Origin of the sequence: Corallococcus exiguus (assembly GCF_009909105.1) — a bacterium.
Taxonomy (GTDB): domain Bacteria; phylum Myxococcota; class Myxococcia; order Myxococcales; family Myxococcaceae; genus Corallococcus; species Corallococcus exiguus.
Genome location: NZ_JAAAPK010000015.1, coordinates 55,634 through 167,425 on the forward strand (window position 1 = coordinate 55,634; position 111,792 = coordinate 167,425).

The following is a 111,792-nucleotide window of genomic DNA, read 5'->3' on the forward strand; positions in this document are numbered from 1 at the left end:
AACTTCACCGACGACCTCCTCCCGCAGATCACGAGTGATCCGGAGCGCATCGCGCTGCTCCAGGAGCTGCGCGTCCGCTCGCTGGTGGTGGTGCCGCTGGTGGCCGGGGAGCGCTCACTGGGGTTGCTCAGCTTCGTCACCACGCACCGCTCCGGCCGGAGCTATACGGCCGCGGACCTGCCCTTCCTCCAGGAGCTGGCCAACCGCGCCGCGCTCTCCATGGAGAACGCGAGGCTGTACCGCGAGGCGCGCGAGGCGGTGCGCCTGCGCGACGAGTTCCTGTCCATCGCGAGCCACGAGCTGAAGACACCGCTCACGCCGCTCAACCTCAAGCTCCAGGCGCTGCGCCGCGAAATGGAGCGCCACCCGGGTCCGGTGTCGCGCGAGCTGGTGGAGCGCTACCTGGACGTGGGCTCGCGGCAGATGAAGAAGCTGGCGGAGCTGGTGAACGACCTGTTGGACGTGTCGCGCATCGCGGCAGGACGGCTGACGCTGGAGTGCATGCCCATGGACCTGGCGGAGCTGGTGCGCGACGTGGTGGCCGCCTACGAGGGTCCCGCCGCGCGCTCCGGCTCCGTGCTCCAGCTGGAGTCCGTGGACACCGTGACGATGGGGATGTGGGACCGGCCGCGCCTGGAGCAGGTGGTGGTGAACCTGGTGGACAACGCCATCAAGTACGGCCAGGGGCGCCCCATCCAGGTCCGCCTGGAGACGCGCGACGGCAAGGCGGCGCTGACGGTGCGGGACCAGGGCATCGGCATCTCGGAGGAGTCCCTGCCGCGCCTCTTCGGCCGCTTCGAGCGAGCGGTGAGCGACCGGCACTACGGCGGCCTGGGCCTGGGCCTCTACATCACCCGCACGCTGGTGGAGGCCATGGGCGGCACGGTGCGAGTGGAGAGCCGCCTGGGTCAGGGCTCCGTCTTCACGGTGGAGCTGCCCCTGCTGCCCGCATTGTCGCCGGACGCGGGAGCGCCGGCGCCCTGATCAGGAAGCGGCGCGAGCACGCGGCAGCTGCGCGTGGGGTTCCCAAGGGCCGCTGGAGCCCAGGCAGTGGCGGCAGGTGGTGAGCGGCGTGTCCCGCTCCAGGTACGCCAGCAGGCGCGTGAGCAGGTCCGGGTCATCGAGCGGAACGCCATCGTGTTCGACGAGCGCGGGCAGGTGCGGATGCTCCGCGGCGAAGACGGTGGCGACGTGGGGCGGCCGGGTGCAGGTGAAGAAGCGGCCCTGGTGGACCAGGTGGCAGCGCTGCTTGAGCCAGCACGTGTCGAAGACGTCCCGCACCTCCGCGTCGGACGTGAGCGGCGCGTCCGGGGTGATGCGCTGGAAGCGGTCGATGGCCTTCACCGAGAGGTGGACGCCGTGCCGGTCGCAGCGCTCGGTGATTCGGGCGATGGAGCGTTCGGGCAGGGGCGCGGACGTGTAGAACGACAGCGTCATCCGGTCGAGCCGTTCGTACACGGCGTCGGGAGCGCTCTGCGCGAGGAAGCCGTTGGTGGTGACGGACACCTGTTCGGTGAGCCCGGAGGCGCGCACCACGTCCAGCACGGCGGGCAGGTCCGGATGGAGGAAGGGCTCACCGCCGGTGAGCTTGAAGACGTTGGGCTTGAGCACGCGCGCGAGGCGGCGCAGGTCCTCGGCCAGCGCCTGCGGGGACACGGCCCACGCGGGCAGGTGCGGCGACAGCGGGCAGCACTGAGCGCAACGCAGGTTGCAGTGCGTGGTGACGTGCGTCTCCAGGGACCAGGTGAGGACGCGGCTGTCGTGAAGCTCGTAGCGCACGGGGCGGGAGTCTAACCGACACACCCACCGCCCTGGGGGCCCGTATCCCTCCATGAAGCCCCAGGGGTACAGGTGCGCCCATGGCGCCGCCCGAGCAGTTCGAGTCCTCGAAGCTCCGCACTCTCGACGTCCTCCTTCGTGAGGGCTTCGACCGGACCTCCCTGGCGAAGACCGTGGCCGCGCTCGTCGGAGCGGAGCCGTGGATCATCCGCCCGGTGCCGTTCGAGCCCACCGGGCGCTCGTTCGACCTCCTCCCTCCTGGCACCGTCGAGCCGGCACAGGCGTGGGAGCTGGCGCACCGCCTCCAGGCGGACCCGAGCGTGGAGGATGCGGATCCAGCCTTCGAGGCGGTCTACGCGGAACAAACCGCCGTCACGGACACGGCGCCCACGCTCCTCAAGGCACAGCCGGCGGAGGCTGGCCCCGGGACGCTCAACGAGAACGATTGCGACTGGAGCCCGCGCTTCGTGAAGGCAGGCGAGGCGTGGCAGCTGACCGGCGGCTCGAGCCAGGGTGAGGGCATCCTCATCGGCCATCCGGACAGCGGATACCTGCCCAGCTCCGAGCTGGGACCGAACTTCACGCCGAGCCTGGGCTGGGACTTCATCGACGATGACCCCACGACGGAGAATCCCGGCGGAGGCCACGGGTTGGGCACCGCGAGCGTCATGGCGAGCCCCTACAGCGGCCCGAGCGCGGACGGACCGAAGCTGTTCGTGGATGGCGTCGCGCCGAAGGCCGAGGTCATCCCGCTGCGCGTCGCGAAGCCCACGCTCTTCGTCCCCTCGCCCGTGCTGTTCAACGTGGGCGTCGACCGGCTGCGTGATTCCATCGGGTTCGCCATCCAGCGGCGGGTCCATGTCATCAGCATCAGCCTCGGGTGGCTGCCCAACGCGGGGCTGCACCGGATCATCCAGCAGGCGGTGCGCGAGAACATCATCGTCATCGCCGCCGCGGGCAACTACACGGGCCCCATCGTCGTCTGGCCGGGCGCGTATGACGAAGTCGTCACGATGGCCGCGTGCAACGCGAGCGCGCAGCCCTGGGCCTTCTCCGCCTGGGGCAAGGCGGTCGACGCCACCGGTCCGGGCGAGAACGTCTGGGTGGCGCAGCCCGCCGACAAGGTCGGGCAGAGCAGCGGCACCTCGTATGCGACGGCCACCGTCGCGGGAATCGCCGCGCTCTGGTTGGCGCACCATGGCCGGGACAACCTGCTCGCGAAGTACCAGGGAGGACCCGCGCTCGCGCAGGTCTTCCGCCATGTGCTCCGCGCCACCTGTGACAGCTGGCCTCAGAGCCAGCTCGCGTGGGGCGCCGGCCTCGTCAACGCGAAGGCGTGCCTCGAAGCCCCGCTCCCGGACGTGACGGAGCTGGAGTCGTTCACCGCGAGGGCGCTCCTCCATGAGTCCTCGGACACCGTGGCATCGACCTTCAGCGGCCTCCCGCAGGCCGACGTCCTGAGAGGCCTTGCGACCACGCTCGGGGTCGATGAACAGAAGGCGGCGCGGCTCGACTCGGAATTCGGGCGTGAGCTGCGCTTCTGGGCGCTCACCCATTCCCCTTTCCGGCACGCGCTCCAGGAAGGCGCAGGCAGGGACCGTCAGGCGCTCAAGGCGAAGGCCCAGGTCGTCCTGCCCCCCTTCTCACCGAGCCTGCGGGCCGCGATCCGCTGAACGTTCACCGGCCTTCACAGAACGCCAGCACCTGGGCGAACGGCCACTCCGCCAGGGTACCGAAGAGCTTGTGACCGCTGAGCTTCGCCTTGGAGAGCGCGGGACTGCTCAGGCCACAGAGGAAACGGGCGGCCTGCCTGGGATGGCCCAGCGCCTCCGGATGCTTCGCGACGAGCGACCGGAACGTGGCCGCGTCCAGCTGTTCGCGCAGGTCCGGCCGTGGGTGCGGCGGCGGCAGCACACGCGCCACGCCCGTGCGGCAGAAGGTGCAGTGGCCGCACGGTGCTTCGCGTTGCTCACCGAAGTGGGCCACCAGCGCATTGCTCTGGCAGCCGTCGTGCGTGACGAGCCGGAGCACGTCGCGCACTCGCGACACCTCCTGGACCTCTCGCTTCTGGAAGCGCTCCTGCAACAGGGCCACGAGCGCCTTCGCGTCCTCGCGCTCGCGCAGCCGCGTGTAGCGCTGACGCGGTTCGGCCACCTGCACCTCCGCGTAGCCCTGCTCCTGGAAGTAGTCGAGCGCCTTCACCACCCGGTCTCGCGGCTGGTCCAACGCCTTCGCGATTTCGGCGGGGTCGAACGTGTACCAGGTGCGCCCCTTCTTCGCGTGCGCGAACAGTTCCTTCACGAAGCGCGCGCGCTCACCCTGAAATTTCCCCACGAGCGCATCCACCGAGCCTGCTGGCTGCACCTTGTAGCCCGCGTAGAACGGCGTGCCCTGGCGCAGCACTCCCTCCAGCTCCAGGTACGTCAGCGCCGTGCGCAACACCAGGGGCCGCAGGTCGTGGCGGTTGCCCAGCGCGTACAGGTCCAGGTGCAGCTCCGGCCCCGAGGACAACAACTCCTTCACCAGCGCCGTCAGCGCCTCCGGCAGCGGCGTGTCCCCGAGCGCGAAGTTCTCCAGCGTGGGCACGTCGTCCGGGCACGCGAGCAACTCCACGACGGATGATTTGCCATCACGGCCCGCGCGGCCGATCTCCTGGCTGTAGCTCTCCAGGCCCTTGGGCAGGTTGTAGTGATACACGGCGCGCACGTCCGCCTTGTCGATGCCCATCCCGAACGCGATGGTCGCCACGACGATGCCCTTCGAGGAGTGGGTCCACGCGTCCTGCACCCGCTCGCGATCCTCGGACTCCAGGCCCGCGTGGTAGGCGCTGGCGGGCAGGCCCTCCGCGCTCAAGAGCGCCGCCACGCGCTCCGCGGTCTTCTGCAGCGTGACGTAGACGATGGTGGTGCCGGGCGGGCGCGACTTGAGCCGCCCCACCAGCAGGGCATCGCGCGCCTCCAGCCCCGTGGGCGTGGTCTCCAGCGTGAGGTTGTTCCGGTAGAAGCCGGTGACGACCGCTTGTGACTCCGGGATGCCGAAGCCCTCGCAGATGTCGTGCACCACCTGCGGCGTGGCCGTGGCGGTGAGCGCCAGGATGCGCTCGGCCTGGAGTGTGCGGGCCGCCTGCGCGAGCTTGAGGTAGTCCGGCCGGAAGTTGTGACCCCACTCGGAGACGCAGTGTGCTTCGTCCACCGCGAAGAGGGAGATGGGGAGCTCGCTCAAGAGCCCCATGAAGCGCTCGTTGTTGAAACGCTCCGGGGCCACGTAGAGGAGCTTCAGCGTTCCGTCGCGCAGGGACTCCGTCACTTCGCGCGCCTCCTCCAGCGACAGGGAGGAGTCCAACCGCGCGGCGCGGATGCCCCGCCGCTCCAGCGCGTCGATCTGATCCTTCATCAACGCGATGAGCGGTGACACCACCACCGTGAGCCCTTCGAGCAGCAGCGCGGGGAGCTGGTAGCACAGCGACTTGCCGCCGCCCGTGGGGAACACCGCGAGCGCGGAGCCGTGGGGCTTGAGCAGCTCCGTGAGCACCTCGCGCTGTCCGGGCCGGAAGGACTCCAGCCCAAAGCGCTCCCGCAACACGACGTCCACCGCATCCGTCCTCATGTCCCGCCCTTCCCTGTTCGCGCTGTCCAGGAGGGTTATCTCACCCTCCCTGACTTTCCGCTGGCGACTCCCAGATCCCTATGATGCGGACCGCATGCCGACCCGACCGCCCAAGGTGCCTCCCGCGCGTGGCCTGTCTCCCCGCGCGATGAGCGACCTGCTGTTTCATGCCCGCGCGTCCAACGCGGACCTGCTGCCGGACACGGAGCCCATCGGCGTGGCGCTGCCGCGAGTCATCCGGGAGGCGGAGGCTCGGGATGAGGACGGGCTCGCGGCGCGGCTGCTGGCCGCCTGGTCCGACACCGTGCGGGCGCATGTGGAAGCAGGCACGCAAGAGGTGAGCCTGAGCGGCGGGGTGGACAGCGCGGCCTTGTGCTCGATGGCCGCGCGGCATGCACCAGGGAAGGTGCGCGCGTGGACCATGGACGTGCACTTCGCTGATGCGGTGGAGCGGAGCAACGCGCGGCGGATGGCGAAGGTGACGGGCGCGGAGCTGGTGGACGTGCTCATCCCGGACTCCGTGCTCCCGGACCTGTTCGAGCACGCGGTCCTCGCCAACCAGGCGGTCATCCTCAACGCCCGGGCCGTGGCGAGCTACGTGTTCTATCTGGAGGCCCGGCGGCAGGGCGCGGGCCCGGTCCTCCTGAGCGGCGCGGGGGCGGACGAAGTGCTCCAGGGCACCCCGGGCGCGCTCGCCTCCGCGAAGGCCCGCGTGGATGAAGACCGGATGCTGGCCCTGCGGGCCCTGAAACTCGAAGCCATGCCGGCTGTGGACAACTTGCGGGCGCCGTTCCGAGCCGGCTCGCGCGATCATGCAGGGTCCCCCGGAGCGGCACGGGGGGCTGTGGACAACTCGGGAAGCCCTCTGGACGGGGCTCCGCACGGCGATCAGGAATCAAAGCCATCCACCGGGCATTTCCCCTCTGGAAACGACGGCTCCGATCAAACCGAGGGACGTCGTGGGAACTCCACACCTGTGGACAACTTGAGGACTGTTTCCGAGGGCTGGAACAGCGATCACGCCCCGCGCGGTCCCCCTGTGGGAAACCTGGGGACGGTGGTGGCCGCGCAGCCCGCGCCGTGGGAGCTGGCTCAGGAAGATGCGCTCCCCTCCGAGGAGCTGCGGTACGCGAAGTGGGTGCTGGCCGAGCTCATCCTCCCGCCCGAGCTGCGGGGCGCCCGGGCCCATGGGCTCACGGTCCGCACGCCGTACCTGGACGAAGGCTTCGCGCGGGTGGCGCTGGCCCTGCCGGAGTCCGTGCTGCAGAGGGACGGGTTCGGCAAGTGGCTGTTCCGGCACGCGGTGCGGTCCCTGGTGCCGGACGAGGTCCGCCTCGCGCGCAAGACGCCCCGGTATGGGCACACCGCCCTCTCCAGTCCAGTGCGGTCACGCTGGCTGGAGCTGTATCGCGCCTGGCTCTCTCCAGATCGGCTGTACTCCCTCCAGGTCATCGATACGCAAGCGATGCTGGGCTTGATGGAGCGCTACGTCCGCCTGTCCCCCGATGACGCGCAGGCCGGACCGATGGATCGGTTGTTGATGCGCCTCATGTCCCTGGCCATGCTCCAGGCCCACACCAAGGCGCCCCCCTGAATGTCCCGAGTCCTCATCGCCACCTCGCCCGAGAAGGGCCACCTCAACCCGATGGTCGGCGTGGCCCAATGGCTGCGCCGCCTGGGGCACACCGTCGGTTGGTTGTGCATCCCCGAACCCGCGCCGCAGCTCGAGTCCCTGGGCGTGGAGGTGCTGCGCCTGCCGCACGCCGAAGCCGCGCCGCCGGGCATCGAGACGGGAGGCGAAGCGCTGGCGAAGCTGGTGCTCGATGACGTGGCGCTGGGGAAGTGGATCCGGGGCCTGTTGCTGGATTCGGTCCCCTCGATGCTGGAACCCGTGCGCGAAGTGGTGCGCGCCTTCCGTCCCGACGTGATGGCGCTGGACGGGATGCAGTACGCGGCGGTGCTCGCGGCGCACACGGAGGGAATCCCGTGGGCAGGCGTGTCTTCCGCGCTGACGCTGCTGGAGCCAAGGCCGGAGATTCCCCTGCTGCGCAACGTGCGGGCGCTGAAGGACGACCGTCAGGCCCTGTTCCGCCGTCACGGCTTCGACGCGCGCTTCCGCACCTGCGAATGCCTGTCGCCCCGGCTCAACGTCATCTTCGCCACCGAGGCCTTCCTGGGCCCGGACGCGGGAGTGCCTCCGGACACGCTGCTGGTGGGCCCCTCCATTCCGCCGGAAGCCCGGGGTGACGAGGTGCCCTTCCCCTGGGAGCGGCTGGGCGAAAAGCCGGTGCTGTACGTGTCCTTCGGCAGCCAGATTTCGTATCAGCCGGAGCTGTTCCGCCTCATCGCGGAGGCCGCGAAGCCCTTCGGCGTGACGCTGGTGTTGTGCGCGGGCGAGCTGGCGGACACGGACTTCCCGAGCACGCTGCCCGGTGACGTGGTGGCGGTGCGCTACACGCCGCAGCGGCAGGTGCTGGAGCGCGCTGCGGCGTTCATCTCCCACGGCGGCGCCAACTCCGTGATGGAGGCGATGACGGCGGGAGTGCCGATGCTGCTGCTGCCGGTGTGCAACGACCAGCCCGTGCAGGCGCACTTCCTGGAGAAGGCCGGAGCAGGGCTCGCGAGGGACCCGAAGACCCTCACGGGGGAGTCGTGCCGCGAAGCCATCGCGCAATTGCTGGCACCGAAGTCGCCGATGCGCGACCGCGTGGAGGAGATCTCCCGCACCTACCGCGCGCATGATGGGGCGAAGACCGCCGCTGAACGCATCGCCGGGCTCGTGGCATGAGCGCCTCCAGGTGGAGTCCTCGCCGGCATCACCCTGAAGGAATCACACCGCTGGAGGTGTGGAACCTGCCCGTGTTCGGGCGCGAGCTGTGGGAGCTGCTGGGCTCCCCGTGGGTGGAGGACGACCGGCGTGCGGGAGTGCCCGGAGCCAAACTCGCGGCCCGCGTGATGCTTCCGCTGGCGGAAGCGCTCTCGCTGCTGGTGAAGAAGCACGCGCCGGATGCGGCGTACCTGAGTGGAGGTCTGGCGGAGCTGGACGGCTTTCCTGCCGCGTTGAGGGAGGCCACGGCGTCGCTGCGCCGACCGGTGCACATCGCGCTGTCACCGCGCTTCGCCCCGGTGCGAGCGGGGCTGCGCATGCTGGAAGCCAAGGGTGCGCGAAGTCCGCTCTGCGTGGACGTGGGCCAGACGAGCATCAAGCTCGCTCGCGCTGGCGCCACGCGAGTCGTTGAGCGGAACCTCACCACCCTGCCCCCGCTGTTCATCGGTCAGCCGCGTCCGGCGGACGGCCATCACATCCGGGACACGGTGGCGTTCATCTCGGGAGCGCTACGGACGTTCCTCGCGGAGGACTCGCGCGAGCCTCCGGATGCGCTGTGTCTGGCATTGCCGTGTCCGCTGGATGAGGCCCTGATGCCCGGAGGCTGCACCTACGGCTTCGAAGGCACGGCCTCGCTGGTCCCGGACATCCTCGCCCACGCGGGCCTGCCGGACACGGGAGGCAATGTGCTCGTTCTCAACGATGCGGAGCTGGCGGCCGAATCCGCGCGGCGGGCTCCGCAGGTGAAGGGACGCCGCGTGCTGTGCCTGTCCCTGGGCTTCGGCCCGGGGGGAGCCCTGCTCGAACGGGGCTGAGCCTGGTAACCTGGTCGTGGACCGTGCCCACGCCCTCCGACAACGACCAGGCCATCCGACTGGCGGCCTTCAATGCCTTGCAGGCGTTGGTGGAGCGGCACGGTGAAGTGCTGCCGTGGGAAATCATCGCGGAGGGCTTCCAGCTCCACGGCGAGCAGCACCTGTTCGCAAACCGGACGCGCGGCATCTTCTGGCCCCGGCAGATGCAGGAGACCGCGCTGTCCATCAAGACCACCGTGCCGCGAGGAACCCGCGTCGCCCGGTACGACGATGACAACATCGCCTCGGACGGAGCCTTCCTCTACAAGTTCCAGGGCACGGACGTGGAGGCGCGAGACAACCGTCGGCTCGTGCGCGCGCAGGAACTGGACGCACCGCTCATCTACCTCTACGGCATCGAGCCCGGTTTCTATCGGCCCCTGTGGCCCGTCTACATCTCCGACGTGGACCGCGCCTCGCACTCCTTCCACGTCGTGGTGTCCGAGCCTGAAACCGTGAAGCAACTCCAGCCTCAGCGCTATGTGGCGGACGCGAAGCTGCTACCCCTGGAACGGAGATACACGACGGTGCAGGCCAAGAAGCGACTGCATCAGGCAGCCTTCCGTCAGCATGTCCTGAACGCCTACGAACACCGCTGCGCGGTCTGCGCGTTTCCTCGCATGGAGTTGCTGGACGGCGCACACATCCTTCCGGACCGCGACGAGCGAGGCCACGCGGAAGTCCCCAACGGGCTTGCGCTCTGTCGGCTCCACCACGGCGCCTTCGACACGAACCTGATGGGCTTCCGACCCGACGGCGTCATCGAGCTGGCGCCCAGCCTGCTCGCCACCCGGGACGGCCCCACGCTGGAGCACGCGCTGAAGGGCTTCGTGGGCAAGACGCTCCAACTGCCTCGCGCGAAAGAACTGCGGCCCAAGAAGCTCTATCTGGAAGAGCGCTACGAGCGCTTCCGCAAGGTGAGCTGAATCACCCTGCCCGAAGCACCAGGGTCCTGACCGGATGGAGAGGCGTCCTGCCCGAATGGGTAGGTCGCCGTCCTGCCCGGTCCGCCGATGTGGCGCGATTTCGAGCCCTTTAGTTTCAGGCTCGAAAGGAACACGCCATGTCCACCGACACCCTCCAGTCCCTCTCGCAGTCCATCTCCGCCGTCGTCGAACGCATCGCTCCCTCCCTCGTCCGCGTCGAGGCCCGCCGTCGCCGGGGCGCCAGCGGCGTCATCTGGGATGCCGACGGCCACATCCTCACCACCAGCCACGCCGTTGAGCACGAGGGCTCCATCCAGGTGGGCCTCGCGGACGGCCGCTCGGTATCCGCCGAGCTCGTCGGCCGCGACCCGAGCACCGACCTCGCGCTCCTCAAGGCCGACGCCAGTGGACTCACCGCGCTCGCGCCCGCGCCGCTCGATGACGTGAAGGTGGGCAACATCGTCCTGGCCATCGGCCGGCCGGGGCGCACGGCCCGAGCCACGCTGGGCATCGTCAGCGCGTTCGGCGGCGACTGGCGCACGCACGCGGGCGGACAGGTGGACCGCTACCTGGAGACCGACGCGGACCTGCCCCCGGGCTTCTCTGGTGGCGCGCTGGTGGACGCGCAGGGCCGCTTCCTGGGCATCCCCACGGCGGCCTTCTCGCGCACCGCCGCGGTCGTGCTCCCCGGCGGCACGCTGGCGCGCGTGGCGAACTCGCTGCGTGAACACGGCGGCATCCGCCGCGGCTACCTGGGCGTGGGCGCCTACCCGGTGCGCCTGCCGCGCGAAATCGAAGGCACGAAGGCGGGCCTCATCCTGCTCTCCGTCGATCCGGACGGGCCCGCGCAGAAGGCTGGGCTGGTGCTGGGCGACGTGCTGGTGAGCCTGGGCGGCCAGACGCTGCACGGCGTGGAGGACCTGCTGGGCTACCTGGGCGACGAGAAGGTGGGCGCGTCCATCCAGGCGAAGGTGTTGCGCGCGGGCGAACTGCGCGAGGTGCCCATCACCGTGGGCAAGCGTTCTTGAAAGGAGCCGGCGATGAAACTGTTGCAGCAACTCTCGGATGACCTGGAAGGACTCGTGGCCGGCGCGGCTCCGGCGGTGGTGGGCGTGGAGCACGCGCGCGGCCACGGCACCGGCCTGTTCCTCACGCCGGACGGCTACGTGCTCACCAACCGGCACGTGGTGATGCGCACGCCCAAGCGCCTCACCGTGCAGCTCCACAATGGAGAAGAGCGCCGGGCCACGCTGGTGGGCGGGGATGCACCCACGGACCTCGCGGTGGTGCGCGCGGAAGGCGATGACTTCCCCACGCTGCCGCTCGCGGATCCGGAGACGGTGCGGGTAGGGCAGCTGGTGATGGCCATTGGCAATCCCTTCCGCCTGGAGCAGTCGGTGTCGCTGGGCGTGGTGAGCGCCATCAACCGCTCCATCACACTGCCCGACGGCGTCATCCTGGAGGGGATGCTCCAGACGGACGCGGCCATCAACCCGGGCAACTCCGGCGGGCCTCTGCTCGACACGCGAGGGCGCGTGGTGGGGCTCAACACGCTGGTGCTGCCATTCGCGCAGGGCATCGGTTTCGCGGTGAGCGCCACCACTGCGGCCTGGGTCGCGAGCCTGCTCATCCAGCGCGGCCGGGTGGACCGGAAGTTCCTGGGCATCGCCGCCACGGCGGTGAACCTGGAGCCCGCGCTCGCGAAGGACACCGGCCAACCGCGAGCCGTGCGCGTGTTGAAGGTGCAGGAGGGCACGCCCGCGGACGACGCCGGACTCCAGCCTGACGACCTGCTGCTCGGCATCAACAGCCGGCCGGTCAACAGCGTGGACGACCTGCAGCGGCTGATGGCGCTCGCCACCGAGGAAGAGGTGCACCTGGACGTGCTGCGCAAGGGCCGCCGCAAGGACGTCTCCGCCCGGGCCCGCCACCGCCGCGAACCGGTGGCGGCCTGAGATCAACGGGGAAGCTCACGGCCACGTCAGCATCAAGCCCACGCCATCCGGCGCGGGCACCAGGCGCGCCGTGAGCTCCCCGTTCAGCTTCGCGTTGAGGAACGTGAGCACGCCATCGAACACCAACAAGAACGCGCCCTGCACGAGCACGCTCTTGCCCCAGCCTCGCAGGCGCTCCGAGTCCTTGCGCATTCCGCGCTCCCACAGGAACCCGCCGAAGGCGATGTAGCCCACGTCCAGGCCCGCGTTGAGGAGCAGCACCTTCTCCATCCGCTGCCCTTCGGACAGGCTGCGCGCCAGGTCCCATGAGGCCGGATCCGCCGTCGCCTGCCCGTGATAGCCGAGCCCCGCGATGACCAGGTTCACCACGTTCCAGGCCGCATTCGCCTGGAAGAAGGCCCGCGTCTCGCCTTCGCTCGCGAAGTGTCCGGCGACGCCCGTGCCGATGTTCAGCACCGCCCAGCCGAACAGGATGCCCATCGCTGTCTGGTTCACACGCACCGCTTCCGCGTTGTGCTGCGCGAGCCACGCCTTTGCGTCCGGGGCAGGCGTCTCCTGCGCCACCCCTGGCATCGCGAAGAACAACAACACCAGGACGCAGCAGGAACGCACGAGGCGGGCGGAGGCCATGGCGGCACTCTATGCCCCCAGGTCTCCAGGCCATGCGCCTCCCGCCCGGCGCGGCCTCAAAACCTGTCCGACTGTCGGACAGGTTTCCGCGGCTCGGCTCCCCGGCGCCCCCGCCCGCCGAGCGACGGCCAACGCTACCGGTCGCCGTCGTCGCTGAGCGGCGGCGCTTCCCTCGCGGGCTCCGTGCCCTCCTGCGCGCCGTAGCCGCCAATGCCCTTCTGGAGGATGCGGTCCTCGCCCACGTCCTCGTCCGTCACGTCGCCCCGTTCGGTGCCCGGGCGCTGGTGCCTGGCTTCACGCTCCAGTTCCTCCGCGCTGTGGGTATCCGTGCGCTCGGGCCCCTTCACCGGCGGCCCCTTGTTGCTGGCCATGGTCGCGTCTCCTGTCTGGATGTCCTGCCCTCCAGGACAAGGTCCGGCGCGTCCCATCCCCCGACAAGGCCACTGCATAAGACACACGGGTCGGCAGGGGCACGGCATGCCGTCATGGAGCGGGGTAGCATCACCAATCGCCTTGCTTCCCGGAGCCGCCCCGCCATGACCGACCCGGCCCATCACCCCGAGGACGCTGTCCCCTCCGGCTGTCCCTTCAGCGGCGAGGGAAGGCCTTCCGCCGCTCGCGTGCCCGGCCCCGTCTATCAGAAGCCGTTCTGGCGAGCGCGTCTGCCCGAAGTGAGCCGGGAGATCGCCTCTCTGGATGCACGGCGTGACTGCCAGCGCATCGTGCACCTGCTGACCAACTACGAGTTCCCCTTCGACATCGTGCGGTCCACGGAGATCGCCCTCTTCCACACCTACGGCAGCCGTTCCGTCTCCCGCCTCCTGGACCGCACGGGTGAGTTCAACAAGCGAGGCCAGAAGCGCTACGACGACACGCGCCTGCTCATCGCGCGGTTCATGGAGTGCGGCTGGGATGGAGCGGATGGGCGCCGTTCGCTGGAGCAGATGAACCACATCCATTCCTTCTTCCGCATCCCGAACGAGGACTTCCTCTTCGTGCTGTGGACGTTCATCGACTTCCCCATCCAGTGGATGCAGGACTACGGCTGGCGTCCCTTCACCCAGCACGAGCAGGAAGCCTGGTTCCATTACTGGTGCGAAATCGGCCGCCGCATGGGCCTGAAGGACATCCCCGAGAACAAGCCCGCCTTTGACGCCTTCATCCGCGACTACGAAGCGCGCGAGTTCGTCCCCGACGCCGCCAGCCACCGCGTGGCCCAGTCCACGGTGAACATCCTCGCCGGCTGGGTGCCGCGCCCGCTGCGTTCGCTGGTGGCCCCCATCAGCCTGAGCCTGGTACCGCCGCGCCTGCTCCCCGCCATCCAGTTCGAATCCCCACCCGCCTGGGTGGGCGGCCTGGTCCGAGGCGCCCTCAAGCTGCGCAAGCGCGTCAAACGCCACGTCTCCCTGGAGCGCTACCCGTCGACCCTGGAGACGACGCTCAACCGCACCTACCCCGGCAATGCCTACCGCATCGAAGGCCTGGGCCCGGACTACGCTCACCGCGACGCGGAATGAAACCGGGTGAGCCAGGCACAGAGGGCCGCCACGGATTCATCCAGCGTCTGACGTGGTCCCCAGAACATCGGGGCGATTGCCTCGAAGGCGGCCTGGATGGCCGCGGTGCCTTCGCCGCCTGGGAGGAAGTGCCGCGCTTCACCAGCAGGAGGCGCATCGATCTGCTTCTGCCGGATCATCTCCTCGGCCAGTGCACGGACGTCCGCGTAGTCAGGCAAAGGAGGTAGCGCATCTTCGGCTGCGATGATGCGTGCCGCGTCCTCGTAGTGGCGCACGAAAGTGGCAGGCGCCAGCGGCTCCTTCTGGAGCCGGCGCTGGATGGCATCCACCTTTTCCAACAGCGTGACCAGGGGATGAACGCACCGCACGGCCCTGGGGCGGTTGTCCTTGAATTCCGCCAACTGCCGCTGGGCCTCAAGCTCTTCGTGGACGAATGACGCCATGTCGTGCCGGACAAAGGGTGTCACCCGCGCATTGCCCACTTCCAGGAGGACGAAGGGACGCAGGATTCCCACCATGCCACCCAGATGCTGCGCCGGATACAGGATGCGCACGCTGGCGGAGCGCCAGTACCGATCCGCTCCGTCGATATCCAACTCCGTCCGCGCCCCGGGAACCTGGATGCGCTCGGCCAGGGCCTCGAAGTACGCACGGCGGGCCTTCGTCGCGCCCGCTCCGGTGCGGCCCCAATCCGTCACCCGGGGAAGCTCGACCGAACCTGCCTCCAGCTTGAGGTCCAGGTCTTCCGAGAACCGCTGGATGAGCGAGAAGCCCTTCGAGAGCGACGTGCCACCCTTGAACCAGACATCAAAGCCCGCGTCATGCAGGGCCCACAGCGTATGGGTGACCCAGTAGTCCTTCTCTGTGAGGCCAAGGGAGAGCCGCCGCTTGTCGGCGACGATTCGTAGCAGTTGATCGAATTCGGGGTCTTCGTGGATGAATGTCATGCAGAGGCAGAGCGGATCGCTTCGTGGATCCACTCACGCGTGCTCTGCCTACCAAACCGGTCAGACATCTCCCCGAGCCGCCGGGCATCGAACGCGCCTCGCTTCAGTGCGCGCGTCAACGCACGCGTCAGCGCCGCGGGCACGACGCCTGAACTCCCGGCGTTCTCGAAGAGATCCACCACGAACCATTCCAGCGTCGGGGGTTGAGGGAAGGCGACCCGCCGCAACTCGAAAGTCCTCCCTCCCAACTTGAAGCGACCCGAGCGCTTCGTGTTGTAGACGAGCGCCGAAGCGAAGACCGCCGTGGACCCCAACCCGAGCGCGTTCCATCGGTCAGGCCCGGTGAAGACGAACGGGCTGCCCTCCAGGAACGCCTTCATGACGGCTTCATCGGACGGGGGCACCACACCGAAACGTCCCCGCTTCGGACAGGCATAGAGCCCATGCGCCAGGGGAATCAGCACACCCTCGCCCACCAATCGCCGGGCCAGCCGGGGCGCATTCACGCCCCACGTGGCCAGCTCCTTCGTCCGATAGACGCGGCCCGGATCCAGCACGGGATGGACGGCGGCGGGCATGGTGGTACGAAATTTCCCGAAGAAAAAGTACAATGTCAACGTCGAAAAGGCCCGCGTCCCCTCGCGGGAACACGGGCCTTCGAACCACATGACGCAGGCAGCGGCTCAGCTCTTGTACTTCACGGAGCAGCCGTAGGGCTCGGAGGTCGCGGTCGGCACCTGCTTGCCGTTGAGGAGCGCGTCCACCGCCGTCTGCACGTAGTTCACCTTGGTGGCTTCCTTGCCGCGCGGGTCGTTGTCGATGGCGCCCGCGTAGCGGACCACGCCCTCACCGTCGATGACGTACATGTGCGGCGTCGTCTTCGCCGCGTAGCTCTTGCCCACCGCGCCGTCCGTGTCCAGCAACACCGGCTGGCTGAAGCCTTCCTTCTTCTTCCAGTCCGCGGCGCTCTTCGCGTTGTGCGTGGAGGACGAGTCCACCGTCAGCCACACCACCTTCTTCGCGTCGAAGCCCTTCTGCGTGTTCTGCATCGTCTTGGCATCGTAGTGCCGCTTCACGAACGGGCACTCCGGGTTCGTCCACTCGAGCACCACCACCTTGCCCTTGTACTCGGACAGCGAGTGGGCCTTGCCCGCCTCGTCCTTCAGCGTGAACGCCGGAGCGGGCTTGCCCACCTCCGCGTTGTCAGCAGCGAAGACGGGAGCGGACACGAAAGCCGCGGTGAGAGCGAGTGCCTTGAAGACCTGCTTCATGACGGAACCTCCAATGAGTTGAACGCTGCGCACGAACGAACAACACAAACCCGACTTCACTCCCGGCTCAAGGCCGGGCGCACACCACCGAGCCACCCTTCAACGGCGACCCACACTCCGCCGCGCGCTGCACCGCCGTGATGACGCTGTCCGCGGTGAGCAGCTCGTTGAGAACCTCCGGCTTGTCCGGCGCGCCCGGGCTCAACACCAGGTACATGGGCACACCCGCGCGGCCATGATCCGCCAGCTTCGTGGTGATGCGCGCGTCCCGCCGCGTCCAGTCCGCCACGAAGAACGCCACGTTGTGCTTCAGGAACGCCTGCCGCACGTCGTCGCGCGACAGCACGGTGCGCTCGTTGAACTTGCACGTGAGGCACCAGTCCGCCGTGAAGTCCACGAACACCGGCTGACCCGCCGCCAGCGCCGCCGTCACCGCCGCCTCGTCCCATGGCTGCGCTCCACCGTGCGACGCCACCGCGCCGCGCGTCTCCAGCGACGCCTGCGCCTCCTCGAAGCGCAGCGCCACCGCGCCCGAGCCCACCAGCACGAGCACCGCCAGCGCCACCGTCACGCCCCGGCGCCCGCCCTCCAGACCCTGCGACTGGCCGTACAGCCACGTGACCAGGCCCACCGCGATGAGGAATGCGAGCAGCCGCGCCATGCCGTCCACGCCGGCCAGGCCGCCCATCACCCACACCAGCCACACCGTCGTGCCCAACAGCGCGAAGCCCAGGAACTGCTTGCCGCGCTCCATCCACATGCCCGGCTTGGGCAGCCGCTTCATCAGCCCCGGCACCAGCACCAGCACGCAGAAGGGCAGCGCCAATCCCAGCCCCAGCGCCACGAACACCGCCACCACCGTGGCCGGGCCCGCCGCGAAGGCGAAGCCCACCGCCGTGCCCAACAGCGGCGCCGAACACGGCGTCGCCAGCACCACCGCGAGCACGCCTTCTCCCGCGCTGCGCATCAGGCCGTGGCTCTGGTCCACCTTGCCCGCGAGCGCCGTGCCGTCCGCGCCCAGCGTGTAGACGCCGAAGAGGTTGAGCGCGAACGCCACCAGCACCGCGCTCACGGCCGCCACGAACAGCGGCTCCTGGAACTGGAAGCCCCAACCCACGCTGGCACCACCCGCGCGCACCGCCAGCACCGCGCCCGCGAGCAGCAGCATCGTCGCCAGGATGCCGCCCGCGTACGCCGCCGCGTGCGGCGCCACCTTGCCCTTCTCCTCCTGCACCATCCGCGTGAAGCCGTACACCTTGAGCGCCAGCACCGGGAACACGCACGGCATCAGGTTGAGCAGCGCGCCGCCCAGGAACGCGAACAGGAGCGCGACGCCCAGCCCCAGCGGCGACTCACCCGACGCCACCGGAGCCGCGGCCGCGGGCTTCACCTTGCCCACCGCGTCCTTCACCGACGGGACCTTCAGGGGCGCCGCGCCCGCCACCGCGCCGTCCGCCACGACCGGCGCGAGTGCCGTGTCCACGTCCACCGCCGTGAAGCCCGTGGCCTTCGTGCCCAGGCGCAGCGCGCCCGTGAGCCGGGGCTCTCCCTTGGGCACCACCGACGACGCCTGGCCCTTCAGCGCGAACGTCCCCGGCGCCGTCTTCGTCAGCGCCACGCTGTCCACGCCCAGGACGCGGCCGGGCACGAAGAAGTCACCCTCCACGTCTCCCGCGTAGGGCTTGCCGTCCGCCGCCGTCACGGTGAGCTTGCCGGTGAACGGCTTTCCCGCCGTCAGCGACGTGCCATCCAACGCCAGCGCCACGCGCGGCGCGCCCTGCGCCCCCACCGCCGACGGCACCTGGGCCTGCGCGGCGTCGAACTGCGGCGCGAACTCCGGATCCGTCACCGTCTCCGGCCCCACCGGCAGCGTGCGCGTCAGCACCAGCTGCGCGGGGATGCAGTGCACCTTGCACGCGAGCGCGTCCACCGCCGCCGACACGTTCAGCGTACCCGTGGCGTCCTTCGACACGTGCGCGGGCGCGAACAGCAGCACCTCGTCGTGGTAGCCGTGCGTGGTGATGAAGCCGTCCGGCGTGCGGAACGTGCTGGGGAAGGGCCAGCGCAAATCCCCCACCGTGACGCCCGGCACATCCCACGACACCTCCGTGGCCAGGCCGGAGTCGCCCGGGTTCTTCCAGTAGACGTGCCACTCCGGGTCCAGCTTGAGACGCACGCCCACGCGGAAGTCGCCGCCCGCCTTCACCTGCGTGGCGTCCAGGAGCAGCGCACCCTCCAGGCGCGGGTCGCCCTCGTCCGGCGCGGTGCTGCCCACGGCGGTGGGCGGAAGCGCGGCCTGGGCCCACGTCGCCAGCAGCAACGCGCCCACCACGCCCAGCCCACCGAGCCGGCTTCCAGACCTCTTGCTCCACCGATGCGTCATGCGACTCCCGTTAATCCACCTGGAAACGCCGTGCTACCTGGGATGCGTCCCCGCGGGATGCACTCAACCTTCCGGGCAGCCGGGCATTCCGCATGCCCGCACGCCCGGCGTCAGGGACCACCCCGGGCCCCCGCGCATTCCCCATACGCTCAGGGACTCCGGGCGGTTACGACTCGCCGCCGCCCGTCTTCCAGGGCAGGAGCCCCCCGCTGTCCAGGGTCACCGCCTGCGGTGGAGGCGCGCCGCCGTTCGCCACGGCGGGCAGGGCCGCTCGCGGAGGCGGGCCCACATTCACCGCGGCCGGAAGCGCCGGCCCGATGCGGCTCATGGTGATGCGCGACACCTCTGACTGGGCCCGGCGCACTCCCAAGGCGGACGGCTGGGCCGCACGGCGCTCCACCGCCCGGCGCAGGTCCGCCAGCCGGTCCACGTGCCGCTGCGCGGGGACCTCCGCGGAGCCCAGGCGGGCCAGCTTGTAGAGCCCCTTGTCCGCGCCCTCGAGCGCCCGCTCGGCCGCGTCCTGCTGACGGCGGGAGAGTGCCTTCCAGGCGGCGGCCTCGTGAGACACGAGCTCCAGCTCCGCGGACACCGCGCGCACGAAGCGGCCCTCGTTGCTGTCAGGCAACAGGCGCGTCACGGGCACGGACAGCCGCCGGGTGTCGCCGTGCTCCGTGTACGAAGCGGTGACGGTGAGGTTCCAGTCGCCCTTCTCCAGCACGCCCGCGAAGAGGACCCGGCGCGGGAACGCGTGCGACACCGCTCCCAGCGCGGCGCTCATCGCGTCACCCTCCACGCGCGACGGGTAGCGGTGACGGCAGCGCAGGTCCGCGAAGCCCGTGGGCAGCACGTACACGCGCGCGTCCGCCACCACCTCGCCGAACAGCTCCGCGCCCAGCGCGCCCACCGCCAGCGGCAGGCCCTCCGCGTCGTCCACGTGCGTGAAGCCCGTGCCGGACGGGCCGGTGAGCGCCTCCAAAATCTCCGGCAGGTAGTGCTTGCCCAGCCCCAGCGCGTGCAGCGCCACGCCGGAGTCGTGCACCCGCTGGCCCAGCACCTTGAACTCGCCCAGCGCGGTGGGCCCCACGGAGGGCTCGCCGTCCGTGAGCATGAGCAGCTGCGGCCGGGCGCCCGGCACCAGCACGCGCCGCACGGCCTCCGCGCCGTTCTCCACGGCCTCGTGCAGCGCGGTGCCCTCGCCGGAGTCCAGGCGGGAGAGCGTCTTCAGAAACGCTGCCTTCGCGCCCGGCTCCATCGCGCGCACGGGCAGCACCTGCTCCGCGTCGGCGTCGAACGTGAGCAGGCCCACGTAGTCCTTGGGCCCCGCCCGCTCCACCAGCGCGCGCGCCGCCTCCACCGCCGCCGCCAGCGGCGCGCCCCGCATGGACGCGCTCCGGTCAATGACCAGGTTCACCGCAACCGGGGCCCGAGGCGTCTCTACTTCGGCCTCCAGGGTCACCAGCAGCAGCACTTCGCGGCCGCCGTCCGCGTCGCGCTCCACTGCCCACGCCGTCTGCTTCATCCGCACTCCCGCATGGTGGGTGGCCCCATCCCGCTCATTCGACCGACGCGATCGCCGTCGCGACGGCCTCCTGGCCCCGGACGCCCCTGCACAGGCCCGCGTCCGCCCTGAAGTCCTGTCGCTGTTCCTGGAGGATGTCGGGTTTCCGGTCGTGAAAGCAACGTGTCCGACCCGACCAACCCCTGGTCTTACGAGCCTCCGCCCGGCACCGGAGATCCCCCATCCAGCGTGCCTCGGGACGCCTCGCGTCACCCACGGACACGCGGATTCCGGCGGGTTCGCTCAGCCATTTACGGATTTACTTCTTGAAAGGTCCTACACCGGTCATTCCCGAGACCGCTCCGTGGGGCTCGACCCGGTCTTGGACGGGGAGCGTCACGGCATCCAGCGCACTGCATCAGTGTCCGGGAGTGCAAGTCCCGGAACCTGTCCGACTGTCCGACAGGTTCGACAACGAAGGCCCCCGCGCAGGCCACGGGCCGCGGGGGCAGGGCGTCACTCCGCCACGTGCCAGCCGCCCCAGGCCTCTTCGTCCAGGTGGCCCCAGCGCCGCTCGTCCGTGGAGTCCAGCGGAACCGAACGGCCGTTTTCACCCGTCGCGGACAGCTCCAGGTCGTCCAAACCCTCGTCCAGGTACGTGCTCTCGTCGTGGCTCATGTCCGGCTCCTCGGCGCTCCATTCACGGGGTGTACGGCCTTTGACGGCTCGCGTCCCCTTGGACGCCCTGCGTCGGTCACCGGGCCCGCCCCATGCGGGTCCCTTTACAAGCGCTTCTTGACCGATTTACGAACATGTTGGGAGTCCGCCCCGATTTTGTAAAGCCCTCGGGACAGCAAAGTTCGTTGAGGGTCCGGAGAACCACGCCCGGCCGCCTGCCTTCCAGCACGCCAGGCGTGAGGGTTTCGCGCACGCCAGGTCTGGGGCGGAGGGTGGGTGGGCACCACCCTGGACGACGGTCTGGAAGCAGTGGAAGGAACGCTGCGGGACATGGCCCCCGCAGAGCGCTTGATTCGCGAATCACCCCTGCTAGGGTTGACAATCACTCCAGAATTGCCGCGTCGCAGCAACCGGCGTTGCCGCCGTGCGGCCCCAGAGGGTCCCGAGGTTCCATGAACCCCATCATCACCGGCCTGCTGCTGGCAGGCGCAGTCTCAATCTTCATCATCACGATGTCCGGCCGCGTGGGCGTGCTGCTCGCGATGAAGAAGGAGAACCGGCTGGACCACATCCCCTACCGCGTGGCGCAGCTGGTGCGCTTCGGGTTGGGCCAGAAGCGCATGGTGGATCCGGAGGAATTCACCCCGGGCCTGTTCCACATCTTCATCTACGCGGCGTTCATGGTGCTGGCGCTGCGCACCATCATGATGTTCGCGATGGGCTTTTCGTCCACCGCGCTGGACGTGCTCACCGACCTGAGCCACCCGGCCTGGGACGCCGCGCCGCCGCTGCTGCTGCTCTACAAGGTGTACCTGCTGACCAAGGACGTGGTCGCGGCGCTGGCGCTCGCGGGCGTGGCGTACTTCGTGTGGACGCGCTGGAAGGTGAAGCCGGACCGCATGTCCCAGTCCTGGGAGGCCTACCTCATCCTGGGCTTCATCGCGGGCCTGATGATCACCGAGTTCATGTTCGGTGGCAGCCACATGGTGGCCGCGCACGCAGCCGCGCAGCAGGTGCCCATGGGCGCCACGCAGGTGCCGGCGGCGCCGTCCGCGATGGTGTGGTGGGAGCCCGTCACCAGCCTGACGGGCCTGGCGATGATGCCCCTGGGCGTGACGGCGTCGCACGTGCTGGGCGTGGCGGGCTTCTTCATCCACCTGACCATCATCCTGGCGTTCCTGAACTTCCTGCCGCTGGGCAAGCACTTCCACATCATCACGGGCCTGCCCAACGTCTTCTTCCAGCGCACGCACTCCACCGGCAAGCTGCCCACGCCCAACCTGGAGAAGGAGGAGTTCGGCGCCGCCACGGTGAAGGACCTCACCTGGAAGAACGGCCTGGACCTGTACTCCTGTACGGAGTGTGGCCGGTGCCAGACGCACTGTCCCACGTACATCACGGGCAAGCCGCTCACGCACAAGGCCGTGAACCAGGACCTGAAGCACTGGCTCTGGGACAACGAGCGCTGGGTGGAGGAAGGCTACGGCCCCAACGGCGTGAAGGAGCCCCTGCCTGAGATTGTCGGCAGCGCGCTGAAGGCGGAGACGGTGTGGGCGTGCACGAGCTGCGGCTGGTGCGAGCAGGCCTGCCCGGTGTTCATCGAGAACGTCCCGCGCCTCATCGACATGCGCCGCTACCAGGTGCAGGTGAAGGCGGAGTTCCCGGCGGAAATCCAGCGCGTGTTCGAGGGCATGGAGCGCCAGGGCAACCCCTGGGGCATCGGCCAGGACCAGCGCGACGAGTGGGCGGCGGACCTGGCGCTGCCCACCTGGGGTGACGGCGGCGAATACGAGTACCTGTTCTTCGTGGGCTGCGCGGGCAGCTACGACGACAAGCAGAAGAAGGTGAGCCGCGCGCTGGTGAAGATCATGCGCGAGGCGGGCGTGTCCTTCGCGACGCTGTCCAAGCAGGAGATGTGCAACGGCGACTCCGCGCGCCGCATGGGCAACGAGTACCTGTACCAGACGCTGGCCAAGACGAACGTCGAGTCCTGGAACGCGATGGGCGTGAAGGCGGTCATCACGCAGTGCCCGCACTGCTTCAACACCATCAAGAACGAGTACCCGGAGTTCGGCGGCGAGTACCGCGTCATCAACCACACGCAGCTCATCAACGAGCTGCTCAAGGACAAGCGCATCAAGTTGTCCTCGGTGATGAACGCCGGAACGAAGCTGACCTACCACGACCCCTGCTACCTGGGCCGGCACAACGGCGTGTACGACGCGCCCCGTGAAGTGCTCAAGAGCATCCCGGGCCTGGAAGTGGTGGAGATGCAGCGCAGCCAGCGCGAGGGCTTCTGCTGCGGCGCCGGTGGCGGCCGGATGTGGATGGAAGAGCACATCGGCACGCGCATCAACCACAACCGCATCAACGAGGCGGCCCTCACGCTCAAGCACGCGGAGGACCCCAACACGCCCTACCCCGACGCCGCGGACAAGAAGAAGCCGGGCATGGTGGGCGACTACAAGGAGCCGGGCGGCAAGGGCATCGTCGCGGTGGCCTGCCCGTTCTGCTCCACGATGCTCAACGACGCGAAGAACGACACCGGTCGTGAGCAGATTCAAATCAAGGACATCACCGAGCTGGTCGCTGACTCCATGGAGACCACCAACAAGGGCGGCACCGTAAGCCCCAGCCCCGTGGTGAGCGCCAAGCCGGAGTAACGCAGGTCCGGCTCCAGATGTGACGAGGGCCCGGTGGCTCCCCAGGGTGGGAGCGGCCGGGCCCTTCGCCTTTCCGGGCTGGAAGACTACTTGCGGCCCTTGAAGGGACCCTTGGGGGCGTTGCCCTCCGAGCGCAGCACGCGCTCCAGGCGCTTGGTGGCGCCGGCGTCGCCCAGCTTGCCCGCGACGTAGGCGCCCGCGGAGGCGAGCTTGCGGCGGAAGTCGTCGGGCGCGACCTCGGACGCGCGCGAGGGACGCGCGGGAATCTCGTCGATGCCCTGGTTCTTGAGCAGCGTGCGCGCCATGTCCTTCTCGTCGGCGGTGGCGTGCGGGGACAGGAGCGCGCAGACCCGGAAGTGGCCGTAGGCGGCGGCGGCGACGAACGGTGTCTCGCCCACGGAGTCCGGCAGCGTGGGGTCCGCGCCGGCCTCCAGGAGCGCCTGCACCAGGTCGTCCTGGCCCGAGCGCGCGGCCATCATCAGCGGCGTACGGCCCTCGTCGTCGAAGGGGTTGGGGTCCGCGCCCGCGTCGAGCTGGGCGCTCAGGGCGGCGCGGTCACCCGCGGCGACGGCATCGAACAGGGACACGGTGCGTACCTCCGGACAGGACGCGCGGGAGCATGGCGTTTCGGCGAACGCGACGCCAGGGAGGGGCCCACGCGTTGGCTCTACGGCGGGGCGTGGAGGGCATTGCCGTTTCGCGTCGCCGGGTGCCCGCTTAAGAGGCGGGCAGGAGGCACGGCGTGGCTCTCTTCGCGGCGCGGGTCCTGGGTGCGACGTTCGTGGTGCTGGGCGCGTCCATGCTGGTGTTGACCTGGGGGTCGTACCGGCGGGACATGGGCATCCTTCGCGAGGGGCTGCACGCGGAAGGCACGGTGGTGAAGAAGGAGTTCTTCGCGGCCTCGGATGACAGCGACTACATCCTCGTCTACGCCTTCACGCCCCAGGGCGGTGAGCACCAGGAGCACCGGCGGAACATCTCCTCGAAGCTGTGGAAGCGGCTGCGCCCCGGGGACCGCATCCAGGTGCAGTATGGCTCCAGCGACCCGCGCCGCAGCTTCCCGGAGGGCCATGGGGTGATGTCGCTGGGACTCGCCCTCTTCCTCAGCTTCGTGGAAGTGTGCCTCTTCCTCATCGGGCTGGTAGCGCTCCTGGGGAAGGCGGTGCCCGACGCGCCCCCGGATGGACGAACAGGAGTCGAAACCTCATGAGCCTGGCGAAGGTCGTTTTCGACTGGGTGTGCTTCGTGGTCGTCCCGCTGGCGGGGGTGGTGTGGACGTGGCGTCCGTACGTGCTCACCCAGAAGCTGCGCGCGCGCGGGGTGCTCGCGCGGGGAAAGGTGGTCGGCGCCAGGTACGAGTCCGACGAGGGCACCGCCTACTGGCGGGTGGAGTACGTCTTCCATCCCCCAGGCGCCCCGGAAGTTCGCGGCGACTATCAGCACGACAAGAAGAAGTCCCGACCCAACCCCCAGGTGGGGGACGCGCTGGCGCTGCACTACCTGCCGGAAGCTCCCCGGAAGCACCAGCTCGTGGGCCAGGAGGCCGGTCTGGTGCAGGCGGTCGTGTTGACGTGCTTCTTCATGCTCTTCCTCATCGCGCCTGTGATTGGGCTGGTGCCCGCGCTCCGGTGGGGCCCGTAGCCGGGTTGCCTCCGCGTCCCTCCCCCCGTCATCCTGAGCACCGCAATGAATGACACGCTCCTCCTGCTCCTCATCGCGGTCTTCGTGGGCGTGCCCGTGCTGTTGTGGCGGCGGCTCTTGAAGTACCGGGGCCTCACCGTGCGGCTGCGGCAGGAGGGCGTGCGCGTGCGCGCCGAGGTCCAGAGCGTCACGAGGTACGCCCGCAGCCAGCAGCGCCACGTCTTCTACGCCTTCGCCCTGACGGACAGCTCACGGATGTTCGGCAACTTCCGGGGAGCGCCTGGTGCCGGGGACTGGGAGCCGGGCTCCACCGTGGAGGTCGTCTATCTGGCGGACCTGCCGCACCACAACATGCGGGTGGGCTCTGGCGTCGAGCGGGGGGACGTCATCCGGGGGACGGTCCTCCTCGTGCTGGTGCTGACCGCGGGCGTCCTCGGCGTCCTGAACGCCCATTGGCGCATCGAGGACATCCGCCGGCAGGACATGCAGCAGCACCAGCCGTAGCCCGGGAGAGACGCCATGCCCATGAACGCGGTCCTGATGGTGGTGCTCCTCATCGGGGCGCCCCTGGTGATGATGGTGCAGTTGCTGATCCAGCATCAGCTCACCCTGGCGCTGCGGGAGCACGGGCTGCACGCCCGGGGCGAAGTGGTCCGCTCCCGCCGGAGCTGGCTGAACGCGAGGCACCGCATCGTGGAGTACGTCTTCCACCTGCCGGACGGTTCGGAGATCCACGGCGAGTACAAGGAGCACCGGCCCGGGTTCGGGTCCCAGCGCGCGTCCGAGGGCGACTCCGTGGAGGTCCTCTACCATCCGGACAACCCCCACCGGCATCAGCGCGTGGGCACGGAGGTCGGACTGTTCGCCGTCCTGACCGGGGTGTTCGGCCTGGTGGTCTTCATGTCCCTGGCCATCATCGTGATGATGAACGCACCGTCGAAGAAGGCCCCTGCGCCGCACGGGTCCACGCCCTCGGGCAGGCTGCGGACCTACGACGAGCCGCCTCCGCGCTCGAAGCGGGTCACCGGGTCACTGAACCGGACAGACGCGTACTAGCCAGGCCCTCCCCCGTCACATCGAGGCCGCCATGCCCTCAATGGATCCGATGATGGTGGTGATATTCGTGGTGGGTCTCTTTGGGGTGCTGGTGTGGCTGCTGCTCCAGCGCGACCTCACCCTGAAGCTCCGGGAGGAGGGACTGCACGCCCATGGCGAGGTGGTCCACGTGGGCTGGGATTCCGACCGCGAGAACCTGATCGTGAAGTACGTCCTCCACCTGCAGGACGGCTCGGACCACCACGACCAGTACACCTTGCAGAACGCGAGACAGAAGGTCCCCCCTGCCGTGGGAGACGCAGTGGAAGCCTTCTACCTCCCGCACAAGCCCAGCCGCCACCAGCGCGTGGGCACGGAAGTCGGGCTGAGCAGGCTGCTGTTCAGGATGGGGGCACTGGTGCTGCTCATGGTCGTCCTCCTGGTCCTGGGGCTGATCAACGCCAGGCAGAAAGACTCCACGCCCTCACCCACGCTCCGGACGTACGAAGCGCCGCTTCCCGCCGGGGGGAAGCGGCAGCGGGACGCGTACTAGTTGGGCCCGTAGAAGGGCTCGCCCGCGGCGGGCACCGCGAGCGTCACGGAGCTGGCCACGGAGGACACCGGGGCGCGGTAGATGCTCGGGTCACCGCCGGAGTCGTTGAAGAGGAAGCCCAGCTCCGTGCTGCTCGTCCAGCTGGGGAAGCTCTCCTCCACGGTGCTCGCCGTGTAGTCCGTCAGCCGCCGCACGGAGCCGCTGATGCCGTTGGCCGTCGCGTTGCCCACGAAGATGCGCGTGCTGCCGTTGGACAGCCGCCCGTCCAGCGCCACCTGCCGCCCGTCCGGGGACACCACCGCGCGGTTCGCGATGGCCAGCACCTCGTTGCCCAGCGCCACGAAGTTGGCGCTGCCACCGCCGGCCGGCACGAACGCGAGCTGGTTGTAGAAGGAGGCACTGCTGCCCGCGGGCGCCACCACCGTGTTGCCGCTGGGGAAGAAGGACGGCGACCCGAAGGCGATGCCCGCGTTGGGCGTCAGCTCCACGAAGCCGCTGCCATCCACCGCGATGCGCGCCAGCGAGCTCAGCGCCCCCGACGTCCGCTCGAACGCGAAGACGATGAAGCGGCCATCCGGGCTGAACGTGGGCCCGCGGAAGCCAGTGCAGCTGCCGCATGCCGCGTCGTTGGTGCTCAGCAGCGTGGCCACCGGCCCGCCCGTGGTGGGCACCGTCTGGAGCGAGTACGTGTTTCCAGAGCGCTGCACGAACACGATGCTGTTGCCGTTCTTGGAGATGGAGGGCGTGTACGCGCCGCCGGCCGTCGTCAGCCGCTGCGGACTGTTGGGGTCGCCGTCGTCGTCCACCACGTAGATGTTCCGGTCGCCGCGCACGAAGGCGAAGCCCCGGTCGAAGAGGACGTCACCCGTGGTGCCGCCACCGCCAAAGTCCGTGGGCTCACACGCCCCCAACAACCCCACCGCCACCACACCGCCGAGCAACCGCCGCATGCCCATCATCGCTGTCTCTCCCGCCGTGCCGGCCCTGTCACACGCGCGCTTCGCGCCCGAACACTACAGGGCGCGCCGGACAAGACGTCAACGCACACGGAGGCATTCACGCGCCCCCGTGTCCGGGAGCGCGCACGCGCCTTCAGCGGTTGAGACGGTTCAGTTCGTTGCGGCAGACGTTGCAGGGGCCCAGCGACTTGCGGTCGATGTCCTGCGGGGACTGCGGGAGGAACATCACGCAGCGTGAGTCCTCGCAGTACGACAGGCCGATGAGGTGCCCGGCCTGGTGCACCGCCTCCACCTGCACGCGGCGGCGCAGCGTTTCGCCCTCCGCGCCCTGGCGCAGCCGGTACAGGCTCATCACCGCGACCTTGGACTCCCGGTCCGCCTGCCCGAAGACGAAGGGCGAGTCCGGTTCGAAGAGGTCCGCGTCCGTCACGCCCATCACCAGCTCCTGCGGCGCTTCATCCAGCACCGTCCCCAACCGGCGCATGATGGCGTTGCAGTGGTACTGGCTGCGGTCCTTGTTGAAGGCATAGGCCGGGGAGGACAGCGCCATCCGGCTCACGACCGAGCTGACGCCCAGATGGGTCGTCAGCGGTTCCTGCAAGGCGTTCACGATCGCGGACGGTGGACTGCCCACGGTGACCAGCAGGAGCGTCTTCTGCGGCATCAGCCCACCGCCTTCTACCTCCGGACGGACGTTGACCGCGTCCCCCCGGAGCGGAGTGGCTGGGGCGCAAGGATTCGAACCTTGATAATCAGAGTCAAAGTCTGACGTCCTGCCATTAGACGACGCCCCAGCAGGTTCGCACGCGTACTCGTGGGCCGATACTACGGCACTTTGACGGGCGCGGGAACCCACTCTGACGCTGCCCCCTTCAGTCCATGGAGTGCGGGGGGTGGATCACTCTCTCCGGACGACACCTCGGAGGCTGCCGGGGGGACGGGCTGTCATCCACCCGACAGCTGAGGCCCCTCTTCAGCCCTTCAGCACGGCCAGGGGCGTGAGCCGGACGCGGGGCGTCACGAGTTCCGCCTCGTCCTCCAGCACCTCGGTGAGGTCCCGGTAGGCGGCGGGGGCCTCCTCCACCAGGGCGTGGGTCCGGCCCGGGTCGAACACCACGCGGCGCAGGGCGTGGACCAGGGCGTCCGGGCGGATGCGAGCCCGGGCCTCCGTGCGGGTGAGCACGCGACCCGCGCCGTGGGAGCAGGAGCGGAAGGCGCGGGGCTCCCCCTGCCCTTCGACGACGTAGGAGGCCGTGCCCATGGAGCCGGGGATGAGCCCCCGCGCTCCGGCATCCAGCCCCACCGCGCCCTTGCGGTGGACCCAGAGCGCGCGGCCGAAGTGCGTCTCGGTGGCGACGTGGTTGTGGTGCACGTCCACGGTGCTGTCCGGGTCCGGGGCCACGCCGAGCACGTCCGCCAGCACCGCCAGGGCCCGGGCGGCGAGCTGGTCCCGGTTCGCTCGGGCGAAGCGGCACGCCAGGTCCAGGTCATTCACGCAGGCCCGGCCCGCTTCGGTGCGGGTGTCGAGCGCGGGCGGCGTGCCCTGTCCCAGCACCTGGGCCACGCGCTGGTGGTGTTCCCCCACGGCGCCCCCCACGCCCCGCGAACCGGAGTGGAGGAGCAGCCAGAGGTCCCCCGCCCCATCGCGGTCCAGCTCCAGGAAGTGGTTGCCCCCACCGAGCGTGCCCAGGTGACGCGGCGCCAGTCGCTCCCAGGCATGCGCGAGCTTCTGGGTGGACAGCGGAGGAGTTTCGAGCCCCGGCGGCAGGGACAGGCCTCGCCCCCGGTGCACCGCGTCCCCCACCGGGATGACCCGGGCGAGCTGGGACAGGAGCCGCTCCAGGTCCGCTCGCGAGAGTGAAGCGGCGGGGAAGGCGAAGCGGTGCGCGCTCACGCCGCAGCCCAGGTCGTTGCCCAGCGCGCCGGGGACGACGTGGGCTTCCGTGGCGAAGACGGTGCCCACCGCCACGCCCGACGCGAGGTGCACGTCCGGCATCACCGCCACGTGCTCCGTGACGTAGGGTTGCGCGGCGAGTTGCTGGAGCTGCCTCAAGGCCGCCGGGGGCACCGTGCGCGCCCAGGCGAGGAGGGGCACCGCGCCCGGTGGAACTTCGAGGACGCGGGGCATCATGCGTCACCCCCTTCTCCGTCCTCGGCTTCGGTGCGTGGGGCGGTGCCCACGAGGACGAAGCGCAGGTGCGGGGTGCGCTTGAGGTTCAGGTGCTGCGCGAGCCGCGAGCGCAGGAAGCCCTCCGCTCGGGCGAGGGCCTCCTTCACGGTGGCGGGGTTCGCGTCGTGCGGCAGCGAGTAGCCGATGCGCACGGTGCGGCCTTCGGGGGACAGCTCGCACGACGTCAACGCGACGCCTTCGAGCATGGGGTCGGACAGCTCGCTCCGGAAGAGCAGCGAGACGTCCTCGGAGAGGGTGGACTGGACGCGCAGGTGACGCGCGGACGGAGCTTCGGAATGGAACAGCGAGGAGCCCGAGCGCCGGAGGGACGTGCGGGTACGGCGATGCTTGGAAGAGGACATGAACGAAGACGGATTCCTGCGGGCCGTGCCGGAGCACGGCCGGGGTGTGCACGCGAACGACACCGCGCGGACACGCCGTCTGGACCTCACGTCGGAGGCGTCCTCCACGGCCGCGACAGCGCGCACCAGGGCGCTGCCTTCGGACGGGCGCTGGACGCCGCCGGTGACGCTAGAAGCGCGACCCCGCGGAGCGGACCGAGACCACCTTGGCGACACGTCCCATGGCACACCTCCCGCCGCGCACCCGACGCGCGGACCATCCACCGGACGCGGGGAACACACGCATCCGTCCGCCCCCTGACGCGGGGGCCTTCCAGGTCCTGACGAAAGGCGGTGCTGTCCTCTGGTGACCAGCCGCTCCATCCACCATCCGACGCGAGGCGCCAGTCGGATTGGCGGGGCGGCCGTCCCGGGGCAAGCAGGGGGCGGGAGGGGTCATGGCCGAGACTTTCGACGTGGTGGTGATTGGAGCGGGTCCCGCGGGAGAGAACGCGGGCGCGCGCGCGGCGGCGGGTGGGTTGAAGGTCGCGCTGGTGGAGCACGAGCTCCTGGGCGGCGAGTGCTCCTACTGGGCCTGCATGCCCAGCAAGGCGCTCTTGCACCCCGGCGAGACGCTGTGGCTGGCGAAGCACACGCCCGGCGTGCGCGAGCTCATCCAGGGCCCGCTCAAGGCGGACGCCGTGCTCAAGCACCGCGACCAGATGGTGTCCGGCTACGACGACAGGTCCCAGGTGAAGTGGGCGGAGGGCGCGAAGCTCACCGTGGTGCGCGGCAAGGGCCGGCTCACGGGCCCGCGCAAGGTGGCCGTCACGGGCAAGGACGGCAAGGTGCGCGAGATGGAGGCGAAGCAGGCCGTCGTCATCGCCACGGGCAGCACGCCGCGCCTGCCGGACATCGCGGGCCTCAAGGACTCCAGGCCGTGGGACAACCGCGAGGGCACCGGCGCCAAGGCCGTGCCGGGCCGGCTGGTGGTGCTGGGCGGCGGCGTGGAGGCGGTGGAGCTGGCGCAAGCGTGGCGCGAGCTGGGCTCGGAGGTGACGCTGGTGCAGCGCGGGCCCCGCGTGCTCAAGCGCTTTGAACCCTTCGTCAGCGAGCAGGTGGCCGAGGCGCTGCGCGACTCCGGCGTGCGCGTGTTGCTGGAGACGCAGGCCACCAAGGTGCAGCGCTCCGGAGCCCAGGGCGAATACACCATCACGCTGACCGGCGGGGACACGCTGCGCGCGGACGCGCTGCTCGTCGCCATGGGCCGCACCGCTCGCACGGACGACCTGGGCCTGGACACGGTGGGGCTCAAGCCCGGCGCGACCATCGAGGTGGATGATCAGCTCCGCGCCACGGGTGTGGACGGCGGCTGGCTGTACGCGTGCGGCGACGCGAACGGCCGCAACATGCTCACGCACATGGGCAAGTACCAGGCGCGGCTGTTGGGCGACGTCCTCCTGGGCAAGCCCGCGAAGGCGTGGGCGGACGCGAAGGCCACGCCTCAGGTCATCTTCACGCACCCGCAGGTGGGCAGCGTGGGCCTCACCGAGGACCAGGCGCGCAAGGCAGGCGTGCCGGTGAAGACCGTGCAGTACGAGCTGGGCGACGTGGCCGGTGCGTCCGTCATGGGCAAGGACCTCAAGGGCACGGCCAAGCTGGTGGTGGACGAGCAGCGCCGGGTCATCGTGGGCGCCACGTTCACCGGGCCGGGCGTGGGCGAGATGATCCACGCGGCCACCATCGCCGTCGCGGGCGAGGTGCCGCTGGACACGCTCTGGCACGCGGTGCCGTCGTACCCCACCGTGAGCGAGGTGTGGCTGCGGCTGCTGGAAGCCTACGGCCTGTGATTGCGGCGGGGCGCCCCCGCGTGGAATGGTGCGCGCCCCTCCGTGTCCCGGTCCGTGAATGAGCACCGCTGAGCCCGCCCGCAAACGCGCGTCCCTGAAGGTGGAGTGGGCGTTGTTGCTGGTGCTCGCCGTGGCGGCCGTGGCGGTGGGGCAGCATCCCCGGCGCGGCGCGGACTTCCGCGTCTACCTCACCGCCGCGGAGCGCTTCCGCGAGGGCACGGACCTCTACCGCGCCGAGGACGGCACCATGCCGTTCAAGTACGCGCCCGTCACCGCGCCCCTGTTCCTGCCCTTCACCGCCGTGCCGCCGCGCGCGGCCGTGGCGCTGTGGAACCTGGGCTCCGTGCTCGCGCTCGGCGCCGTGTCCGTGCTCACGCGTCGCGCGGTGCCCAAGGATGGAGAGGCGACGCCGTGGCCGTGGGCTCCGGTGCTCGCCACCGCCGCGCTGCTGCCCGCGTTCTCCTTCGAAATCTTCTACGGCCAGGTGGACGTCGTGCTGCTGTGGCTGCTGGTGCTCGCGGCCGTGGGTGCCGAGCGGGGCCGCACGTGGGGCCCCGGCGCGGCCTTCGCCGTGGCGTGCCTGCTCAAGCCTCCGGCCGCGCTGCTGGGGTTGTTCTTCCTGGCGCGCCGTCACTGGCGCGTGGTGGGGACCACCGCCCTCTTCGGCGTCCTGCTGGTGCTGCCCACGCTGGGCCGCTACGGCTGGACGGGCACGCTGTCACAGCTGCGTGACTGGACGGAGATCCTGGCGCGCACCACGCCGCCGTGGGCGCTGGGCCACAACCCACAGGGCCTGCCCACGCTGCTGCTGTCACTGGTGCTGCCTCCAGAGTCGCTGCCTCCCGCGGGTGCGATGACCGCGGCGCAGGTCGTGGCGATGGGGCTGTTCATCGGCGCGCTCGTGTGGGCGCGGCCCGGTCCGGTGGAGTTGCTCGCGTTCTGCTGCCTGGGCGTAACGCTTTTGTCACCGTTGGCGTGGCGCGCGAACTACCTGCTCGCATGGCCGGTGATCCGCGCGGCGCTGGAGGGACGCTCGCGCCTGGGGCAGGCGTGCGTGGCCGGAGTGGCCCTCATCGGCATGGTCGTTTCCGACGCGGTGTTGGGGGCGGAGTGGGCCCGGCACGTGTTGCTCTTCCGGCCGTTCGCGGTGGCGTACTCCGTGCTGCTGATCGCGCTGTTGTGGCAGACGCGGCGTCACGGAACGCCCACGGCGGTGATTTCCGACAAGACCGTGACTCACCTGCCGCGCGGATTTTTGAACGCTCGCGGTTCGTGACCCAATCGAAACAAGGCCGGGGGCAAAGTGTCACGGAGCCTGAACCTTCGTGACACACGGTGTCGCTATATGCGTCCCCGTCATGTTCGAAACGTTCGACAGCGCTTCCAGCGCCCCCGCCGCCCGGCGGTTCGCGCTCTCCACCACCGCGTCGGTCGCCGTCTTCGGACTCATCGCCGTGGCGGCGATGACCGCGGCCAACACGGTGAAGGAAGTCATCAAGGAGAAGAAGGTGGACGTCGTCTTCCGTCCCCCTCCCCCTCCGCCGCCTCCCGTCGTGGAGGTGAAGCCGCCGCCCCCGCCTCCGCCCGTCGCGAAGCCTCCTCCTCGCGCCGCGCCGCCTGTCGCCAAGGCCGCTCCTCCGCCCGCGGCGATGCCCACCGTCGCTCCCGCGCCGTTGAAGGCGCCGGACGCGGTGCCGCTCGACAAGCCGCCTGAAGCTGAGAAGGAAGTCGTCGCCGCGGCGCCCATGGCCGTCGGTGGCACGGGCACGCTCGTCCCTGGCGGTGTGGTGGGTGGCACCGGCAGCGGCGAGGGCATGGCCATCGGTGGTGGCCGCGCGCAGCCCATCAACCTCCCGGAGGCGGGGACGCCGCCGGAGCCGCTGGCCTCGAACCTCATCCCCGAGTACCCCGCCGACGCCCGCTCCAAGGGGCTGGAGGGGATGGTCATCCTCAAGGGCGTCGTCGAGGTCGACGGCCGCGTCACCGGCCTCAAGGTGATGCGCGGCGATGAGCCCTTCGCCAGCGCCGCGCTGGCCGCCGCGCGCACGTGGCGCTTCAAGCCCGCCGTCGTGTCCGGTCAGCCGACCGCCGTCTTCCGCATCTTCAAGGTCCCGTTCCGCCTCAAGTCCTGACGCCTTCCTCCCCCTTCGGAAAGCCACAGCCATGAACTTCAATCTCAAGGAAATCTACGCGCACATGGGCGTCTTCGCCCTGGGCATCGCCTGGACGCTGATCGCCTTCGCGGTCGCGTCGCTGGCGGTGTTCTTCGAGCGCCTGTTCGTCTTCTTCCGCTCGCGCGCCGCGTCCCGCCAGTTCGCGGGTCGCGCCGGTCCGCTGCTCGCGCAGCAGCAGCACGACGCGCTGGTGAAGGAGGCGGACGGCAGCAAGAGCAGCCACCTGGCGATGCTGCTGGGCGGTGGCATGAAGACGTTCCTCGCCAGGTCCCGCGCTCCCGCCGGGAAGCTGGGCCCGGTGGAGCTCACGCGGCGCGACCTGGTGCGCATCAACGAGCGCATCACCGCGGACGTGCGCCGGGGCATGTCGGTGCTGGCCACGGTGGGTTCGGTGGCGCCGTTCGTCGGTCTGCTCGGCACGGTGGTGGGCATCATCGAGGCCTTCGCCGGTATCGCGAAGGAGGGCTCCGGTGGCCTGGGCGCGGTGTCCGCCGGTATCGCCGAGGCGCTCGTCGTCACGGCGCTGGGCCTGCTGGTCGCCATCCCCGCGGTGCTGATGTTCAACTTCCTGTCCACCCGCGCGGACGCGCTGCTGCTCTCCCTGGAGCAGGCCCGCAGCGAGTTCATGGACCACCTGGAGGACATGTCCGGCGACAAGCGCGCGGTGGCGGCCCACGGCGGCGCGCACGCGACGGGCTCCGACGTCGTCTCCACGCGGACCGAGGCGGGCGATGTCGGCCACGCGTAAGAGCAGCCTCACGCCGGAGATGAACGTGACGCCGCTGGTGGACGTGGTGCTCGTCCTCCTGATCATCTTCATGGTCGTCACGCCGCAGCTGGAGGCCGGCGCCGCGGTGGAGCTGCCCGCGGCGATGAACCCGGATCCAGAGAACAAGAACCTGGAGCCCACCACGGTGAGCCTGGCGTCCAACGGGTCGTTCTACCTGGACCGCAAGCAGCTGACCCGGGACGCGCTGGTGGTGGAGCTCAAGGCGCTGCACCAGGCGAAGCCGGACGCGCCCGTGGTGCTCAAGGCGGACCGGGGCGTGGCGTACGCGCAGGTGCGCGGCGTGTTCAAGGCGATGCAGGACATCGGGTTCCCGGGCATCAGTCTCCAGGTCATCGACCGGAAGAAGAACTGAAGGGAAGGCACGCGCCATGGCTTTCGACGTCGGTGGCAACAAGGGCGGCGGCGTCCGCCCCACGATGAACGTGACGCCCCTGGTGGACGTGGTGCTCGTCCTCCTCATCATCTTCATGGTCGTCACGCCGCTGATGACCAAGAACCTGTGGATGAACGTGCCCGCGAAGCCGGACAAGAAGGAGGACACCCCGCCTCCTCCTCCGGACGCGAAGCCGCCGGTGGTGCTCACGGTGGACAAGGCCGGCACGCTGCGCATCAACCACGAAGAGGTTCCGCGCGACCAGGTGGTGGTCCGCCTGCAGCGCATGTTGAACGCGCGCGCGGACAAGATTGTCTTCTTCGACGCGAGCGACGCGGTGCCGTACGGAAGTGCGATGGAAGTGCTGGACCTGGCGCGGGGCGGGAACATCACCGTCGCCGTGCTGCCGGAACGACTGGCGGACTGACTCCAGGCGCCCCGCGCGCGGCTCGTGAAGCCGCGCGCGGTTCGTGACGCCGAGTTTTCCCGCCACCGCCACAGACGTCACAAACCCTTCATCCCAATGCCACGGGCGTCGCGTTGAGTGCGCGTCGCTGTCGGCAAGGAGAGCCGTGTTGTCTCGTACAAGCTTCGTGCGCGCCTGCGTGGCGTCACTCGTGCTCATCACCCTGCCTGCCTTCGCGCAGGCGCCCGGCGCGGAGTCCTCCGCGCCCGCCGCGCCTTCGCCCTCCGCCTCCCCGGGCCAGCAGCCGGCCGGAGAGCTTCCCCCTCCGCCGGGCACCCCGCCCGCCCCTTCCGCCCCGTCGCAGCCGGACGGAGCGCTGCCCACCAGCCCCGCGCCGTCCCTGGGCACGCAGCCCGGCAGCGCCGCGAATCCGCTCCCCACGCAGCCCGGCAACGCGGATCCGTCGCAGGCCGCGCAGCCAGGAAACGCGCCCGTGCAGGCCGGCCAGCCCGGCAACCTCACGCCGTCGCAGGCCGGTCAGCCCGTGGCTCCTTCGGCTCCGGCCGCCGCGCAGTCCGAGACGCCGGCTGACGGCGCCACGCCTTCGGACGAGGCCACGGCTTCCGACGAGGCAGCCATGGGCGATGAGGCCCTGGCCGAGTCCGCCGCGCCGCCCCCGGGCTTCACCGGCATCTACGGCCGGCTGACGGACGAGGCCAACGGTGAAGGCCTCATCGAGGCCACCGTGAAGGTCGTGACGGGCGCCGACAAGCAGGCCCTCACGGACCTGGACGGCAACTACCGGCTGGCGCTGCCGCCGGGCAAGTACGACCTGCGCGCCTTCTACGACGTGTACCAGGGCCGCCGCATCACGGGCGTCATCGTCACGAAGGGCAAGGCCACGAAGCTGGACGTCGCGCTCAGCGCGGACGTGGGCGCGGTGCAGGAGGTCGTCGTCGAGGCCCGCTCCGACCGCCGCGCGGAAGGCGCCCTGCTCCAGGACCGCAAGAAGGCCGCCGCCGTCTCCGACGCCATCAGCGCGCAGGAGATTGCCCGCACGCCGGACTCCAGCGCCGGTGACGCCGTGAAGCGCGTGGTCAGCGCCACGGTGGTGGACGGCCGCTACGTGCTGCTGCGAGGCCTGGGTGGCCGCTACGCCACCACGCTCCTCAACGGCGCGCTCCTGCCCAGCCCGGAGCCGGACGAGCCCAGCGTGCCGCTGGACCTGTTCCCCACCAGCCTGCTGGCCAACCTCAACGTGGTGAAGAGCTACACGTCGGACCTGCCGGGCACCTTCGGCGGCGGCACGCTGCTCATCGAGACCAACACCTACCCCTCCCAGTTCGAGTTCAAGCCGCGCCTCACCCTGGGCGGCGACACCGTCACCACCTTCCGCGAGCGCAACTCGCAGGCGCAGGGCGGCTTCGGCGAGACGCTGGGCTTCGCCTCCTCCGACCGCGCCCTGCCGGACGCGCTCCCCCGCGACCACCGCCTGGGCGCGGGCGGCGAGTCAGCGCAGCAACTGGAGAGCCAGTGGGAGAGCTTCACCAACGTCTGGGAGCGCCGCACCACGCGCGCCGTCCCCAACATGGGCCTGGGCGCGTCCCTGGGTGACACGCTGCGCTTCGGCAACCAGCGCCTGGGCTACCTGGCCACCGTCAACTACGGCCACCGAGACGGCGTGCAGACGGGTGACTTCGCCCGCGCCGCCCGCGACGAGTCCGGCAGTCTCATCTCCCAGGACGTGGCGCGCACCACGCAGGGCTTCTCCACCGCGAACCTCAGCGGCCTGGCCAGCGTGGGCTACCAGTTCGACCGCGACAACGAGCTGACCCTCTTCAGCCTCTACACGCGCGGCACCGACACGCGCACGTACACCGCCAACGGCAACAACAACGTGCGCGGTGACACCTACGCCAGCACCCGCCTCCAGTTCATCACCCGCGCGCTGTCCTTCACGCAGCTGCGCGGCTTCCACCGCCTGGGACTGCTGGGCGACTCCGAGGTGGACTGGCAAGCCAACATCTCCCGCGTGGACCGCGACGAGCCGGACACGCGCGACACGCTCTACAGCGCCGCCCTCAACAACCCGGACGCGCAGCTGTCCTTCCCCAACCAGCCCAACAGCGGCGAGCGCTTCTTCGCGGAACTGGGCGAGACGTCCACCGGCGGCAGCCTCAACCTCACCCTGCCCTTCACCTCCGACTTCCGTCTGAAGGTGGGCGGTCTCACCCAGGTGTCCTTCCGCGACTTCAACGCGCGCCGCTTCCGCTACCTGCTCACCGAGGAGCCGGTGGACCGCACCCAGTCCCCCGAGCAGCTCTTCTCGCCGGACAACGTGGGCACCTCCATCACCGTGCGTGAGACGACGCGCGCGGATGACGCCTACAACGCCTTCCTGGGCGTCTACGCCGGCTACGTGTCCGCGGACTACAAGCCCGTGGATCCGCTGCGCCTGGTGGGCGGCGTGCGCCTGGAGGCGTCCAACCAGCAGCTGACGCTCAAGGACCCCTTCACCGGCATGGAGAGCGACTCCGGCGGCGCGGACCAGAACTACCTGGACGTGCTGCCGTCGCTCAACGCGACGTACGCGCTGTCGCCGGAAGTGAACCTGCGCGCGGGCTACAGCTACACGCTGGCGCGGCCCACCTTCCGCGAGCTGGCGCCCTTCATCTTCTTCGACTTCGTGCGCCGCCGGAACGTGTCCGGCAACCCCGACCTGCTGGAGACGCGCATCCACAACGTGGACCTCCGCGCCGAGTGGTTCGTGGGCGAGAACGACGTGCTGGCCGCGAGCGCCTTCTACAAGCGCTTCCAGAACCCCATCGAGCGCGTCATCCGCAACCCGGACTCGGGCGACCTGGGCTTCGAGAACGCGGCGGGCGCGGACAGCTTCGGCGTGGAACTGGAGGCGCGCACGTCGCTGGCGCGCTTCAGCCCCGCGCTGCGTCCGGTGCGCGTGGGCGCGAACCTCACGCTCATCCAGTCGCAGGTGGACCTGGGTGACTCCGCGCTGGGCGCGCAGACGAACAAGGACCGTCCGCTCCAGGGCCAGTCTCCCTACGTGGTCAACGTGAACGTGGGCTACGAGCGGCCGGAGAGCGGCACCGAAGTGGCGGTGCTCTACAACGTGTACGGCCAGCGCATCAGCGAGGTCGGCGTGCAGGGCCTGCCGGATGTGTACGAGCGGCCCTTCCACCGCGTGGACATCAGCCTCACCCAGAAGCTCGGCGCGACGCAGCTGAAGCTGACCGCCGCGAACCTCCTCAACGCATCCGTCACCCTCCGCCAGGGAGACGTGACGGTGCAGACGTACAAGCCCGGCGTGGCGTTCACCGCGTCGCTCGGCTGGGCCCTGTAGTTGCTCCCATTCCCCTGAAAGGACGTATCCAACATGAAGAGCCTCTTTGCCTCCGTCCTCACCCTCTCCAGCATCGCGCTGCTCTCCGGCTGCGGCGACGACGAGCCCAACAACACCCCGGACGGCGGCGGTGATCCGCAGGCCACCGAGCAGGACGTGAAGGGCAGCATCAAGGGCGACACGACGTGGAAGGCCGGCACGACGTACACCCTGAAGGACTACGTGTTCGTGGAGAGCGGCACGCTCACCATCGAGCCGGGCGTCACCGTCAAGGGCGACACGGGCAGCGCGCTGGTCATCACGCGTGAAGCGAAGATCAACGCGGTGGGCACGGCGGAGAAGCCCATCGTCTTCACCAGCTCGCAGGCGGTGGGCACGCGCGCGGCCGGTGACTGGGGCGGCGTGGTGCTGCTGGGCAAGGCGCGCATCAACGTGGCCGGCGGCGAGAACACCATCGAGGGCTTCTTCGCCACCAGCGGTGACACGCGCACGAAGTACGGCGGTCAGGACGACGCGCACGACTGCGGCAAGCTGAAGTTCGCGCGCATCGAGTTCGCGGGCTACGAGCTGGCCGAGGACAACGAGCTCAACGGCCTGACGACGGGCGCGTGCGGCACGGCGACGGACATCGACTACGTGCAGGTGCACAAGGGCGCCGACGACGGCGTGGAGATGTTCGGTGGCACGGCGGGCCTGAAGCACATCGTCATCAGCCAGCCGGACGACGACGGCCTGGACTACGACCTGGGCTGGCGCGGCAAGGTGCAGTTCCTGGTGGTGCAGCAGAACGCCGTCGTGGGCAACCGCGGCATCGAGGCGTCCGGCAACAAGAACGACAACGGCGCGCAGCCGCACACGGTGCCGGAGATCTGGAACGCGACGTTCATCGGCTCCGGCCGTGCGGCGGGCACGACGCCGGCGCAGGAGGGCCTGGTGTTCAACACGGGCGCGGGCGGCCTGCTGCGCAACGTCATCGTGGCGAACTTCGCGGACTCGGCGGTCGACGTGGACGGCACGGCCTCCGCGGCGCTGTGGAACGCGGCCACTCCGGAGCTCTCCATCCAGAACACGTTCTTCTGGTCCAACAAAGGTGACACGGTCTCCATCCCGAACGCGCCGAACCCGAAGAAGGACGCGTCGGGCGCGGTGACGGACCCGGACGTGAGCAAGTTCGTGGAGGCGGAGAAGGTGCTGGCCTCGGGCCTGAGCAACAAGGTCCTGGATCCGCAGCTGACGGCGGCGCTGAACCTGGACGCCCCGAACTTCACCCCGGCGACGGGCTCCCCGGCGCTGAACCCGGACAACGCGGCCACCCCGGGCGCGGGCTTCGACACCAGCGCGCGCTTCGTCGGCGCGGTGGGCACCACCAACTGGCTGGCCGGCTGGACCTCGTTCCCGAAGAACTAGCCCTTCGGTGAACATGGACCGCGTGCTCCCGGAACGCCGTACGGGGGCACGCGGTCTTCTTTATCGCGGGCTACGACTGAAGCGTTGCGACAGCCTCGTCCTGCGCGCCGTCCGGGCCGTTGCCGTCCGTGAAGAGGTTGGCCACCGGGCGCAGCTTGGGGGGACGGCCGCGGCGGCGCGGGGCGTTGTCGTCGTTGCCCGGCGCAGCGCCCACCGGCTCCATCTGGGCCTGGCCCGCCTTGCGCACCGGACGCGGCAGGTGGATGGCCTCCAGCTTCGCTCCCAGCTCTCCGTCGTCCTCCGCGAACACCTTCGCGTAGGCCAACGCGCGCTGACCCTTCTGGAGCAGCGACTCCTGGCTCTCGTTCAGGGCGTGCCTCGCCGCGTCCAGCGCCGCCTGCGCTCGGGCCACTGCTTCCGCCTTCTCACGCACGTGGGCCGCGGACTCTCCCAGCACCGCGGTGTCCACGTCCGGGAACTTCACGTCCGCCAGGTCCGTGGCGAACAACTCGAGCAGCGCGCGCAGCGCGGGGGAGATGGAATCGTTCTCGGGGGTTTCGAACATGGACAGGCCTCCTCACAAGGCGTCGTTGAACGCCGCCTATCTGCCCAGATGTTCAGTGCCCTTTCAAGGGGGTCTTCTAACCGGCCGGAAAGTCGGCCCCGCAGCCACCGTCAAGGCCCCAAGGGCTCTGGCGCTGATCAATCCACCCGCACCAGCCCCACCTCTCGCACACCCGCCGATGGATCCACGTCCACCGCCAGGAAGTGCCGGCCCACCCCGTCGAAACGCTCCGGAATCGCCCCGCCCCCTCCAGAGATGTACGCCGGGATGCCCGCGTTCGAGAACGAATAGTAGGAGTGGATGTGGCCGTAGAGCGTCAGGTCCACCCCCGCCCGCGCCATCTTCCCCACCAGCCCCGCCGCCTCGTTGCGCACCGCGAAGCCTCCACCCCGGACCCCAATCGGATCCAACGGCGGAATGTGCATCGCCACCACGTGCACCGCGTCTCGCGCCTCCTCCAACCAACCGTCCAGCGCCTCCTCCACCATCGGATCCACCGTGCTGCTGCCGGAATCCACCAGGCTGAAGTGCACGCCATGGAAGGTGAAGTGCTGGCTGCCCCGGCCCACCAGCCGCTGGTACTCGCGCGCGTCGTCCGTGAAGGTCTCGTGGTTGCCCAGCGTCGCGAACAGGGGAATCCGCGAGCCCGCCTCCAGCCGCTGCTGGAACTCCTCCAGCTGCTCGCGCGTCCCGTACTCCGTCAGGTCCCCCGCGAAGAAGATGAAGCGCAACGTGGGGTCCTGGTTCAGCCGCGCGTAGACGTCCCCCACCTTCGACAGCGCCTCCTGCACGTCCGCCAGCGCCGCGAACCGGAACGGCTCGCGCACGTCCCAGTCCGGCGGCGCCACGGTCAGCCGCATCGTCGTCCCCGTCCGCAGGGCCACGCGCCACGCCTTCACCGTCGGGTGCGCGTCCGGCATCGCAACCACCGTCAGCAGCGTGCCCGCTTCGTCCACGGCGTCCAGCACCGCGTCCGGCATCGCGTTGTGCACCATGAACAGCCAGTCCGTCCGCGCATCCGCGCCCGCGGTGACTTTCGTGGTGAACACCGGCGCCTGCCCCCACAACTCCAGCGTCCCAGACGCCAGCGTCCGCACCGACGCGAGCCCGCCCTCCACCTCCACCGTCAGCGCGTCCGCCTCCGCCTGGCCCACGCGCGTGTCCCGCACCGCGCGGTCCTCGCTGGGGCGCACGCAGCCCGCCGTCAACAGCGCCGCCGTCAGGCCCAGCGCGCCCAGTGCACGAAGTCCTCCGCTCACGTGTCACCTCCCACCGCGTACACCAGCGACACCCGCCCCATCAGCGCGCCACCCGCCTGCGCCTCCGCCGCCACGCCCCAGCGCTCCGTCACCAGCACGCGCCCCTTCAGGCCGAACGAACCAATCATCCCGCCGCCCCGGCCTCGCAGCCCTCCCACCAGTCCGTCCTTGCGGTGGTCGTAGAAGAGCACCGCCTCGCCTCGCAGCGGCCCGCCCCGCCCCAGCCACACGCCGTAGCCGAACGTGTAGAGCAGCTGGCCGTACAGGTTGTCGTCGTCCACGCGCCCCGGATAGCTGTAGCCCTGGAATGACAGCCCCACGCCGCCCTCCACGAACGAGCCCGCGAAGCGCGGCCCGAAGCGCTCCATCGCGTAGCGGCCCTTGAGCCCCACCTCCCCGCCTCCCAGCGTGAAGCCCTCCGTCGGGTAGCGGTGGTACGTCGCGATGCCCTCCACGTCCAACGACGTCCCGTCCCCCAGTCCCGGCGTCCGCTCCGGCGCGCCCCACAGCCGGTAGGCCGCGCCCGCGCGGATCAACGTGTTGCCCTCGTCCGGCGCCAGCCGCGCGGACGCCTGGAGCCGCACCCTCGACAGGCGCGCCACCGCGCCCAGCGCGAAGAAGTTCCGGTAGTCCGCCGTCGCGTCGTGCACGTACTGGTAGCCCAGGTCCAGCTCCAGCGGCGGCAGCGTGTCCGGCACCCGCCCCGGGTCGAACGCCGGCGACGTCACCGCGTACAGGTTCGCCAGCATCGACAGCGAGAACACCCCCGCCCCCGTCAGCGTCACCGCGTACAGCGGCCCGATGGTCTTTCGCGACGCGCCCGTCAACGCGATGGGCACCAGCCCCGCGGCGATCAACCCCAGCCCCGTCGCCTCCGCCGCGAACAGGCCTCGCGCCGTCACGGAATCCCCCGCCGTCCACGCACCCAACCCGTGCAGCAGCAACCCCGGCACCACCGCGACCGCCACCGGCAGCGCCTTGAGCGGCGGCCTCGGCGCGTCCTCCGTCAGGCGCACACGCGGCTCCGACACCCGGCCGCCTTCCATCGCACCCGGAGATTCCGGCGCCACCACCGGGCCGGACTCGGCCGCGGACGCCGTGGGCACCGGCCGGGGCCCCTCCTCCGTCAGCACGCGGGCCATCACCTCCGGCGGCACCACCGACGCGCCCGAAGCCCGGCGCTTCGGCACGTCCCGGGGGATGTCACTCCCGCCCAGCTCGGGACTGCTCGCCAGCAGCTCGAAGGCGGACAGCCAGCCGCCGCCGTCCTGCGCCCGCGCGGGCCCCGAGGCCAGCCATAGCCCCAGCACCACCACGAAGGTGGCTCGCGCACTCCACACCGGGCGCCCATGCCCCATGACCGTCATCTCGCTTCCCTGGGAGCGGCCTTCCACCCCTCCCACCCCGGACCGAAGCCCGGAATGGCGCAGGTGATAACCCCGCCCCCGGAATGCGCTGAACGAAGCAGCGTGAAGAAGTGTGAACCGGCGCAACAGTCCGCCTCACATCCCCCTCCCACCCACCTGGGACATCGCGTCACTCCCGAGGGCCGTTCCGACCCACCAGGACGTCCGCTCCTGGCCGGACAGCACCCGGAGCGAAATCTTCGCATGCCATGCGAGCGCGGTCGGGACTTTCGGTGGAAGGCGAGTATGCTGGGGCTTCCCCAAACCCGGCCTCGCCTCCCCGCCCGTGGCAGAACCCAGTCCCCAGCAATTCGGCAAGTACGTCCTGGTCTCCAAGCTTGCCGCGGGAGGCATGGCGGTCACCTACCGCGCGCGTATGACGGGCGCGATGGGCGTCACCAAGCCCTGCGTCATCAAGCAGATCCTCCCGCACTTCGTGGACGACCACGACTTCGTGGAGATGTTCATCGGCGAGGCGCGCCTCGTAGCGGGCCTGACGCACGGAAACATCGCGCAGGTCTTCGACTTCGGTGAGGTGGACGGGCAGTACTTCATCGCCATGGAGCTGGTGCACGGCCAGCCCCTGTCGAAGGTGCTGCGGCGCGCGTCGCGCGCGGGCATCGGCTTCTTCCCGCAGCCGCTGGCGCTGCACATCGCCGGCAAGCTGTGCGAGGGCCTGGACTACGCGCACCGCCACGTGGGCGAGGACGGCCAGCTGCTGGGCCTGGTCCACCGCGACGTGTCCCCGGACAACGTCCTCATCTCCTACGAGGGCGAGGTCAAGGTCATCGACTTCGGCATCGCCAAGGCCACGAGCGTCGTGGAGGCCCGGACGTCGCCGGGCACGCTCAAGGGCAAGTACCCCTACTTCTCCCCGGAGCAGGCCCAGGGCCGTCAGGACCTGGACGCGCGCACGGACGTGTACGCGGCGGGCATCGTCCTCTACGAGATGCTCTGCGGCCGGCGCCCCTTCGAGGGCGAGTTCGTCACCGTGCTGCCCCGCATCATCCAGGGCGACTGCCTGCCCCCGTCCGCCGTCAACCCGGCCATTGGCGAGGACCTGGAGACCATCGTCGCGCACGCCATGGCGGTGGACCGCGAGGCCCGCTACCAGACGGCGAAGGACCTGAGCGAGTCCGCGGTGGAGCTGCTCTACCGGGACACGCCGCGCTTCACGCCCACGATGCTGAGCCAGCTCATGACGTACCTCTTCGCGGAGGAGCTGGCCGCCGAGGGACGCAAGGTGGAGCTGCCGCCCGGCTTCAAGGAGCAACTGGCCGCGTGGCAGTCGCCGTCGTCGGAGCCGTCCCAGGGCCGCGCGCGGATGCCGTCCAGCAACGGCCGGTCGTCCAACCCCGGCAGCCCCGGCGTGTCCCGCCCGTCCAGCCCGGGCGTGGCGCGGCCCTCCAGCCCCGGCGTGCGCGCCTCCGGCAGCTCACCCGGCCTGCGCCCCTCCACGGATGGCGCCCCGCGCCGCTCGGCCACCCAGGCCACCGCCGTGCGCAGGAGCACCACCGGCGTGCGCCGCGTGACGACGCCAGGGGGCACCCGCGAGAACACCGGCACCGGCCGCCGCCCCCTGCCGCCCGAGCTTGCCTCCGAGCCGGACACCGACGGTGGCACGGAGCCCACGGCGATGCCCCGGGCGCTGCCCACGCTGGCCGCGCCGCATGACACGCCGGTGGAGACGGCCATCGCGCCGGAATCGCCGCGACCGCCCGAGCCGCCCGAGCCCGAGGAGATGCAGGCCCCGCGCGCCCGCACCACGGCGGACGACGCGCGCGACAAGCTGGCCGCCGAGGCCTCCGAGCGCGAGGGCAAGCGCACGAAGCAGGTGCGCCAGCTGAGCATGCTCGTGTTCGGCATCACCGGCGTGCTGCTCGTCATCGGCCTGTTGATCCACTTCCTGTCCCCGGCCGAGGAGGGCGACGTCTCCAACGAGCCCGTCGTCCTGTGGATCACCTCCAAGCCGGAGGGCGCCTCCGTCGTCGTCAATGGCCGGCCGGTGGGGAACACGCCCAGCCGCATCATCGGCGCGGATCAACGGACGCCCCACACCATCGTCGTCACCAGACCGGGCTACCGCGCCTGGACGCGGCGCTTCACGCCCAACCAGGCGGAGGTCCACGTCAAGGCGGAGCTGGAGGTGGCGCCCGGTACCAGCCAGATGGCGTCGGAGATTCCCACCTCCAACAAGCTCGACGCGGGCGCTGAGGCCACGGACGCGGGCACGGGCGCCGTCGTCGCCGCGGTCAATGCTGGCGAGGACGCGGGCACCTCCCTGGATCTGGACGGAGGCCTGGCCGCCACGGACGCGGGGACCGGGTCCACCGAGCCCGCCGCCGACCCGCTGGCGAACGACAAGGACCGCGACATGCGGCGCGCGGACTACCCCACGCGCCTGCTGGTGCTGCGCCCCATGTACAACGCGCTGCCGCTGCCGGAGTACCCCACGGCCACCATCGACGTGTCGCCCGGCGCCGCGTACTCCGTGTGGACCGAGGGCAGCGCGGCGTTCGCGGACGGCGACGGCACCGCGTCCGGCACGCTCGTCTACTACGCGGAAGGCGACCTGCCGGCGGACAACACCGTGGGCTTCATCAGCAGCGCGCCGCGCACCCTCAAGGGCGCGAAGAAGCTCCACTTCTTCGCCCTGGACGACACCGGCCTCGAGGACAACCGCGGCTCCATCCGCGTGCACCTGCGGCAGTCCGCGTACATCCCGCCCCGCTCCGTGCTGTTCGAGCCGGAGAAGAACGCCCTGGTTGTGAAGCCCCAGCACCAGATGCACCTGCGCGGCCTCAACCCCAAGTCCACCTACGCCTTCACCGTGCGCGACGACTTCGCGGAGGTGCGCTCCGGCACCAATGGCCGTGTGCACACGGTGCTGTGCGTGGAGAAGGGCCCCAAGGCCGGGTCCGTGCGCAGCTCGCACCGCCTCTTCGAGACGGGCAAGCGCTACCAGGTGTCCGGCGTGGAGGACCTGCGCTGCGTCTTCCCCGACCTGCAGTTGGGGGACAACCAGGGCGCGCTCGACTTCGACATCGTCGACGTGACGAACATGTCCCGCAAGGAACGCGCGGAGGCGCTGCGCGGCGCCAAGCGCTCCGAGCGGTAGCGGACAGGCACCCGGGCCCCCGCCCGGGAGCACGTCCAGCAGGCGGCCGTCGCATCCACTCCCCAGTGCCCCCCTGACGCGCGAGTCCCGCGCGAAAGGGCAGTGCCTACCCTGACGGACATCCACTTCTTCTCTTCTGGAGTCCGTTCATGATGCCTGTCCTGTCCTCCACCGGCCTGGTGCTGCACAACCTGGGGCTCGCCGTGGGGTTCGGCGGTTCGCTCTTCGGCAAGGTGGCACTCAACCCCGCCGTGAAGGTGATTGGCTCCCACGCGGAGCGGGGACAGGTGGTGAACGCCGCGTGGAACGGCTTCAACATCGTCAACGCCGCGTCCGTGGGCCTGGCGGCCATCACCTGGCTGGTGGGCCGCTCGCGGCTGACGGGCCGGGAGATCGACCGCACCACGCGCGGGCTGGTCATCGCGAAGGACGTGCTGCTGGGCGCCACCGTGGCGCTGGGCGCGGCCAACGTCTTCGGCGGGGCTTGGCTGGCGAAGCAGGCCCCCGAGGGCGCCGTCCCGGTGGAGACCGGCCTCACGCCCACCGCCAGCACGCCGGAGAAGGCCGCGAAGACGATGCGGGCGCTGGACGTGGGCGGCATCGCGAACCTCGCCGCCATGGCGGGCGTCATCGGCATCACCGCCATCCTCAACATGCGCGCGGGGGCGTCCTCGCGCTGGTCACTGGTTGCCAGGTTCCTTCCGTAAGGGCTCACGGGGGCCGCCGTGCGTCACTTCCGCGGCCCGGCTCGAAAAGGATGGGAAGGGCACGTGGGCGCGGAGCCGAAAACGGCACCGGGCCCACGGGTCTTTGTCCCCGGGGCCCGGCGTAGTGCTTCAGGCACTGCGTGTGGCGAACCTCAGATGTCCAGGTTCTGCACGTCCAGCGCGTTGCGCTCGATGAACTCGCGGCGCGGCTCCACCGCTTCACCCATGAGCAGCGAGAAGATCTCGTCGCTCTCCACCATGTCCTCCACGCGCACCTGGAGCAGCGTGCGGCGGGTGGGGTCCATGGTCGTCTCCCAGAGCTGCTCCGGGTTCATCTCGCCCAGACCCTTGTAGCGCTGCAGGCCCAGGCCCTTCTGCGCGTCCTTGCGGACCGCGGCCAGCACCTCCTGCACGGAGAACGCCGACACCTCGCCCGCGTCCACCTGGACGAGGTAGGGCGCCTTGCCCAGCGAGTGGAACACCTCGCGCAGGGCGACGAGCTCCAGGTACTCCGGCGAGGACAGGTAGGCGTGGTCGAACACGGACTCGCGCATGGAGCCGTTCACGTCCGTGGTCACCACCAGCTTGCGGGACTGGTTCTCCGCGTCTTGCGGCAGGTCGGTGGACAGCCGGCCCATCACCTCCGGCATGCGCCGCTGGCAGTAGTCGCGCATGGCGTCGAGTTCCACCTTCACCGCGGCCTCGTCCGCCAGCATCTCCGCGCGCAGCTGGGTGGCCTGCACCAGCGCGTCCACGATGCGCGCGTCGCGGCGCTTGGCCTGCTTCTCCAGCCGCTCCTCGTAGGTGATGACCTTCTCCAGCAGCGCCTTGAAGTCGCTGCCGCCCAGCTCACCGGCCGGCGTCTTCACCCGGCAGTGCTCCGCGGCGATCTTCAGCAGGTACTCGTTGAGGGCGCGCTCGTCCTTGACGTAGCTGTCCTTCTTGTTGCGCGTGACTTTGTAGAGCGGCGGCTGCGCGATGTAGACGTAGCCCCGGTCGATGAGCTCGCGCATCTGCCGGTAGAAGAACGTGAGCAGCAGCGTGCGGATGTGGCTGCCGTCCACGTCTGCGTCCGTCATCAGGATGATGCGGTGGTAGCGCGCCTTCTCCGGGTCGTAGTCCTCCGCCCCGATGCCCGTGCCCAGCGCGGTGATGAGCGTGACGATTTCGGCGCTGGTCAGCATCTTCTCGAAGCGCGCCTTCTCCACGTTCAGGATCTTGCCGCGCAGCGGGAGGATGGCCTGGTTGCGCCGGTCACGGCCCTGCTTCGCGGAGCCACCTGCGGAGTCACCCTCCACGATGTACAGCTCGCTCTCGTGCGGGTCGCGGCTCTGACAGTCCGCGAGCTTTCCGGGAAGGCCTCCACCGTCCAGCACGCCCTTGCGGCGCACCGTCTCACGGGCCTTGCGCGCGGCGAGGCGGGCGCGGCACGCGTCGCCAATCTTCACCACGACCTTCTTGGCCAGCGGCGGGTTCTCCTCCAGGAAGCTGGCGAGCTGATCATTCACCATCTGCTCGACCAGGCCCTTCACCTCGCTGTTGCCCAGCTTCGTCTTCGTCTGACCCTCGAACTGGGGGTTGGAGAGCTTCACGGAGATGACCGCGGACAGGCCTTCACGCGCGTCCTCACCCGTGGGCGTCTCCTTCAGGTCCTTCCAGAGGCTGCCCTTCTCCGCGTAGCTGTTGAGCGTGCGCGTGAGCGCGGCCTTGAAGCCGGACAGGTGGCTGCCACCCTCGTGGGTGTTGATGTTGTTGGCGAAGGTGAAGATGCGCTCGTCGTAGCCATCGTTCCACTGCATGGCGATTTCGAGCGACACGCCCTCGCGCTCTGACTTGATGTAGACGGGCTTGTCGTGCAGCGCTTCCTTCGCCTTGTTGAGGTACTCCACGAAGGAGGAGATGCCGCCGTCGAACTTGAAGTCGTGCTCCTTCTGGGTGCGCTCGTCGCGGATGGTGATGTGCAGGCCCGCGTTGAGGAACGCGAGCTCGCGCAGGCGCTGGCTGAGCGTCTCGAAGTTGAAGTCCACCGTCTCCATGACCTGCGTGTCCGGCTTGAAGTGGATGGTCGTGCCGAGCTTGTCCGTGGTGCCCACTTCCTGGGGCGAACCGTTGGCCACGCCGCGCGCGTAGGACTGTTCGTAGACCTTGCCGGCGCGCTGGACGCGGACCTTGAACCACTCCGACAGGAAGTTCACACAGGTGACGCCCACGCCGTGCAGGCCGCCGGACACCTTGTACGCGCCGTTGCCGAACTTGCTGCCGGCGTGCAGCTCCGTGAGGACGACTTCCAGCGTGTCCTTGCCCTTGAACTTGGGGTCGGGGTGCGGGCCCACGGGAATGCCGCGGCCGTTGTCCTGGACGCTGAGCGAGCCGTCCACGTGGATGACCACGTCGATGTCGGTGCAGTGGCCGGCCAGGGCCTCGTCCACGGAGTTGTCGACGACCTCGTAGACGAGCTTGTGGAGCCCGTAGGTCATCGTGTCGCCGATGTACATGCCGGGGCGCTTGCGGACGGCCTCCAGCCCTTCGAGCTTGGTGATGGCGTCCGTCCCATAATCGGCGGGCGGCGCGGCCGGCGCGACACCGGTAGCGGGGGTCTTTTCCATGTGAAGCGTGTCCTTGGGAAAGGCTGCCGTTGCGACAGGGCTCAAGCCCGTTGTGCCTACCACCACCGGGCATCCCGGACAAGCTCCGGGAGCCCACGCAAGGCTGCGGAAAGATTCATGAATCAGGCGTCAAAACGCGAGGGCGGGAGGCGGTCCTCCAGCGCCGAGATCAACTCTTCATAAACAGCCTTGCGGGCGAAAAGATGTCGCGTGACGAGCACCCTTCCCTCTTCCTTGAGGAACAGGCCCAGCACGCTCCCTTTGCGGCCGACCCGGCGCACGGAATCAATCTGTCCCCAGTGCAACTCCAACGACTGGCCGCTGAAGGGCCGGGCCACCCGCACGCCCGCGGCGTCCAGGGTGATGCCCCACTGCGCGCGAGGGCGCAGGCGGTGGACGGAGACGAGGAAGGTCAACATCAGGCCCGCGCTGATGCCGGCCCGCGCCATGGCGACCAGCCCCCCGCCGCCCCGGTAGTCCGCCAGGGCCCAGGCGGTGAGGACCGCCAGGAGGCACGCGCCCAGGGTGAGGCCGATTCGGGTGGGACGTGGATCGAACGAGAAGAAGCGCGGGGTCATGGTGGCGGGCCCAAAAGGGATGGAAACCTAACCCCCTGGCGCACGGTGTGCGCGTCCTTTCCTCTGGGGCTGTTCTTTGGCCGTCGTCCCCGCGCATAGGCTGGCCGGCACGCATGACGGATGCCGAACTCACCCTGCGCCTGCACACCAACCTCATCGCCTTCAAACGCCTCCAGGCCGAGCGCGGCCCGCTGCGCCACCTGCACCTCCCCGGCGTGGACGCGTTCGCGCTGCCTGGATACCAGGACGCGCACTTCCAGCAGGTCCTCTTTACGGACGCGGACGCGCTGGCGGCCGCGCTGCCGGCCATCACGGACTTCTACCGGGGGCATGGGCTGCCCCGCTGGCGGGTCACCCTGACGCCGGGGCAGCGGGACGCGACGCGGGTGCTGGGCGCCGCGGGCTACCGGCCGGACTTCACCGTGGTGGCCATGGGCGCCTGGCTGAAGGAGCTGCCGGACGTGGCTCCCGGGGTGCCGGTGGAGCCCGTGGAGGACATGGACGACCTGGTGGAGATCAACGTCCAGACCTACGGCACGGAGTGGCGGGACATCCTCTCCGTGTGGCAGCGGCCGCCCCGCCTGCCGGTGCACACCGTGGTGGCGCGCGAGCACGGCCGGGCGCTGTCCTGCGGGCTGGCGGTGGACGTGGCGGACACGGCGGGCGTGTACCTGGTGGCCACCCACCCGGAGGCCCGGGGGTTGGGGCTCGCGTCGGCGGTGATGCGCGGAATCATCTCCGAGGCCCGCAAGCGCGGGTGCACCGCGACGGTGCTCCAGTCCACCCCGGCGGGCATCCGCGTGTACCGCCACCTGGGCTACCGCGACCTGGGCCCCTGGGAGCACTGGGTGCCCCAGGGGCGCTGAAGGCGCGCTAGCGCAGCGTTTCCAGCTCCTCCAGCGTCTCCAGCACCCGCTGGGGTTCCTCCAGGCCGTGGAGCCGGTCCGCCAGGCCGCGCCCCGCGAGCCGGGCCACGTGCGCCAGCCGCATCAGCCTCGCGCGGCCCACGTGGCCGTCCACCAGCGCCACCACCAGCCGCAGGGGCTGGCCGTCCGGCGCGTCCACCTTCAGGGGCCGGGCCAGCGTCACCAGCGCCGCCACCGGGGCCGCGCCGGGCACGAACGCGTGCGGCACCGCCACGCCGCTGCCCACCTGGGACGGGGCCGTGCCCTCGCGCTGGCGCAGGCCCTCCGCGAGCGCCGCCCCGTCCACGCCGGGCAGGGCCGCCGCCAGCCGTCCGGCCGCCACGTCCAGCGCGTCCTCGTAGTCCCCGCAGGAGAGCTGCAACACCACCCGCTCCGCGCTCAGGAGCGGCCCCAGCGGGGGCACGGGTTCGTTGCCGCGCACCTCACGCAGGGGGAACTCCGCGTCCAGGAAGGCCCGCACGCGCGCCAGCTGCGCGCCGGTGAGCTTGCGCCGCGCGATGTCCAACATCAGCGTCCCCGCGGCGGGCACGTCCTCCAGGTAGCCCGCGACGTACGGGCTCACCCGGTTGGCCACGTCCATCAGCAGCCCCGGGGGCACGTCCAGCTCCCGGGCGATGGCCGTCAGCCGCTCCTGCGTGGGCGGCGCGTCCACGCCATTCTCCACGCGGCTCAGGTACGCGCTGGACACGCCGATGCGGCGCGCCAGGTCGCGCAGGGACAACCCCGCGTCCACCCGAAGGAGACGCAGCGTGGCACCCAGGTGCATGGCGGTCAGCTCCGCGCGCTCAGCGGCTGCGCCGCCTCTGGAGTCGCGCCCTGCGTCCGGGCCTGCTCCGGAGTCTGGGCCAGCACCGGCGCCCCCTCCGGGTGACGCACGAGCAGCAGCGAGGCGGGCGCGTCGCGCACGATTCGCTCGCGCTGAACGCCGAACAACCGGTCTTCCAGGCCCCATTCGGTCCCCAGGCCCACCACGACGAGGTCGTAACCCGCCTTCACTTCTTCCAGCGCTGCCTCTTCCGGCGACGCGTGGCGCACCACCTTCAGCTTCACGGAGGCGCCCTCGTCCGCGGGGAACAGCTCCTCCACCTGCGCGCGGCCCGCGCCCGAGCCCTCGGGAGAGGTCACGTGCAGCACCGTCACCTCCGCGCCGGCCTGCTTCACCAGCCGCCGCGCCAGGCCCAGCGCCGCCCGGTCATGCCGGCTGCCCACGAAGGGCACCAGCACCCGGCGCACCTGCGACAGGCCGCGGTCCACCAGCACCGCCACCGTGCCGCCCGCCTCCTGCATCACCTCGTGCACCGTGCCGCCCAGCACCGTCTGGCTGAAGAGCGGCTTGTGCCAGCCCAGCAGCACCAGGTCCGCGCGCTTCGCCTGCGCCGTGCGGCAGATGTCCCGCGCGGGCTCCGACGACACGAACGACAGCGTGCGCACGGACAGCCCCAGCTTCTCCGCGCGTCCCACCAGGGGCGCCAGCGCGCCACTGGACGCGGCGGTGGGATCCAGCGCCTCCTCCCCTCGGGCCTTGAGCGAGCGCTCTGGGGACAGGAGGTGCAGCGCGTAGAGGTTCGCCTCGTTGCGCTCGCCCGACAGCGCGCGGGACAGCACCGCCATGCCCGGACCGGCCTGCCCGTGCGACACGCACAGCAGCACCGTGTACGCGGACGGGGGCAGCGCAGGCTCCGGCGCGCCCAGCAGCTGGTCGCGCGCCTGCTCCTCCGGCGAATACAGCAGGCGCAGGAACGGCGTGGTCATGAAGGTCGTGACCAGCGCCATGATGACCATCATCGTAAAGAGCGTGGGCGAGATGACGCCCAGGTCCAGGCCCAGGTTGAGCACGATGAGCTCCATCAGGCCGCGCGTGTTCATCAGGATGCCGATGGCGCCCGCCTCCCGCCACCGCAGGCCCGTGAGGCGCGCCGCCACCGCGCTGCCGCCGAACTTGCCCAGGCACGCCAGGACGATGATGACGCCGCACGTGAGCCACGCCTCCGGGGTGTCCAACAGGCCCAGCTGCGTGCGCAGGCCGCTGAAGGCGAAGAACACGGGCAGCAGCAGCACGACGGCCACGTCCTCCAGCTTCTCCGCCAGCGCCACCGCCAGCCCGCCCTCCTTGGGAATCACCGCGCCGAACATGAAGGCGCCGAAGAGCGAGTGGATGCCGATGTATTCCGTGGTCCACGCGGAGCCGAGCAGCAACACCAGGGTGATGGCCACCACGTTCTGGGTGAGCCCCTCGCGGTTGGCCACGCGCGCGCCCAGCCGGGCGAGGAACGGCTTCACCAGCAGCAGCATGAAGGCGATGTAGAGCAGCGCGAACAACGTGGTGAGCCCCGCCTGCGCCAGGTCCGACGCGCGCACCAGCGACACCACGAACGCCAGGATGCACCACGCCGTCACGTCGTCCACCGCCGCGCACGCGATGGCGATGGCACCCAGCTTCGAATGCATGAGCCCGCGCTCCGTGAGGATGCGCGCCAGCACCGGGAAGGCCGTGATGCTCATGGACACGCCCATGAACAGCACGAACGAGGAGAACGGCACGTCCGGGCTGGACAGCGACTTGTACAGCCACAGCGCGCCCGCCGCCGCGCCCAGCGCGAACGGGACCACGATGCTGGAGTGGCTGATGGCCACCGACGCGTGCCCCCGCCCCTTCAGCAGCTTGGGATCCAGCTCCAGGCCAATCAGGAACATGAAGAGCACCAGGCCGACCTCGGCCAGCATCTTCAGGAACGGCATGGACTCCGGCGGGAACAGCCAGTGCATGGCATCCGGCGCCAGCCAGCCCAGGAGCGACGGGCCCAACGCGATGCCCGCCACCACCTCCGCGATGACCAGGGGCTGCCCCAGCCAGCGAGCGCCCCGGCCAATCAGCCGGGACACCGCGATGATGACGATGAGCTGGACCAGGAGCTGGGCGAGCATGTGGGTGTTCATCTGACAGGCCTCGCTGGGAAGTGTTAAGGACGCACTTACCAGGGGCTCGCGCGTGGCGTCAACGCACGCGAGCATGGCTGCGCGCGGGAGAAGACACACCCTGGGTGTCAGGGAGCTTCGGGGGCCTTGTTGGCCGCCACGGCCTTGAGGAGCGTCTCCACGTCCACCGGCTTGCGCAGGTAGCCGCAGGCGCCCATCTCCTCCGCGACCTGGCGCGCGTTGGCGGAGGCGGAGAAGACGAGCACGGGGATGCCGTTCCACGCCTCCACCTGGCGCATCTGCCGGCCGAAGGTCGCGCCGTCCATCACCGGCATCATCATGTCCAGCAGGACCAGGGACGGCGGCACCGGCTCCCGGCGGAGCACCTCCAGCGCCTGCAGGCCGTTGCCAGCACCGAACACGGTGTAGCCCGCGTCGCGCAGGACCTCCTCCAGCGCCTCCCGCAGGTCCGTGTCGTCATCCACCACCAACACCGGCCGACTCACTCGCGCGTCTCCTTCTCCAGCGGCAGCTCCAGCGTGAAGCGAGCACCCTCTCCCGAGGCGGACTCCGCCCAGGCCCGTCCACCATGCGCCTCCGCGGCGCGGCGGGCCAGGTAGAGCCCCAGGCCCAGGCCTCCATACGAATGCGAGCTGACCGCGCGGCCGAAGCGCTCGAAGATGCGCTCCACCTGGTCCACGGGCACGCCGATGCCCCGGTCACGCACCTGGATGCGCGCGAAGCCCCCTTCCCGCCCCACGTCCACCTCCACGGGCCGTCCCGGACCGAACTTGAGCGCGTTGGAGATCAACGCCCCCACGGCCTGGTCCACCCGGAGCCGGTCCCACGTTCCCCAGAGTCCTCGACGGGTCGACTGGCGCAGTTCGCACCCGGCCGCGCGGGCCTCCGCCTGGTAGCGGTCCAGCACTTCGGAGACCAGCTCCTCCAGGTCGAAGCGCTCGGGCATCAGCGACAGCTCGCCGCTGGACAGCTGCGACACGTCCAGCAGGCCCTCCACCAGCGTGCCCAGCCGGCGCACCTGACGCACGCTGCGCTCCAGGCGCGTCACCACTTCCGGCTCCAGGTGGTGCGCTTCCGTGCGTTGCAAGAGCGTGCCCAGCTGCAGCCGCAGCGTGGTGAGCGGCGTGCGCAGCTCGTGCGCGGCCACGGTGAGGAACTCGTCGCGCAGGCGCACCGCTTCACGGGCCTCCTGGAAGAGCCGTGCGTTCTCCAGCACCAGCCCCGTCCTGCGCGCCAGCTCCTGCGCCAGCGACAGGTCCACCGGCGCGAGCGTGCGCTCGCCCAGCGTGCCCATGGACAGCACGCCCAGCCGGCCATCGTTGCCGGGCAGGGCCACGTTCACCACCGAGCGCAGCCCCAGCCCGTCGATGGCGCGCTGGTGCGCCACATCCCGGGTGATGGGCTCCGAGCGCTTGCGCACGTCCGGCATGAACTCCGGCTGACCGGTGCGCAGCACGTACGCGGGGCCCGCGGCGGACTGGGGGTCCAGCGGGAAGCGCTGGTCCAGCTTCCAGGCATGGGCGCGCCGCTCCGCGTCCGGGTGCGCCAGCGCCACCAGCCGCAGGCCGCCCTGGTTCGGGTCCTGGAGGAAGAAGGCGCACCAGTCCGCCACCCGGGGCACCATCAGCTGCACCAGCTGATCCAACCGCGCCGCCTGCTCCAGGGAGCCGGTGAGCAGCTCGCTGGCCTTGGCCAGGATGTCCCGGTCCACCTCCGCTCGCGTGCGCTCCCGGCGTACGCGCGTCTCTTCCAGTTCGCGCGCCACCGCCGGGCCCAGCCGGGCCATCCGGTCCTTGGAGAAGCAGTCGCGCGCGCCCGCCTTCATCAGCGTGACGGCCTGGTCCTCGCTCAGCTGGCTGGACAGGACGATGAGGGGCACGTCCCCCCCCTGCGAGTGCAGGAGCGACAGCACGTCCAGCGCGCTGAAGCGCGGCAGCCGGTAGTCGCACAGCACCAGGTCCCACGGCCCGGTGGCCAGCGCGTCTCGCAGCGCATCCAGCGTCTCCACGCGCCGGGCCGTGGGCAGGTAGCCCGCCTGCTCCAGCTCCGCCGTCACCAGCGCCGCGTCGTTGACGCTGTCCTCCACGAGCAACAGCCGGAAGGGCGTCATGCCCGGGCCCCGCCCATCAGCCCCGGGGCCCGACATCGCCCCTGCGGCCGGGAGCCTCGTGCTGCATCCATTCGCGTTGCTCCTCCCGTGGGGTGTGGGCCTCTTTCACCACATGCTAGTGGCCCTCCCTGTCACGCCAGCGGGAGAAATCGCGGACGTTCAACACCGAGCGCTGGCTGGTGAACGTCCCGCGTCAGGAACCCACGCCACGGGGGCGCAACAGCCCTGGATTACCAGGAAACGTCGTACTCGGTATCCAGCAGCGACAGCTGCCGCCCGTGCACCTGGATGTCCTGGGCGCCCACGGCCTCCAGGGCGGCCTGGAGCACGCCCTCGTGGTACGGCGCGGGCATGAAGTCCCGGCGCATCACGAAGCGGGCGCTGTGGTCGCCCGTCCAGAGGACGCTGCGCTCGCCGTAGCTCACCGCGACGCGGTAGCCCTCGGCCATGTGCTGGAGCATCCGCCAGGGGTTGCCTGCGGCGGCCTGCATCAGGTCCCGGCCGAACATGGAGGCCAGGAAGTCCACCGTGGCCTGCGTCCCGATGTACCGCAGCGCCTGCTCCCAGTCGCCCAGCTGGGGGCGCAGGATTCGCGTCGCCTCGGCGGACATCTCCAGGAAGCGCGCCACCGGGTACAGCTCCTCGGCGTTCAGCTCCCTCAGCCCGGACGCCGCGAGGCACTTCGCTCCGGCCTCTTCGCCCTGGAGGAAGTTCACCACGCCCACCACGCCCTGGAAGAACATCCCGCGCGCCCCGTCTTCCGGGGTCGCGGCCAGGCACCGCTCCACCAGGTGCCACGCCGCGGGCTCCTGCACCCAGCCCGCCGCCTTCGTCGAACCTTCCACCGGTCCGCGATCCATACCGACCTCCACTTCCACTTCAGGCGCTGGAATCGGCCCCCCCGCTTCGTGGGTCCACCCGCCAGCGCAGCCCTTCCCCCTCACAGATGCCGGGGCCCACGCCCCGCCCACACCTTGCAGCTAAATCACACAATTCCATCAAAACGACAAGAAATCCCTGGAACCCAGGAAGTACCTGTCATTATCTGCCAGCTTACACAAATCTAATGGAAGTGCAGACGGGTTCTCTCGAACCCTGAGAAAGCAGTGAGGGCTGGGCACCACGCTCCGAGTCCTACCCGGAGAGGGCGCTCTGTGCGGCCGCGACGGCGGTCCCGGGGGCGAACGCGCGGTGGCCGGCGGCGTGGAGGGCGCGCTCGATGGCGCCCACGGTGACGAGCACGTCCCCGGCGCTGACGCGGTTCATGTGGCCCACGCGGAAGTAGCGCGTCTTGATTTCCGGGTGGAGGCCGCCGGCGATGGCCACGCCCTGCGCCTTCACGCGGCCCACGAGCGTCGCGTCCACGCCGTCCGGGTAGTACACGGCGCTCAGGGTGTTGGCGGCCACGGCCTCCGAGGTGGGCACGAGCCGCAGGCCCAGCGCGCTCCAGGCGGCGCGGAAGGCGCGGGCCATGCGGCGGTGGCGCTCGAAGCGGGCCTCCATGCCCTCCGCCAGGATCTGTCCCAGGCTGACGTCCAGCGCGCAGACCAGGGACGTGGGCGGGGTGGCGAAATAGGCGGGCTTGCCGGCTTCGTAGGCCTCCATCACCGGAAGCCACTCCGCCCAGTCCGCGTACACGCTGGCGACGGGCGCCTTGCGCGCCTTCCACGCGGCGAGCGCGCGAGGACTCACCGTGAGGAGCGCCAGGCCCGGCGGCACGCCCACCGCCTTCTGGCTGGCGGTGAGGTACACGTCCGCGCCCCACGCGTCCTGCTGGAAGGCCTCGCCGGCGGTGGCGCACACGCCGTCCACCACGGCCAGGACGCCGTACTGGCGCGCGGCCTTCACCAGCGGCTCCACGGGCGCGAGCACCGCGGTGGAGGTGTCCACGTGCGTGACGGTCATCAGCTTGAAGCCGCCGCTCCGCAGCTCCGCCTCCACCTGCGCCACCTCCGGGGCGCTGCCCACGCTGGCCGCGCGCACGTGCGTCACCTTCGCGCCGTGACGCTCCAGGATGTGGGCCATGCGGTCGCTGAAGTAGCCGGTGTTCACCACCAGCGCGCGGTCGCCGGGCTCGATGAGGTTGGCCACGGCGAGCTCCATGGCCAGCGTGCCGCTGCCGGAGACGACGAAGGGCTGCGCGCCGGGGGCGAGCGACACCTCGCGCAGGCGCTTCAGGGCCCGGCCGAAGGTGGCGATGAAGCCCGCGTCCAGGTGCCCGGGCACCGGCCCGGACATCGCCTGCAACACGTCCGCGTCCACGTCCACCGGCCCGGGGATCATCAACAGGTCTCTCACGGCGCCACTCCTCCTGAAGGCCCCCTCCGGACAGCCGAAGGGCGGTCCCCCACTGTGGCCAGCGCGGGCCCGGCTTGTCCACGATGGAAACACAGACGCCGGAGCCCCCGCGGTGGGGACTCCGGCGTCATGGACTTCAGGAAGCGAAGGGATGGACTAGCGGTACGTCGCGGTCAGGCTGTCCGCGCGGGTCACCTGGCCAGCGGTGAACTGGTTCATGCAGTTGTCGTCCGTGTAGTCCATGAAGTTGTAGATGGGGTCCACGCCGCCGCCCGCGCAGGTGTCGCGGTTGACGGGGCAGCCAAACGCGGCCGAGGCCTCCGGAGGCGTGTCGCTGACGGAGTCACCCGGGTTGGCGCAGCCGCCCTGGAACGTGTGGTACAGGCCCAGCCAGTGGCCGACCTCGTGCGTGGCCGTGTCGCCCTCGTTGTACGGGGCCGCGGTGCCGCCCGGGACGCTGCTGTACAGCATGACCACGCCGTCCATCTTCGGCTGGCTGCTGTAGCTGGAGGGGAAGGTCGCCCAGCCCAGCAGGCCGCCCTTGAGGTTGGCGGTGTAGATGTTCAGCGACTCCGGGCCGCCCTTGCGCAGGGCCTGCTTCATCTTCTTCTCCGCGGAGGAGCCCGAACCCAGCGCGAACCACTGGGTGTTCGTGGTGCGGTCCGTGCCGGCCAGCGTGAACGTGAACGGGGTGTTGGCGTACGCCGCGTTCAACACGTTCATCTGCGAGGTGATCTGCGAGTCCGGAACGTCGCCGTTGGCGAGGCCCGTGCCCTTGTTGATGACGTGGAAGTACACGGGCACGTTCACCGAGCCCACCGCGCGCTTCGCGTGCACGCCGCGGTTCGCCAGCGCCGCTTCAATCTCCAGCTTCTCGTCGGCGGACGGCTCGATGGTCGCGCAGCCACGGTGCGGGACGGCCTGCTGGGTGGCGGACTCCTCCGCCGGGGCCTGCTCCTCGGGGGCCGGGGCGTTGCTGCTGCAACCCGCCAGGGACATCAGGGTGCCAAGGACCACCGCGACACGACCACCGCGCTGCGCGACGTAACGAAGCATGTGTCTCCAACTCCTCGCGAATGAGTGAAACACCGGCGCACGGATGAAACAGACATCGCGTCCGGGCCGGGACGCGGCGAGTCTGTGTTTCAACCCGAAAATGGAAAACGCCGGAGCCCCCTGAACGGAGACCCCGGCGTCGTCACATCGGCCACAGCCGCGCTGTTTATTTCTAGCGGTACGTCGCGGTCAGGCTGTCCGCGCGGGCGCTCTGGCCGGCGGTGAACTGGTTCATGCAGCTGTCGTCGGTGTAGTCCATGAAGTTGTAGATGGGGTCCGCGCCGCCACCGGAGCAGGTGTCACGGCCGGCGGGGCAGCCGTACGCGGGCGAGGCCTCCGGAGGCGTGTCGCTGACGGAGTCACCCGAGGCGGAGCAGCCGCCCTGGAACGTGTGGTACAGGCCCACCCAGTGGCCGACTTCGTGCGTGCCCGTGTCGCCCAGGTTGTAGGGGGACGCCGTGCCGCCGGGGACGCTGCTGTAGAGCATGACCACGCCGTCCATCTTCGGCTGGGACGTGTAGCTGGAGGGGAAGGTCGCCCAGCCCAGCAGGCCGCCGCTGAGGTTCGCCGTGTAGATGTTCAGCGACTCCTTGCCACCCTTGCGCAGGGTGTTCTTCATGTTCTTCTCGTTGGTGCTGCCCTGCGCCAGGGCGAACCAGGACGTGTTGGTCGTGCGGTCCGTGCCGGCCAGCGTGAACTTGAACGGAGTGTTCGCGTACGCCGCGTTCAGCACGTTCATCTGCGCGGTGATCTGCGAGTCCGGAACGTCGCCGTTGGCGACGCCCGTGCCCTTGCGGATGACGTGGAAGTAGACGGGCACGTTCACCGAGCCCACCGCGCGCTTGGCCGACACGCGGCCCGCGATCGCCGCCTCGATCTCCAGCTTCTCGTCAGCCGACGGCTCAACGGTCGCACAACCACGGTGCGGGATGGCCTGCGCGTTGGTGGTCTCCTCCGCGGGAGCGGGAGTCTGCTCCTCGGTGGTCGGGGCATTGTTGTTACAGCCCACCAGGGACATCAGGGTGCCAACGACCACCGCGATACGGCCACTGCGCTGCGCGACGTGACGAAGCATGGTTTCCCAACTCCTCGAAAAGTAGGGGGGAGCAGGAATACGATTTTAGTGACTCCAGAGTCAATCCACGGACAGTCCTGGAAATATTGTAAAGCAGTATGTGCTCAAACAGTAGCTCAGGGCGTCGGCGCGGGAGCGTCACCCGCGTCCGGGGCGGGCGTGAGCGGGGTGGGCGCCGTCTGGGGGGCTCCCACCTGGTCCAGGGACTCGCGGTTGCTCACGGAGAAGCGCACCAGGGCGCGGAGGATGCGGTTGCGCTTCACGTTGCCCAGCACCTCGCGCAGGTCGTCGTAGACGGTGGGGTCGTTGACGAGCGCGCCCAGGGTGCCGTCGCCCTTGGCCACGGTGGCGGTGATGGTCTTGATGTCCGCGGCGGCGCTGCCCAGGTCCGCGAACATGCCCTTGGCGTCGCCGTAGATGAGCTGGTGCACGGCGCCGTTGGGGCTCTTCTTCGCGTCCTCCAGCAGGCCCGCGAGCTGGCCGGCGGCCGCGCCCAGCTCCCGCATGGCCACCGCGCCGTCCTGGCCGTAGATGAGCGCGTGCGCGGTGCCGTCGCCGCGGCGCACCTCCGACAGGATGGCCTCCACGTGGCCCAGGGCGCCGTCCATGCGCTTCGCGGCGCCGGACGCGTTGGCGAGCAGCGTGTTCACCTCCTGGCCCGTGCGCGGGTCGTAGATGAGCGCGTGCAGGGCGCCGTTGCCCTTCTCCACCTCCTCCATGATTTTGCGCAGCGAGGCGACGCTCCGGGCCAGGTCCCGCGACAGGTCCGGGTTCGAGTAGGCCTTCACGGCGTCCTTGAGGGATTCGCTGATTTCGACGGAGTTCTCCATCACGCGGCTGGCGCTGGACATGAGACTGGACAGGTCCCCGCCGCTGCTGGACTGGATGACGCCGCCGGGCTCCACGGCGGGCTTGTCCGCGCTGCCCAGGGAGATGTCCACCGCCTTGTCGCCCAGGACGCCCATGCTGGTGAGGCGGGCCACGGAGTCCGCGCGGATGCGGCTGGCGTAGGCGCTGGCCACCTGGAGCTCCACCTGCAGGCGGCTGTCCTTCAGGTCCTGGGAGAAGGACACGCTGTTCACGCGGCCCACCTTCAGACCGCCAATCCACACGGGGGACTGGTCGCTCAGGCCGTCCACGCTCGGGAAGTAGGTGTGGAAGATGACCTGGCGCTGGAAGAGGTTGGACTCGCGGCCGATGAAGAAGACGACGACGCCTGCCACGGCAAGGCCAACGGCGACGAAGAGGCCTGCTCGCACGGCTAGGCGTTTCTCCTTCGAGGTCGACGTGAAGAGACTCATGGTGTTCCCCGGGGGTTCAACTCCAGGCGGCGCGCGTCGATGAAGGCGCGCACCTCCGGCACCTGGGAGCGGCGCATCTCCTCCGGGGTGCCTACCTGGACGATCTTCCGGTTGGCCAGCATGGCCATCCGGTCCGCCAGCACGAAGGCGCTCACCATGTCGTGCGTGACGACAATGGAAGTGGCGCCCAGGCGCTGCTTCATCGAATCAATCAACTCGTTGATGGTCTGCGTGGTGACGGGATCCAGGCCCGTCGTGGGCTCGTCCCAGAGGATGACCTCCGGGTCCGTGGCGATGGCGCGCGCCAGGCCCACGCGCTTGCGCATGCCGCCGGACAAGTCCGACGGCATCAGCTTCTCCGTGTTGGGCAGGTCCACCAGCTCCAGCTTCTCCGCCACCCGCTTCTGGATTTCCGCGCGGGACATGGTGGGGAAGTGTTCACGCAGCGGGTACGCCACGTTGTCCGCCACGCTGAGCGAGTCGAACAGCGCCGCGCCCTGGAACACCATGGCCACGTGCTTGCGGACCTCCAGGAACTGCTCCTCGGAGAACTTCGCCAGGTCGTAGCCTTCGAAGAGGATGCTGCCACCGTCCGGGTGCAGCAGGCCGATGAGGCACTTGAGCAGCACGCTCTTGCCCACGCCGGAGCCGCCCAGCACCACCAGCGTCTCGCCGGCGCGCACGTCCAGGTCCACGCCGTCGTAGACGCGCTTGGCGCCGAACTGCTTGATGAGTCCGTCGAAGCGGATGAGCTCCTCGCCCGGCGTGGGCTTGCGGAAGCTGAACGGGACGGCGGGGTCGCGGTGGTGGTGGTGGCGGGCCTTGCGCATGGTGCGGGAGGCTTCAGAAGTAGAGCGTGATTTTCGTGATGAAGAAGTCCGCCAGGCACACGGTGACGGAGGTGATGGCCACCGTCTGCGTGGTGGCGCGGCCCACGCCCTCCGTGCCGCCCTCCACCGCCAGCCCCTTGAAGCAGCCGACCAGGCCGATGATGAGCCCGAACACGGCGCCCTTGATGACGCCGGAGACGAAGTCGCCCATCAGCACCGCGTCCAGCGCGCCCTGGAAGAACTGGTCCAGGGAGATGCCGTACTGGGACCGCACCACCAGCGCGCCGCCCACCAGGCCCACCACATCCGAGAACACGGTGAGCACCGGCATCACGATGAGGCACGCGAACACGCGCGGAACCACCAGCTTGCGCAACGGATCCGCGCCCAGCGCGCGGATGGCATCCACCTGCTCCGTCACGGTCATGGAGCCCAGTTCCGCGGCGATGCCGGACCCGATGCGCGCGCCCACGGTGAGGGCGGTGAGCACGGGGGCCAGCTCTCGGAACAGCGTGAGGATGACCACGCGGCCCACGGTGTACTGCACGCCGAAGCGCGCGAGGAAGTAGCCGAACTGGAGCGAGATGACGAGCCCGGCGAACGTCGCGGTGAGCAGCGCGATGGGCAGCGAGCGCACGCCCAGGGATTCGGTGTGGAAGACGAGGCCGGCCCAGTCGTAGGGCGGGCGCACGGCGCGGCTGAACACCTGGCCCGTCATGACGGACAGGGCGCCCAGGGACTCCATGCGCTCGCGCAGGCGCTCCTTGAGGCTGGTGCCGCCGGAGAAGAGCTTCCCCTCGGGCATCATCGCTGGCGCTCCGCGCGGAAGCCCTGGAAGAGGCTTTCGAAGTCCGCCATGCGCGCGTCGGCGGCGCCCACGGGGGCGACGTAGCTGAAGTCGAAGACGCAGTTGTCCTTCTTCACCACCACGAGCTCCAGGGACACGGGCACGCCGTCGAGCTTCGCGACGTAGCGGCTTCGCAGGGCCTCGCGGTCGTCCAGGGTGAAGGTGCGCTGGCCCAGGTCCTGGCGCTCGGTGAAGCCCATGAGCAGGTGCTTCGTGAGGACCTGGAGGGACGGGTCGTCATGGTCCCGGCACGTGGAGTTGGTGGCGATGACACGTCCGGTGTCGCCGCGCTCCACGAAGGCCAGGTCGTTGTCGTCGAAGCCGCGGCGCTCCCAGACGTCGTTGGACAGCGGGCCGACGCGGTACTTCACGTCGGACTTCCGGAGCACCGAATCCTCGAACGTCGCGCGGTGGCACCCCGCGAGGAGGGCGGACAGCACGAGCGTCAGCAGCAAACGCGACATGGCACCATTTCGTTCGTCCCGGGTCCGCCCGGTGGGACGGCGGGCATGGTCATGGTGCACGCCCGGCAGGTCCGCAAGAACTTCGTCGGAGCGAACGTCGACTCACGGACGCGCGCCCGCCGAGGGCCCGGCGCCCTGAATGGACTCCGGGCGACAGGGGCACAGGCGTTCGTGGAGACACGAAGGAGACCGGAGCCAGGTGCCATCTATTCCGGAGGGGAGGCCGGGGTCGCTCTCCCGCCGTGTCCCCGGTCGGACGGGGGGAGGCGGGGTGCATGGGGGCATGAGCAGGTCCCATGTTCAGCCGGGAGCCGGGGATTCTCACGAGGAGGATTCGATGGACGGCGGACTGGCGATATTCGGATTCGGGTTGTTCCTGCTGTCGATTGCCAACCTGTACGCGCGCACTTCGTACTGGCTGGCGTGGCCGCTCCTGGCGATCTCCATGCTGGCGATGGGGATGGCGTTCAGCGAGTCGAAGCGCCTGCGGGACGTGTCGCTGGGGGTGGCGGCGGCGCTGGGGGTGTTGTTCATCGCCGCGTTGGCGACGGGCACCGTGTGGTGGCTGACGCTGGCGGTGTTCCTGTTCGCGGTGGCGTTCGGGCTGCTCTGGGCGGAGTTCCGCTTCGAGTACTTCGGGCACGTGACGCGGCAGGAATTGCCCCACCATCAGCGCCGGTCGGTGCACTGGCCCTGGCACCGGCGGCGGGTGCACTAGGGTTGTGACGGAGGCTCGGTGGCCACCTGTCCCGCGTGGACGGTGAGCCAGAGGGAGTCACTGGCGGCGGCGGCTCGGACGAGCCCCGCGTCGGTGGTGGTGAGGAAGACCTGCGCGCCGCTCCGGGCGAGGTAGCCCATGAGATAGGCATTGCGCTCGGGGTCCAGCTCGCTGGAGACGTCATCCAGCAGCAGCAGGGGGAGGAAGCCCATGGCGGCCTCCAGGTTTTCAATCTCGGCGATCTTCCACCCCAGCACCAAAGCACGCTGCTGGCCCTGGCTCGCGTAGGCGCGAGCGCTGCGGCCGCCCAGCGTCACGGACACGTCGTCCACGTGAGGGCCCACGGAGGTGAAGCCGCGGTCCAGGTCACGGCGCAGGCGCGCGGAGAGGGCTTCGCGCAGGGCGGAGGCGAGCGCGGCCTCGTCGGCATGGGCGAAGTCGGCGCCGAGGTGCGCGGGGTGGTAGCCGTAGACGGCGGGGTCCACGGTGCGGCCGATGGACGCGAAGGTGGCCTGGGCGCGGGGCGCGAGCTCGGCCATCAGCGAGCGGCGGCGGGCGTAGAGGCGTGCGCCCGCGCGGGCGAGGGTCTCGTCGTAAGCGTCGAGGTACGCGGCGTCGACGGTGGCGCCGTCACGGAGCAGGCGGTTGCGGTTCTTGAGGGCGCGGGCGTACTCGCGGCTTTCCCTGAGGAAGGCGGGGAAGCGGTTGAAGACGGCGCGGTCGAGGAAGGCGCGGCGGGAGTCGGGGCCGCCCTTGATGACCTCCAGGTCATCAGGGGTGAAGGCGACGACGGAGACACCGCCGAAGTAGTCCTCGAGGCTGGCGGCCTTCTTGCCGTCCACGAGGGCCTGGCGGGTGCCGCCGCCGACTTCGACGGAGATTTCGCGCTCGGCGCCCTTGAGGAGGAAGCGGCCGGTGACGCGAGCGGCCTGGGAGCCCCAGCGCACGAGTTCGGAGAGGCGTCCGGCGCGGAGGGGCTTGAGGGTGGCGAGGAAGTAGAGCGCCTCCAGGAGGTTGGTCTTCCCCTGCCCGTTCTGGCCCACGGCGATGGTCGAGTGGGGGCTGGGTGCGAGCTGCACCGCCGGGAGGTTGCGGAAGTCCTGGACCTGGAGCGAGAGGAGGCGCACAGCGTCACCGTGAAGGGGCCGACCTTCGTACTACAGATGCGGCGGCCGGCGGGGCGCGGGATTCAGCGGGTGACGCTCGGTTGGTGGGGGCGGGAGCGTCAGGGACAGAGCCGTCGCCGCCAGTGGTCCAGGTAGTTCCCGATCCCGGCGTCGTCCGACTTGTACATGAAAGGTTTCAGGAAGCAGGCCAGGGCGCGGTACTGGGGCGGAACGGGTTCCGTCTCGATGTCGATGGCCTCGGGCCATTCGCTCAGGGTGACCAGCAGGCGATCCTGTTCCATGGGGAGGAGGGAGACCTCCGGGAACGGCAGTGCCTGCCGCAGCGCTTCAGTGCCTCCCATCCGGTCCAGCAGCGGCGGGCCCAGGAAGGTGAGCCAGTGCGCGCCCAGGGCGTGGGTTCCGATAACGTAACCGAGGCCAGCGACAGCGGGCAGGTCCACACCCAGATAGCGCGCGGAGTATTTCTCCAGGACCTTCCAGTCCCCTCCGGTCCAGGAGCCCTCTCGAGAGGCAAGAGCGAAGCTCGCGTAGCCGAAATGGAAGGGCAGCTCCCGAGCCAACTCCAACACCAGGTCCCGCATCTGATGGGGTCCCTGATCCAGAAGGAATTCGGTCGGGAACGTGAAGGACATCGCGGTGGAGGACCCAACGCAGAGCGGGAGTTGGATCCGGTAGCTGTGATACTCGAACTGGTATCCCCCGGTGCCCCCATCCAGGTCGGACAATCCGACGTGCCAGGCCAAGCGGGAGGGGCGATCCACCATCCGCTTGCGAATGACCTCCCATCCGTCCTCATCCAGTTCAAGGACATCCCCATCGTCCGCGCCGTACCAGTTCAGCGACTGGGGTGGGATGGCTCGAACGTAGGTCTGCAAGGCCCGCCAGCATGCCTGCGCCACGATGCTGTGGTCATGGGGGATGAAGAACGAGACCACGACACCGTCGCGGGCCGCTACCGCGCCATCCCTGTAATGGAGACGAAGGGTGGGGAGGTTCGCGCTCATGGCCTGTCGACAACTCCTTTCTTGGGGGAAATGAGCAAGGCGTCACCACCCAGCGCATCCTCATAAACCAGTTCCTGCGTTTGTCCCTTATAGGGACTGCCCTCTCCATAGACGGTCCACTGCGGTTCGTTGGTCTCAGGGCAGGGGAACTTGAAGTCGAGGGTGAGCGCGGACTCGAGCAGGTTGCGGTCCGCGTGGAGGACGAGATCCGGTTTGATCGTGCCCCGGAGCTCATCGGTGCAGCCCTCGGCGAGCATCCGCGCTTCCTTCTCCCGGCTGATCGTCTCCACGAACTTGGCATTCGGATAGTAGCGATAGCGCTGCTCGATGCTGTAGGGCGCGGCCCATAGCTCCTTGAGCACTTCCTCCGCGCACTGGAGGACCAGGACATGTTTCTGTTTACCGAGCTGCATGGCCCTGGTGATGGGGTTGCCGCAGCGGTCGCGCCCCACCACCTCGCGGCACTCCTGCCGTGTCGGAGGACGGTTCTGGAAGAAACACGCATTGCCCTGGCGCTCGGCCTGGACGGCGCATTCCGCGAGTCGTTCTTCCAATTCATCCGCGCTGTGATGCCGTTGCATCAAGCCAATGATGACCGGGGCGGCCTTGACCAGGGCAGAAGCCGTGGTGGAAGAAGCGCCCTGCTCCGCGACCCAGGCCGCATGACGCAGCTTCGCGGCGGTCTCCGTGTCGACGAAGCCCAGGTCACCGTGCGCGGAGCGCCGCGAGCTTCCGCCAGCGCAGGCCGTGAGCAGCGCCACGGCCGCACACAGCTTCGCCGTCGCGTTCATCACAGTGCCGCCATCGCTCCCGTCCAATGCTGCGCGGCCCAGCCCAGCGCGCCCAGGCCCACCACCAACACGCAGTACTCGACCAGCGTGCGGCGGTCTCCCGTCTCCGACGCGGGCGTGAGCAGGGCCCGGAACGCCGCCACTCCGGCGATGAGCAACAGCAGGTTCTCTCCCGTGGCGAACCACGTCGCGCCCAACGCGGCCACCGCGATCCACCGCTGCTGACGCGCCAGGGCCCGGAACCCTCGTGACCCGTCCAACTGCCACACCGGCACCAGGTTGAACAGGTTCAGCCAGGCCGCCGCGTGCGCGATGGCGCCCAACGCCTTCCACCCCGTCAGCAGCGCCGCCACCATCACCACCACCGCCGCCGCAGTGCCCCAGATGGGCCCCGCGAGCCCCACTCGCGCGTCCTCGCGCTCATCCACCGGCACCTGCTTCAGGCGCACGAACGCCCCCAGGCCCGGGATGAACATGGGCGCGTCCGCCTTCATGCCCAGCCGGCGCAGCGACGCCACGTGCCCCATCTCGTGCACGTAGATGCAGGCCACCAGCCCCAGCGCGAAGCGCCAACCCCAAACCGTCCAGTACACGCTCACCGCGAACAGCATGGAGAACAGCGTGCTCGCCTTCGTGAGCCCGAGCAGCAGCAGCTTCCCCTTGCCCAACAGCAGCGCCAGCACGAACTTGAACTTCCACAGCATCAGGCCCACCGCGCCCATGCTGGCCAACACCTTCGGCATCCCCGAACGCTTGCGCTCCGCCTCCGCCAGCGGCGCCGCCAACCCCAGCGCATCCGCCTGCTGACTCAGCGCCGTCACCCGCGCCGTCACCTGCGCGTGCTGCGCCGCGTCCGGCGGCAACAACTCCAGCGCCTCGCGCCACAGCGCCAGCGCCTCCATCGGAGCGCCCCGCTGCGACGCCGCCTGCGCATCCGCCGCCAGCTGCGTCAGCCGCTTCCCATGGACCAGCTTCCGGCACGACGGACACGTGAGCAGCCGGGGCGCCAGCTCCGAACCACACCCCTCACACCGCTGCGTGAGGAGCGATACCGCGAGCGCCTCAGCCAACGGACCGCTCCTGCTCCGCCGGTGCGGCTTCACCCTCGGCCGGCGCCTCCGCCAGCTTGAACGGCCCCGCGATGTTCAGCTCCGTCCGCTTCGTGCGGCGCCACGCCTCGAACAACGCGAAGCCGTAGATGAGCCCGGAGAGGGGGCTGTTGATTCCGACCAGCACCGGCGCCGCCACGGAAATCACTCCCGCGAGGACCACGTTGACCGCGGGGGAGACCGCCTCCGTTTCCTCCGCCGGCGCGTCGGTGGCCACCTCGGCCGGAGGCTGCGTCGTGAGCTCCTTGTAGACATCCGGCGCGAGCGAGGCCGCCACCGCGAAGTACGTCAGCCCCACCGCCAACACCTGGTAGACCCAGCCGCCGCGCGACTCCGAGCCCTTGAACACCGCGGTCCCCACCATCCACCCCACCGCGATGGCGATGAGGCCGATGTTGTAGCCCGTCAGTCCCACCCCCCAGTAGAGGAGCGCCCCCGCGATGGCCGCTCCAAAGCCAAACACCGACGCCGTCAGGAAGCGCTTCGCCTTCGAGCCGCCTGTCATCGCCGCCTCCACGTCCTCGCGGCACGCGGGACACAGCAGGCGCGTGTTCAGGTCGAAATACACGCTCTTGATGGCGCGCTGACAGACGGAGCACTTCGGTGCCGAGGGGGCTTCGGTGAACTCGGCGCGGTCGAACTGGAGCGACGCCGCGTCATCGGACGGCGGAGGAACAGGCTGGGTCATGGGCGGGGATTGCGACAGAGAAAGGGAAACGGGCCCACCCAACCTAACAGAAGCCTTCCGCCCCCCTCAAACCGGTGTCTGTCTTCAGCTGCCCTGCCGCAGCGCCGCGTGCCGCGCCGCCTGCACCAGCGCCACCAGGTCCCCGTTGCGTGCCACGTCGCCCCCCGCGGGCTTCGCGTGCTCCGGCGAGAACAGCCGCGCGGGTGTGCGTGCCTGGCCTCGCAGCATCACGAAGAGGCGCAGGGCGTCCCGCAGGGCCTCCGCCTCCGTCCCCTCCTCCGCGCGCGCCCTCATCGCGGCCTGCTCCAGCCGCGACCACGCCACCTCTTCACTCCACGCGCCCCGGGGCCGCTCGCGAGACAGGGCCGCCAGCGCCGCCGCCGTCTCCACCAACCCCGCGCGCCCTTCCGTGAAGACGCTCCGCGCGGACAGTCGCAGCGCCGGGTCCTCCGACAGTGCGGCCCGCCAGGACAGCAGTGTGGGCAGTTCCGCTTCGCGCGGCACCACCGGCGCCAGCTCCGCCTCCAGCACCGCGCGCACCCGCACCCGCGCCACGTCGTGCCAGAAGGCCGCGTGCAACAGCAGCTCCGGCCCGCTGCGCGCCACCCGCGTCGGTGCTCGCCGCATGCGCCGCTGGAGGAAGTCCTTCACCCGTCCCCGGCTGTCGTAGCGCTCCAGCCGCTCCCACAGCGCCACCAGCGCGGCGGCGCCCAGCGGCAGCGCTCGGGCCAGCTCCCGCGCCTCATCGTCGGAGAAGGCCGGCGCCCCTTCCGTCACCGGGCGCATGAACACTCGCTCGAACACCTCGCCCGCGGCGCATGCGGCGCGCAGCTCCGGCAGGTTGCGCGGCAACAGCTCCACCGCCTGGGCCCAGACGCGGCCGCCCAGGAATGGCGCCGCGTCCAGCACCTCCGTCTCCAGGCGCAGCAGCCGCTCTCCCAGCGTGGTGGGGCCGTCGTCCTGCTCCGCGGTGTCTTCGTCGTCGGAACCCGGGGAGGCACTGGCGGACAGCCGCTTCTCGGCCGCGCGCTCCACCGCCTCTCGCAGGCGCTCCACCTCGTGCATCAACCGGACGGGGGCGGCGTTGGGTGGCCAGCCTTCCGCCTCCACGCGGCGCCTCATCGCGGCCAGCGTCGCGTCCACCTCCGGCTGGTCGGCGGCCACCTCGCGCAGCAGCTCGAAGTGGTTGCGGATCCGATCCTTCCAGAAGAAGGACTCCAGCACGCCCTTGAGTGCGCGGTAGCGCAGGCGCGTGGCCTCCAGGAGGTCCGCCCGGTCCTCCAGCCGCGCTCTCAGGTCGTCTGGACGGGTGGCCACGCCCTCATCATAAGGGCCCCCCGCGCCGGGCGCAGGCCTCCCCATGGCGCGGAGCGTCGGACTTGGAACGGTGACGTCCCGCCGACGTGGGAAGTTGGACGACTGTGTCGGCTCAGACGCGCATGGGCATGACCACGGCAGTGAAGCTGCGGTCGCCGGGGCCATGCAGCACGCCCGGACTGTGCTCGTCGCCCAGCTCGAAGCTGACCTCGTCCGTCTCCGTCACTCCCAGGACGTCCATGAGGTAACGGGCGTTGAAGCCGATGGTGATGTCGTTGCCCTGGTAGTCCACGTCCAGGGCGTCACGCGCCTCACCCAGGTCCGGGTTGCTGGCGGTGATGAGCAGCTTGCCCTTCTCCAGGCCGATGCGGATGGCGTTGCTCTTGTCCGCGGACAGCAGCGCGATGCGCTTGAGGCCCTCCAGCAGGCGCACCTTGGGCACGAGGACGACCTTCTCGCCCTCCTTGGGGATGACGCGCTGGTACTCCGGGAACTGCCCGTCGATGAGGCGCATCACCATGGTGAGGCCCGGCTTCTTGAACAGCGCCGAGTTCTCCGCGAACCCCAGGTGGCACTCCGCGTCCGGGGCCTCGTCCAGCAGGCGCTTGAGCTCCATCAGGCCCTTGCGCGGGATGATGACGCCGCTCTTGAGCTTGAAGTCGCCGGACATCTCGCGCTCGATGAGCGACAGGCGGTGGCCGTCCGTGGCCACCATGCGGACCTTGCCGCTGGCCTGCGGCTCGAAGAAGACGCCGTTGAGGATGTAGCGCGTCTCGTCGCTGGAGATGGCGAACTGGGTCTTCTTGATCATCTCCAGCAGCACGTTGCCGGAGATCTGCACCAGGGGAGCGTTCTCCTCCTTGGGCAGCTTCGGGTACTCCTCGGCGGCCATGCCGACGATCTTGAAGTGCGCGGAGCCGGAGGAGATGTCGACGTAGTTGTTCGCCAGCTTCTTGAGCGTGACCTCCGCGTCCGGGAGGTTCTGCACGATGTCGAAGACGTACTTCGCGCTCAGCGTGACGGCGCCCGGCTTGGACACGTCCGCCGGGTGCTCGGACACGATGCCGATGTCCAGGTCGAAGGCCGTGACCGTGATGCTGCCCTTGTTCGCCGTGAGCAGCACGTTGGCGAGGATGGGCATCGTCGTCTTGCGCTCCACGATGCCCTGGGCGCGGTAGAGGGCCTTCTTCAGCTCGTCGGCGGCGATGCGGAATTCCATCGTGGGCGTCCTTACAGGTCACGGCCCCGGAGGCCGATCTCTTGGGGCGCGGGTGTACAACGAACGGGGGGGCCCTTCCACCGTCTTGGCGCCTTTGTCCGCGGGCTGGAGGCCCAATTCTGGACTGTTCGGGTGTCCAGGTGGGACAGGCAGGAAAAAGGCCCCTGTTGCCCTGGTGGCCGGGCGCGCGGCCGGGCAGAGTGGACCCGGCCGTGCCCTTCCCGCGTTGTAGGAGGGCACCCCGTTCTCCTTCCCGGAGTCGCCATGAACGCCCGCTCCCTGCTCCTGTCCGCCGTGCTCGTACTCGGCCCGGTGGCGTGCAGCACGCCGTCCTCCCCCACCGCGCAGCCTTCCAGCGACGTGTCCGGCGCGGAGGCCCCCGCCGACCTGAAGCGGACCGACGTGGACGCGCCCGCGGGAGCCGCCAACGAGCCCGGCACGGCCGCCCCCACCCCTTCACCCGGAGACGCCACCATGACCACCAGCACCGTCTACATCGTCAAGGACAACGGGAAGCGCTGCTTCGCGCCGCCCTGCGACCACTACGACCTGTTCAGCGCGGACGCGCCGGACAAGAAGCTCCAGTCCCTCCACGAAATCGACCTGACCGCCGTCACGGGCGGGGACGACGCGAAGCTGGGTGAGCTCCTGCAGCGCGCCTCCAAGGGCGGCCCCGGCCTCAAGGTGGAGGGGTCGCTGGACAAGCGGCTCAAGGCCGGCCCTGCGGGCGATGCCATCGTCCTGCGCGCCACCCGCATCGTCGGCTGAGCGCCCCCCTTCCCACCGGGACCGCGTCCTGCGCGGCCCCGGCCGGATTCCAGAGCCTCAGAGCCGCACGCCTACCTGGAAGCCGGGCCAGCGCTGCATGCGCGTGTCCGCGTTGATGACGTGCGAGCGCACCGGCAGCGTGGTCAGCTTCGCGAACTCCGGCTCTCCCCAGGCGAATGCCACGTTGTAGGTGGGGCCGGCGAACACGGCCAGCCGGGGCATCACCTGGAAGCCCAGCATGGCGCGCGCCTGCGTCAGCATGTTGTTGGACGCGCTGGAGAACGGGTCTCGCGTGGACAGCACCTGGCTGGCCGCGACGTCCACGTCCACCCAGAAGCGCGAGCCCAGCGGGATGTGCCCGCCCAGTCCCAGGCCCAGGCTGAAGCGCTGGAAGCGGTCGTCCGGGCCAATGCCCGCGAGCAGCGTCGTGTAGAAATGCTTGCCGCCGAACTTCAGCGCCAGGTTGGTGAGCTGCACGTCGCTGCCGAAGACCTCCAGGTGCAGCTGGCCCTTCTTCTCGTAGGACACCAGGCCCACCGGCACGCCGTTCACCTCGTCGGAGACGTTGATCAGGCCCAGCTGCATGCCGTGCACCGTGTCCGCGACGTTGATCAGCCCCAGCTGCATGCCGGACACGTCACCGCCCACGTTGATCAACCCCAGCTGCATGCCGGTGAGTGACGGCGCATGGTTGAGCAGCACCGAGCCCTGGATGCCCCGCGCGGCCGTCGCCACGGAGTTGACGCCCAGCGTGAACTGCACGCCCTTCATCGTGCCGTTCGCGTGATTGGCACCCAGTGACAGCTGCAGCCCGGTGGCGTCCGAGGTGGTGACGTTGGCACCCAGCGCCGCTTGCACACCGCCCAGCGCGCCGCGCGCGACGTTCGCGCCCAGGGCCAGCTGCCCGATGCCGTCCACGTCCCCGTTGGTCACGTTGAGCCCCAGCGACGCCTGGGCACCGCGCACCGCGCCGCCCGCCACGTTGGTGACCAGCGACAGCTGCCCGCCATCCACGTCGCCGCCGGACGTGTTGAAGCCCAGCGCCAGGGCCAGGCCGGACACCTCCGCGTCGTACACGTTGCCCGCGAGCCCCAGCGCCAGCCCGCCGCCCAGCGCCGCGCCGCCGTTGACGACGCCCAGCGCGAAGCGGTTCTCCACCTGCGCGCGGCCTGCTCGCAGCGTGTTGGTGCTCATGCTCGGCACCAGGCTCAGGTTCACCGGGAGCATCGTTCGGCCCTGGGGAAACATGCCGCCGCCACCGCCGCGCATCACGGTGGCCTCGTGGCCCACGCCCAGGAAGTCACCGGGCGCGAGCGGCGTGCGCATGCCCTCCTTCAGCGTGAAGGCCGCTTCGGACACTCCGCCGTCCCACTCGCGCCGGGCGCGGTAGGCACCGGGGGCCAGGCCCAGCTCGGTGGCGCGGCCGGACTGCTTCTGTACCTCCACCACCAGCGTGCCCACCGCGTCGCGCACGTACAGGCGGCCCTCCAGCGGCTCGGTGAGGACCAGGCCCGCGGTGGTGGCGCGCAGGTCGGTCATCACCAGGTCGCCGGTGCCCGCCAGCTCGATGTCGTAGTTGGGGTGCTGCGCGCCGCCCTGCGTGCGCTCGGTGCGCGCGAGCGTTTCGTGGAAGGCGAACTGGTAGGCCTCCGTGAGGGTGACACGGCCGTCGTGGGTGACGTCGGCGGCGCCTCGCAGGCCGGACAGCAGGTGGTGCGTGAAGAACGAACCGCCCAGCCGGTCTGACTCCTGCGACGCCTCGTCCGCGCTGGACGAGGTGAGGATGGCGTGGCCCTTCACCTGGATGGCGGAGTCCACCAGGAACGCGGGCCGCGAGACGCCGCCCTTCTTGCGCGCGAACGCGCCGGACGCGCACGAGTCCAGCACCGCGATTCTCACGTCCGCGGGCAGCCCCTCCAGAGAGCGGCGCAATTCGCCGTAGTCCAGGCGCTGGCCCTTGAGCAGCAGCCCTTCGTCATCCGAGTGGCCGGAGTAGTACAGCAGCACCTCCACGCGGCGGGCCCCGGCGGTGCGGACACCTTCCGCCAGGCGGCGCACGCGGTCGAAGCCGGCGAGCACGCCCGTGCGGTCCACGTCCGTGAGGAGCACGCGGTCCTGGGGCAGCACGCCGCCCAGCTCCGACAGCACCGTGGAGAAGGCCTTCGCGTCGGTCTCCGCGTAGCGCAGCCGCACGCGCTCCGGGCCGCCGTCGTTGACGCCCACGAGCAGGGCCAGCCGGCGCACGGCCGTGGCTTCGGCGGCGTGGGCGGAGGTGGCCGCGCCCAGCGCGAACAGGAGGATGACGAGCGCTCTCATGGGGAGGGCTTCTCCAGCAGGAAGGAGGTCTGCCCCAGGCCCGTGGGCAGGGTCAGCGGCGCGGTGCGCGCCTCGGGGGATGCGGCGAGCACGCGCGCGGCGGCCATCACACCCTCCAGTTCGAAGGGGGTGTCCGAGGTGATGAGGAAGAACCGCTCGAAGCCGGGGGCGTCGTCCAGCTCGTAGGCGCGGGGCAGCAGGTGCGTGCCGCTGCGCTCCAGGGACGCGGACGTGTCTCCCAGCGCGGGCTGGTGCGAGGTGACGGTGCCCCGGCCGTCCACGGAGAGGATGACGCCCTGGGCGTGGCCGGCGGCGGTGTACGACAGCTGCACCACGTCACCGGCCTGGGCGGGGGCGCCGTCGGTGAGGTGCTCGGTGCGGGTGCCGACCTGGCGGTGCACGTCGAGCCGGGGCTGGAGTCCCTTGCTGCGCGTGGGCTCCAGGACGCCGGGAGTGCCACCGGTGCCCGTCGCCGACCATGGGTCTCGCGCCTCCTGCTCCTGGGACGAAGCCCCCGGCCGCACGAGGACGACGAGGGTCGCGGCGGCGAGCACCGGCACCAGGGCGGGCAGGAAGCGCCAGGAAGGGCGCGATGGCGAGGCCTCGGCGTGGGGCGCGGCGGGCGAGTCGGCGCGAGCGAAGCGGGCCTTCACCTCGCGGGCGACGCGGTCGGGGGGCAGGGCCTCCAGGGTGGCGCGCGAGTCGGCCTCCAGGGCGGCGAGGCGCGCGGGGCCATCGGGTTCGCGGGACAGGCGGTCGCGGGCGGCGGCGAGCTCGTCCGGGGGCAGCTCCCCCAGGGCGATTCGCTCCAGCAGCCAGTCTGGGGTGCGGTGGGGGGACGTCATGCGGCCTCCAGCTCCTGCAGGACAGCGGACAGGGCCCGGAGGCGCTTGCGCACTCCGGACACGGACAGGCCCACTTCGCGGGCGGTCTCCTCCAGCGTCATGCCGTCCACCAGGTGGAGCACGGCGATGTCGCGGCTGGACGCGGGGACGCGGCCAAAGAGGCGGTCCAGCAGGCCCCGGGCGGCGGTGCGCGCCTCGGTGTCGCCGGACGCGGCGATCTTCAGCACCAGCTCATCGTCGCGGTCCTCGGGGCGCCGCTTGGCGCCGCGCAGGCGGTTGAGGCACACGCGGGTGGCGATCTGATGCAGCAGGCTGGAGGGCCCGGCGTCCTTCAGCGCGGCCTGGTAGCGCAGCAGTTGAACGAACACGTCATGCATCGCGTCCACGGCCTGTTCCTCCTCGCGCAGCAGGAAGCGGCAGCGCCGGAGCACCTGGGGGCCATAGCGTCGGTAATAGGCCTCCACATCGACGGACACCGCACGCGCCTCCCGGTTGGACCAGGGGAACACCGGTGCCCCGGAAACCTGTCACCGGCATTTTGACGAAAGCGGCGTGCCTACCCCGTTTCCCCCCACCCGGGCCACCCCGGGCCGGGAAAGGAGGCCCGCACGTCCGCCCGCCAGCTCCGACCTGGGCGAGCGGAGCACACCCGCCCACCCATGGCCCTCACTCCCCTGCGTCCCCCGGAAGCAATCCCTGGCTCGGGGGCACGAGGACGGTCTGCACGCCGCCATCTGGAAGCATCACGCCCCGCAGGTCGTCATCCGCGTCCACGCCGTCGACGACGCGCCGGAGGATGCGCCCGTCCGGGCGAAGGGCGTACTTCGCGCCGGAGTCGAGCGACGGAAACCTCCGTCCACATGCTGCGGGGTTCTCGTCCACGAAGACGAAGAGCAGGCCGTCCTGCCGGAGCACCCGGTACGAGTAGGACTCCGGCCGACTGTCACAGGACGTCGCCGCGCTCCCCATCGGGAACAGGTCCCGCGAGACGATCGACAATGCGCGCAGGGTCTCGCCATCCAGCACGACCGGCACACCGGCCGGGATGACACCCGCGTCGGCATCGGAGGAGACCGGGAAGCGAACGGTCCGGTCTTCAAGCACTGGCGCCGAAAGTGGCTCGGGCCTCCGGGCACACCCCAGCAACCCCAACACCAACGCGACCGTCCTCAGCGACATGATCCGCCCTCGCATGCGGCCTTCCTACGGCAGGACCTCCTGACGGTGGCCATCGACTCACTCGCGAGCCCGCTTGACCTGCAAGCAGAAAAGCGAGCGTTCGATCCACAGGACAGGGGACTGTTCACTTGCGGAAGCGGGAGAACGCTCCGGGGTTTAACGGAAGTTGGAACATCTCTACCCTGCCCCGTCCGCCTCCCGCTCCCGTGCTCCAATCGACCCCTGCCATCGACTCGCTGCGGGCGCGGTATCTGTCCGCGCAGCTTTCCGGAAACCGGCAAGAGGCCCTGCGCCTGCTCGTGGACGAGGGCCTGCTGTGCGGCGTGCCCCTCCAGGAGCTCCACCTGGAGGTCATCCAGGCGGCCCAGTACGAAATCGGGCGGCTCTGGCAGGAGAACGTCATCTCCGTGGCCCAGGAACACCTGGCCACCGCCATCTCCCAGTACGTCCTGGCCCACCTGTACCGCCACCTGCCCCGCGACCCGTCCAACGACAAGGTCGTGTTGATGGCGTGCGTGGAGGGCGAACTGCACGAAGTGGGCGCGCGCATGGCCAGCGACTTCCTGGAGATGGCCGGCTTCGACGTGCGCTTCCTCGGCGCCAACGTGCCCGCGGATCACCTGGCCCGCATGGTGCGCGAGTCCCCGCCGGACCTGCTGGCCCTCTCCGTCTCCATGCCCTTCCACATGCCCCAGGTCCGCGAGGCCGTGCGCAAGGTGCGTGAAGTCTCCCCGTCCCTGCCCATCGCCGTGGGTGGGCTCGCCTTCGACTGGGGCCCCGTCCTCGAGGACGAACTGGCCGTGTCCTTCTTCGGCAAGAGCGTCCGCGAGCTCGTCGCCTCCGCCTGCCGCCTCCTGGGGGTCTGACGCCATGCCGCACGTGAGCCTCCAGGTGGAAGCGCGGACCGCGGTCCTCGCATCCAACTCTGTTCAGGCTTTGTACGAAGACCCGTTCTGGGCCGCGCGCTACGGCATCCAGCGCGCCCGCCGCTTCGGTGACGAGGACGCCGTCTTCCACGTGCGCTACCTCGTGCAGGCACTGGACGCTGCGCGCCCCGCCATCATCGAGGACTACGCGCGCTGGCTGCGCACCCTGCTCGTCACGCGCGGCATGTGCTCGCTGCACCTGGATCAGCACTTCGACGGGCTCGCCCACGCGCTCCAGGCGGAGGGCTTCGGCCCGGACTCCCTGCCCCACACCTACGTCCACTCCGCCCGACAGGCCCTGCGGTACAAAGACGGCCCCGCCCACGCCGTGGAGTCGGACGCCGCCGCCATCATCAGCGTGGTCGTCCGGCGCACGGAGGGCCCGCTTCCCTCCGGAAGCCGCCCCCGCCTGGAACAAGAGGTGCGGCTCCAGTTGTCCTATCTCTCGGATGCGCTCGCCCTGGGTCGTGCGGACCTGTGGAACGCCCATCTGCAGTGGTACGCGGGCTTCTGGCCCCAACGGGGACTGTCCCCCCTGACCCTTCCCCACCTCCTGGACGCCTTGAAGGCGGCCCTGGAGCACGGCCCCCCTGAAGCTCGGACGTTGCTCGCGCGAACGCCCGATTCGTGGGAGGAGACCCACTCATGATGAAGGAAGATGACCGCGCCTCCGGGATCTTCGAATCCCTCAGCCGCGAGCTGGCGTTGGCCTGCGATGCGCAAGGCACGGTCGTCTGGCGCGATGAACGCGCCGCGCGCCTCCTGGACGTCAACCCCGGCCAGACGCTGAAGAGCCTGGCGAGCCACGGCAGCGAGAGCAAGGTCGAGAAGCTCCTCGTGCAGGCGCGCGACGAGGCCGTGGACAGCTGGGAGCTCATCCTCCAGAGCCACCACAAGCCCGCGACGTTCGCCTTCCGCGCCCGGCCATACGAGGGCGGCATCGCGCTGGTGGGCAGCCTGGTGCCGGAGGACTACGGCACCGCGCTCACCCAGGTGAGCACCACACTGGGCGAACTGTCCGCGCTCCACCGCGAGACGGAGCGCCAGCAGCACGAACTCAAGCGCCGCGCGGAGGAGCTGGCCCGCCTCAACCGCGAGCTGGAGGAATCCAACAAGGGCGTGCGCACCCTGCATGCAGCCCTGGACGAGAAGGCGGAGAGCCTCCAGCGCGCGTCCGAAATCAAGAGCCGCGTGGTGGCCAACGTGAGCCACGAATTCCGCACGCCGCTGCACTCCATCCTCGGCCTGTCCAAGGTGCTGCTCAACCCGCTCAACGGCAGCCTCGCACCGGAGCAGGAGAAGCAGGTCCAGTTCATCCGCGGCTCCGCGGAGGCGCTCTTCGAGCTGGTCAACGACCTGTTGGACCTGTCCAAGGTGGAGTCCGGCAAGACGACGCTGCGCCACACCCGCTTCGTCGCGTCCGACCTCATCAGCGCGATGCGCGGCATGACGCGTCCCCTGCTGGCGACGGACTCGACGGTGGCGCTCGACTTCGAGGAGGCGGCGGAGCCCCTGGAGCTGGAGACGGACGAGGCCAAGCTCAGCCAGGTGCTGCGCAACCTCATCTCCAACGCGCTCAAGTTCACCGAGTCCGGCTCCGTCACGGTGTCCGCGGCCCGGGGCCCGCGCGACACGGTGGTGTTCTCCGTGAAGGACACGGGCATCGGCATCGCGCCGGAGAACCACGAGCGCGTCTTCGAGGAGTTCATCCAGGTGGACAGCCCCCTGCAGCGGCGCGTGAAGGGCACCGGCCTGGGCCTGCCCCTGGCGCGCAAGCTGACGGAGCTGTTGGGCGGCACGCTCACCGTGAAGAGCCAGCTGGGGGAAGGCTCCACCTTCCTCATCACCCTGCCGCGCGTCCACCCGGAGGTGTCGGAAATGACGGGGCTCACCCAGCGCAGCGAGACGCTGGACCCCGCGCGCGCCCCGGTGCTGGTGCTGGAGGACGACCGCCAGACGCTCTTCCTCTACGAGAAGTACCTGGCGCGCTCCGGCTTCCAGGTGCTGCCCGTGCGCAGCGTGGAGGAAGCGCGCAAGGTGATGCAGCGCGTGCGCCCCGCGGCCATGGTGCTGGACGTGATGCTGGAGGGCGAGACGAGCTGGAGCTTCCTCGCGGAGATGAAGAACGGGGAGCAGACGCGCGACATCCCCGTCCTCGTCGTCACCGTGACGGACCGCGAGCAGAAGGCGCGCGCCCTGGGCGCGGACGAGTTCTGGCTCAAGCCCGTGGACGAAGTGCGCCTGCAGAAGAAGCTGACGGCGATGGCGCGCACCGGGCCGGTGGAGCGGGTGCTCATCATCGACGACGACGACGTGCACCGCTACCTGCTCAAGCAACTGCTCAAGGACACGCAGTTCCAACTGCTGGAGGCGGCCAACGGCCGCGAGGGCGTCCGCATCGCCCGCGAGAACGCCCCCCACCTCATCTTCCTGGACTTCGTGTTGCCGGACATCACCGCCTTCGACGTGCTGGACGAACTGAAGGCGGATCCGCGCACGCGCGACATCCCCATCATCCTGCACACCTCACACCAGCTGCAGGAGCCGGAGCGCCAGCGCCTGGCGCGCGAGACGGCCTCCATCCTGTCCAAGCACACGCTGAGCCGCGAAGTGGCCATCACCCGCATCCGCGACGCGCTGTCCAAGGCCGGTCTGGGTAGCACCCGGGAGCTGCGCGAGGTGAACCCCCGTGGCTGAGGAACAGCGCCTGGCGACCATCCTCAACGTCAACGACGACGAGGCCAACCGCTACCTGGTCAACCGCATCCTGGAGATGTCCGGCTACCACGTGCTGGAGGCGGCCACCGGCATGGCGGCGCTCCTCATGGCGGAGGAGCACCGCCCGGACGTCATCGTCCTGGACGTGAAGCTGCCGGACATCAGCGGCTATGAGGTCTGCGCGCGGCTGAGGTCCAACGCGGCCACGGCCTCCATCGCGGTGATGCACACGTCCGCGACGTTCGTCACGGCGGACAAGAAGGTGCAGGGATTGGAGGGCGGCGCGGACGCGTACCTCACCCAGCCCTACGAACCCTCGGAGCTCATCGCCACGGTGCGCTCGCTGTTGCGCCTGCGCCACGCGGAGCAGCAGGCCCGGCTGCGCACGGATCAGCTCATCGAGATGGACCGGCGCAAGGACGAGTTCCTGGCCATGCTGGCCCACGAGCTGCGCAACCCGCTGGCCGCCATCATGACGGCCATCGGCATCCTGGAGCGCAAGGCGCCCGCGGACACCAAGGAAGCGCGGATGCACGGCATCATCCAGCGCCAGACGTACCACCTGGCGCGGCTGGTGGATGACCTGCTGGACGTCAGCCGCATCACCCGGGGCAAGGTGGAGCTGCGGACGGAGCCGGTGAGCCTCACGGCGACCTTCCAGCAGGTGCTCGCCATCCTGCGCCCCCGCGTGGAGGCCCGCGGCCTGAAGCTGGAGGTCCACCTGCCGCGCGCGCCGCTGTGGCTGGAGGGCGACGCCACGCGCCTGGAGCAGGTCTTCACCAACCTGGTGGACAACGCGGCCAAGTACACGGACGAAGGCACCGTCACCGTGGAGCTGTTCCAGGAGGGCGTGGACGGCAGCGCGCAAGCGGTGCTGCGGGTGAAGGACACCGGCATCGGCATCTCGCAGGAGAAGCTGCCCGCCATGTTCGAGCTGTTCGCCCAGGCGGACACGTCCCTGGAGCGCTCGCGCGGGGGCCTGGGCATTGGCCTCACCCTGGTGCGCACGCTGGTGCGGATGCACGGCGGCAACGTGGAGGCCACCAGCGGCGGCCCGGGCCGGGGCAGCGAGTTCGTGGTGCGGCTGCCCCTGCTCCCCGCGGACCGAGTCCCCCGGGCGACCGGGACGAACCTCCTGGACGCGCGGCGCGCGCGGCGCATCCTGCTGGTGGAGGACAACTCGGACGCGCGCCAGTCCATGCGCGACCTGCTGGAGCTGTGGGGTCACCAGGTGGCGGTGGCCCAGGACGGCCTGCAGGGCGTGGCCCTGGCCCTGGAGCACGCGCCGGACCTGGCGCTGGTGGACATTGGCCTGCCGGGGATGGACGGCTTCCAGGTGGCGAAGACGCTGCGCGAGCGCGTGGGGCAGAACCTGCGGCTGGTGGCGCTCAGCGGCTACGGAGACCCGGAGTCCTACCAGCAGGCCCTGAAGGCCGGGTTCGACGTGCACCTCACCAAGCCGGTGCGGCCCGCGGACCTGGATCGCGTCCTGTCGAACCTCTGAAGGCGGGAGTGAGGGGTGGCTACCGCCGCGTCAGCGCGTTGGCCACCAGACCCAGCAGCTTCACCTGGCCGGGGTCCAACTGACGCACGCTGCGCAGCAGCCGGCGCACTTCCGGACGCTCCGGCGTGGGCGGAGGGGCCTCGCTGGCGCGCGACGGCGGAGCGCCCTGCGCCGCGAGTCCCAGCAGCTCGTCCGCGGAGACGTGCAGCTCGTGGCACAGCTTCAGCAGGGTCTGGACGCTGGGGAGCATGCCGCCGCGCTCGAGGCGGCCGTACACTTCCGTGGCCACGTCGATTCGCTCGGCGACGTCGGCCTGCGTAAGCTCCATGCGGCCCCGGGCGACCCGTGCCGATGCGCCGATGGTGGTTGCGAGTTTCTTGTCCATGCCTTCGCTTGCCGACCCGAAACGTTTGGCCGACGGCATAGGACGTATAGAGGCAGACAGACAGAACTTGCCGGGTCAGCCTCCCATTGTTCACCCATAGGGTCGCTGCGCGGGAGGTGGACTTTCGGAGTCCGGGCAACCCCGACACCCATGGCTCTTTTGAGACGGAGCGCCCTCTGGAAACAGCCTCCGCGAAGTGCATCTCCGCGCGTTTACGGGCTTGTCCGGAGGTGACCCAGGACGTTGGAGCCGCCGTTTCCTACGGTGCTGAAGCGTCCTGCCGCCACTGCCACCCTTCAGGGTTGGCTCATGTTTTCAGTGCCGCCCAGATACACGCCCCGCCGCCACCCGCTTCCGAGTGGCGTCGTGGCCGCTACCGCGAGGCCAGGGTGGTCAACTCCACCGTGCCCAGGGCGCGCGCCAGCTCCGCGCGAGAGGTGGCCAGGTCGTACGTCGCCTGCACCTGCTGGGCAGCGGCGTTGGTGAAGGCCACCTGCGCGTCGCTCACCTCGATGATGTTGCCCACGCCCGCGCGGTAGCGCCCTTCGGCCAGCCGCAGCCGCTCGCGCGCGTTCACCTGGGCCTCGTCCGCGGCGGTGAGCGCCTCGCGCGTGGCCACCACGTTGAGCCGGGCCTGCTCCACCTGGAGCCGCACCTGCTGCCGGAGCGCGTCCTTCTGCGCCTGGAGGTCGCGCAGGTTGGCGTTGGCCTCGCGCGTCTGCGCGTTGACGAGTCCGCCCTGGAACAGCGCCCAGCTCAGCTGGACGCCGCCCTGCGCGCTCAGCGTGGCGCCGTTGAACGGGTTCGCCCCCACGTCGGACAGGTTGCCCGTGGCGCTCAAGGAGGGCAGGTGGCCGGCCTTCGTCACCTTCACCTGGGACTCCTGCGCGGAAATCTGCCGCTCGCGCGCGGCGACGTCGGGACGGGCCTCCAGCGCGCGCTTCACCAGCGCGTCCAGCACCTCGTCCTCGCCCGCGATGGCCGCCACCGTCACGTCCTGCACGGTGTAGTCGGTGGCCGTCTCCACGCCCATGGTCTGGTTGAGCTGCGCCTTCGCGGTGGCATAGGCGTTCTGCGCGCGGATGAGCGCCACCTGCGCGTTGGCCTTCGCGGTGCGCTGCTGGAGCAGGTCAATCTCCGGCCGAGAGCCCACCTGCACGGACGCGTTCACCTGGTTGAGCCGGGCCTCCTCGCTCTGGAGCGTCTCGCGCGCCACGCCCAGGAGGGCCTTCTGCGTGAGGACGTTGAAGTACGCCGTGCGCACATTGCGCAGCGCGTCCTGGAGCACCTGCTCCTGCGAGTCCTCCTGCGCGCCCGCCGTCTCCTTCGACGCGTTGTAGCGGCCAGACGTCTTGCCGAAGTCGTAGATGAGCTGGTTGGCGGCGATGCTGCCGCTGAAGCGCCGCGTGGAGTTGGACACCACGCCGGTGTCGCTGCCCGGCACGTTCTGGATGACGGCCCGGTTGCTGGTGCCCAGCGTGTAGCCAGCGTTGGCGCTCACCTGCGGCAGGAAGCTGGAGAAGGACTGGTCCACCCGGGCATACGCCGCGTCGGTGCTCGCCTGCGCCGAGCGCAGCGACGGCTGGTACTGGCGCGCCGCGGCCTCCGCGTCCGCCAGGGTGATGACGCGCCCCTCGGCGGCGGACATCGTCAGGGACTGCTGCACGGCCGGAGGCGTCACGGGCGTCACGGGCGTCGCCGGAGCCGGGGCCTGCGGCGTGGCGGCCGGGGCCGTCGCCGGAGCCTGGACCTGCGGGGCGGCGGGCTGGGCCGTCTGGGCCCCCGCGACCACGGGCAGGAGGCACAACGAAAGCGTCAACGGAAGCGCGCGCATCACTCGTACCTCAGTGCATCAATGGGATCCAACAGGCTCGCCTTGCGCGCCGGATACAGACCGAAGACGACCCCAACCAGGCCGCTGAACACGATGGCCAGCAGCGCGACGTCAGGACGGACCAGCATGGGCCAGCCGAACTGCGCGGCGAGCAGCTTCGCCACGCCCAGGCCCACGGCCGCGCCGATGATGCCGCCCAGCACCGCCAGCGTCAGCGCCTCGATGAGGAACTGCGCCAGGATGTCTCGCGGCCGGGCGCCCACCGCCACGCGCACGCCAATCTCGCGCGTCCGCTCGGTGACGCTCACCAGCATGATGTTCATGATGCCGATACCGCCCACCACCAGCGACACCGCCGCGATGGCCGCGAGCAACAGGCTCAACGTCTCCGTGCTCTGCTGCTGGCCGCTTGCGACTTCCGCCAGGTTGCGCACGTCGAAGTCGTTGGCGTCGTCCTCGCCCAGCCGGTGACGCTCGCGCAGCAGGTTCGTCACGTCCGTCTGGGCCTTGGCCGTGAGGTCCGCGCTGGCCGCCTGCACGAACACCGCGCCGGTGATGTACGCGCCCAGGCTCTGCGCCTGCACCTGCCGCTTGAACGTGGTGGCCGGGACGAACACCGTGTTGTCGAAGTCCTGACCCACGGGAGACTGGCCCTTGGGCGCCGTCACGCCCATCACGGTGAAGGGCGTCTTGTTGATGCGGATGACCTGCCCCACGGGGTTGAAGCCCTTGCCGTAGAGGTTGTCCACCACCGTCTGGCCCAGCACCGCCACCTTCGCGCCGGCCTCGTTGTCCGCGTCCGTGAAGTGCGCGCCCTTCGCCATGGTCCAGCTGCGCACGGAGAAGTAGTCCGTCGTGGTGCCGATGATGCTGGTGTTCCAGTTCTGGTCCTCACTGAACACCTGCGCGTTGGAGCGCATCTCCGGCGCGGCGCCACGCACGCTGGCCACCTGCGTGCGCACGGCCTCCAGGTCGTCCCAGGTGATGGTGGGCTGGCTGCCGAAGCCGCCTCGCGCGCCACCGGACTTGGACGAGCCCGGCAGGATGATGAGCAGGTTGGTGCCCATGGAGTCGAAGACCTTCTGCACGCTGGCCTTCGCGCCGTCGCCAATGGCCACCATGGCGATGACCGCGCCCACGCCGATGATGATGCCCAGCGCGGTGAGCACCGAGCGCGTCTTCGAGCGCAACAGCGCGCGCAGCGCCAGGACGAGTGTCTCCATGATGTTCATGTCCCCACCTCCTCGGCGGGCACCACCGCCGGGTTCGGCGTCTGGCGTCTGTCGTTCACGATGCGCCCGTCCTTCACCACCACGATGCGCTGGGTGTACTCGGCCACGTCCGGCTCGTGCGTCACCAGCACCAGCGTCATGCCTTCCTTCTGCAGCTGCTGGAACAGCGCCATCACCTCCACCGTGGTGCGCGAGTCCAGGTTGCCCGTGGGCTCGTCCGCCAGGATGACGCGAGGCCGTCCCACCAGCGCCCGAGCGATGGCCACGCGCTGCTGCTGACCGCCGGAGAGCTGCTTCGGGTGGTGGTCCAGCCGGGCCCCCAGCCCCACGCGCTCCAGCGCTTCCTTCGCCCGCGCACGCCGCTCCTTCGAGGGCACGCCCGCGTAGAGCATGGGCAGCTCCACGTTCTCCAGCGCGGTGGTGCGCGCCAGCAGGTTGAAGCTCTGGAAGACGAAGCCCAGGGTGCGGTTGCGCACGCGCGCCAGGCCGTCGCGGTCCAGGCGGGCCACCTCGCGGCCGTTGAGCAGGTACTCGCCGGAGGTGGGCCGGTCCAGGCAGCCCAGGATGTTCATCAGCGTGGACTTGCCCGAACCGGAGGAGCCCATGATGGAGACGAACTCCCCAGGCTCCACCGTGAAGTCCACGCCACGCAGGGCCCGCACCTCCACGTCGCCGGACTTGTACACCTTCGCCACTTTGTTGAGCTGGATGACGGGGGGTGCCCGCTTCGTGTCCGCGTCCATCTGTCTGCCTCTGTCCCTTCCCCTGCCCGCAGTTCCTGTGATGGTGTCTGTGATTGGAACGGCCGCGCGCGCCTAGAATCCGCCCCGGCGCCCGCCGCCCATGCCCCGGCCGCCGCCCCCACCACCGAGGGGGCTCGCGCCCGACGGAGCCGCGGAAGGCGTCGCGCCCGCCGCCGAGTTCGCTGCGGTGATGACGCGGTCGCCCGCCTTCAATTCACCCTCCACCACCTCCGTGAACGTGCCGTCCGTCATGCCAGTGCGCACGTTCACGGCGACGGGCTGCGGCTTCTGCTCCGGCTGGCGGCGCAGCACGTAGACGGTGCGCATGCCGGCCGGGGCCTGCTGGGCCGGAGCCTGCGCGGCGGCGTCCGGCGACGGCACCGGGCGGTAGCGCAAGGCCGTATTGGGCACGGACAGGGCCTGGTCCTTCTGCTGCGTGACGATGGTCACGTTGGCGGTCATGCCCGGCTTGAGCTTCAGGTCCGGGTTCGACACGTCGATGACGGCCAGGTAGGTCACCACGTTCTGCACGGTGATGGCCTCGTTGCGGATCTGCCGGATGACGCCCTCGAAGGTCTCCCCCGAGAAGGCATCCACGGTGAAGGTGGCCTTCTGGCCGGGCTGCAGCTTGCCCACGTCCGCTTCCGCGATGCTGGTGTTGACCTGCATCTTCCGCAGGTCCTCCGCGATGGTGAAGAGCACGGGCGCCTGGAGGGACGCGGCCACCGTCTGGCCCACGTCCACGCTGCGCGAGATGACGATGCCGTCCGTGGGCGACACGATGGTCGTGTACTTGAGGTTCACCTCCGCCTCGTTGAGCGCGGCCTGCGCCTGGGCCACCGAGCCCTCCGCGGCCGTCACCTCCGCCTGCCCGTTGGCGGCGGCGGACTCCGCGGTCTCCAGCTCGGACTGGGAGATGAACTGCTGGGCGCGCAGCTCGCGCGAACGCACGGCCTGCTTCTTCGCCACGTCCGCGTTGACGCGCGCTTTCTGGAGGTTCGCGCGCGAGGCCATCATGTTCGCCTTCGCCCGGTCCAGCGCGGCCTGCACCAACTGCGGGTCGATGCGGGCGATGACCTGCCCCTTCTTCACCTGCGAGTTGTAGTCGACCATCAGCTCCTGGATGCGACCGGAGACCTGACTGCCGACCTGCACCGTCACCAGCGCCGCCACGGTGCCGGTGGCCGTCACCTTGGCCGTGAGCTTCCGGGCCTCGGCGGGGGTCGTGTCGTAGGTGACGGCGTCCGCCTGGTTTCCAGCGCGCATGCGCCAGAACACCCCCGCGCCCACCACCACCAGGATTGCCAGGACCCAGGCCCAGCGCGGAATGCCACGCTTGCGACCCTCGTCCTCATCCAGCTCCACCGGCGCCAGGGCCGGCGCTTCCCGCGGCATCTCGCTCAAGGCCTTCATGCCCCTTATCTACGTTTTGAAATGTTTCGGCGAATCTCGTCTCTATTACGAAAGATGACCCGCGGCGAGGCGGCCATCCGGTGTGTCCGCCGCTCCCACTCCGGGGAGCACGATGCGCGCGGTGGTGCCCTGGCCCGGCTGGCTCTCCAGCGTGAGGCGGCCGTGGTGCGCATCCAGGATGCGGCGCACCAGCGCCAGCCCCAGACCCACGCCGCCGGTGGTGCGAGCGCGGCTGCGGTCGGTGCGGAAGAAGGGTGTGCCCACGCGCGACAGGTCCTGCGCTTCGATGCCGATGCCCTGGTCCTGGATGTCCACCTGGAGGCCGTCGCCCGCCGCCCGAGCGTGCAGCTTCACGGTGGTGCCGGGCTCCGAGTATTTCCCCGCGTTGTCGAGCAGGTTGTCCAACACGCGCCGCAGCAGCACGGGGTCCGCCTCCAGCGCGGGCAGCGTGCCGTCCACCTGGACCTCCAGCCGGTGCGTCGGCCGAGCGGTGTGGAAGCGGGCGGCGGCCTTGTCCAGGAGCGCGTTCGCGTCCACGCGCTCCAGGCGCAAGGGAGGCACGCCGCTGGCGCCTTCCGTCACCAGCTCCAGGCGGGACGTGGTGAGCACGTCCGACACCAGGCGCTCCAGCTCGGACAGGTCCTCGGTGATGTCGGGCAACAGCTCGCGCGCCGTCTGCGCGTCGCCCTCCGCGGCCAGGTCCAGCGCCACGCGGATGCGGGACAGGGGCGTGCGCAGTTCGTGCGACACGTTGGCGAGCAGCTCCTTCTGCGAGCGCAGCAGCTGGGTGATGCGGCCGGCCATCTCGTCGAAGGCCTCGGACACCAGGCCCAGCTCGTCCTTGCGGCGCAGGCCCGCGCGCACGTCCAGCCGTCCGGCGCCAAACGCACGCGCCGCGGACGCCAGCTTCTCCAGCGGGCCCGCGAGCGTGCGCGCGAAGACGACGGAGGTGATGGCGGTACACGCCAGCACGAGCCCCACGATGATGGCCGTCTGCCGGTCGCCGTCAGGAGGAGGCGGCGGCGGGGGCAGGGACACGGCGGCATAGACCTGGATGGGGCCCGGAAAGGGGCTCACCACCAGCATGCGGCCAGGGCCGCTGCCAGCCCCCGGGAACGGGCCGCGAGGGCCACTGCGGGTGACGCGCGAGCTGACGGCGGAGAGCTCCTCGGGCCTGAGCGGGGGCGCGGGGTCCGGACGCGTGTTGCCGAGCAGCGTCCCCTCCGCGTCGCGCAGGGTGACGCGCATGCCCATGCGCTGCTGGGCGCGTTCGAGCGACGCCTGGAGCTCGGCGGGGGTGTCGCGCAGGGCGGACCACTCGTCGACGAAGTAGGACAGCTCGTCGTCGAAGCGGTTGCGCCAGGACTCGTTGCGCAGGAGGTCGCGCGCGAGCATGAGCGACACGCCCACGAGGAGGATCTGGATGACTCCCACCAGGTAGATGCGGGGGAGCAGGCCCATGGGCATCCGGAAGAACTTCACGGCTCCGCCTCGGTCCCGGTGGCCAGCATGTAGCCGGCACCGCGGACCGTCTTGAGCAGGCGCGGGTTGCGCGGATCCACCTCCAGCTTCTGGCGCAGGCGGAAGATGTGCACGTCCACGGAGCGGTCGAACACCTCGTCCGCGCTGCCCTTCACCAGGTCGAGCAGCTGCTCACGGCTGAGGACGCGGCCGGCGCGCTCGGCCAGGACGCGCAGCAGGCTGAACTCGTAGGTGGTGAGGGACAGCGGCTTGCCGTCCAGGGATGCGCTCAGGCTGCGCGGGTCCAGCACCAGGCGGCCCGCGTGCACGGGGTGGCTGGTAGGGCCCACCTTGCCGCGAGCGCGGCGCACCTGGGCGCGGATGCGAGCGAGCAGCTCGCGCGACGAGTAGGGCTTGGGCAGGTAGTCGTCCGCGCCGGACTCGAGGCCCAGGACGCGGTCGGCCTCCTCGCCGCGCGCGGTGAGCATGATGATGGGGACGTCCGTGCGGGTGCGCAGCTCGCGGCAGACCTCCAGGCCGTCGCGGCCGGGGAGCATGAGGTCCAGGAGGATGACGTCGAAGGTGTGGCGGGACGTCTGGAGGAGCGCGTCGGTGCCGGAGGCGGAGACGGTGACGATGATGCCGTGCTCCTGGAGGTAGCGGGCGGTGAGCCGCGCCAGGCGTTCATCGTCCTCGACGAGGAGCACCTGGATGGTGGCCTCCTCGGAGGTCGTGGGGCGTGGGGTCGTCTCCATGGGTCGGGTCTCCGCGAGGGATGCGGACCGGAGGCGAATGAGGGCCCGGGCTTCTCTCCGTTAAGTCCGGGCCCCGCGGTCCGCCTCCGGGCCGCGACCTGCAACCTCTCACCCCTACATTTCCAAGGGGCTACGGGCCCATGACGAAATATTACGAACGGACGTCCGGAGGCTCATCCCAGGGGTTTCCAGGGGGACGGGCGCAACGGACGGAAATTCAGGGCTCGCCGTGCAGCCGGGTGAGCGTCCGCCGGTCCACCTTGCCCGCAGGGGTCCGAGGCAGGGCCTCCAGCAGCCGCAGCGTCCGGGGCAGCTTGTAGCGGGCAAGCCGGCCCGAGCAGAAGGCTCCCAGCGCCTCCAGTGTGGGTGCCGCACCGGGTCGGGGGACGACAAGGGCGCGGGGGACTTCGCCCCACTTCGGGTCGGGGACGCCGATGACGGCGACCTCGGCGACATCGGGGTGGCCGGCGAGGACGCTCTCGACCTCGGAGGGGTGGATGTTCTCGCCGCCGGAGATGATGAGGTCCTTGGCGCGGCCCTCGATGCGGAAGAGGCCCTGGGCGTCGCGGGAGGCCAGGTCGCCGGTATGGAGCCAGCCGTCCACGAAGACGCGGGCGGTCTCCTCCGGGCGGCGCCAGTAGCCGGCGCACACATGGGGGCCACGAAGGAGCAGTTCGCCCACGTCACCGGGGCGCTGTTCGCCGTCGATGCGCGCCTCGACGTGGAAGAGGGGCACGCCGACGAAGCCCGGGTGCGAGCGCATGACGGCGTCAGGGAGGAAGAAGTTGTTGGGGCCGGCCTCGGTGAGGCCGTAGCCGGTGCGGAAGGGAACGCCTCGGGAGAAGAAGCGCTCGAAGACGGGGGCGGGACAGGGGGCGCCGCCGCTGATGAGCAGCTTGAGGCGGGAGAAGTCCACGGCCTCGAAGCGGGGATGCCGCTGCATCTCGATGAACATGGTGGGCACGCCGAACACGAGGTTCACGGAGCCCGAGTGGATGAGGTCGAAGCACTGCGCCACGTCGAAGGACCTGCACACGACAGAGGCGCCGCCAGCAAGCACCAGCGGCAGCGTGAAGACGTTGAGGCCGCCGGTGTGGAACAGGGGCGCGTTGAGCAGCGCCACGTCGTCCTGGGTGAGGCCCCAGCTGACGACGGTGTTCACGGCATTGGCGGTGAGCGAGCCATGCGTGAGCACGGCGGACTTCGGAAGCCCGGTGCTCCCGCCGGTGGAGCACAGCACCCAGGGAGCATCCGCCTCCAGTTCGATGGAGGGCAGCGCGCCGGTCAGGGTCTCGCGGGAGCAGAAGAGCGGATCCGCCAGGCAGACCCAGTGCGCCGGAAACCGGGGGCGCAAGGCGTCGGCTTGAGCGAGGAACTCCGGCCCGAAGCAGACGACGGCAGGAGCGACATCGGAGAGCAGGCCGTGGAGCTCCTCCACGCCCAGGCGCCAGTTGAGCGGCTGGAGCACGGCGCCCAGCTTGGCGCACGCGAACACGAGGTCCAGCGTCTCCACGCCGTTGGAGGCCAGCACGGAGACGCGGTCCCCCGGGCCCACGCCCAGGCCGCGCAGCAGCAGCGCGGTCCGGTGGGCGGAGTCATTCCACTCCGCCCACGAGATGCGCCGCCCACCCCGGAGCGAATCAACGAGCGCCGTGCGCTCCGGGGCGAGCGAAGCCCGCCGGGCCAGCCAGTCGTGGACGATGGGCATGCCCCTGGATGCTAGAGCGAAGCCCCCGGATTTGTTGGATTCAGGATGCGGATGTTGCGTCCCGCCGCATCATGGGCCTACTGGCACAATGAAGTGCGTAGCGCGCATGACTTGGTGCAGGAGAACGCAAGATGCCTTCCGCTGAGAGCCCCGGGTCGTCCCCCAATCCCCATGGGCGTCGGCCTCCCCTGCTTTCACGCGTGAGCTTGCGGAACTTCCGTAGCATCGAGGTCTGCGACGTCGCCTTGGGGCCGCTGACGTTCCTCGTGGGCCCGAACGGCTCCGGCAAGAGCAACTTCCTGGATGCGTTGAGGCTCATCACGGATGCCTTGCGGACCTCATTGGATCAGGCACTCCGGACCCGAGGAGGGGCTGCCCTCATCGTGCGCCGTGGATTGAGTGGCGCGAGCCAATTCGAGATTCGCCTCGACTTCAGTCTGTCCGATGGCACCGACGGTCACTACTCCATCTGCATTGCCATCCCCGAAATCGGGGACCATGTGGTTCAGGAGGAGGAATGCGTCGTAGGGCGAGCGAGGTACCACGTTCGCGAAGGAAGGATTCTCGTTCCTCCTGGACCCGTCTCGCCCCCCGCCGCGGATGACCGCCTCTACCTGGTCAATGCGTCAGGGCTGCCCGAGTTCCGTCCCATCTTCGACGCGCTTTCGAGCATGGGCTTCTACAACCTCAACCCTGATCAGCTTCGAACAGCCCAGCCTGCCGACAAGGGAGACTTCCTGCTCCGAGATGGTTCCAATCTCCCAAGTGTTCTGGAACGACTGGAGAAGCGAGACGGCGACGGCAAGAAGCGCGTGGAGGAATACCTGGGAGCCATCGTGCCCGGCCTTTCGAGCGTTGGTCACAAGCGCCTTGAGCACCTGGAAACCTTGCAGTTCCGGCAGCGCATCAGCGAGGGACTGGACCTCTACGAGCCTTTTCCAGCCATCAGCATGTCCGACGGCACACTTCGCGCCCTTGGCATCCTCGTCGCGCTGTTCCAGACGCGGGCCGAACCGCGGATCCAACTCGTGGGCATCGAAGAGCCCGAGGTCGCGCTCCATCCGGCGGCGGCAGGTGTCTTGAGGGATGCACTCCGCGAAGCATCTCAATACGCCCAGATCATCGTCACCAGTCACAGCCCGGAGTTGCTGGATGACTCCAGCATCCAAGCAGGTGAAGTTCTCTCGGTGGCGTCGGAGCAGGGGCGCAGCATCATCGCCCCCGTCGACGCAGAGACCCGGTCCGCACTCAAGGACCGTCTCTACACGGCGGGCGAACTGCTGAAGGCCAATCAGCTTGCTCCCGACCGGCAAACCATCCCTGCTCCGAATGAGCTCAAGTTCTGGGAGCTCGGCACCAAATGAAGCTGGGGCTCATCGTCGAGGGCCACGGCGAAGTCAGAGCCGCCCCCATCCTCGTGAGGCGCCTGACGCAGTGGTTGGCACCCGAGGTTCATCCTGAGGTCCTCCTTCCCCACCGCATTCCACGAGGCCAGCTCGTCAAGGAAGACGAACTGCGCCGGGCCATCGAGCTGACGGCTCGGAAGGTGGGCGATGAAGGCCGAATCCTCGTCCTGCTGGATGCCGACAAGGACCTGCCTTGCGTGCTCGGACCACGGCTCCTGACCTGGGCACGGGCACAACGCGCCAACCGGAGCATCTCCGTGGTCGTCGCGGAGTGCGAATACGAAGCGTGGTTCCTCGCAGCGGCGGAATCCCTGCGCAGTCAGCGCGGGCTCCCCGCCAACCTGGACGCTCCAGCCCAACCCGAGCGCATCCGCGACGCGAAGGGCTGGCTCGGAAACCACATGCCCAGCGGCTACAGCGAAACCATCGACCAACCCGCACTCACGAGCGCCTTCGACCTCGAAGCCGCGCGCCGAGCGGACTCCTTCGACAAGCTCGTCCGGGACATGTGCACGCTGCTGGGAGTCCCCATCCCGCCGCGCCCCTGACCCGCGAAGCACGGGCGCGCCAAAACGCGCCCGTGCCTCACATCATCAATCCCGCGAAACGAAGTGCGTGGAGATCTTGTTCCACACCGCCGGGGTGATGCCCATGCTCAGGTGGTCATAGGCCATGCCTTCCTGCTTCGCGTCGGCGGTCTTCTTCGCGGCCGTCCAGCCCTGGGTGAGCTGGGTCATCGCCGCGATGCTCGCCTCGAAGAGCACGCCGTCGCTGCGCAGCGTGGACGTGGTGGACGTCATGCCATCCGTCTCGAACGGGGTCGCCCCGCCCGTCGTGCCGTACAGCACGTAGAGCGACGGCAGGCGCGAATCCACGCCGTGCTCCGCCAGGCGCGTGATGAACTTGCCGCCCATCTCCATGGCCGCCGCCATGCCCAGGCCGTCCATGATGCGGTACTTGCCGTAGCCCGTCACGTCGTACGCCTCCCGGTTCTGGTTCGTGTTGTACGCGTGGTACGCGAAGCACGGCGAACCCGCCGGGTCGAACGCCGTCGTGCGGCACACGCGGTGGTCGCTGGTCGCCATGTAGCCCGCGGCAATCCAGGGATTCAGCGGGTTGTAGATGAGCTTCGTGTCCAGCCAGGGGAAGTAGCGGTTCTCGTCCGGATCGATGTTGTCCCACGCCAGCGCGCTGCGGTCCGGAATCGGGTACGTGCCACGCAGGTCATACGCCGCCTGCAGCTGGCCCGGGTACGCCGTCACGTACTTGCCGCTGTCGTTCACCGCGCCGAAGAGGCTCATGTTGTAGTCGTCGAACTTGAACGACGACGCGGACAGGCCCTGGTTCGTGTTCAGCGTCTGCAGCGTGCTGCTGGACACCGGCGTACCAGTGCTGCTCAGACCCGTGATGTTCGACAGGTAGATGCGGCGGAAGTAGTCCGGCCACGTGCCACCGGAACCCGCGCACACACTCTCCGCGTAGGGATTCTTGAACCAGGGCACGTCATAACCAAACGTCACGCACTGGAACGCGGAGAAGTACGTCCACGGCATCGGGCCACGGCCCACCGGCGCGTTGGAGGCCGTGCTCGCGATGGTCAGCGTGTGGATGGGGTGGCGGAAGTTCAGGTCGATGCCCTTGTGCGGACCGGACAGCGGCACGTACACGCGCACCGAGTCGTCATACGCCGGCACCTGCGACGCCTGCTCCTTCGCCAGACGCTCGAAGAAGCGCGTCGTACTGAAGCCGCCCCACGTGGCCGCGTTCTCCAGCCAGGGGTCCACCGCCAGCACGCCCTTGCTCCACGCCACCACGTCCACCCGCGCCACGCCCGGGTGCAGCGCCTTCACGCGCTGCACGGCGTTGGCCACGTGGATGGCGTGGTTGAAGTTGTCGCCGTGGAACGAGCCGAACGTCACCGCGTACACGCAGCGGCCCTTCGACTCCAGGTCCTGCACCATGCCCGTCAGCTGCGCCGCGCCGCCGTAGGTGCCGCCCGAACCGTTGTTGCCGTTGGGGAACATCCACACGTTCGCGTCCTGGATGGCGCCGTGCACCAGCAGCGTCGGCGTCAGATTGACGTTACAGGTGCGCGCCGCGGTGGCCCGCCCCTTGTGCAGCAGGACGAAGCGCGCCTCCGGCTTGGTGGGGCCGGGCGTGGGACAGGTGGCCCCGGTCGTCGTGGCACAGCTGTTCCCGTAGTGGAGGTTGAACGCGTTCACCAGCTGCTGGTTCAGCGAACCGAAGTACGTCTTCAGCGGGTAGTCGCTGGACTGGAACGTGTCCTGGTCACGCAGCTTCAGCGTGCGCGGGTTGTAGTACTCCGTGCGGAAGCGCTGCTTGCCCTCCAGCAACTCAATCTGCCCCCAGGACCACGTGGGCGGCGTGTACGTGCCCACCACCCGGTAGTTGCCGGTGAAGGTGGGGACGGCGTCGAAGTACGGGGCCAGGTCCGCGTCCAGCGGAGCCTCGGCCGTGGCGACGGACTCCTGCGTCGGGGGTGCTTCCGCGGGCGGTTCTGCCCCGCAACCTGCCATCAGCAATGCGGCCGTGAGCGACAAACTCCAGTTGCTTCGCATGCGGACCTCCGGTTGGGTGAAGGGTGCGGCGACAGCGGACTGCGACTGAGAGTGGACGCACGGGACACACGACGCCCCCCAGGGGATCCCCGGAAGGGCCTCGCGAGCCTTACCGCGCGTCAGGAACGCCTAGCGGGCGTGCTCCTGCAGGAACGGGACGAGCAGGTCGTGGAACTCCTTCGTCTTCTCCAGGTGCGGGCTGTGGCCCGTGTCCGGGAGGACGACCTCGCGGTAGCGGCCGCCGTTGGCCGCGTAGCGATCCATCACCTTGCGCATCTGCGACACCATGGGCTGCGGCGGGTACTTCTCATCCCCGGGCCAGCCCGGCACCGCGCCCAGTTTGCCCAGGAAGCCGAAGTCGAACAGTGACGTGTCGGAAACGATGGCGTCGTCCGCGCCGCGGATCCACAGCACGTCCGGCCCCTTCGTCAGCGCCGCGAAGGTGGAGGTGTTGTAGTAAGCCGGCGCCATGGCGTTGTTCATGCCCGTGGTGCCCGGCGCCACGCCCGGCCAGTTCTCCGACTTGGTGAAGTTGCCCGGGTACAGCTCGTCCGACACGTGCGTGTCCAGCACGGAGTCCAGGAGCATCTCCTCGTCCGGGTGGCGGAACGGCGGCTTCACGTAGCAGCCGTTCATCACGTTGCGCGGCGACGTCTGCGACTCCGTGGAGCGGTCCTTCGTCTTCAGCCGCTGCACGAAGTCCGGGTTGGCCGTGCCGCCACCGGAGCCCGCGAAGTCCGCCCAGCACGGCGTGCCGTCCGCGTCCTTCGTGCCACCGAAGCCATAGGGAGACAGCGGCGCCTCCACCACCAGGCCGGCCACGCGCTCCGGGTGGTCGATGGACAGCTGCATCACGATGCCCGCGCCCGCCGAGTGCGCCACGAACGCCGCGCGCTTCAGCGACAGCGTGTCCATCAGCGCCACCAGGTCATCCGCGAAGTCGCGCATGCCGCGCGTCGCGTCGATGGCCTTCGCCTCCGTGTGCCCGTAGCCGCGCATGTCCGGCGCGATGCCCCGGAAGCCCTCGGGCAGCGTCTTCATCAGCGACTCGAAGAACGCGGACGAGGAACAGTTGCCGTGCACGAAGATGACGGGAAAGCCGTCCTCGCCCGCCAGCCGCGCGCGAACCCGGAGCCGCTGCGTGGGGATGTCCCGGATCTCGACCTTCCTGGATGTATCAGCCATGTGCGCGCTCCTGGTTGCGTTGCTTGAAAGAGGAAAATCCGTGCGTCACGAAGCGGCCCGCGCGTCAGCGGCGATGGCCGCCTCGCGCAGCTCGCGCTTGAGAATCTTTCCGGCCGGGGACACCGGCAGGGACTTCACCAGCTCCACCCGCTTGGGGACCTTGAAGCGTGCCACCCGGCCCTTGAGGTGATCGAGCAGCGCGTCCGCCGAGGCCTCGGCGCCCGGCTTGAGCACCACGTAGGCCCGACCCGCCTCGCCCCACTTCGCGTCCGGCACGCCCACCACCGCGCACTGCTGCACGGCGGGGTGCTCGTAGAGGACGGACTCCAGCTCCAGCGGGTACACGTTCTCTCCGCCGGAGATGAACATGTCCTTCTTGCGGCCCGCGATGGTGAAGAAGCCATCCGCGTCCACGCGCGCCAGGTCCCCGGTGTGGAACCAGCCGTCCGCGCTGATGGCCTCCTTCGTGGCGGCGTCGTCCTCGAAGTAGCCGGAGCACATGGAGGGCCCCTTCAGCACCAGCTCCCCCACCCCGCCCACGGGCACCGCGTGGCCGGCGTCGTCCACCAGCTTCGCGTCGATGAAGTAGTTGGGCCGGCCAATGGAGCCCGCCTTGGACACCGCGAACTCCGGCCCCATGCTGAAGATGCCCGGGCCGAACTCCGTCATGCCGAAGCCCTGCTTGAAGGGCACCGGGTGCACCGCCTGCCACGCCTGGAGCAGCGGCACCGGCAGGGGCGCCCCACCGCTGGTGACGAAGCGCACGGAGGAGAAGTCCGTCCCCTTCCAGCGCGGCGAATCCATCAGCTGCTGGTACTGCGTGGGCACCGCGAAGAAGAGCGTCACCTTCTCCTTCGCCACCAGGCCCAGCATCTCGTCCGGGTCCCACCGGCGCATCAGCACCACGGTGCCGCCCGCGGTGAGCAGCGGCAGCGTGTAGACGAGCAGCCCGCCCGTGTGGAACAGCGGCGTGTGCGTCACCGTCACGTCGCCCTGACGGATTTCATGCACCAGCGTGTTGAGCGTGTTCCACGCCACCATGCGGTACGAAATCTTCGCGCCCTTGGACCGGCCGGTGGTGCCGCCGGTGAAGAGCAGGCAGAGGATGTCCTCCTCGCTCACCGCGTCGTTCGTCACCGGAGCCTCCGGAGCGGCGGGCACGTACGCCATGGCCTTCTCGTACGGATCCGCGCCCGGCAGGCCCTGCGCTTCCAGCGACACCAGGCGCAGGCCGTCCCCCACGTGCTCGCGCACCTGGGCCACCGCGTCCTTGAAGTCGTCTCCGAACAGCAGCACGCGCGGGCGGATGGCGCGCACGCCCTCCGTCAGCTCCGCCGCGTGCAGCCGCCAGTTGTAGGGCACGAAGACGGCGCCCAGCTTCCCGCACGCGAACAGCGTGTCCAGGTACTCCACGCCGTTGTGCGCGACGATGGCCACGCGGTCGCCGCGCTGCACGCCCGCCACGTCCCGCAGCCAGCCCGCGAGCGCGTTGGCGCGCGCGTTCATCTGCCGGTAGGTGAAGCGGCCCGCGTCCTTCCGGGCCACGTCCACCACGGCCACCGCGTCCGGCCAGTAGAGGGCACCCCGCCCCATCCAGTCCCCGATGAACATGCGAAGAACTCCTGTCTGAATGAGGCGGGGTATGGGGGGACTAAGCCGTCCAGCGGTAGAGGGCGGACGCCATGGCGAGGCCACCGCCACTGGCGCAGAAGGCGACCAGGTCGCCCTTCTTCACCTTGCCCTGCAGCACCGCGTCGTCCAGCGTCATGGGGATGCAGGCGGAGCCCGTGTAACCCCACTTGTCCATCGTGTAGTGCGCCTTCTCCATGGGCTGGTTGAGCGCCTTCATCGTGGCTTCGATGGTGCGCAGGTTCAGCTGCGTGAAGACGAACAGCTTCACGTCGTCCAGCGTCTGGTCCGCGCGCTTGAGCAGCGTGTCCAGCAGGATGGGCCAGCGCTCGGTGTTGAACGTGGAGGGGAACTTGCGCACGAACTGCACCGCGGGCTTGCCGTCCGTCAGCGCCAGCGTCTCCGCCGTGGCGGGCCGGTTGGTGCCGCCCGTGTAGATGCCCAGCGCGTCGTGGTACTCGCCGTTGGCGAGCAGCTTCGCGCCCAGGAAGCCCGGCTTGTCGGACGCGCCCAGCACCACCGCGCCCGCGCCGTCCGCGAACAGCGTGCAGGTCTTCTTGTCCTTCCAGTTCACGTACCGGGTCATCCCGTAGGCGCCCACCACCAGGATGCGCTGGTAGCTGTCGTCCGACGAAATCGTCTTCGACGCCACGTCCAGCGCCGTCACCCAGCCCGCGCACGCGGCGTTGATGTCGTAGGTGCCCGCGTTGACCGCGCCCAGCTTGGCCTGCACCACGGACGACGTGCCGGGGCTCAGGTAGTCCGGCGTGTCACTGGCCACGAGCACCAGGTCCAGCTCCTTGGGGTCCACCTTCGCGCGGGCCAGCGCCTCCTTCGCGGCGGCCACGGCCAGGTCACTGGTGGCCTGGTTGTCCGCCATCACGTGGCGCTGCTTGATGCCCACGTTCTGCTGGAGCCACTCGTCCACCTTCTCGCCCAGAATCTTTTCCACGTCGGCGTTGGTGAGGAGCTTCTCGGGGACGTAGCGGCCGGTGGACAGGATGTTCGCGTAACGCATGACGGTGTTTCAGCTCCGGGGACCGCGTGACGGACGGCGGGAAGACGGCTTCGACTTCGGGGGGGTGGGCTTCGACGACTTCGCGGCTGCCTTCGGGGGGGGGACAGTCTGGAGATGGGTGCGCGCGGCGCCCGCGTCCGGGGGCAGGCCGTGGGTCAGGAGCGTCATCGCCGTGTCGAGCACGCGCTCCAGGCCCATGTCCTCCTCCCAGAGCACCCAGCGCATGCCCAGGAAGTCGCCAATGCCCATCAGGCAGTAGGCGAGCGCCTCTGGATCCATGCGGCGCACCTCGCCGGCCTCCATGGCCAGCGTGAGGCCGCGCACGTAGCCCTTGGCGAAGCGGTCGTAGTAGCGGCGGTAGCAGTCCGCGTCCACGAACTCCGCCTGCCGCACCACGCGGTAGAGGTTGGGGTGCTGGCGCACGAACTGGAAGAAGGCGCGCAGGCCTTCGCGCTCCACTTCCAGGCGCGTGGTGCACGCGACCGTGGACTCCGCGATGAGGCGGCGCAGGCGCGCGCCCAGCTCGTCCACCACCTCCACGAAGATGGACTGCTTGTCCGGGAAGTAAACGTAGAAGGTGCCCAGCGCGACGCTGGCCTTGCGCGTGAGGTCCGCGATGGACGCGCGCTCATAGCCCTTGTCGCCGAACACCGCCTCCGCTGCCTTCAACAACTTCTGCCGCGTCCGCTGACCGCGCGGCGTGACGGGGACTCGTTCTGAAGTTGAAGGGCGATTCATCTTTCAGGACGGGTAGCACCCGGCCGACCGCCCTGTCAAAAGCGGATGGATGGCTCCTTGCGTCAAAGACAGACACGGACGCGAGGCGTCAAACACCTCGCGTGACGTCCCCAGACCTTGAGCGGGGAAGTGTCCACCTCGCCCACCTGGCCCCGAGGGAGGACTGCCGCGGAGCCCGTCCGCCACCACCTTCCGCCTGGCTGCCTGGGGACTCGGGAGGTCGGGTAGGAGACCTTTCGCCGGCATCAACCATTTTGCATGCAAACGGACTTGCACTTCATGGCGGATGCATATAACTTCACCGTCGACTGATAGGTCCGCTTATAAAAATAAGGTTTTACACCCCATGGACCCCCTGGATTATCGCATCGTCGATATGCTTCAGCGCGATGGCCGGGCCACGCAGCTGGAGTTGGCACGTGGGGTGAAGCTGTCCCAGCCGGCGGTGGCGGAGCGCATCCGCAAGCTGGAGGAGAAGGGCATCATCACCGGCTACACGGCGCGCGTGGACGCGACGCAGCTGGGCAAGGACATCACCGCCTTCATCGGGGTGAGCATCGAGCACCCCAAGCACTTCGAGGGCTTCGCGCGGAAGGTGGCGGAGCTGCCGGACGTGCTGGAGGCCCACCGGGTCGCGGGGCAGGACTCGTACGTGCTGAAGGTGAAGACCGCGAATACGCGGACGCTGGACTCGCTGCTCGTGGAGACGCTGCGCACCATTCCAGGTGTGACCCGCACGAGCACCACCATCGTCCTGTCGACCCTGAAGGAAGACACGCACGTGCGTGTCCCCGATGAGCTGTTGAACGGAGAATGAACATGAGCGCGGACGCTATGAGTGCACCCCTGCCCCCTCCTCCGGCCTACCGGCTGTCCCGGCGCATGTCCCGGATGAAGACGTCCGCGGTGCGCGAAATCCTCAAGATCGCCGAGCGCCCCGACATCCTCTCCTTCGCCGGCGGCCTGCCCGCCCCGGAGCTCTTCCCCGTGGACGCCATCGCCAAGGCGTTCGAGGAGACCTTCGCCCGGGAGGGGCGCCCCGCGCTCCAGTACAGCACCACGGAGGGCTTCGCCCCCCTGCGCGAGTGGATCTCCTCGCACCTGGCGCGCAAGGGCCAGCACGTCCACGCGGACCAGGTGCTCATCACCAGCGGCTCGCAGCAGGGCCTGGACCTGGTGGGCAAGGTGCTGCTCGATCCGGGTGACCTGGTCGTGGTGGAGGACCCCAGCTACCTGGCGGCGCTCCAGACCTTCGGCGGCTACGAGGTGGAGTTCGCCACCGTGCGCAGCGACGACGCCGGCATGGACACGGACGACCTGGCGGCCCTGCTGAAGAAGCGCGTGCCGAAGCTGCTCTACGTCATCCCCAACTTCCAGAACCCCAAGGGCACCACCCTGTCCCTGGAGCGCCGCAAGGCCCTGGTGCGGCTGGCGCAGGAGCACCGCTTCATCATCCTGGAGGACGACCCGTACGGCGAGCTGCGCTTCAAGGGCGTGCACCTGCCGTCGCTGGCGTCGATGGACGACCAGGGCGTGGTGCTGTCCCTGTCCACCTTCTCCAAGACGCTGGCCCCCGGCCTGCGCCTGGGCTGGGTGACGGGGCCGCGCCCGCTGCTCAAGTCGCTGACCATCGCCAAGCAGGCCACGGACCTGCACACGGCCACGCTCGCCCAGCGCGCCACCGCGCTGCTGCTGGAGACCTTCGACTACGCGGGCCACATCCAGGCGCTGATGCCCGTCTACTCCGAGCGCGCCACCGCGATGCTGGCCGCGCTGGAGGCCCACATGCCGAAGGGCACGAAGTGGACCCGGCCGGACGGCGGCATGTTCCTCTGGGTGGAGCTGCCCCAGGGCCTGGACGCGGCCACGCTGCTGCCCCGCGCCGTGGAGCAGAAGGTCGCCTTCGTCCCCGGCGCGCCCTTCTTCGCCAACGACCAGAAGCCCCAGTTCATGCGCCTGAACTACTCCAACCGCCCGCCCGACCTCATCAACGAGGGCATGCGCCGGCTGGGCTCCGTCATCTCTGATGCGCTGTAGGCACTGACGCGCTGTAGTCCTGCCGGTCCGCCCCCCAACGCACCGCGTCGGGGGTCCAGGGCTCATGAGAAGTTGAAGCTTGATTCAGGTTTCAGCCTCCGCGGCGCTGGCCAGCGCCCGTGCGGTGTGCGTACCCTGCGCGCGTTTTTCGGACACGCCCAAGGAGAGGCACATGCAGCTGAAGGACCTGAAGATCATCGTGACGGGTGGCGCGCAGGGCATGGGCGCGCACTTCGCTCAGCGCATCCACGAGGCGGGCGGCCAGGTGGCCGTTGGCGACGTCAACGAGGAGAAGCTCGCGGCGCTGCCGGCGGGCATCCACCGCCGCAAGCTGGACGTGTCCAACGAGCAGGACGTCACGGACTTCGTGCAGTGGGCCCACGGCGCCATGGGCGGCCTCAACGGCCTCATCAACAACGCGGGCATCCTGCGCGACGCGCTGCTCGTGAAGAAGGACCGCACCACCGGCCAGGTGAAGAAGCTGTCCACGGCGGACTGGAACGCCGTCATCGGCGTGAACCTCACCGGCGCCACGCTGATGGTGCGCGAGGTCGTCACGAAGATGGTGGAGACGGACCAGCGCCCCGGCGTCATCGTGAACATGTCGTCCATCGCGCGGCACGGCAACCGCGGCCAGTCCAACTACGTGTCCGCCAAGGCCGCGCTCGCCGCCAACACCGTCACCTGGTCGCGCGAGTTCGCGCCGTTCGGCATCCGCGTGGGCGCCATCGCCCCGGGCATGATTGAGACGCCCATGACGCAGGGGATGAACCAGAAGGCCCGCGACGCGCTGGTGGCCGCCATCCCGGTGGGCCGCATCGGCGAGCCGGAGGACATCTGGGTGGCCGTGAAGTTCATCGTGGAGTGCGACTACTTCAACGGCCGCACCATCGACGTGGACGGCGGTCACAACTTCTAGGCCGTTCGCAGCACCCGCGCCCCGGGCTTCAGGCGCTCTTGCGCTTCCGGGGCGCGGCCCGCGTGGGCTTCACGTCCACCCAGCGCTCCGCCCACTTGCCCAGCTCGTCGATGACCTTCCAGAACGCCTGACCCTTCTCCGTCAGGCGGTACTCGGAGCGGATGGGCGGGCCCGGGTCCACGTGGCGCTCGAGGATGCCCTCCGCCTCCAGGTCCTTGAGCCGCTCCGACAGGACACGCTCGCTGATGGTGCCGATGCGCGCCGTCAGCTCCCCGAAGCGGCACGGCCCGTCCATCAGGATGCGCAGGATGACGCCCGTCCAGCGCCGCCCCAGCAGGTCGGCCGCCGACAGGAACCGCGCACACAGCGGGCTTGAGTCGTCATGCATCGTGCCACCTCCACTCCGAGTATAGCGCCCGCCCCCTTCCGCCGGCACTTACTTACTTTTTGGAAGTTACTTGCGAAATAAAAGTTACGCGGATAGCCATGGGGTGTTCGCAACGGAGGACATCACGCATGGCGACGACGAACACGGCCCTGGACACGGACGCGCTGGAGCAGCTCTTCACGGAGGCCCGCACGCACTCGGGCTGGCAGGACCGGCCGGTGACGGACGAGACGCTGCGCCGCATCTACGAGCTGGCGCGCATGGCGCCCACCGCGATCAACAGCCAGCCGGTGCGCTTGGTGTTCGTGAGGAGCCGCGAGGCCAAGGAGCGGCTCAAGCCCGCGCTGTCCCCGGGCAACGTGGACAAGACGATGCAGGCGCCGGTGACGGTCATCGTGGCGTACGACACCGCGTTCCACGAGCAGATGCCCAAGCTGTTCCCCGCGCGCGACATGAAGAGCGTCTTCGCGGCCATGCCCCAGGAGGCGCGCGAGCAGGCGGCCTTCATGAACGGCACCCTGCAGGGCGGCTACGTCATCCTGGCGGCGCGCGCGCTGGGGCTCGACTGCGGCCCCATGGGCGGCTTCGACAAGGCCAAGGTGGACGAGGCCTTCCTCCAGGGCACCGGCTGGAAGTCGAACTTCCTCATCAACCTGGGCTACGGCGACCCGGCGAAGCTCTTCCCGCGCAACCCGCGTCTGTCTTTCGAGGACGCCTGCCGGTTGGACTGACCCCGTCCAATCCCAGACAGCGCATTGGTCCCTCCGTTCAATGGCATCAGGCGGCTACAATCCTGAGTTTCTAGGTTAATCAGGAAGAAGCAGCCCCGCCGTCAGTTCCACAGGGGTGAACGCGGCAAGCGAGCCTCTTCCCGGTGCGACAGCGCGGGCGCCCAGACGCGGGTGCTCGCCTTTCGCAAGGCGGCTTAGACCGCTGGAGGGCCGTCTTCCGTTACAAGGGAGGCGGGACGCGGGGCCGGTGACAGGAGGCAAGCGCGGTGGGGCGGGCCTAATACAGCTGTTCGAGCGGCATCATCGTGCCTGCCTCGAACTCCGGCGCGCGGCGCAGCTGGTCCAGCACGCGCGGGGCGCACCTCAAGTGCAGCATGGGCAGGGAACCGCCCGGCTCGCTCATGGCGCGCACGGCGCCCACCAACTGGTGTGCCTCCAGCCAGCGCATGAAGCTCTCGCGGAAGCGGGCGTTCTCCGCCTGGCCTTCCTTGTAGATGTCCGCGCGCGAGCGCATGGGTGCCCGTGAGGACGCGGAAGGACGCTTCGGCGCGGCCGATTCCCGGGGCATCACCGTGACGTCAATGTCGCCGGCCGGCTGTGCGTCACGCTCCAGGCCACCCGCGCCCGGCAACGCACGCACCGTGCCTCCGCTGCCAGGCAGCGGACGCACGGCGGCGACGGAGGACATCCGGGCCGAAATGTCTTGAGGTCCGCCCGGCACGCCATTCTTCCTGCTCATGGCCACATCCTCCCCAGGTCCGGTGCTCACGTGGCACCGGCCCCGGCAACTACCGCGTCACCTGAAAACAGCCAGGCCCTTCCCCGTCCGGTGGTTCGCCGAGCGAGGAAGCTTGATGGCATTGCCCAGAATCAAATCCCTCACTTCCAATGCCGTCAAGTCAGGGGCGCGGCAACGATACAGCGCGGCGATTCCCGCGACATACGGCGCCGCCATGCTTGTGCCGCTCATTCGTTCATAGAACGCCTGATTGTTGCAGCGGCGTTCAGTAGACGAATACACATTCACCCCGTAGCCCATGACGTCAGGTACGCCCCGACGCCCCACGGAGCCGCTGGCGGAGAAGGTGGCCACGTTGCGCTCGAAGTCGACTGCCCCCACAGCCAGGGCCTCGGGAAAGGCTGCTGGGTAACCAACCGTGTCGGGTCCACTGTTACCCGCCGCGACAATGGGCAGGATGTTGCTGTCCAGAAGCCGACGCAGCATGGCCTGCAGTGCGCGCTGGTTGAGCAGGTAGTCCGCTTCGGAGATGCCCGGAGGCGGCTGCAGCGGGAAGCCCAGCGACAGGTTGACGACGGCGGGACGCGACGCGTTCTCCGGACGGCTGAACTGGTGCAGCAGCCACTCCATGCCGGCGGCCACGCGGCCCAGGCTGGTGCGGATGGTCTCCGATTCGATGACGGACGCGGCGTACAGGTCCACCTCCGGCGCGACGCCGTGGTGCACGCCCGCGGCGATGCCGCACACGTGCGTGCCGTGGCCGTCCGGATCGAACCCGCGCACGTCGCGCGCGGGGTTGTGCGGCGAGTTGGGGAAGAGCGAGACGTAGCGGAACTGGATGGTCTTGCTCGCGTGCTCGGGGTGGTCCGCGTCCACGCCGGTGTCCAGGATGCCCAGCATCACGCCGGCGCCCCGGATGCCCTGGGCGTGCGCCAGGGGGACACCGGACTCGTCGGGCCACTCGCGCTGCGCGAGCGAGCTCATGCCGCGGTTGCGCGGCCCTGTCTGTCCGGCGGACACCGGACCGGGGAAGGACAGGGGCACCACGTCCGGGATGAACTCGAACTCCTCCGCCAGCTCTCCCCGGGCCGCCTTCTCCGCGTCCTGGGAGTAGAAGTGCGCCATGGTGGCGCCGATGAGCGGCATGAAGCGGTAGCTGCCGGCCTCCGTGCCGACCTGCTCCGTCACGGGCGCGCCCGGCATGGGCGTGGCGTCGACGTCGCTGGCCTTCTTGCCGCGGGCGCGCTTGCGGCCACGCTGCGCCTGACCACTGACCTCCGGCTTCACGCCAGGCAGCGTGGCCGACCGCAGACCGAGGGCGGTGAGGGCATCCGGTGCCTTCTGGGCCGCGCTGAAGCGGAGCGCGGTGCTGCGGCTGAGGACGCGCTCGCCCTGCGCCGTGCCACGCACACCGGGCCGGGCCTGCGTCTCGATGGACTCCTTGGGTACCAACAGGAACGACTTCATGGCTGTGCTCCTTGAACCGCTCAATCCGCGCCGGGCCCGAAGGGAGAGCACCTGCGGTACGACCGCGCCCACCTGGGGACCCTGACAAGCCCCTTCGGATCCGGTGGGTCGGGCTCGCGGGCGTCGCCCGGAGCCGTTGCATCACCTGCCCTCCCCTCTCCCCATGCGCTGGGGTCCAACCGGGGGATTTGACCTCGACCCCCTGACAAAAAATCACGGGATTTCCGTAATAGACACCCCTTGTCTGGTGTCTCGGTCCTCGCTCGGCTTCCCCGAACCTCCGGAAACACAACGGATTCCCTCCCTGGGACGAGGGCAGTGGCCAGGGGCGCACACGGGCTCTGTCCGCCAGCGGATGTGGGGAAGGGGCAGGCAGGAGGGGCGGGGGCGCGAGTGGGCGTCCGGGCGGGGCTTGCGCGCCCGGCGGGCGGGGAGTGGAAAAAGAGGTGGAGGGAAGCCCGGGATGCGCCGATTGTTCGGCTTCCATCCGCCCGGAGTACGTCCGCGCGGATCCCTGGCCTTTCTGGAGCCCCCTTGATTCCCTATTGGCACGCCCCCTCGTTCAAGCTGGGGCCCCTGGAACTGAACCCCTTCAACGTCTTCGTGGCGGCGGGCATCCTCCTGGCTGCCCGGCTGCTGACGAAGCAGGCGGAGCGCGAGGGGCTGGACCCGAACCCGCTGGCGGACTTCGCGATGTGGGGGGTGGCGGCCGGCATGCTCTTCGGCCACTGGGTGCACCTGTTCTTCTACCACCCGGAGGAGATGTCCAAGAGCCCGTTCCAGATTTTCCGGTTCTGGGATGGCCTGTCGTCCTTTGGCGGCCTGTTGGGCGGCATCCTGGCGGCGGTGGTGTTCTTCCGGGTGAAGAAGCTGCGCTTCAACGACTACGCGGACAGCTTCGCGCTGGGCGTGGCGCCGGGCTGGGCGGTGGCGCGGCTGGGGTGCTTCGCGGTGCACGACCACCCGGGCAAGCTGACGGACTTCTTCCTGGCGGTGCAGTTCCCCAACGGCAACCGGCACGACCTGGGCTTCTACGACGCCATCGTGCTCTTCGCGATCACCGGCCTGCTGTACGCGCTGCGCGACATGCCGAAGATGAAGGGCCGGCTGTTGCCGCTGCTGGCGCTCCTGTACGCGGCGTCCCGCTTCAGCCTGGACTTCCTGCGGGCCACGGACCTGTCGTACGTGGACGCGCGTTACTTCGGCCTGACGCCGGCGCAGTACGGCAGCCTGCTGCTGGTGGTGTACGGACTGTGGGGCCTGTTGCGCAAGCAGGCGCCGAGCGCATCCTCGCAGAAGCCGTCCGCGCCGCGGGGCCGGGTGGAGACAGCGCGGTAGCGCGTCCACGTTTCGCATCGTTTCGCAGCAGGGGGGTACCGCGTGAAGGCACTGGCGTACGACGCGTTGATGGCGCCGCTGGGCTGGGTGGGGTTGAACGCCGCCCGGCGGCAGCTGGTGGAAGGGCTGTCCGGCAAGGTGCTGGAGGTGGGCGCGGGCACGGGCCTGGCGCTGCCGGGCTACCCGGACTCGGTGACGTCGGTGACCGCGGTGGACGTGGACCTGGGAGCGCTGGTGCGCGCGCGGGCACGGCGCAGCGGCGTGGCGCTGCTCCAGGCGGATGCGCAGGCGCTGCCGTTCACGGACGGCTCGTTCGACGCGGTGGTGTCCAGCCTGGTGTTCTGCTGCGTGGACGCGCCGGGCACGGCGCTCTCGGAGGTGATGCGGGTGCTCAAGCCGGGCGGCGAGCTGCGCCTGCTGGAGCACGTGCGGGCGCCGAATCTGGCCGTGGCCACCGCGCAGGACCTGCTGACGCCCGCGTGGCGCAAGCTGACCGGCGGCTGCCGCCTCAACCGCGACACCTTCCGCCTGGTGGAGACCACGGGCTTCCACATCCTCCGGCGCGAGCAGCGCCTGGGCGGTGTGGGCGAGTTCATCTTCGCACGGCGGCCCTGAGCAGGGTTTGACGCGGCTGGAACCGCCAGCCCAGACTTTCATGGAAACCTATCCAGCGCCCTGTGGGCGAGGAGTGTCTCCATGAAGTGGATGGCATGGGTGTCGTGCGTGGTCGTGGCCCTGGGCGTGCTGGTTCCCGTGGTGGCCTGGGCCACGGGGTGGGAACCGGGCCCTTGCGATGTGGAGATCGTCTGCGGTGACGGCAGCACGCTCGCCTGTCATGGAGAGGTCGCCTGCATCTATCGCGGCGGAGTCAACGGCTTCGTGGACTGCGACGGCTTCCGGGGCGACTGTCCGTAGCTCGGAACAAGGGGCCCTTTCGACCCTCCCTGGCAGGTCACTTCCGACCTGCCAGGATGGATTCACACAAGGGATGTCAGAGGTCACTTTAGGATGGCGTGAATCCTCGCGGCGGACCTACCCGCCGCGTCCCATCCCGTGAGGCCCTGACGCATGTTGCGCGCCCTTCGCCCCCTCCTCGCAGTGCTGCTGTTCGCTGGCTGTGGACCCGATGTCGCGTCGGATTCCGCACCCGACCTCGTGAGTGCTCCGGCCGCCCTGGCGGACTCCGACCGTCACGGTGGCTCCAATCCCCGTGAGGGTTCCGTGCGGCTGTCCACCGGCGTCACGCTCCGCTACGTGGAGCAGGGCCGCCAGGACGGACCCGTCGTCGTCCTGCTGCACGGCTATACGGACTCGCATCACACCTGGGACCTGGACCTGCCGCGCTTCTCGCGCGACTTCCACATCTACGCGCTGGACCAGCGCGGTCATGGCGACTCGTCCCGCCCGGCGTGTTGCTACACGCAGCAGGCCTTCGCGAAGGACGTGGTGGCGTTCCTGGACGCGAAGCGCGTGTCGCGCGCCGTGCTCGTGGGCCACTCCATGGGCAGCTTCATCGCGCAGCAGGTGGCGCTGGACTTCCCCAACCGCGTGAAGGGGCTGGTGCTCGTGGGCTCCGCGCCCACCGTGGCGGGCAATGAAGTGGCCCTGGGCCTCAAGGAGGTCGTGGACACGCTGACCGACCCCGTGGATCCCGCCTTCATCCATGAGTTCCAGGCCAGCACCTTCTACGCGCCCATTCCGGCGTCGTACCTGAACACGCTCGTCTCGGAGAGCTCCAAGCTGCCCGCGCGCGTGTGGCAGGACGCGCTGGATGGGCTCATCGCGGAGGACCACTCCTCGCGCCTGGGCCGCATCCGCGTGCCCACGCTGATCATCGGCGGGGACCACGACGGCTTCTTCTCCGTGGCGGAGCAGCGCGCCCTGGCCCGCGCCATCCGCGGCTCCAAGTACCTGCTCTACCCGGAGACCGGCCACGCGCCGCACGCCGAGCGCCCCCAGCGCTTCGTGAACGACGTGCAGCAGTTCCTCGAGTGCCTGTAGCCGCTCGCGCGACTCAGGCTCCGGCCGTCCCGGGTTCCGCCGGGCGGCTGGAGTCGCTCCGGGCCAGCACCACCACCGCCACCAGGATGAGCAGGCCGCCCAGGCCCTGCCGCAAGGACAGGCGCTCGCCCAGGAAGATGGCGCCCAGCACCACCGCCATCACCGGCTCCAGCGTGGACAGGAGCGACGTGTTCACCGGGCCAATGCGCTTGAGGCCCGCGAAGAACGTCAGCATGGCCACCACCGTGGACAGCAGCGCCAGTCCCGCCACCGCGGCCCAGCCTCCCGGCGTCTGGGGAAAGGACGGGCCCTTCACCAGCATCAGCGCCCCGAAGGCGGCCCCCGCCGACAGCGGGACGACGGTGCTTGCCGCGAGCGGCCCCGCCGGCCCCGCGATCCGCGCGCTGGACAAGACGTAGAGCGCGTAGATGACCGCCGACAGCACGCCCAGCCCAATGCCCAACGGCTTCGCGTCCGGGCCGGGGTCCACCGTGAGCGCCGTCCCGCACAGGGCCAGCCCCACCGCCAACCAGCGGCGGCGGCTCAGGTGCTCGCGTCCCAGGGCCACCTGGATGAGGGCCACCAGCGCGGGGAAGAGGTAGAGCAGCAGCGCCACCAGCCCGGCGGACGCGTGCTGGAGCGCGATGAAGTAGACGCTGCCTTCCGTGAAGTAGCCCACCGCGCCCAGCGCCACCAGGCCCCACAGGAGGCGGCCCCGGGGCCACCTTCCGCCCTTCGCGACCATCACGCCCGCGAGCACCAGCCCGGCCAGCGTGAAGCGCAGGAAGAGCAGCGTGGGCATGTCCGTGCCCGCCGCGTAGGCCAGGCGCGCGAACAGGCCCAACGCGCCAAAGGAGGCGCCGGACAGGGCGACGAGGAGGAAGCCGGCGGTGCGGGTCTGCATGGCGCTTTGAGCGCGCACGCTGACTGAAGACCCGGCCCGCTGTCACGCGGGCCGGGGACTTGGGCCTACCCGTTCGGCCTACCAGTTCTTCACGGAGCCCAGGTCGAACACGTCCGGGAAGCCGCCCTTGCGCAGGAGCTCCGCGGCCACCGCGCTGCGGCCTCCCGCCGCGCAGTACACCACCACGGGCGTGCCCACCGGGCCGACCTCTGAGAGGCGCTGGGCCAGCACCTGCACGGGGATGTTGCGGGCGGCGTCCGGGTGTCCCTGCTGGAA

General features: G+C 69.9%; 103 protein-coding genes and 1 tRNA gene (2 of these 104 only partly in view). 42 read left to right on the forward strand and 62 right to left on the reverse strand.

Annotation, left to right across the window (positions count from 1 at the left end; translation table 11 throughout):
• A protein-coding gene (locus GTZ93_RS38335; RefSeq protein ID WP_161663308.1) for a sensor histidine kinase crosses the window boundary here: on the forward strand, window positions 1-984 show its 3' end. 1,173 nt of this gene lie to the left of the window's left edge; only the last 984 of its 2,157 coding nucleotides appear in the window; its start codon lies beyond the left edge, outside the window; its stop codon occupies window positions 982-984.
• On the opposite strand, the gene GTZ93_RS38340 is transcribed toward GTZ93_RS38335, so the two are convergent.
• A complete protein-coding gene (locus tag GTZ93_RS38340; protein WP_139917576.1) occupies window positions 985-1,779 on the reverse strand; it encodes a radical SAM protein in 795 nt (264 codons plus the stop codon).
• Window positions 1,780-1,859: 80 nt separating this feature from the next.
• On the opposite strand from GTZ93_RS38340, the gene GTZ93_RS38345 reads away from it, so the two are divergent.
• Window positions 1,860-3,452 carry a S8 family peptidase gene (locus GTZ93_RS38345; RefSeq protein ID WP_139917574.1) on the forward strand — a complete coding sequence of 531 codons (1,593 nt, stop codon included), beginning with the start codon at window positions 1,860-1,862 and terminating at the stop codon, window positions 3,450-3,452.
• A gap of 4 nt (window positions 3,453-3,456) precedes the next feature.
• On the opposite strand, the gene GTZ93_RS38350 is transcribed toward GTZ93_RS38345, so the two are convergent.
• Window positions 3,457-5,385 carry a RecQ family ATP-dependent DNA helicase gene (locus tag GTZ93_RS38350; protein WP_139917572.1) on the reverse strand — a complete coding sequence of 643 codons (1,929 nt, stop codon included), beginning with the start codon at window positions 5,383-5,385 and terminating at the stop codon, window positions 3,457-3,459.
• Window positions 5,386-5,479: 94 nt separating this feature from the next.
• Here GTZ93_RS38350 and GTZ93_RS38355 point away from each other — a divergent pair, with 94 nt between their 5' ends.
• The 6 genes from GTZ93_RS38355 to GTZ93_RS38380 all read left to right on the forward strand — a co-directional run bounded on the left by GTZ93_RS38355 (window position 5,480) and on the right by GTZ93_RS38380 (window position 11,947).
• The gene (locus GTZ93_RS38355) at window positions 5,480-6,979 is read left to right on the forward strand and encodes an asparagine synthase-related protein (protein WP_161663309.1); all 1,500 of its coding nucleotides are present in this window, start codon (window positions 5,480-5,482) and stop codon (window positions 6,977-6,979) included.
• Window positions 6,980-8,173 (forward strand): glycosyltransferase, encoded by a 1,194-nt coding sequence (locus GTZ93_RS38360; protein WP_139917568.1) that lies wholly within the window; start codon window positions 6,980-6,982, stop codon window positions 8,171-8,173.
• Complete coding sequence (locus tag GTZ93_RS38365; RefSeq protein ID WP_139917566.1) at window positions 8,170-9,027, forward strand: ROK family protein; 858 nt, start codon at window positions 8,170-8,172, stop codon at window positions 9,025-9,027. Before GTZ93_RS38360 ends, GTZ93_RS38365 begins: the two co-directional genes overlap by 4 nt.
• A 23-nt stretch (window positions 9,028-9,050) precedes the next feature.
• The gene (locus GTZ93_RS38370) at window positions 9,051-9,992 is read left to right on the forward strand and encodes an HNH endonuclease (RefSeq protein WP_180946047.1); all 942 of its coding nucleotides are present in this window, start codon (window positions 9,051-9,053) and stop codon (window positions 9,990-9,992) included.
• 137 nt (window positions 9,993-10,129) lie between these two features.
• Window positions 10,130-11,020 (forward strand): S1C family serine protease, encoded by an 891-nt coding sequence (locus GTZ93_RS38375; protein WP_139917562.1) that lies wholly within the window; start codon window positions 10,130-10,132, stop codon window positions 11,018-11,020.
• A 12-nt stretch (window positions 11,021-11,032) separates the two neighbouring features.
• Entirely contained in the window at window positions 11,033-11,947 is a 915-nt protein-coding gene (locus GTZ93_RS38380) for a S1C family serine protease (RefSeq protein WP_120597583.1), read from the forward strand.
• A gap of 15 nt (window positions 11,948-11,962) precedes the next feature.
• Here GTZ93_RS38380 and GTZ93_RS38385 read toward each other — a convergent pair whose 3' ends face one another.
• Together GTZ93_RS38385 and GTZ93_RS38390 are read right to left on the reverse strand one after the other, a co-directional pair.
• Window positions 11,963-12,577 carry a DUF6992 family protein gene (locus GTZ93_RS38385; protein WP_120578645.1) on the reverse strand — a complete coding sequence of 205 codons (615 nt, stop codon included), beginning with the start codon at window positions 12,575-12,577 and terminating at the stop codon, window positions 11,963-11,965.
• 134 nt (window positions 12,578-12,711) lie between these two features.
• Entirely contained in the window at window positions 12,712-12,948 is a 237-nt protein-coding gene (locus tag GTZ93_RS38390; RefSeq protein WP_120578646.1) for a hypothetical protein, read from the reverse strand.
• Between the two features lie 165 nt (window positions 12,949-13,113).
• Between GTZ93_RS38390 and GTZ93_RS38395 the strand changes: the two genes are divergently transcribed.
• Window positions 13,114-14,094, forward strand: coding sequence for an oxygenase MpaB family protein (locus GTZ93_RS38395; protein ID WP_161663310.1), 981 nt, complete (start codon window positions 13,114-13,116; stop codon window positions 14,092-14,094).
• Here GTZ93_RS38395 and GTZ93_RS38400 read toward each other — a convergent pair.
• The 6 genes from GTZ93_RS38400 to GTZ93_RS38425 form a co-directional block, all read right to left on the reverse strand.
• Entirely contained in the window at window positions 14,076-15,041 is a 966-nt protein-coding gene (locus GTZ93_RS38400) for a nucleotidyl transferase AbiEii/AbiGii toxin family protein (protein ID WP_139917581.1), read from the reverse strand. The genes GTZ93_RS38395 and GTZ93_RS38400 overlap by 19 nt on opposite strands.
• Window positions 15,038-15,619, reverse strand: a complete 582-nt coding sequence (locus GTZ93_RS38405) for a hypothetical protein (protein ID WP_139917558.1) — start codon at window positions 15,617-15,619, stop codon at window positions 15,038-15,040. Before GTZ93_RS38405 ends, GTZ93_RS38400 begins: the two co-directional genes overlap by 4 nt.
• Window positions 15,620-15,724: 105 nt before the next feature.
• A complete protein-coding gene (locus GTZ93_RS38410) occupies window positions 15,725-16,312 on the reverse strand; it encodes a redoxin domain-containing protein (RefSeq protein WP_121754834.1) in 588 nt (195 codons plus the stop codon).
• Between the two features lie 67 nt (window positions 16,313-16,379).
• Window positions 16,380-18,695 carry a protein-disulfide reductase DsbD family protein gene (locus GTZ93_RS38415; RefSeq protein WP_139917556.1) on the reverse strand — a complete coding sequence of 772 codons (2,316 nt, stop codon included), beginning with the start codon at window positions 18,693-18,695 and terminating at the stop codon, window positions 16,380-16,382.
• A gap of 166 nt (window positions 18,696-18,861) precedes the next feature.
• Entirely contained in the window at window positions 18,862-20,214 is a 1,353-nt protein-coding gene (locus GTZ93_RS38420; RefSeq protein ID WP_139917554.1) for a vWA domain-containing protein, read from the reverse strand.
• Between the two features lie 495 nt (window positions 20,215-20,709).
• Window positions 20,710-20,871 carry a hypothetical protein gene (locus GTZ93_RS38425; RefSeq protein ID WP_158620735.1) on the reverse strand — a complete coding sequence of 54 codons (162 nt, stop codon included), beginning with the start codon at window positions 20,869-20,871 and terminating at the stop codon, window positions 20,710-20,712.
• 452 nt (window positions 20,872-21,323) lie between these two features.
• Between GTZ93_RS38425 and GTZ93_RS38430 the strand changes: the two genes are divergently transcribed.
• Window positions 21,324-23,534: a (Fe-S)-binding protein gene (locus GTZ93_RS38430; protein ID WP_139917552.1), complete on the forward strand. Its 2,211-nt coding sequence runs from the start codon at window positions 21,324-21,326 to the stop codon at window positions 23,532-23,534.
• Window positions 23,535-23,620: 86 nt separating this feature from the next.
• On the opposite strand, the gene GTZ93_RS38435 is transcribed toward GTZ93_RS38430, so the two are convergent.
• Window positions 23,621-24,121 carry an ankyrin repeat domain-containing protein gene (locus tag GTZ93_RS38435; protein ID WP_120578654.1) on the reverse strand — a complete coding sequence of 167 codons (501 nt, stop codon included), beginning with the start codon at window positions 24,119-24,121 and terminating at the stop codon, window positions 23,621-23,623.
• Between the two features lie 155 nt (window positions 24,122-24,276).
• On the opposite strand from GTZ93_RS38435, the gene GTZ93_RS38440 reads away from it, so the two are divergent.
• The 5 genes from GTZ93_RS38440 to GTZ93_RS38460 are packed head-to-tail and all read left to right on the forward strand — an operon-like array spanning window position 24,277 to window position 26,763.
• Window positions 24,277-24,744, forward strand: coding sequence for a DUF3592 domain-containing protein (locus GTZ93_RS38440; RefSeq protein ID WP_139917551.1), 468 nt, complete (start codon window positions 24,277-24,279; stop codon window positions 24,742-24,744).
• The gene (locus GTZ93_RS38445) at window positions 24,741-25,175 is read left to right on the forward strand and encodes a DUF3592 domain-containing protein (protein WP_139917549.1); all 435 of its coding nucleotides are present in this window, start codon (window positions 24,741-24,743) and stop codon (window positions 25,173-25,175) included. The genes GTZ93_RS38440 and GTZ93_RS38445 overlap by 4 nt, the downstream gene beginning before the upstream one ends.
• Before the next feature lie 45 nt (window positions 25,176-25,220).
• Window positions 25,221-25,679 carry a hypothetical protein gene (locus GTZ93_RS38450; protein ID WP_139917547.1) on the forward strand — a complete coding sequence of 153 codons (459 nt, stop codon included), beginning with the start codon at window positions 25,221-25,223 and terminating at the stop codon, window positions 25,677-25,679.
• Window positions 25,680-25,694: 15 nt separating this feature from the next.
• Window positions 25,695-26,231, forward strand: coding sequence for a DUF3592 domain-containing protein (locus GTZ93_RS38455; protein ID WP_139917545.1), 537 nt, complete (start codon window positions 25,695-25,697; stop codon window positions 26,229-26,231).
• Window positions 26,232-26,262: 31 nt separating this feature from the next.
• Window positions 26,263-26,763, forward strand: coding sequence for a DUF3592 domain-containing protein (locus tag GTZ93_RS38460; protein WP_139917543.1), 501 nt, complete (start codon window positions 26,263-26,265; stop codon window positions 26,761-26,763).
• Here GTZ93_RS38460 and GTZ93_RS38465 read toward each other — a convergent pair.
• The 5 genes from GTZ93_RS38465 to GTZ93_RS38485 all read right to left on the reverse strand — a co-directional run bounded on the left by GTZ93_RS38465 (window position 26,760) and on the right by GTZ93_RS38485 (window position 30,254).
• The gene (locus GTZ93_RS38465) at window positions 26,760-27,722 is read right to left on the reverse strand and encodes a TolB family protein (protein WP_120581572.1); all 963 of its coding nucleotides are present in this window, start codon (window positions 27,720-27,722) and stop codon (window positions 26,760-26,762) included. The two genes, GTZ93_RS38460 and GTZ93_RS38465, sit on opposite strands and share 4 nt — an antisense overlap.
• A gap of 133 nt (window positions 27,723-27,855) precedes the next feature.
• Complete coding sequence (locus GTZ93_RS38470; RefSeq protein WP_120581571.1) at window positions 27,856-28,386, reverse strand: non-proteolytic archaemetzincin-like protein; 531 nt, start codon at window positions 28,384-28,386, stop codon at window positions 27,856-27,858.
• Window positions 28,387-28,442: 56 nt separating this feature from the next.
• Window positions 28,443-28,516 (reverse strand) — tRNA-Gln (locus GTZ93_RS38475).
• Window positions 28,517-28,695: 179 nt separating this feature from the next.
• Window positions 28,696-29,853, reverse strand: a complete 1,158-nt coding sequence (locus tag GTZ93_RS38480; protein ID WP_139917541.1) for an RtcB family protein — start codon at window positions 29,851-29,853, stop codon at window positions 28,696-28,698.
• Window positions 29,850-30,254, reverse strand: a complete 405-nt coding sequence (locus tag GTZ93_RS38485) for a ribosome-binding factor A (protein WP_180946046.1) — start codon at window positions 30,252-30,254, stop codon at window positions 29,850-29,852. Before GTZ93_RS38485 ends, GTZ93_RS38480 begins: the two co-directional genes overlap by 4 nt.
• A 437-nt stretch (window positions 30,255-30,691) precedes the next feature.
• Between GTZ93_RS38485 and GTZ93_RS38490 the strand changes: the two genes are divergently transcribed.
• From GTZ93_RS38490 to GTZ93_RS38525, 8 genes are all read left to right on the forward strand, one after another.
• Window positions 30,692-32,083, forward strand: coding sequence for a dihydrolipoyl dehydrogenase family protein (locus GTZ93_RS38490; protein ID WP_139923987.1), 1,392 nt, complete (start codon window positions 30,692-30,694; stop codon window positions 32,081-32,083).
• Between the two features lie 58 nt (window positions 32,084-32,141).
• Window positions 32,142-33,359 (forward strand): glycosyltransferase family 87 protein, encoded by a 1,218-nt coding sequence (locus GTZ93_RS38495; protein ID WP_233597068.1) that lies wholly within the window; start codon window positions 32,142-32,144, stop codon window positions 33,357-33,359.
• A gap of 82 nt (window positions 33,360-33,441) precedes the next feature.
• Window positions 33,442-34,215: an energy transducer TonB gene (locus GTZ93_RS38500; protein ID WP_121761064.1), complete on the forward strand. Its 774-nt coding sequence runs from the start codon at window positions 33,442-33,444 to the stop codon at window positions 34,213-34,215.
• 31 nt (window positions 34,216-34,246) lie between these two features.
• The gene (locus tag GTZ93_RS38505; protein WP_139924058.1) at window positions 34,247-35,005 is read left to right on the forward strand and encodes a MotA/TolQ/ExbB proton channel family protein; all 759 of its coding nucleotides are present in this window, start codon (window positions 34,247-34,249) and stop codon (window positions 35,003-35,005) included.
• On the forward strand, window positions 34,989-35,399 hold the full coding sequence (locus GTZ93_RS38510; protein WP_120599766.1) for an ExbD/TolR family protein: 411 nt from the start codon (window positions 34,989-34,991) through the stop codon (window positions 35,397-35,399). Before GTZ93_RS38505 ends, GTZ93_RS38510 begins: the two co-directional genes overlap by 17 nt.
• 16 nt (window positions 35,400-35,415) lie before the next feature.
• Window positions 35,416-35,847, forward strand: coding sequence for an ExbD/TolR family protein (locus GTZ93_RS38515; RefSeq protein WP_121782288.1), 432 nt, complete (start codon window positions 35,416-35,418; stop codon window positions 35,845-35,847).
• Window positions 35,848-35,992: 145 nt separating this feature from the next.
• Complete coding sequence (locus GTZ93_RS38520; RefSeq protein WP_161663311.1) at window positions 35,993-39,187, forward strand: TonB-dependent receptor domain-containing protein; 3,195 nt, start codon at window positions 35,993-35,995, stop codon at window positions 39,185-39,187.
• A 33-nt stretch (window positions 39,188-39,220) separates the two neighbouring features.
• On the forward strand, window positions 39,221-40,594 hold the full coding sequence (locus GTZ93_RS38525; protein WP_139923564.1) for a hypothetical protein: 1,374 nt from the start codon (window positions 39,221-39,223) through the stop codon (window positions 40,592-40,594).
• A gap of 70 nt (window positions 40,595-40,664) precedes the next feature.
• Here the strand turns inward: GTZ93_RS38525 and GTZ93_RS38530 are convergent, their stop codons facing one another.
• The 3 genes from GTZ93_RS38530 to GTZ93_RS38540 all read right to left on the reverse strand — a co-directional run bounded on the left by GTZ93_RS38530 (window position 40,665) and on the right by GTZ93_RS38540 (window position 43,785).
• Window positions 40,665-41,159 (reverse strand): hypothetical protein, encoded by a 495-nt coding sequence (locus GTZ93_RS38530; RefSeq protein WP_121761068.1) that lies wholly within the window; start codon window positions 41,157-41,159, stop codon window positions 40,665-40,667.
• Between the two features lie 137 nt (window positions 41,160-41,296).
• On the reverse strand, window positions 41,297-42,418 hold the full coding sequence (locus GTZ93_RS38535; protein WP_315967413.1) for a metallophosphoesterase family protein: 1,122 nt from the start codon (window positions 42,416-42,418) through the stop codon (window positions 41,297-41,299).
• Complete coding sequence (locus GTZ93_RS38540; protein WP_257979338.1) at window positions 42,415-43,785, reverse strand: undecaprenyl diphosphate synthase family protein; 1,371 nt, start codon at window positions 43,783-43,785, stop codon at window positions 42,415-42,417. Before GTZ93_RS38540 ends, GTZ93_RS38535 begins: the two co-directional genes overlap by 4 nt.
• 325 nt (window positions 43,786-44,110) lie before the next feature.
• Here GTZ93_RS38540 and GTZ93_RS38545 point away from each other — a divergent pair, with 325 nt between their 5' ends.
• Window positions 44,111-46,942, forward strand: a complete 2,832-nt coding sequence (locus tag GTZ93_RS38545) for a serine/threonine-protein kinase (RefSeq protein ID WP_139920227.1) — start codon at window positions 44,111-44,113, stop codon at window positions 46,940-46,942.
• A 149-nt stretch (window positions 46,943-47,091) separates the two neighbouring features.
• Window positions 47,092-47,649, forward strand: coding sequence for a hypothetical protein (locus tag GTZ93_RS38550; RefSeq protein WP_120598198.1), 558 nt, complete (start codon window positions 47,092-47,094; stop codon window positions 47,647-47,649).
• Between the two features lie 152 nt (window positions 47,650-47,801).
• Here the strand turns inward: GTZ93_RS38550 and gyrB are convergent, their stop codons facing one another.
• Both gyrB and GTZ93_RS38560 read right to left on the reverse strand, forming a co-directional pair.
• Entirely contained in the window at window positions 47,802-50,255 is a 2,454-nt protein-coding gene (gyrB, locus tag GTZ93_RS38555; RefSeq protein WP_139920229.1) for a DNA topoisomerase (ATP-hydrolyzing) subunit B, read from the reverse strand.
• A 122-nt stretch (window positions 50,256-50,377) separates the two neighbouring features.
• Window positions 50,378-50,833: a hypothetical protein gene (locus GTZ93_RS38560; RefSeq protein WP_120579789.1), complete on the reverse strand. Its 456-nt coding sequence runs from the start codon at window positions 50,831-50,833 to the stop codon at window positions 50,378-50,380.
• 113 nt (window positions 50,834-50,946) lie between these two features.
• Between GTZ93_RS38560 and GTZ93_RS38565 the strand changes: the two genes are divergently transcribed.
• Window positions 50,947-51,699, forward strand: a complete 753-nt coding sequence (locus GTZ93_RS38565; protein WP_139920231.1) for a GNAT family N-acetyltransferase — start codon at window positions 50,947-50,949, stop codon at window positions 51,697-51,699.
• 7 nt (window positions 51,700-51,706) lie between these two features.
• On the opposite strand, the gene GTZ93_RS38570 is transcribed toward GTZ93_RS38565, so the two are convergent.
• The 12 genes from GTZ93_RS38570 to GTZ93_RS38625 all read right to left on the reverse strand — a co-directional run bounded on the left by GTZ93_RS38570 (window position 51,707) and on the right by GTZ93_RS38625 (window position 64,677).
• On the reverse strand, window positions 51,707-52,525 hold the full coding sequence (locus GTZ93_RS38570) for a helix-turn-helix domain-containing protein (RefSeq protein ID WP_120579787.1): 819 nt from the start codon (window positions 52,523-52,525) through the stop codon (window positions 51,707-51,709).
• Window positions 52,526-52,530: 5 nt separating this feature from the next.
• Complete coding sequence (locus GTZ93_RS38575) at window positions 52,531-54,696, reverse strand: cation:proton antiporter domain-containing protein (protein ID WP_139920233.1); 2,166 nt, start codon at window positions 54,694-54,696, stop codon at window positions 52,531-52,533.
• Window positions 54,697-54,803: 107 nt separating this feature from the next.
• Window positions 54,804-55,181, reverse strand: coding sequence for a response regulator (locus tag GTZ93_RS38580; RefSeq protein WP_139920235.1), 378 nt, complete (start codon window positions 55,179-55,181; stop codon window positions 54,804-54,806).
• The gene (locus tag GTZ93_RS38585) at window positions 55,178-56,806 is read right to left on the reverse strand and encodes a sensor histidine kinase (RefSeq protein ID WP_261779014.1); all 1,629 of its coding nucleotides are present in this window, start codon (window positions 56,804-56,806) and stop codon (window positions 55,178-55,180) included. Before GTZ93_RS38585 ends, GTZ93_RS38580 begins: the two co-directional genes overlap by 4 nt.
• Window positions 56,807-57,036: 230 nt before the next feature.
• Window positions 57,037-57,666 carry a DUF2378 family protein gene (locus GTZ93_RS38590; RefSeq protein WP_139920238.1) on the reverse strand — a complete coding sequence of 210 codons (630 nt, stop codon included), beginning with the start codon at window positions 57,664-57,666 and terminating at the stop codon, window positions 57,037-57,039.
• A gap of 274 nt (window positions 57,667-57,940) precedes the next feature.
• The gene (locus GTZ93_RS38595; RefSeq protein WP_139923864.1) at window positions 57,941-59,104 is read right to left on the reverse strand and encodes a pyridoxal-phosphate-dependent aminotransferase family protein; all 1,164 of its coding nucleotides are present in this window, start codon (window positions 59,102-59,104) and stop codon (window positions 57,941-57,943) included.
• 156 nt (window positions 59,105-59,260) lie between these two features.
• On the reverse strand, window positions 59,261-60,160 hold the full coding sequence (locus tag GTZ93_RS38600; protein WP_139923866.1) for a zinc metalloprotease: 900 nt from the start codon (window positions 60,158-60,160) through the stop codon (window positions 59,261-59,263).
• A 172-nt stretch (window positions 60,161-60,332) separates the two neighbouring features.
• A complete protein-coding gene (locus GTZ93_RS38605) occupies window positions 60,333-61,235 on the reverse strand; it encodes a zinc metalloprotease (RefSeq protein ID WP_120579780.1) in 903 nt (300 codons plus the stop codon).
• A 116-nt stretch (window positions 61,236-61,351) separates the two neighbouring features.
• Entirely contained in the window at window positions 61,352-62,536 is a 1,185-nt protein-coding gene (locus tag GTZ93_RS38610; RefSeq protein WP_161663312.1) for an MlaD family protein, read from the reverse strand.
• Window positions 62,533-63,366 (reverse strand): ABC transporter ATP-binding protein, encoded by an 834-nt coding sequence (locus GTZ93_RS38615; protein ID WP_139923895.1) that lies wholly within the window; start codon window positions 63,364-63,366, stop codon window positions 62,533-62,535. The genes GTZ93_RS38610 and GTZ93_RS38615 overlap by 4 nt, the downstream gene beginning before the upstream one ends.
• A gap of 13 nt (window positions 63,367-63,379) precedes the next feature.
• Window positions 63,380-64,174: an MlaE family ABC transporter permease gene (locus tag GTZ93_RS38620; protein ID WP_121752549.1), complete on the reverse strand. Its 795-nt coding sequence runs from the start codon at window positions 64,172-64,174 to the stop codon at window positions 63,380-63,382.
• Entirely contained in the window at window positions 64,171-64,677 is a 507-nt protein-coding gene (locus GTZ93_RS38625; RefSeq protein ID WP_120577955.1) for a hypothetical protein, read from the reverse strand. The genes GTZ93_RS38620 and GTZ93_RS38625 overlap by 4 nt, the downstream gene beginning before the upstream one ends.
• Before the next feature lie 337 nt (window positions 64,678-65,014).
• Here GTZ93_RS38625 and GTZ93_RS38630 point away from each other — a divergent pair, with 337 nt between their 5' ends.
• Window positions 65,015-65,395: a hypothetical protein gene (locus GTZ93_RS38630; RefSeq protein ID WP_128800001.1), complete on the forward strand. Its 381-nt coding sequence runs from the start codon at window positions 65,015-65,017 to the stop codon at window positions 65,393-65,395.
• On the opposite strand, the gene recF is transcribed toward GTZ93_RS38630, so the two are convergent.
• The 7 genes from recF to dnaN form a co-directional block, all read right to left on the reverse strand.
• On the reverse strand, window positions 65,392-66,522 hold the full coding sequence (gene recF / locus GTZ93_RS38635) for a DNA replication/repair protein RecF (protein ID WP_120577953.1): 1,131 nt from the start codon (window positions 66,520-66,522) through the stop codon (window positions 65,392-65,394). The genes GTZ93_RS38630 and recF overlap by 4 nt on opposite strands.
• A gap of 98 nt (window positions 66,523-66,620) precedes the next feature.
• Entirely contained in the window at window positions 66,621-67,526 is a 906-nt protein-coding gene (locus GTZ93_RS38640; RefSeq protein ID WP_139921653.1) for a type VI immunity family protein, read from the reverse strand.
• Window positions 67,523-68,317 carry a hypothetical protein gene (locus tag GTZ93_RS38645; RefSeq protein WP_139921651.1) on the reverse strand — a complete coding sequence of 265 codons (795 nt, stop codon included), beginning with the start codon at window positions 68,315-68,317 and terminating at the stop codon, window positions 67,523-67,525. The genes GTZ93_RS38640 and GTZ93_RS38645 overlap by 4 nt, the downstream gene beginning before the upstream one ends.
• Window positions 68,317-69,387, reverse strand: a complete 1,071-nt coding sequence (locus GTZ93_RS38650; protein WP_139921649.1) for a site-2 protease family protein — start codon at window positions 69,385-69,387, stop codon at window positions 68,317-68,319. The genes GTZ93_RS38645 and GTZ93_RS38650 overlap by 1 nt, the downstream gene beginning before the upstream one ends.
• A complete protein-coding gene (locus tag GTZ93_RS38655) occupies window positions 69,380-70,114 on the reverse strand; it encodes a hypothetical protein (RefSeq protein ID WP_139921647.1) in 735 nt (244 codons plus the stop codon). Before GTZ93_RS38655 ends, GTZ93_RS38650 begins: the two co-directional genes overlap by 8 nt.
• Window positions 70,115-70,198: 84 nt before the next feature.
• On the reverse strand, window positions 70,199-71,431 hold the full coding sequence (locus GTZ93_RS38660) for a hypothetical protein (RefSeq protein WP_257979419.1): 1,233 nt from the start codon (window positions 71,429-71,431) through the stop codon (window positions 70,199-70,201).
• Window positions 71,432-71,543: 112 nt separating this feature from the next.
• Complete coding sequence (dnaN, locus tag GTZ93_RS38665) at window positions 71,544-72,650, reverse strand: DNA polymerase III subunit beta (protein WP_120577937.1); 1,107 nt, start codon at window positions 72,648-72,650, stop codon at window positions 71,544-71,546.
• Window positions 72,651-72,914: 264 nt separating this feature from the next.
• Between dnaN and GTZ93_RS38670 the strand changes: the two genes are divergently transcribed.
• Window positions 72,915-73,418: a DUF6748 domain-containing protein gene (locus GTZ93_RS38670; RefSeq protein WP_121778955.1), complete on the forward strand. Its 504-nt coding sequence runs from the start codon at window positions 72,915-72,917 to the stop codon at window positions 73,416-73,418.
• A 57-nt stretch (window positions 73,419-73,475) separates the two neighbouring features.
• Here the strand turns inward: GTZ93_RS38670 and GTZ93_RS38675 are convergent, their stop codons facing one another.
• The 4 genes from GTZ93_RS38675 to GTZ93_RS38690 form a co-directional block, all read right to left on the reverse strand.
• Window positions 73,476-75,734 carry a caspase family protein gene (locus tag GTZ93_RS38675; protein WP_139921643.1) on the reverse strand — a complete coding sequence of 753 codons (2,259 nt, stop codon included), beginning with the start codon at window positions 75,732-75,734 and terminating at the stop codon, window positions 73,476-73,478.
• Complete coding sequence (locus GTZ93_RS38680) at window positions 75,731-76,579, reverse strand: anti-sigma factor (RefSeq protein ID WP_139921641.1); 849 nt, start codon at window positions 76,577-76,579, stop codon at window positions 75,731-75,733. The genes GTZ93_RS38675 and GTZ93_RS38680 overlap by 4 nt, the downstream gene beginning before the upstream one ends.
• On the reverse strand, window positions 76,576-77,055 hold the full coding sequence (locus GTZ93_RS38685; protein WP_139921639.1) for an RNA polymerase sigma factor: 480 nt from the start codon (window positions 77,053-77,055) through the stop codon (window positions 76,576-76,578). Before GTZ93_RS38685 ends, GTZ93_RS38680 begins: the two co-directional genes overlap by 4 nt.
• Window positions 77,056-77,245: 190 nt before the next feature.
• On the reverse strand, window positions 77,246-77,773 hold the full coding sequence (locus tag GTZ93_RS38690; RefSeq protein ID WP_139922298.1) for a hypothetical protein: 528 nt from the start codon (window positions 77,771-77,773) through the stop codon (window positions 77,246-77,248).
• A 191-nt stretch (window positions 77,774-77,964) separates the two neighbouring features.
• On the opposite strand from GTZ93_RS38690, the gene GTZ93_RS38695 reads away from it, so the two are divergent.
• Genes GTZ93_RS38695 through GTZ93_RS38710 form a run of 4 tightly spaced genes read left to right on the forward strand, consistent with a single transcriptional unit; the run spans window position 77,965 to window position 82,906 of the window.
• Window positions 77,965-78,624 (forward strand): cobalamin B12-binding domain-containing protein, encoded by a 660-nt coding sequence (locus GTZ93_RS38695; protein ID WP_139922296.1) that lies wholly within the window; start codon window positions 77,965-77,967, stop codon window positions 78,622-78,624.
• 4 nt (window positions 78,625-78,628) lie between these two features.
• A complete protein-coding gene (locus GTZ93_RS38700; protein WP_139922294.1) occupies window positions 78,629-79,333 on the forward strand; it encodes a hypothetical protein in 705 nt (234 codons plus the stop codon).
• Window positions 79,330-81,381, forward strand: coding sequence for a hybrid sensor histidine kinase/response regulator (locus GTZ93_RS38705; protein ID WP_139922292.1), 2,052 nt, complete (start codon window positions 79,330-79,332; stop codon window positions 81,379-81,381). The genes GTZ93_RS38700 and GTZ93_RS38705 overlap by 4 nt, the downstream gene beginning before the upstream one ends.
• Window positions 81,374-82,906 (forward strand): ATP-binding response regulator, encoded by a 1,533-nt coding sequence (locus GTZ93_RS38710; protein WP_139922290.1) that lies wholly within the window; start codon window positions 81,374-81,376, stop codon window positions 82,904-82,906. The genes GTZ93_RS38705 and GTZ93_RS38710 overlap by 8 nt, the downstream gene beginning before the upstream one ends.
• Window positions 82,907-82,925: 19 nt before the next feature.
• Here the strand turns inward: GTZ93_RS38710 and GTZ93_RS38715 are convergent, their stop codons facing one another.
• From GTZ93_RS38715 to GTZ93_RS38750, 8 genes are all read right to left on the reverse strand, one after another.
• Window positions 82,926-83,291: a helix-turn-helix transcriptional regulator gene (locus GTZ93_RS38715; protein WP_120580991.1), complete on the reverse strand. Its 366-nt coding sequence runs from the start codon at window positions 83,289-83,291 to the stop codon at window positions 82,926-82,928.
• Between the two features lie 373 nt (window positions 83,292-83,664).
• A complete protein-coding gene (locus GTZ93_RS38720) occupies window positions 83,665-85,125 on the reverse strand; it encodes a TolC family protein (protein ID WP_139922288.1) in 1,461 nt (486 codons plus the stop codon).
• Window positions 85,125-86,357 (reverse strand): ABC transporter permease, encoded by a 1,233-nt coding sequence (locus GTZ93_RS38725; protein WP_120580989.1) that lies wholly within the window; start codon window positions 86,355-86,357, stop codon window positions 85,125-85,127. Before GTZ93_RS38725 ends, GTZ93_RS38720 begins: the two co-directional genes overlap by 1 nt.
• Window positions 86,354-87,100, reverse strand: coding sequence for an ABC transporter ATP-binding protein (locus GTZ93_RS38730; protein WP_120596566.1), 747 nt, complete (start codon window positions 87,098-87,100; stop codon window positions 86,354-86,356). Before GTZ93_RS38730 ends, GTZ93_RS38725 begins: the two co-directional genes overlap by 4 nt.
• Window positions 87,101-87,172: 72 nt before the next feature.
• Entirely contained in the window at window positions 87,173-88,513 is a 1,341-nt protein-coding gene (locus GTZ93_RS38735; protein WP_161663313.1) for an efflux RND transporter periplasmic adaptor subunit, read from the reverse strand.
• Between the two features lie 45 nt (window positions 88,514-88,558).
• On the reverse strand, window positions 88,559-89,995 hold the full coding sequence (locus GTZ93_RS38740; RefSeq protein WP_139921257.1) for a HAMP domain-containing sensor histidine kinase: 1,437 nt from the start codon (window positions 89,993-89,995) through the stop codon (window positions 88,559-88,561).
• Window positions 89,992-90,729: a response regulator transcription factor gene (locus tag GTZ93_RS38745; protein ID WP_139921259.1), complete on the reverse strand. Its 738-nt coding sequence runs from the start codon at window positions 90,727-90,729 to the stop codon at window positions 89,992-89,994. Before GTZ93_RS38745 ends, GTZ93_RS38740 begins: the two co-directional genes overlap by 4 nt.
• A gap of 217 nt (window positions 90,730-90,946) precedes the next feature.
• Window positions 90,947-92,437, reverse strand: a complete 1,491-nt coding sequence (locus tag GTZ93_RS38750) for an acyl-CoA synthetase (protein ID WP_139921261.1) — start codon at window positions 92,435-92,437, stop codon at window positions 90,947-90,949.
• 200 nt (window positions 92,438-92,637) lie between these two features.
• Between GTZ93_RS38750 and GTZ93_RS38755 the strand changes: the two genes are divergently transcribed.
• Window positions 92,638-93,801, forward strand: a complete 1,164-nt coding sequence (locus GTZ93_RS38755; RefSeq protein ID WP_219629096.1) for an AAA family ATPase — start codon at window positions 92,638-92,640, stop codon at window positions 93,799-93,801.
• Window positions 93,798-94,391 carry a DUF4276 family protein gene (locus GTZ93_RS38760; protein ID WP_139921264.1) on the forward strand — a complete coding sequence of 198 codons (594 nt, stop codon included), beginning with the start codon at window positions 93,798-93,800 and terminating at the stop codon, window positions 94,389-94,391. The genes GTZ93_RS38755 and GTZ93_RS38760 overlap by 4 nt, the downstream gene beginning before the upstream one ends.
• Window positions 94,392-94,436: 45 nt before the next feature.
• On the opposite strand, the gene GTZ93_RS38765 is transcribed toward GTZ93_RS38760, so the two are convergent.
• The 5 genes from GTZ93_RS38765 to GTZ93_RS38785 all read right to left on the reverse strand — a co-directional run bounded on the left by GTZ93_RS38765 (window position 94,437) and on the right by GTZ93_RS38785 (window position 100,992).
• Complete coding sequence (locus tag GTZ93_RS38765) at window positions 94,437-96,422, reverse strand: esterase/lipase family protein (protein WP_139921266.1); 1,986 nt, start codon at window positions 96,420-96,422, stop codon at window positions 94,437-94,439.
• 129 nt (window positions 96,423-96,551) lie between these two features.
• Entirely contained in the window at window positions 96,552-97,607 is a 1,056-nt protein-coding gene (locus tag GTZ93_RS38770) for an alpha/beta hydrolase (protein WP_139921268.1), read from the reverse strand.
• A 45-nt stretch (window positions 97,608-97,652) separates the two neighbouring features.
• Complete coding sequence (locus GTZ93_RS38775) at window positions 97,653-99,218, reverse strand: acyl-CoA synthetase (protein ID WP_139921270.1); 1,566 nt, start codon at window positions 99,216-99,218, stop codon at window positions 97,653-97,655.
• Between the two features lie 40 nt (window positions 99,219-99,258).
• Entirely contained in the window at window positions 99,259-100,254 is a 996-nt protein-coding gene (locus tag GTZ93_RS38780; RefSeq protein WP_126935631.1) for a 3-oxoacyl-ACP synthase III family protein, read from the reverse strand.
• 9 nt (window positions 100,255-100,263) lie between these two features.
• Window positions 100,264-100,992, reverse strand: coding sequence for a TetR/AcrR family transcriptional regulator (locus GTZ93_RS38785; RefSeq protein ID WP_161663314.1), 729 nt, complete (start codon window positions 100,990-100,992; stop codon window positions 100,264-100,266).
• A gap of 346 nt (window positions 100,993-101,338) precedes the next feature.
• Between GTZ93_RS38785 and GTZ93_RS38790 the strand changes: the two genes are divergently transcribed.
• The 3 genes from GTZ93_RS38790 to GTZ93_RS38800 all read left to right on the forward strand — a co-directional run bounded on the left by GTZ93_RS38790 (window position 101,339) and on the right by GTZ93_RS38800 (window position 103,948).
• Window positions 101,339-101,809 (forward strand): Lrp/AsnC family transcriptional regulator, encoded by a 471-nt coding sequence (locus GTZ93_RS38790; protein ID WP_139923117.1) that lies wholly within the window; start codon window positions 101,339-101,341, stop codon window positions 101,807-101,809.
• Window positions 101,810-101,811: 2 nt separating this feature from the next.
• Window positions 101,812-103,029: an aminotransferase-like domain-containing protein gene (locus tag GTZ93_RS38795; RefSeq protein WP_139923119.1), complete on the forward strand. Its 1,218-nt coding sequence runs from the start codon at window positions 101,812-101,814 to the stop codon at window positions 103,027-103,029.
• Window positions 103,030-103,201: 172 nt separating this feature from the next.
• The gene (locus tag GTZ93_RS38800; protein ID WP_120560256.1) at window positions 103,202-103,948 is read left to right on the forward strand and encodes an SDR family oxidoreductase; all 747 of its coding nucleotides are present in this window, start codon (window positions 103,202-103,204) and stop codon (window positions 103,946-103,948) included.
• A gap of 28 nt (window positions 103,949-103,976) precedes the next feature.
• Here GTZ93_RS38800 and GTZ93_RS38805 read toward each other — a convergent pair whose 3' ends face one another.
• Window positions 103,977-104,336: a winged helix-turn-helix transcriptional regulator gene (locus GTZ93_RS38805; protein ID WP_120581261.1), complete on the reverse strand. Its 360-nt coding sequence runs from the start codon at window positions 104,334-104,336 to the stop codon at window positions 103,977-103,979.
• 128 nt (window positions 104,337-104,464) lie between these two features.
• Here GTZ93_RS38805 and GTZ93_RS38810 point away from each other — a divergent pair, with 128 nt between their 5' ends.
• Window positions 104,465-105,067 (forward strand): malonic semialdehyde reductase, encoded by a 603-nt coding sequence (locus GTZ93_RS38810; RefSeq protein WP_139923121.1) that lies wholly within the window; start codon window positions 104,465-104,467, stop codon window positions 105,065-105,067.
• 277 nt (window positions 105,068-105,344) lie between these two features.
• Here the strand turns inward: GTZ93_RS38810 and popD are convergent, their stop codons facing one another.
• On the reverse strand, window positions 105,345-105,806 hold the full coding sequence (popD, locus tag GTZ93_RS38815; RefSeq protein WP_139923123.1) for a PopC secretion inhibitor PopD: 462 nt from the start codon (window positions 105,804-105,806) through the stop codon (window positions 105,345-105,347).
• Between the two features lie 57 nt (window positions 105,807-105,863).
• Entirely contained in the window at window positions 105,864-107,273 is a 1,410-nt protein-coding gene (gene popC / locus GTZ93_RS38820; RefSeq protein ID WP_139923125.1) for a subtilisin-like protease PopC, read from the reverse strand.
• Window positions 107,274-107,807: 534 nt separating this feature from the next.
• On the opposite strand from popC, the gene GTZ93_RS38825 reads away from it, so the two are divergent.
• The 4 genes from GTZ93_RS38825 (at window position 107,808) to GTZ93_RS38840 (ending at window position 110,612) form a co-directional block, all read left to right on the forward strand.
• Window positions 107,808-108,611, forward strand: a complete 804-nt coding sequence (locus GTZ93_RS38825) for a prolipoprotein diacylglyceryl transferase (RefSeq protein WP_139916165.1) — start codon at window positions 107,808-107,810, stop codon at window positions 108,609-108,611.
• A 42-nt stretch (window positions 108,612-108,653) separates the two neighbouring features.
• Complete coding sequence (locus tag GTZ93_RS38830) at window positions 108,654-109,226, forward strand: class I SAM-dependent methyltransferase (RefSeq protein WP_120576347.1); 573 nt, start codon at window positions 108,654-108,656, stop codon at window positions 109,224-109,226.
• A gap of 81 nt (window positions 109,227-109,307) precedes the next feature.
• Entirely contained in the window at window positions 109,308-109,526 is a 219-nt protein-coding gene (locus GTZ93_RS38835; protein ID WP_120576346.1) for a hypothetical protein, read from the forward strand.
• Window positions 109,527-109,766: 240 nt separating this feature from the next.
• On the forward strand, window positions 109,767-110,612 hold the full coding sequence (locus tag GTZ93_RS38840; RefSeq protein ID WP_257979039.1) for an alpha/beta fold hydrolase: 846 nt from the start codon (window positions 109,767-109,769) through the stop codon (window positions 110,610-110,612).
• Window positions 110,613-110,625: 13 nt separating this feature from the next.
• On the opposite strand, the gene GTZ93_RS38845 is transcribed toward GTZ93_RS38840, so the two are convergent.
• A complete protein-coding gene (locus GTZ93_RS38845) occupies window positions 110,626-111,516 on the reverse strand; it encodes a DMT family transporter (protein WP_139916167.1) in 891 nt (296 codons plus the stop codon).
• Window positions 111,517-111,594: 78 nt separating this feature from the next.
• Window positions 111,595-111,792: the 3' portion of a rhodanese-like domain-containing protein gene (locus GTZ93_RS38850; RefSeq protein ID WP_014400616.1), read on the reverse strand. The gene runs 84 nt beyond the window's last position; 198 of the gene's 282 nt are visible here — the last part of the coding sequence; the start codon falls outside the window, past its right edge; its stop codon occupies window positions 111,595-111,597.

Excerpts from the sequence above, each read along its gene's own strand:
- GTZ93_RS38620 (WP_121752549.1), bottom strand. The coding sequence starts at position 64,174 with ATGATGCCCGAGGGGAAGCTCTTCTCCGGCGGCACCAGCCTCAAGGAG.
- GTZ93_RS38785 (WP_161663314.1), bottom strand. The coding sequence starts at position 100,992 with ATGAATCGCCCTTCAACTTCAGAACGAGTCCCCGTCACGCCGCGCGGT.
- GTZ93_RS38615 (WP_139923895.1), bottom strand. The coding sequence starts at position 63,366 with ATGCGCAAGGCCCGCCACCACCACCACCGCGACCCCGCCGTCCCGTTC.
- GTZ93_RS38450 (WP_139917547.1), top strand. The coding sequence starts at position 25,221 with ATGAATGACACGCTCCTCCTGCTCCTCATCGCGGTCTTCGTGGGCGTG.
- GTZ93_RS38745 (WP_139921259.1), bottom strand. The coding sequence starts at position 90,729 with ATGGAGACGACCCCACGCCCCACGACCTCCGAGGAGGCCACCATCCAG.
- GTZ93_RS38525 (WP_139923564.1), top strand. The coding sequence starts at position 39,221 with ATGAAGAGCCTCTTTGCCTCCGTCCTCACCCTCTCCAGCATCGCGCTG.
- GTZ93_RS38530 (WP_121761068.1), bottom strand. The coding sequence starts at position 41,159 with ATGTTCGAAACCCCCGAGAACGATTCCATCTCCCCCGCGCTGCGCGCG.
- GTZ93_RS38810 (WP_139923121.1), top strand. The coding sequence starts at position 104,465 with ATGGCGACGACGAACACGGCCCTGGACACGGACGCGCTGGAGCAGCTC.
- GTZ93_RS38735 (WP_161663313.1), bottom strand. The coding sequence starts at position 88,513 with ATGAAGGCCTTGAGCGAGATGCCGCGGGAAGCGCCGGCCCTGGCGCCG.
- GTZ93_RS38540 (WP_257979338.1), bottom strand. The coding sequence starts at position 43,785 with ATGACGGTCATGGGGCATGGGCGCCCGGTGTGGAGTGCGCGAGCCACC.
- GTZ93_RS38410 (WP_121754834.1), bottom strand. The coding sequence starts at position 16,312 with ATGAAGCAGGTCTTCAAGGCACTCGCTCTCACCGCGGCTTTCGTGTCC.
- gyrB (WP_139920229.1), bottom strand. The coding sequence starts at position 50,255 with ATGGAAAAGACCCCCGCTACCGGTGTCGCGCCGGCCGCGCCGCCCGCC.
- GTZ93_RS38600 (WP_139923866.1), bottom strand. The coding sequence starts at position 60,160 with ATGCTTCGTTACGTCGCGCAGCGCGGTGGTCGTGTCGCGGTGGTCCTT.
- GTZ93_RS38405 (WP_139917558.1), bottom strand. The coding sequence starts at position 15,619 with ATGCCCGCCGCCGTCCATCCCGTGCTGGATCCGGGCCGCGTCTATCGG.
- GTZ93_RS38560 (WP_120579789.1), bottom strand. The coding sequence starts at position 50,833 with ATGACCCCGCGCTTCTTCTCGTTCGATCCACGTCCCACCCGAATCGGC.
- GTZ93_RS38385 (WP_120578645.1), bottom strand. The coding sequence starts at position 12,577 with ATGGCCTCCGCCCGCCTCGTGCGTTCCTGCTGCGTCCTGGTGTTGTTG.
- GTZ93_RS38360 (WP_139917568.1), top strand. The coding sequence starts at position 6,980 with ATGTCCCGAGTCCTCATCGCCACCTCGCCCGAGAAGGGCCACCTCAAC.
- GTZ93_RS38690 (WP_139922298.1), bottom strand. The coding sequence starts at position 77,773 with ATGCGAGGGCGGATCATGTCGCTGAGGACGGTCGCGTTGGTGTTGGGG.
- GTZ93_RS38395 (WP_161663310.1), top strand. The coding sequence starts at position 13,114 with ATGACCGACCCGGCCCATCACCCCGAGGACGCTGTCCCCTCCGGCTGT.
- GTZ93_RS38640 (WP_139921653.1), bottom strand. The coding sequence starts at position 67,526 with ATGAGCGCGAACCTCCCCACCCTTCGTCTCCATTACAGGGATGGCGCG.
- GTZ93_RS38780 (WP_126935631.1), bottom strand. The coding sequence starts at position 100,254 with ATGCGTTACGCGAACATCCTGTCCACCGGCCGCTACGTCCCCGAGAAG.
- GTZ93_RS38680 (WP_139921641.1), bottom strand. The coding sequence starts at position 76,579 with ATGACGTCCCCCCACCGCACCCCAGACTGGCTGCTGGAGCGAATCGCC.
- GTZ93_RS38610 (WP_161663312.1), bottom strand. The coding sequence starts at position 62,536 with ATGAGTCTCTTCACGTCGACCTCGAAGGAGAAACGCCTAGCCGTGCGA.
- GTZ93_RS38725 (WP_120580989.1), bottom strand. The coding sequence starts at position 86,357 with ATGAACATCATGGAGACACTCGTCCTGGCGCTGCGCGCGCTGTTGCGC.
- GTZ93_RS38390 (WP_120578646.1), bottom strand. The coding sequence starts at position 12,948 with ATGGCCAGCAACAAGGGGCCGCCGGTGAAGGGGCCCGAGCGCACGGAT.
- GTZ93_RS38790 (WP_139923117.1), top strand. The coding sequence starts at position 101,339 with ATGGACCCCCTGGATTATCGCATCGTCGATATGCTTCAGCGCGATGGC.
- GTZ93_RS38400 (WP_139917581.1), bottom strand. The coding sequence starts at position 15,041 with ATGACATTCATCCACGAAGACCCCGAATTCGATCAACTGCTACGAATC.
- GTZ93_RS38730 (WP_120596566.1), bottom strand. The coding sequence starts at position 87,100 with ATGGACGCGGACACGAAGCGGGCACCCCCCGTCATCCAGCTCAACAAA.
- GTZ93_RS38760 (WP_139921264.1), top strand. The coding sequence starts at position 93,798 with ATGAAGCTGGGGCTCATCGTCGAGGGCCACGGCGAAGTCAGAGCCGCC.
- GTZ93_RS38800 (WP_120560256.1), top strand. The coding sequence starts at position 103,202 with ATGCAGCTGAAGGACCTGAAGATCATCGTGACGGGTGGCGCGCAGGGC.
- GTZ93_RS38380 (WP_120597583.1), top strand. The coding sequence starts at position 11,033 with ATGAAACTGTTGCAGCAACTCTCGGATGACCTGGAAGGACTCGTGGCC.
- GTZ93_RS38415 (WP_139917556.1), bottom strand. The coding sequence starts at position 18,695 with ATGACGCATCGGTGGAGCAAGAGGTCTGGAAGCCGGCTCGGTGGGCTG.
- GTZ93_RS38675 (WP_139921643.1), bottom strand. The coding sequence starts at position 75,734 with ATGAGAGCGCTCGTCATCCTCCTGTTCGCGCTGGGCGCGGCCACCTCC.
- GTZ93_RS38505 (WP_139924058.1), top strand. The coding sequence starts at position 34,247 with ATGAACTTCAATCTCAAGGAAATCTACGCGCACATGGGCGTCTTCGCC.
- GTZ93_RS38550 (WP_120598198.1), top strand. The coding sequence starts at position 47,092 with ATGATGCCTGTCCTGTCCTCCACCGGCCTGGTGCTGCACAACCTGGGG.
- GTZ93_RS38575 (WP_139920233.1), bottom strand. The coding sequence starts at position 54,696 with ATGAACACCCACATGCTCGCCCAGCTCCTGGTCCAGCTCATCGTCATC.
- GTZ93_RS38700 (WP_139922294.1), top strand. The coding sequence starts at position 78,629 with ATGCCGCACGTGAGCCTCCAGGTGGAAGCGCGGACCGCGGTCCTCGCA.
- popD (WP_139923123.1), bottom strand. The coding sequence starts at position 105,806 with ATGAGCAGGAAGAATGGCGTGCCGGGCGGACCTCAAGACATTTCGGCC.
- GTZ93_RS38645 (WP_139921651.1), bottom strand. The coding sequence starts at position 68,317 with ATGAACGCGACGGCGAAGCTGTGTGCGGCCGTGGCGCTGCTCACGGCC.
- GTZ93_RS38365 (WP_139917566.1), top strand. The coding sequence starts at position 8,170 with ATGAGCGCCTCCAGGTGGAGTCCTCGCCGGCATCACCCTGAAGGAATC.
- GTZ93_RS38430 (WP_139917552.1), top strand. The coding sequence starts at position 21,324 with ATGAACCCCATCATCACCGGCCTGCTGCTGGCAGGCGCAGTCTCAATC.
- GTZ93_RS38350 (WP_139917572.1), bottom strand. The coding sequence starts at position 5,385 with ATGAGGACGGATGCGGTGGACGTCGTGTTGCGGGAGCGCTTTGGGCTG.
- GTZ93_RS38510 (WP_120599766.1), top strand. The coding sequence starts at position 34,989 with ATGTCGGCCACGCGTAAGAGCAGCCTCACGCCGGAGATGAACGTGACG.
- GTZ93_RS38720 (WP_139922288.1), bottom strand. The coding sequence starts at position 85,125 with ATGCGCGCGCTTCCGTTGACGCTTTCGTTGTGCCTCCTGCCCGTGGTC.
- GTZ93_RS38705 (WP_139922292.1), top strand. The coding sequence starts at position 79,330 with ATGATGAAGGAAGATGACCGCGCCTCCGGGATCTTCGAATCCCTCAGC.
- GTZ93_RS38420 (WP_139917554.1), bottom strand. The coding sequence starts at position 20,214 with ATGAAGCAGACGGCGTGGGCAGTGGAGCGCGACGCGGACGGCGGCCGC.
- GTZ93_RS38750 (WP_139921261.1), bottom strand. The coding sequence starts at position 92,437 with ATGCCCATCGTCCACGACTGGCTGGCCCGGCGGGCTTCGCTCGCCCCG.
- GTZ93_RS38775 (WP_139921270.1), bottom strand. The coding sequence starts at position 99,218 with ATGTTCATCGGGGACTGGATGGGGCGGGGTGCCCTCTACTGGCCGGAC.
- GTZ93_RS38460 (WP_139917543.1), top strand. The coding sequence starts at position 26,263 with ATGCCCTCAATGGATCCGATGATGGTGGTGATATTCGTGGTGGGTCTC.
- GTZ93_RS38470 (WP_120581571.1), bottom strand. The coding sequence starts at position 28,386 with ATGCCGCAGAAGACGCTCCTGCTGGTCACCGTGGGCAGTCCACCGTCC.
- GTZ93_RS38500 (WP_121761064.1), top strand. The coding sequence starts at position 33,442 with ATGTTCGAAACGTTCGACAGCGCTTCCAGCGCCCCCGCCGCCCGGCGG.
- GTZ93_RS38455 (WP_139917545.1), top strand. The coding sequence starts at position 25,695 with ATGCCCATGAACGCGGTCCTGATGGTGGTGCTCCTCATCGGGGCGCCC.
- GTZ93_RS38655 (WP_139921647.1), bottom strand. The coding sequence starts at position 70,114 with ATGACCCAGCCTGTTCCTCCGCCGTCCGATGACGCGGCGTCGCTCCAG.
- GTZ93_RS38605 (WP_120579780.1), bottom strand. The coding sequence starts at position 61,235 with ATGCTTCGTCACGTCGCGCAGCGCAGTGGCCGTATCGCGGTGGTCGTT.
- GTZ93_RS38630 (WP_128800001.1), top strand. The coding sequence starts at position 65,015 with ATGGACGGCGGACTGGCGATATTCGGATTCGGGTTGTTCCTGCTGTCG.
- popC (WP_139923125.1), bottom strand. The coding sequence starts at position 107,273 with ATGAAGTCGTTCCTGTTGGTACCCAAGGAGTCCATCGAGACGCAGGCC.
- dnaN (WP_120577937.1), bottom strand. The coding sequence starts at position 72,650 with ATGGAATTCCGCATCGCCGCCGACGAGCTGAAGAAGGCCCTCTACCGC.
- GTZ93_RS38585 (WP_261779014.1), bottom strand. The coding sequence starts at position 56,806 with ATGACGCCCTTCCGGCTGTTGCTCGTGGAGGACAGCGTCAACGACGCG.
- GTZ93_RS38355 (WP_161663309.1), top strand. The coding sequence starts at position 5,480 with ATGCCGACCCGACCGCCCAAGGTGCCTCCCGCGCGTGGCCTGTCTCCC.
- GTZ93_RS38570 (WP_120579787.1), bottom strand. The coding sequence starts at position 52,525 with ATGCACCTGGGTGCCACGCTGCGTCTCCTTCGGGTGGACGCGGGGTTG.
- GTZ93_RS38495 (WP_233597068.1), top strand. The coding sequence starts at position 32,142 with ATGAGCACCGCTGAGCCCGCCCGCAAACGCGCGTCCCTGAAGGTGGAG.
- GTZ93_RS38515 (WP_121782288.1), top strand. The coding sequence starts at position 35,416 with ATGGCTTTCGACGTCGGTGGCAACAAGGGCGGCGGCGTCCGCCCCACG.
- GTZ93_RS38765 (WP_139921266.1), bottom strand. The coding sequence starts at position 96,422 with ATGCGAAGCAACTGGAGTTTGTCGCTCACGGCCGCATTGCTGATGGCA.
- GTZ93_RS38445 (WP_139917549.1), top strand. The coding sequence starts at position 24,741 with ATGAGCCTGGCGAAGGTCGTTTTCGACTGGGTGTGCTTCGTGGTCGTC.
- GTZ93_RS38490 (WP_139923987.1), top strand. The coding sequence starts at position 30,692 with ATGGCCGAGACTTTCGACGTGGTGGTGATTGGAGCGGGTCCCGCGGGA.
- GTZ93_RS38345 (WP_139917574.1), top strand. The coding sequence starts at position 1,860 with ATGGCGCCGCCCGAGCAGTTCGAGTCCTCGAAGCTCCGCACTCTCGAC.
- GTZ93_RS38845 (WP_139916167.1), bottom strand. The coding sequence starts at position 111,516 with ATGCAGACCCGCACCGCCGGCTTCCTCCTCGTCGCCCTGTCCGGCGCC.
- GTZ93_RS38795 (WP_139923119.1), top strand. The coding sequence starts at position 101,812 with ATGAGCGCGGACGCTATGAGTGCACCCCTGCCCCCTCCTCCGGCCTAC.
- GTZ93_RS38625 (WP_120577955.1), bottom strand. The coding sequence starts at position 64,677 with ATGTCGCGTTTGCTGCTGACGCTCGTGCTGTCCGCCCTCCTCGCGGGG.
- GTZ93_RS38670 (WP_121778955.1), top strand. The coding sequence starts at position 72,915 with ATGAACGCCCGCTCCCTGCTCCTGTCCGCCGTGCTCGTACTCGGCCCG.
- GTZ93_RS38835 (WP_120576346.1), top strand. The coding sequence starts at position 109,308 with ATGAAGTGGATGGCATGGGTGTCGTGCGTGGTCGTGGCCCTGGGCGTG.
- GTZ93_RS38565 (WP_139920231.1), top strand. The coding sequence starts at position 50,947 with ATGACGGATGCCGAACTCACCCTGCGCCTGCACACCAACCTCATCGCC.
- GTZ93_RS38375 (WP_139917562.1), top strand. The coding sequence starts at position 10,130 with ATGTCCACCGACACCCTCCAGTCCCTCTCGCAGTCCATCTCCGCCGTC.
- GTZ93_RS38465 (WP_120581572.1), bottom strand. The coding sequence starts at position 27,722 with ATGATGGGCATGCGGCGGTTGCTCGGCGGTGTGGTGGCGGTGGGGTTG.
- GTZ93_RS38770 (WP_139921268.1), bottom strand. The coding sequence starts at position 97,607 with ATGGCTGATACATCCAGGAAGGTCGAGATCCGGGACATCCCCACGCAG.
- GTZ93_RS38715 (WP_120580991.1), bottom strand. The coding sequence starts at position 83,291 with ATGGACAAGAAACTCGCAACCACCATCGGCGCATCGGCACGGGTCGCC.
- GTZ93_RS38590 (WP_139920238.1), bottom strand. The coding sequence starts at position 57,666 with ATGGATCGCGGACCGGTGGAAGGTTCGACGAAGGCGGCGGGCTGGGTG.
- GTZ93_RS38425 (WP_158620735.1), bottom strand. The coding sequence starts at position 20,871 with ATGAGCCACGACGAGAGCACGTACCTGGACGAGGGTTTGGACGACCTG.
- GTZ93_RS38480 (WP_139917541.1), bottom strand. The coding sequence starts at position 29,853 with ATGATGCCCCGCGTCCTCGAAGTTCCACCGGGCGCGGTGCCCCTCCTC.
- GTZ93_RS38485 (WP_180946046.1), bottom strand. The coding sequence starts at position 30,254 with ATGTCCTCTTCCAAGCATCGCCGTACCCGCACGTCCCTCCGGCGCTCG.
- GTZ93_RS38805 (WP_120581261.1), bottom strand. The coding sequence starts at position 104,336 with ATGCATGACGACTCAAGCCCGCTGTGTGCGCGGTTCCTGTCGGCGGCC.